Origin of the sequence: Microlunatus speluncae (assembly GCF_009299835.1) — a bacterium.
In the GTDB taxonomy this organism is placed as follows: Bacteria; Actinomycetota; Actinomycetes; order Propionibacteriales; family Propionibacteriaceae; genus Microlunatus; species Microlunatus speluncae.
The window spans coordinates 1-115,343 of sequence record NZ_VKCZ01000014.1 but is presented as its reverse complement, the minus strand read 5'-3'; the positions used below and the strand labels follow the sequence as shown (position 1 = coordinate 115,343).

Sequence of the window (115,343 nt, the reverse complement as noted above, 5' to 3'; positions counted from 1 at the left end):
AGGGGGCGACGGTGCGTTGGCGGACCGCCGGCCGGATGGCCATCGCCTGGCTGATCACGCTGCCGGCCGCCGCCCTGATCGGCGCGCTCTGCTGGTTCCTGGCCCACGCCATCGGCGGTGTGTTCGGGGTCGCGGTCGTGTTCGTGATCCTGGTCGTCGCCTCCACCCTGATGTATCTGCGCTCCCGCCGCCGCCCGGTCGATCATGAGAACGTCAACGACGTCTGGACCGATGTGCCGCCGAGCGACGAGGGCGAATCCGTACCGACGAAGTTGGCTGCCTGATGGACGTGCTCACCTCCGCCGCCCAGGCCCTGTGGCAGGTCGTCGTCGTCGGCCTGGTGCTCGGCGCGGGACTGCCCGCCCTGTTCGCCCTCGGGCTCCGGTTCCTGTACGCCCGCCCGGCCGGCGTCACCGTCGACCAGCCGACCCCGGCCGCCCGGGTCGCCGCGATCGCCTGCTTCGCGGTGGTCTCGGTGGCGACCCTGTTCGGCATCGTGGTGATCATCTTCGGCGAGAAGCTGTTCGGCTGACCGTGATCTTGGGCAGCGACGGGGTACGGATCGGGCACTGGACCGACCCGACCGCGCGGACCGGGTGCACGGTGTTGATCTTTCCCGAGGGCACCGTGGCCTCGGCCGAGGTCCGCGGCGGCGCCCCGGCCTCCCGGGAGCTGGACCTGCTCGCTCCGGAACGCACCGTGGCCCGGATCGACGCCGCGGTGCTCACCGGCGGCTCCGCCTTCGGATTGGCCAGTGCCGACGGGGTGATGCGCTTCTGTGCCGAGCAGGGGCTCGGGGTGCCCACCCCGGCCGGCGCGGTGCCGATCGTGCCCACCCTCGCGCTCTACGACCTGATGGTCGGCGACCCTAGCGTCCGGCCGGGCGCCGCGGAGGGCTACCGGGCCGCGGCGACCGCCGCCGCTGACGGACCGACCCACGGGCTGATCGGGGCCGGGACGGGCGCGACGGTCGGCAAGATCACGGGTACGGCCGAGCCGGGCGGCCTGCGATCGGCCACCCTGACCGACGGCGACCTGGTGGTCACCGCGGTCTGCGCGGTGAACGCCTTCGGCTCCATCGACACCGACGGATCGGTGCTGGCCGCCACCCTGGATCGGGCCGGCGCCGCGATCCGCGCCGCGGCGAGCTTCCTCGAGCAGCAGAACACCACGATCGGCGTGGTGATCACCAACGCCCGGCTGGACAAGGTCGGCTGCCTGCTGACGGCCCAGGGCGCCCACGACGGCCTGGCCAGGGCGATCGCCCCGCCGCACACGTCCGGCGACGGCGACGCCTTCATCGCCGCCGCCACCGGCGAGGTCGACGTCCCCGTCGACCTGGTCCGCCTGCTCGCCACCGCCGCCGTGGAACAGGCCATCCGCCACCCCTGAATCCCCCACTTGTCAGAACTGAGTTGTGCCATAGGGCAACACAGTTCTGACAAGTCGGCGTTGTGGTGTGGACAACTTGCGCAGCCGGCTGCCGATCCGACCGTCCAACGTCGCGGTCACGTCATCCGGACCTCACGCCAGCTTGACGTACTGACAGGTGCCACCGACCCGCGCCTGCTCAGGAGTCAACGTGCCCGATCACCACTCCGCCCCCATCCCCCGCTCCTTCCCGTCCGTGCGGCCGCTGAGCCGTCGCGGACTGCTCGGCCTCGGCGGTGCCACCGCCGTCGCCGCCAGCACCCTCGGCTGGACCAGCACCGCCGCGGCCCGGCCGCTACCCCGCGATCCGTTCACCCTCGGCGTCGCCTCCGGCGAACCGACCGCCGACGGGGTCGTCCTGTGGACCCGGCTGGCGATCGAGCCGACCGCACCGGACGGCCGGGGCGGCCTGTCGTCGCGCCCGATCGAGGTCGGCTGGGAGATCGCCCGCGACCCGTCCTTCACCAAGATCGAACAGCGCGGCCGGGCCTTCGCCCGAGCCGCCCAGGCGCACAGCGTGCACGTCGAGCTCCGCGGGCTCGAGCCGAGCCGCGAATACTGGTATCGCTTCCGCGCCGAGCGCTACGTGAGCATGACCGGCCGCACGAAGACCGCGCCGCATCCCCGGCAACAGAACCGGGAGATGAGCTTCGCCTTCGTCTCCTGCCAGAACCTGCCGGCCGGTTTCTTCAACCCGTACGAGCATCTGGCGGCCGAGCAGCTCGACCTGGTCGCGCACCTCGGCGACTACATCTACGAGGGAGCCGGCCCCTCGGAACTGCCCGGCCGGTCGCACCTGCCGGCGGCGGAGATCTTCAGCCTGGCCGACTACCGGGTCCGGCATGCCCAGTACAAGACCGACCCGCTGCTGCAGGCCGCCCACGCCAGCGCGCCCTGGGTCGCGGTCCCCGATGATCATGAAGTCGAGAACAACTACGCCGACGCGATCAGCCAGCTCGACACCGAACCGGATCAGGATCCGGCGATCTTCCTGGCCCGGCGGGCCGCGGCCTACCAGGCGTACTGGGAGCATCTGCCGTTCCGCCGCAGCTCAGCGCCGAGCGGCCCGGACATGCAGCTCTACCGGCGGTTGCCGTACGGCACCTTGATCGACTTCAACCTGATCGACACCCGGCAGTACCGGGCCGATCAGGTCGAGCCCTGCCCGGGCGACTGCGACGCCCGCTGGGATCCCGACCGCACCATCCTCGGTGATCAACAGGAGGCCTGGCTGGTCAACGGGCTGTCCCGGACGCCGGCGACCTGGAAGATCATCGGCAACCAGTCGGTCACCTTCGACGCCGACGGCACCGCGGGTGACGGCGAGTCGTACGCGACGGACAACTGGATGGGCTACGCCGGCGCTCGGCAACGCTTCTACGACAAGGTCGCCGAGCGCGACGTGAAGAACCTGGTGGTGATCACCGGCGATGCCCATCGCAGCGCGGCGGCCGACCTGAAGCTCGACTTCAAGGACGAGCGCTCGGCGACGGTCGGCACCGAGTTCCTCGGCACGTCCATCACCTCCGGCGGCAACGGCACCGACCTCGACAATCGGGCCAGGATCTGGATGGCCGAGAACCCGCACATCAAGTTCGGCAACGTGCAGCGCGGCTACCAGCGGGTCCGGGTCAGCCGGGAGCAGCTGACGGTCGACTACCGCGTCGTCCCCCAGGTGACCACCCTGGGCGCCCCGATTTCGACCCGGGCCAGCATCACCGTCGAGGCCGGCCACCCCGGCATCGTGGACATCGATTCCCCCACTCAGAAGTCCCAGTTGCTGAGGCAGAAGGGGTGACCGGCGGGGTCGAACAGGACCCGGAAGACGGTCGGCTGGGGTTGGTGATTCGCGAGTCGGGCGCCGGCCAGGACGGCGGCGGTCATGGCGCCGTCCAGGTCGGGGGTGCTCAGGTCGACGTGGCACTGCTGCGGCGTCTCCGGATCCGGCCAGGTCGGCGCACGATAGGCCGGGTCGCGCTGGAAGCCCAGGGTGAACGCGCCGACCCGCAGATGGGTCGAGACGTGGTCGGCGTACACGATCTCACCGCCCGTCAGCCGCTGATAGAACCGGGCCAGCCCATCCGGATCAGGGCAGTCCAAGGTGACACCCCATAACCCCGCCACCGCCATCACGGCCCCCTTCACCGACTTGTCAGAACTGAGTTGCCCTATAGCACAACACAGTTCTGACAAGTCGGCTTCAGTTGAGCTGTTTGGTGGCCAGCAGCAGGCGGGCGAGGCCGGAGCGGGTGGCGGCGACCGCGACCCGGTCGCCGGACCGCAGCGGCGGGTTGGCCGGGGTCCAGGTCCAGTCCCCACCGACCGGCGCGTACGCCAGCACGATGCAGGCGCCGGGCTCGGTGAGGGTGCCGAGCCGCCGTCCGGGGGCGGCCGAGCCGGGCCGTACGGTCACCTCGGTGAACAGCAGCACCCGGCGGCCGACCGGGAAGATCACCTCGCTGCGCCGGCCCAGGGCGGCCGCGGCGAAGGCCGGACCGGCCAGCATCGACACGCTGCGGGTCGGTCGCAGCCCGAGCCGGCGCTCGATCCGGTCGGCCAGCTCGTGGTCGTACAGCCGGAGCACGACCCGGACGTCCTCGTTGGCCTCGCGCGCCACCAGACCGATCTCCAGGTTGGCGGCGTCGTCGTCGGTCAGCGCGAGCACCGCGTCGGCGCGGGAGATGCCGGCCGCCTGCTGGGCGGCGGAGTCGGTCGCCGGCGCGATGATCACCGGGATCTTGGCCTGCCGGGCCCAGAGCACGCCGGGCGTCCCGTCGGTGCGCTCGATCGCCACCACGGCGACGCCGCGGTCCCGCAGCCGGCTGGCGACCGAGGTGCCGATCCGGCCCAGTCCACAGACCACCACGTGATGCCGCGGCCGGCCGCGGACCCCGCCGGTGAGCACGGCCAGTCGCGAGCTGAGCAGGGCGTCGACGATCACCGCGGTGATGCCGGCGGACAGCACCAGCCCGAAGATCTGGATGATCACGGCGCCGAACCGGAAGCCCATGCTCAGGTCGTCGGCCTCGAGCCCGGTGTCGGTGGAGGCGGTCAGCGCCCGGTAGAGCGCGGTCACCCAGTCCGACCCGGCCAGCCGGAAATAGAGGGTGGACAGGACGATCAAGATCACCAGACCGAGCAGGACGATCCGGATCCGCCGATCGAAGACGTACGCCAGCGCCCCGACCATGCCGGAGCGATGGGCCTGCCGGTCCTCGCCGATCAGTTCGGTGCCGAGCACGATGTCCCCGGTGCCGGGCAGCACGGCGTCGATGCCGAACAGCGCCGTGTCGCCGAGCACTGCGAGCTCCGTACCGCCGACGTCGGTGCGCGGCCCGGCGACCACCCGCCGGCCGCCCACCTCGAAGGTCTGCACCGACGCGGAGGCGAGCGCGGCGGCGACGAAGGTCGGCGCGGCCAGCTCGGCCGACGACAGCACCACGTGCTCGCCGAACAGCGGCCCCAGCCGAGATCCGAGCTGCGGGTTGGTCAGCTCGATCACCAGCCGGACGGCCGGGTTGAGCTCCTCGATGGCCAGCGCGACCCGGATCGCGAACACGTCGTCGTCGCCGACCACGACCGCAGCCTTGGCCCGCAGGATCCCCGCCCGCCGCAGCTCGGCCGGCCGGACCTGCTGGCTCGCCATCACCTCCGCCCCGATCAGCTCGAGGTCGGCGACCACGCCCGGATCGGCGGCACCGTGGATGATCACGATCACCCGCTCGCCGGTCCGCTCCAACTCCTCGGCCAACCGGATCGTGGTGCTGCTGGAGCCGATGATCACCACGTGATCTTCGGCCGTCCCCGAGGCCTGCGTCGGATCGATCGAGTCAGCGGGGGTCGTCATGCTCGCCGAAGGTGGTCCGGCCGCGCAGCCGGTTGGCGAGCTCGTCGTCGATCCCGTCGGCGACGTCGGACATGATCCGCACCGCCTGCCGCAGATGAGAGGGGACGAAGGGCCGGGCCGGGATCGACATGCTGACGAAGACGCGATCCCGGATCAGCTGGAACTTCACCCAGCGGGCCTCGCTGTTGAGGTCGTTCAGCACCTCCGAGGCGCGGGACCGGCCGTCGACCTCGTGCACCACCGTGGAGAAGACGATGATCTCGCGGCCGTCGGCGGCGCTGCGCAGGAAGACCATCGTCGAGCCGACCCGGATCGCCACGTCACCCTCGGAGTCGCGGATCGGCGGATGCCCGAGCAGGTCGGTCAGCTCGGCGTCGATCAGCTCGTCCAGGTGCTCCTTGCTGCCGGGCAGCAGCGCGACCACGGACTCGGGCAGGTCGGCGGTGTCGGCGCCGGTCGGCCGCGGTTGCAGCACCTCGGCCAGCTGACTCGGCGCCAGGAAGACCGGATGCAGCACCCCGTAGACGTCTCGCAGCGCGCCGACCGCGAGCCGGCTGATGTCGTCCGACTCCTCCTGCGACCGGGTGGTCCAGAAGTTGCTCGACCCGTCCGGCTCGGCCGTCGGCGACTCCCAGCCCAGGTCCTCCATCAGCTTCAGCTGGTCGGCCGAGAGCTGGAACTTCTCCCCCAGGTTGGCGTTGCTGGCCGCCTCGGACCGGATCTGCCGCCGCTCCTCGGACTCGGCCGACGCGGAATTGAAGCTGACGAACGGCGCCGGCCCGCCGGAATCGGCCACCGTCCCGATGGTCAGATCACCGGACTCGTCGATCATCGAGACCACCTCGGCGAGCCGGTCGGTGAACTCGGCCCACGCCTGGGCCGTGCTTCGATCGATATCGAAGTCCTCGTAATCCGGCATTCACCCCACCTCCACACGCGAACCTATCCCAGCGGCTCCGTCGGTTCACGGCACGGGGCGGGGCGTCCCAGCATCGGGCCGGTGCCAGTGCTGGTCATCGGCCGGTCAGCGCGGTCACCACGCGGGAATTCGGTTGCCGTCCCATCCGCTGCCCCAGCCATCGGCTGACCTCGGCCAGCGCCGGCAGGTCGACCCCGGTCTCGATCCCCAGCCCCCGCAGCAGCCAGACCAGATCCTCGGTGGCCAGGTTGCCGGTCGCGGACTTCGCGAACGGGCAGCCGCCGAGCCCGCCGGCGGAGGCGTCGAACTCGGTGATCCCCTCGATCAGCCCGGCGATCACGTTGGCCAGCGCCTGCCCGTACGTGTCGTGGAAGTGCAGCGCGATCCGGTCCCGGGTCACCCCGGTCCGGTCCACCGCCGCCAGCAGCGCGCCGACCTGGCCGGCGGTGCCGACGCCGATCGTGTCGCCCAGGCTGAACCGCTGCACCCCCAGCCCGGCCAGCCGGCCGACCACCTCGGCGACCGCCGCCGGTGCCACCGCGCCTTGCCACGGGTCGCCGAAACACATCGAGACGTAGCCGCGGACTCCCAGCCCGGCGGCCAGCGCCCGGGCCACCACCGGCTCGGCCAGCCGGATCGCGCCGTCGAGGTCGGTGCCGAGGTTCTCCCGGGCGAACCGCTCGGTGGCGCTGACGAACACCGCGATCTCCCGCGCCCCGGCGGCCAGCGCGCGGTCCAGGCCGCGTTCGTTCGGCACCAGCACCGGATGCCGGGCCGCGGCCAGGTCGAGCCCGGCCAACACCTCGGCGGCGTCGGCCAGCTGCGGCACCCGGCTCGGCGCGACGAAGCTGGTCGCCTCGACCGTCTTCAGCCCGCAGTCGACCAGCCGCCGGACGAACTCGATCTTGGTCGCGGTGTCGACGATCGCCGCCTCGGCCTGCAGCCCGTCCCGCGGCCCGACCTCGTACACGCTGACCCGCTCCGGCAGCCCCGCCATCCGATACACCGCAGGAAACCCGTCCATTTCCGCGACCCTACCGCCGAGTTGTCAGAACTGAGTTGTGCCAGGGGGCTACTCAGTTCTGACAAGTCGGTGGGGGGTCAGCTGAGGAGGGCGGCGAGGGCCGCGATGACCGGGATCGAGCCGAGGGTGGAGAGGAAGATCGTGTCCCGGGCCAGGACGATGCCGCGGTCGAACCGGACGGCATGGGTGAACACGTTCTGCGCCGTCGGCAGGGCCGCGATCACGGTCACAGCCAGGACGCCGAGCGGATCCAGGCCGAGGACGAAGCGGGCCAGCAGGAACCCGATCAACGGCTGGACGATCAGCTTCAGGCCGACCAGGGTGCCGACCTGGACCGGCGGTTCACCCCGGCCCGGCAGTGGGCCGAGTCGCAGTGAGATGCCGTACGCCAGCAGCATGGCCGGCACCGCCATCCCGCCGACCAGATGCAGCGGGTCGTTGATCACCCGCGGCAGCTCGAAGCCGGTGATCGACAACAGCAGGCCGATCAGCGAGGCGATCATCAGCGGGTTGCGGAACGGCTGGCCGATCAGCCGGAGCAGCCGCCGACGCCGGGAGTGCCCGGGGTCCGGCGGCCGCGTGGTCAGGTCCATCACCGCGACGCCGATCGGTGCCAGCACGAGCAGCTGGACCATCAGCATCGGCGCGATCAGCGAGGCGTCGCCCAGCGCGTAGGCGGCGATCGGCAGCCCCAGGTTGCCGGCGTTGACGTAGACCGAGGAGAAGATCCCGATCATGGTCTCACTCGCCGTCCGGCGCCACACCACCCGGAGCAGCACCAACGCCAGCGCGGCGGTGATGATCACACAGCCGACCGACGCCAGCAGGTTGGCCGAGAACAGGGTGCCGACGTCGGTGCCGCCGAGCACCGTGATCATCAGCGCCGGGCTGGCGACGTAGAAGGCGATCCGGGACAGCAGCACCTGCCCGGACAGCTCGACGATCTTGAGGTGGGCCAGGCCGATGCCGACGGCGATGACCACGATGATCGTGACAAAGCCCTCGAGGACTCCCAGCACTTCTTCTCCTGACCCGGTGGGCTGTCGACTGCAACTGGCCGGGTCAAGTGTCCCTTACCGCACGACGTCGCTCGTCTTCGACTCCCGGAACAGGAGCCAGAAGCCGATCAGCACCACGGCGGCGATGGCGGCCGGGATCAGCCAGATCTGCAGCCAACTGTGCGACGCCTCGCCGGTCACGAAGGCATCCACGATCGGCCCGGAGATCAGCGAACCGATCAGCAGGCCGACGCCGTAGGTGGCCAGGGTGATCAGGCCCTGGGCGGAGGCGCGCAGGTTGGACCCGGCGAACTTGTCGGTGTAGACCTGACCGGCGACGAAGAAGAAGTCGTAGCAGACGCCGTGCAGCAGCAGCCCGATGATGATCATCCAGAACAGCGCGCCCTCGTCGCCGAAGCCGAAGAGCACGTAGCGCAGCGCCCAGGCGCCCATGCCGATCGCCAGCGTGATCTTGACCCCGAGCCGCTTCAGCAGGAACGGCATGATCAACAGGAAGGCGACCTCGCTCATCTGGCCGATCGTCTGCAGCCCGGCCGCGCCCTCGATCCCGATCTCGTTCAGATAGAGGTTGGTGAAGTTGTAGTAGAAGGCCAACGGGATGCAGATCGCGATCGAGGAGATGAAGAACACCAGGAAGGTCCGGTTCTTCAACAGGGCCAGGGCATCCAGGCCGAGGATGTCGCGCACGGTGCGGCGCTGACCCCGGCCCTCGGGCGGGGTGTCCGGCAGGGTGAAGCAGTAGACGCCGAGCACGACGCTGACGACGGCCGCCATCTTGAAGGTCCAGTCGAGCGTCTGGTTGCCCTCCCAGCCGAGCACGCCGATCAGCAGGCCGGCGATGATCCAGCCGAGCGTGCCGAACACCCGGACCGCGGGGAACTGGGTCTCCGGGCTCCGCATCTGCCGGAACGACACCGAGTTGGCCAGCGCCAGGGTCGGCATGAACAAGATCATGTAGATCAGGATGACGACGAAGAACGGCCCGAAGTCGGTGATCAACGAGGCGATGAAGAGCAGCACCCCGCCGAGGACGTGCAGCACGCCGAGGATCCGCTGCGCCGGGAAGAACTGGTCGGCGATCAGCCCGACGATGAACGGCGCGATCACCGCCCCCAACGACTGGGTCAGGAAGGCCAACGCGATCTCGCCGCCGGAGGCCCCCATCCGCTGGGTCAGGAACGTGCCCAACGTGACGAACCACGCACCCCAGACGAAGAACTCACCCAGCATCAACCCGGACAGCCGGACCCGGATCCCCATCGACAACCGGCCGGTCACCGTCCCGCCCGACTCGGCCGTGCCCTGCTCCACCCCGCCAGAATTCGACATGCCTCAGACCCCTTCCACCGCACCGTGTCGTTGAACCACAGGTGATCTTGTGACTTTTGGATCTCATCCTAAGGGTGCGGAACCCGGTTTCCCGCCGAGTTGTCAGAACCCAGTTGCGCTATAGGGCAACTGGGTTCTGACAACTCGGTTTGGAGGGAGCGCGGGAAGGCGCTACTTCTGCTGCAGGGCGTCCTGGAACTCCTGGCGCTGCTTGTCACCGGTCTCGCTGCGCCAGCGGTCGACCTGGGCATCCCAGTCCGAGGTCGACTTGCGGCCGACGACGATTTCCTTGATCAGATCGTTCATGGTCGTCGTGGCGGTCGCGCCGGAGGTGGCCGCGGCGTCGGAATACAGTCCGAGCACCGGGTTGGTGATTCCGCTGGGCAGGATCTCCTTCAGATACTCGTACTGCTGGCGGACGATCCCCTCGTTCTTCGGCGTGTACAGCACCGTGGCGCCCTGGCTGCCGACGTAGCCGATCCCCGGCACGACGTCGGTGTCGGTCGCGGGCAGCCGGACCGGATCGGAACCCTCGCGCTTGAAGTGCTTGCCTTCGATGCCGTACGCGAGCAAGAACTGCTCCTCGGTGCCGAACGGCGAGGCGAGGAAATCGCAGAACCGCAACAGCTCCTTGGTCCGCTCCTCGCTGCCCTTCTTGATCGACACGTAGGCGCCGTAGCCGGCGACGCCGAGGTGCTTGGCCGCCGGGCCGCCGCCGTCCCACTTCGGCAGGATGACCGCGCCGACGTTCCAGTCCGGATACTGCCGGACGAAGCCACCCCAGCCGGTGAAGGCCTGCAGGTAGATCGACGTCCGGCCGCTCTGCCACCAGGTGACGTTGCCCGAACCGACCGAGTTGGAGTCCGGATGCAGGTAGCTCTTCTTGTACATCTGAGCCACCTGATCGATCGCGGCCTTCATCACGTCGGTCTCGTAGGCGTGGGTGAGCTTGCCGCCGTCGTCCTGCCACTGGTTCGGGGCGCCCATCATCTCCAGCATCGCCGGCACCATCCAGCCGGCGGGGTCGGAGCCGATCGCGTACACCGAGTTGCGCGCGTCCGTGACCTGCTCGCACATGTCGAGGAAGTCCTGCCCGTCGCGCAGCTCCGGCGTCTCGGTGATGCCGGCCTTGGCGAACATGTCGCCGCGATAGGTCATGATCGTGCCGGCCGGCGGCCGCGGCTGCGCAATACCCCAGATCTTGCCGTTGACCTGACCGATCTTCCAGGTTTCGGTCGGGATCGCCGCCAGGCCTGGATATTCCTTGATCGCGTCACCGCTCAGGTACGGCGTGAGGTCCGTGAAGTACTTGTCCAGCACGCCGGGCAGCCCCGGCACGCCGACGATCTGGACCAGGTCGGGCACGTCGCCGCCGGCCAGGGTCACCTGGAGCTTCGCCTGGTAGTCGGCCGACAGCGTGCCGGTGACGTCGAAGGTGAAGCCGGAGGCCTCCTCGATCTTCTGCCACCAGACATTGCTGCTCTTCGGGGCGATGGTCGCGCCGGTCTGCAGCAGCGACGTGATCGGCCCGGACGCGCCCTGGACCGGGAACCCCTCGCGCTTCACCGGTTCGGCCGGATAGCTGAAGTAACCGGGCGGGACGCCGCCCGCCACCTCCGGCAGATCCGGCTTCACCACGAACGGAACCCTCGTCGGCAGCTCGCCGCTGCCGGCCTCGCGACTGGAGGGCTGCCCGGTCTGATCGGTGCAACCGGTCAGACCGGCCGCCACCGCCGCGGCAGTGAGCGACGTACCGAGAAGAAATCCGCGCCGATCCATTCCAGCTCCTTGTCGTCCTCTGTTGATCTTCGATTACTTCTGCTGCAGCGCGTCCTGGAACTCCTGGCGCTGTTGATCACCGGTCTCCTGGCGCCACCGGTCGACCTGGGCATCCCATTCCGACAACGGCTTGCGACCGATGATGATCTCCTTCTGCAGGTCGTTGACCGTCTTCAACGCCGACGCGCCGCTGGTCACCGCCGCCTCCGAGTAGAGGCCGAGCACCGGGTTGGTCACCCCCGTCGGCAGCACCTGCTTCAGGTAGTCGTACTGCTTCTGCACGATCGGCTTGTTGTTCGGCGTGTAGACCACCGCCGAACTCTGGGCACCGATGTAGGCCAGGCCGGGCGGAACGTCGGTCTGTGAGGCGGGCAGAGCCACCGGCTCGTTGCCGTCCCGTTCGAAGTGGGTGCCCTCGACGCCGAAGTTGACCAGGAACTGTTCCTCGGTGCCGAACGGCGACGCGATGAAGTCGCAGAACCGGAGCAGCTCCTTGATCCGTTCCTCGCTGCCCTTTTTGATCGCGATGTACGCGCCGTAGCCCGCGACGCTGAGGTGCTTGTCGGCCGAACCCCCGCCATCCCACTTGGGCAGCACCATCGCGTCCAGTTTCCAGTCCGGGCTCTGCTTGGCATAGCTGCCCCAGCCGGCGAACGACTGCAGGTAGATGGAGGTCCGGCCGCTCTGCCACCAGGTGTAGTTCTCCGCGCCGGCCGACGCCGAATCGGGATGCAGATACTGATTCTTGAACATCTGCGTCACCTGGTCGAGCGCGTCCTTCATCACCGGCAGCTCATAGACGTGGGTAAGCTTGCCGCCCTCGTCCTGCCACTGGTTCGGGGCGCCCATCATCTCCAGCATCGCCGGCATCATCCAGCCGGCCGGGTCGGCGCCCATCGCGAAGATCGAATTGTGCGCGTCGGTGACCTGCTTGCAGACGTCGAGGAAGTCCTGCCCGTCCCGCAGTTCCGGCGGCTCGGTGATGCCGAACTTGGCGAACAGATCACCGCGATAGCTGGCGATCGTGCCGGCCGGCGGCCGCGGCTGGGCGATGCCCCAGATCTTGCCGTTGACCTGGCCGATCTTCCAGGTCTCGGTCGGGATCGAGGCCAGCCCCGGGTACTCCTTGATCGCATCGCCGGCCAGATAGGGCGTGAGGTCGGCGAAGAACTTGTCCAGCACGCCGGGCAGGCCCGGAACGTTGACGATCTGGACCAGGTCGGGGACGTCGCCGCCGGCCAGGGTCACCTGGAGCTTCGGCTGATAGTCGGCCGACATCGCGCTGCTGATGTTGAAGCTGAAGCCCGACGCCTCCTCGAGCTGCTGCCACCACTTGTTGCTGCCCTTCGGGGTGACCGCGGCGTTGCCCTGCAGCAGCGCGGTGATCGGGCCCGACGCGCCCTGGTACGGGAAGCCGTCGCGTTTGACCGGTTTCGCCGGATAGGCGAAATACGCCGGCGGGACGCCACCGGCGACCTCGGGCAGATCCGGTTTCACCGAGGCGAACGGGACCCTGGTCGGAAGCTCGCCGCTGCCGGCCTCCTTGACGCTGGGCTGTCCGGCCTGGTCGGTGCACCCGGACAGTCCGACGGCCAGGGCCGCGGCGGTGAGCGATGTGCCGAAAAGGAATCCTCGTCGATTCATTTCAGCTCCTTTCTTGTTACACCGTCATCGAGCGCACGCTAATGCAACCGATTGCACCTAGCAAGAGGACGAAGCGGGTCATCTGTGAGGATAGGGGGCGGAGCGTAGATAAGACTAGACCCATTATCTAGTTAAGTGCGTCCAAATATTGTTACAGTGAAGCGACGAAGCGGTCCCATCACCGAGACGAAGCGGTCCCGTCGCCGAGCGGATCGACCGCCATCCGAGGACATCGATGCGCTCCCAGCCCCGTTGGTCCGACCTCAACCGCACCTTCCCGCTGCCGCTGACCGAGATCGCCGACGTGCCCGGCCCGGAGTCGTTCCGGCTGGTCGACCCGTCCGGCCCCGCGTTCATGATCAGTTGCCCGGACTCGTCGGCCGGGCGGGCCGCCGGCGTGCGGTTGGCCGATCGAATCGACCTCGCCGCCCGCACGGCCGGACTGGCCGGACTGGCCGTGGCTCCGGTCCCGTCCGGCTGGTCGGCCGTCCATGATCAACTGCCCGGCACCGCCCGGACGCCCCGTCCTGCCGCCGGCGCCGGGTCCCGCCGGGCCGGCTCGCCGCCGGTCCGGATCCTGATCGGCAACGTCGACACCAACGCCGAGCTCGCCGAGCTCTACCACGCCCTCTGCGTCCCGGTCGATCGCGTGTTTCCCGGGCCCGGTGGTGCCTATCTGCGGACGTTCACCGATCCCTGGGGTGACGGGATCGACGCCGTGATCATCGGGGTCAGTACGGACGCCGACCTGAGCCCGGCCGTCGAGGCGCTGGCCGGCGAGTTGATCATCGAGGACGGGCTGGTGGCCGTACCGCGTCAGCATCGGGTCACGATCGCCGCGGACTTTCGGCGGCGGCATCCGCAGCTCTCCCCCGATCCCGAGCCCGCGGCGTTCCGGGCCGCGGCCGTCCAGGCGTACCGGACCCGAGCCCATCGCGGCATGACGCCGTACCTGAATCACCTGGCGCTGATGTATCAGCTGACCGGCGATCCGGAGTTCACCCGGCGCTACCTGGAGATCTTCACCGATATGGTCGCCGAGACGTCGGCCTGGGAGCCGGACCAGTGGGGCCGGTGGGGCTTCGACGCCGACTTCGCCGCGGTTGGCATGATCGCCGGCTGGCAGGCGATCCGGGACTCGCCGACCTTCTGCGCCGAGGACCGGCGCAACATCGTCGCCCACCTGCTGGCCTACCTCGGCAACAGCGAGGAGCAGTGGGTGATGCACCGGGCGACGGCCAGTCACCCGGCCCGGCACAACCACTTCACCTTCGCCGCGCTCGGGCTGCTGTTCGGCGCGACCATGATCGCCAGGACGTACGATCCGGAGCGGGCCGAGCGCTGGCTGGCGATGGCCGACGAATGCTTCGCACCGCAGCTCACCGCGACCAAGCCGACCGAGGACTGCGACAGCTACGGCTGGCTGACCCTGGCCCACACCCTCCGGTACGCCCTCGTCCGGCCCTCGCCCGGCTATGTCGACGAGGGCTGGTGCGCCGCGACCCTGGCCCGCGGCATCACCGCGATGGACAACCTCGGGCACCAGGTGCCGCACGGCGACGCGTCCCGCTACGACGGCAACTACGCCGAGCTCGGCTACTGGGCGCCGGCCGCCTGGCTGCTGCAGGATTCGGCCGCCCAGTCGCTGGTGGCCCGCAAACTCGCGTCGATGCCGGAGTCGCCGGCGCTGGGGATCATGCCGATCGGGCACGACTACGGCGCCTCGGCCTGGGCCCGGGACGACTCCCTGTTCGAGCTCGAGCGGCTCGACGTCCAGCCGCTCGATGACGCCTTCGTCGCGAGCCTGAAACCCACGGCACCGGCCGACGGCTTCGACAAGCTGGCCTTGCGGGACGGGATCGACGAGGCCGACCGCTATCTGTTGATCGACGGCGTCGGGGTCGGCGGGCACGGTCACGTCGACGCCGGCGCGATCGTCCGGCTGACCTCGCGCGGCCGGATCTGGTTGGAGGACGCCGACTACGACAAGATCTCGGCCAACTTCCACAACACCGTGTTGATCTTCCGCGACGGCGAGACGTCGGCACGGCCACCGTACGCGAGCCTGCGCTGGCAGCACCAGGACGAGCACGCGTCGATCGCGGTGGTCTCGCTGCCAGGGCTGTCGGGTTGCGACTGGACCCGGGCGGTGATCTTGCTCCCCGGCCTCGGCTTTGTCGTGGCCGACACGATCACCGCTCTGCGGGCCGGCGAGATCGAGACGCACGGCCTGTGGCGCACCGTCGGGCGGACCGAGCAGTCCGATGATCATGGGCCGGCCGGTGATCACTGGACGATGATCATGGGCGAGGAGCGGCTGCGACTGATCACCGCGCCGCCCGCCGGCGGCTGGCGGGTCGAGCGGGCCGCGGAGCCGTACCGGCGGACCAACTGGCCCGATTACCCGTACGCCGAACCCGAGGTGACCGTGCTCCGCCAGGTCTCCTCCGGTGCCCTGGCCGCCGGCGAGTCCCGAACCGTGGTCCACCTGCTCGCCGACGGGCCCGGTGATGCCGAGATCACCCGCGACGGCGAGGTCGTCCGGCTGACCGTCGACGATCGCCAGCTGAGACTGGACCTGGCCGCCCTCACCTCCGCGGACGGCCCGAGGGTGATCACGAGTGATCAAGCGACGGCGAGTCGGACAAAGGGTGTTCGTTCCCTGAGCCTGTCGAAGCGTCGTCCTGAGCCTGTCGAAGGGGGCAGGCCCGATCACCCTGGCCCCCTTCGACAGGCTCAGGACGACGCTTCGACAAGCTCAGGGAACGAACACTCCAGCGTCCCTATCGGCTGGCAGTTCGATCATGACGGCACCACCGCCGGCCTGGTCACCGATCTGGCCGGCGACGGCTCGGACCGGCTCCTGCTGGGCGCCCCGGAGGGGGTCTCCTGCTACCAGGGTGATCGCCTCCGCTGGCGCTGCGTCACCGAAGCACCGGTGACGGCGATCGGCCGCGGCGGCGGGCCGGACGGGACCGGGATCATCGTCGGCCAGGCCGACGGCAGGCTGTCGGTGATCGACACCGACGGCAAGCCGCTGTGGCGGCAGACTTTCCCACCACACATGGGCCATCCGGCGACGGTCCGGGCCGCCTTCTCGGCCCGGCTGGACGCCGCCGGTCCACCGTCGGTGATCATCGCAACCGAGAGCTGTCACGTCGAGGCGTTCACCGCCGACGGGGACTTCCGCTGGCGCTACGAGGTGGTGCACGCGGCCTCGACGGCCGGTGCCGCCGACCTCGACGGCGACGGCCTGGACGAGGTGATCGCGGCCACCGAATACTGGACCTGGCACGCCGTCAAGGCCGACGGATCCGCACTGTTCAAGACCCGCGGTGTGGAGAGCTCGGGCGCTTCCGTCGTCGCCGCGGTCACCGACCCGGACGGCGCGGGCCGGCTCGCGGTCTTCGGCGGCTGGGACGGTCACCTGACCGCCTACCGGGCGGACGGAGCCCGAGCCTGGGACCGGTCCTTCGGCGACGTGATCACGTCCATGATCAACTCCGCGGATGATCTTGTCATCGGCACCCGGGCCGGCCAGCTCCTCGGCGTGGCAGCCGACGGCACGGTGCGCTGGCGACGTGACCTCGGCGCCGCGGTGATCACGCTGACCCGGGCCGGTGACCTGATCATCGTCGTCGCCGGCGAGGTGATCCACATGCTCGACCCCGACGGCACGCCGCGGCATACGTTCGGCTGGCCGGACCCGCCGGTCGAGGTCGCCGCCTGTCGCCTGGACGGCCGCACCGGGCTCTACCTCCGCGACACGGCCGGCCGGCACTCCTGGCTCTCGGTACCGGCACAGCACCGGGGCGCCGCGGCCTCTCGTACCTCTTGACGGTTCTCTCGATCGCTACGTAATCTGAGGGCAGAAAGATTTAATACGTATTAAGGACTCGGGATGCCGGCTCAACGACGACGTGCGACGCAGCGGGACATCGCCCGCCGTCTCGGGGTGTCCCAAGCGACGGTGTCGTTGGTCGTCAGCGGCGGCGCGGCCAGCGGGCTGGTCGCCGAGGAGACCCGCCGGCAGGTGCTGGAGGTCGCCGCCGAGCTCGGTTACGCGGTCAATGCGGTGGCCCGCAGCCTCAAGGGCGGCGCGAACCGGATGCTCGGCGTCTACACCTTCGAGCCGGTGTTTCCGGTCGACCAACGGGACTTCTACTTCCCGTTCCTGCTCGGCGTGGAGGAAGCGACCGCCGAGTACGGCTACGACCTGCTGCTCTTCACCTCGGCCACCTCGGGCGGCAATCGCCGGATCTATGCCGGTGGGGTCAACCGGCTCAAGGTGGCCGACGGTTGTGTCCTGCTCGGACGCCAACTGCACCAGGACGACCTGGCCGCGCTGCTCCGGGAGGACTTCCCGTTCGTCTTCATCGGACGGCGCGAGGTGCCCGGCGAGGAACTGTCCTACGTCGCGGCCGACTACGTCGGGGCGACCCGTGACGTCGTGCACGAACTGGCCCGCCTCGGGCACCGGCGACTGGCCTACCTGAAGGTGGCCCAGGACCAGGAATGGACCCGGGACCGCGAGGCAGGATTCCGCCGCGGTCTCGAGGAGACGGGCATCCCGGCGGACCAGGTCCTGGTCCATCCGCTGGACGAGCAGACCCTCGTCGACGAGTCGCTGATCGCGGCATGGCTGGCGGCCGGCATCACGGCCGTGCTGGTCGAGCCCAGCCAGGACGACAGTGCGATCTCCGCCGTGGACCGCGCCGCCGCTGCGGCCGGCGCGAGGATCCCGCAGGACCTGTCGGTCGTGCTGCTCGGCGATCCCCCGCTGATCAACGCCACCTCGCGGGAGTGGACCCGGTTCAGCATTCCGCGGGAGCAGATGGGCCGCGACGCCGTACGGCTGCTGCTCGAGCTCCTCGCCGACGAATCCGGTACGGCACGTCAACTGTTCCTGGCCTGTATCCCCGTCCCCGGGGACTCGGTGGCCACACCACCCCCGACCCGAGGAGCGCCACGATGACCGATCACGACCGGACCCCGACGCGATTCACCCGGCGGCAGACGATCCTGGCCGGGGCCGGCTCGGTCACCGCGGCGATCGTGGCCGGCTCCACCGGCCGGGCCGCCGCCGAGCCGCCCCACGGTGCAACCGACCCGACCGACGGGACCGCCGGTGAGCCGGGCCGCTTCGACCGGACAACCCTGTGGTCGCGCGGTGAGGAAGGGTGGGTCGACTTCCGCGTGCACGCCGTCGACGCGACGCCGGCCGGGACGATCCTGGCGTTCAGCGAGGCCCGATTCGGTACCAGCGCCGACGACGGACCCAAGGATCTCGTCCTCCGCCGCAGCGTCGACGGCGGCGCGACCTGGGGCCCGACGACCTACCTCGAGCGACACGACGGCGGCGGCTGGGCCAACCCCACGCCGGTGATCGATCGGCGCACCGGCCGGATCACGGTCTGGTACGCCTGGAACGACCGCGGCCGGACCTCGAAGGTGTTCCGGCGTACGTCCACCGACGACGGGGTCAGCTGGAGCGAGGCGGAGGAGCTGACGCACCTGTTCGCCGACAACCCGGTCGGCTGGACGTTCCATCTGCCCGGTCCGGGCCGCGGCATCCAGCTTGCGGACGGCCGGCTGCTGGTCGAGGTCTGGCATCGCCGCTCGATCGAGGTGCCCGCCGCCGAACGCGATTACACCGCGAGCGTCGTCGCCAGCGATGACGGCGGCCGGACCTGGTCCTGGGGCGGCATCGTGCCGGATCGCGCCGGCCTCGGCCTGAACGAGGCCCGGATCGCGGCGCTGGCCACCGGCGAGGTGATCCTGAACTCGCGGCTGGGCGGCGGCCCGAGCAACACCAGCCGGGCCGTCTCCCGGAGCAGCGACGGCGGCCGGACCTTCAGTGAGGTCGTGATCGAGACCAACATCGCGCCGCATGCCGGGATCACCTCCGGGTTCGCGGCCCGGGTCGATCGGACCGGCCTCGAGCGGGTCGTCTACACCAGCCCGGTCGCCGGCACCGAGCGGCGCACGATCTATGCCCGGATCAGCTACGACGGTGCCGAGTCCTGGTCCTGGGGCCGGGTGGTCGACGAGGCCCGGGCCGGCTACTCCGACATCGTCTGGCTCGACGACAGCACGCTGCTGCTGCTCTACAGCCGGCTCGGAGCGTCCGGCGCCGAGACGCTCGACGTGGTGGCGGCGTGGTTCGACCTCGGCTGGCTGACCGAGGGTCGTGATCAGGTCGGCCCCGGCCCGGTCGGCCTCCGCGGGCAGCACCAGGTCGAAGGACTGCGTTCGGAGTCCACGGTCCCCCGGGCGCCGATGATCATCGATCCGGCCGCCGCCGGCTCGGCCGTCGCCCACGTCCCGGCCGCGGTGCCGGGTGACACGCACCGGGTGACCGTCGTGCCGGCCGGCTCCGGCCGCCGGCGGCTGCGCTGCCGCTTCCGCGCGCCGGAGCCCTGCCTCGGCGCCGAGCTGACGATCAAGGTCGACGGGCGGCGCCGCGGCGGGCCGGTCGCCACCTCGACCGGCGACCCCTACCTGGAGGTCGACCTCGGAACGATCATGGTCCGGGCCGGCCGTCCGGTGCGGATCGAGTTCGTCGTGCGCGGGCCCGCCGCCGGCGGCGCCGCCTTCCAGGTCGACGCCGTCTCTCTGCTACCGCCCGGAACGTCCTGACTTCCACCTCGACCAAGATCATCACCATCGCCACGGAGGCACAGTGCAGAAGGTCATTCAGTACGAGCGCGGGCTGGAGAAGTTCCGGCCGCTGCGCACCATCGTCACCTACGACGACTTCGACCGCGGGTTCAACGGCTGGCTGGACCTGACCCCGAACTTCGTCAACGACGACTACCGGCACCACCCGTCCGAAGTGGACCTGGCGAGCTGGGCGCCGTCCATGATCAGCGCGGCGCCGATGCGGTTCGCCGCCACGCACGGGTCGATGGAGGGCACGTACTCGCTGAAGCTGAACACCAAACCGGTCGCCAACCGGTATGAGGAGAAGCCGGCCGACGGGAGCATGGGGGTGGCGCTGAAGCGGCTGTCGAACTTCGATCCGGACCTGCGCCACCTGCAGATCGAGGCGTGGTACGCCTACACCCCGCAGCAGGACCGGCTCGGGTTCGGCGAGGAGGACCTGCGGGCCTTCGGCTTCTACTTCGACGTCCAGGACGCCGAATACCGCTGGATGCCCGGGGTTCGCTACGTGAACTCGGTGAACGGTGAGCTGACCAAGAAGTGGCAGTACTGGAGGGTCGCCGACGGGGTGACCAAGAAGGACTGGTGCTATGGCCGGGAGGACGGCTGGCAGCGGCCCGGGGTGGACAACCTCTGGTACGGCCGCCGCTTCCCCGACGGCTCGGCCGATGCCTTCCAGTGGGTGCCCAGTGGTGATCAGGATCTGCTCTACAACGAGAGCCCGGACAAGATCAACTGGCTCTACTTCCGGCTGCTGATCGACTACCAGGCCCGCGAGTACGTCGAGCTGCAGAGCATGGACCGGACCTTCGACCTGCGCGGCCTGGCGCCGACGCTGGTCACGCCGTACAAGAGCATCACCAACCTGATCAATCCGATCTTCTTCGTCGAGACCGACACGAATCGCAGCGTGAACCTGTTCCTCGATTCCGTCGTCTACTCCACCGACTGACCCAGCCCGAAAGGCCCCGCCCCGTGCTCAACTTCGCGACCTCCGTCATCGAACGCCGGCTCAAGATCAGCACCGCTCACGCGACCCATCCGTACGAGGCCGGCTGGGCCGGTGAGGCCGTCTTCTTCGTCCAGCTCGAGGGTGATCATCCGGACCTGTCGGTGCAGGCCCAGATCTCCCCCGATGGCCTGCACTGGGTCGATCGCGGCGATCCCCGGGTGATCACCGCCGACCAGGTGATCACCGCCATCGAGCTGGCCAACTTCGGCGGCTGGCTCCGGCTGTCCTTCGCCGGCGCGACCCCGGAGCAGCCGGCGAAGGTGCTGGTGCACCTCGCCCTGAAGGGCTGAACCGCAGAACCACCGACCGCAGAACCGATTCGAAACCCAGACAACTCAGCGAGGAGTGAGGCCATGAGATCTCTTCGGCATGCCACGACCGCGGCGACCGTACTGCTGACCCTGGTCGTCGCCGTCGCCTGCGGCGGCGGCCCGGCAGGCGACGACGCGGGTGGCGGCGAGCTCGCCGTCGCCGGGCAGTTCCCGATCGAGTCGATCGATCCGAACGGGAAGCTGGCCATCGACGGCGGCACCCGGGTCGCGGCGGTCCAGCTGTACAGCCCGTTGCTGCAGACGACCGGCCCGGGCGAGTTCGAGGGCGTTGCCGCGAAGAGCTGGGACGCCAACGACACCGCCACGGAGCTCGCCTTCACCCTTAAGGAGGGGATCACGTTCTCCGACGGCTCCCCGATCACCGGGGCCGATGTTGCGGCGGCGTTCACCCGCACGGTGGAGTCGGACAGCCCGTTCTCGGCCAATTTCGTCGACGTCGATGTCGAGGCGACCGACACCACCGTGACGTTCACGCCGGCCGCCCCGGATCCGGCGCTGCCGGCCAAGCTGACCGGCCTGATGATCACTCCGGCCGGCGCCACCGCGGACAGTTACGAGGGCACGCCGGTCACCTCCGGCCCGTTCGCGGTCGAGTCCTTCACCCCCGGCGGCGATCTGATCATGGTCCCGAACGAGCACTACTGGGGAGACAAGCCGAAGGTCGACCGGCTGACGATCCGGTCGATCCCCGAGCTGGCCACCCGGGTCACCGCCCTGGGCACCGGCGAGCTCGACATCATCTGGGGCATCTCCGACGACGACGTGGAACAGCTCCGCAGCAACCCCGAGATCAAGATCGAATCCGCGGTCGGCTCGGCGGTGATCACGATGTGGATGAACGCCTCGACACCCGCCCTGAAGGATGCGGCGGTCCGACGAGCGCTGTGGCAGGCGGTCGACTTCGACACCTTGATCACGCAGCTCTATCCGGAGAGCGGCAAACCGGCGGACTCGGTCATCGCGCCGACGGTGTTCGGCTACGCACCCCAACAGCCGGTCGGCCACGACCCGGCGGCCGCGAAGCAGGCCCTGGTCGATGCCGGCTTCGACTTCGACCACACCACGCTGCGCTTCCACTTCTCCCAGGCCCAGTTCAAGCAGTGGGTGCAGTCCGTCGCCTCCGACCTGGCAGCGGTCGGCGTCAAGGTCGAGGTGTTGGAGAAGGAGCAGGCCGTCTACACCGAGGACCTGCTGGCCCTGCGCTGGGACCTCAACATCCAACAGGTCGGCACCCTCGGGTTGGACGCCTCCTACAACCTCGGCCGGCTCTACCCCTGTGCGGCGAAGCGGACCGGCTACTGCAATCCGGACCTGGACGCGCTGCTGAAGAAGGCCGGCAACTCCGTCGATCCCGCGGTACGGCAGCAGGCCTACGCCGACGCGACCGCGCTGATCTGGAACGAGGCCGTCGGCATGTACCCGATGTTCGTCGACAACGTCTTCGCCACCCGGACCGGGGTCGAGGGATTCCTGGCCGACGGCGAAGGGCTGCCGCGATTCGACACCGTCTCGGTCCCCGACTGATCGAGCCGACCCATCCCGCAGGATCCACCGAAGGAGCAGCGATGACCGACGACAACCTCAACCTCAACCGCCGCAGGATGATCGCCGCCGGGGCCGCCGGCCTCGGCCTCCTCGCCGCCAGCGCCACACAGGCGCACGCCGAGCCCACTCCGCCGGACACCAAGAACCCGGACGGGTCGCCCGCGCTCACCCCGCAGCAGTTCGGCGCGGTCGGCGACGGCGTCGCGGATGACACCGTGGCCATCCAGGCCGCGATCAACGCCGCCCGCAAGCAGCAGAACAAGATCGTCGTGCTGCCGCCCGGGCAATACAAGGTCACCTCGACGCTGGTCGTCGGTGATCACGAGTACGAGACACCGGGCGAGCACCTCAACCGGTTCGTGCTGCGCGGCTACGGCATGTTCGGCGAGGAACCGTCCAAGATCATCTTCCACCAGGACGGCGTCGGCATCCGGTGGGAGGCCTCGCTCGGCGGGATCCACGGCGTCGCGTTCGACGCGCCGGCCAAGACCGCCAACAACGTCGCGCTGCACGTCGCCCGGACGGCGAACACCGACGACACCGACGTGACCATCGTCGAGTGCTCGTTCCTGCGTTTCCAACGGGCGATCGAGAGCGTCGGCCGCGGCTTCCTCTTCACCAAGAACAAGGTCGCGGTCTGCACCACCGGCATCACGATCTCCTGGCCGACCGAGGGGGTCCAGGGCAGCGGCGTGCACCTGCTCCCGTACGGCCTGCGCAAGTGGTTGATCACCGACAACCACTTCCACTCCAACTTCGACGCGATCGTGTTCAACGGTGCGCCGGACGGCGACTTCCGCGGCGCGGTGATCAGCAACAACCTGCTCGACATCGGCCGTCGGCTGATCAAGGGCAGCCTGACCAACTCGACGATCAGCGGCAACGTGATCGAGAACGGCACCGGGAACGCGATCATCCAGATCGACTCCGGCGGCCACAACCTGACCATCAGCGGCAACGTGATCGGCGGGTTCGACACGACGCCCGGTGCCTGGGATCCGCCGCGTTACGCGATCCACTTCACCGCCGGAGCGGCGGCGAAGAACGTGACGATCACAGCCAACACCTTCAACTGGATCGACGGCTCCGCCCTCCGGTTCGATCAGCCCGTCGACAAGCTCAGCATCACGGCCAACTCGTTCGACCACTGGAATCTGAGCCGGTCCTCGAGCCACGCGGCCGTGCTGGTCAACGCCGATGCCACCCGGCTCGCCGTACTCGGCAATGTCATCTCGGCCAATCCGAACGCGGCCGGGGCGCCGATCCGGATCGCCGGCACGCTGAGCGACTCCAATGTCGTCGGCAATGTGTTCGAGCAGGACACGCTCCTCGCCGCCGGTGCCGTCGGTGCCGACTCCTTCGTCGAGTCCGAACCCGGCCGGTTCAGCAGGCTTCAGGTCGCCGCCGCCAAGGACGCCGCCGTCCGCGTCCTCAGCACCGCCACCGACGGCATCGCCACCGCCGACCGGTTCGGCGGCTATCTGGTGGAGAGCGACCTCGCGACCGGCTCGGGGCCCGGGGTGAAGGGCGGGATCGAGGTGGTCGCGGCGAACCAGTCGGGCTCGGCCGCCACCAACCTGCTCTGCTCGACGACCACGACCAACGAGGTGGTCTCGTTCCAGGCCAGCGTCGCCGGCCTGGTCCCACCGTCGGACAACTCCCGCGACCTCGGCAGCGCCGACGCCAACATCCGCACGGTGTTCGCCCACGCCGCCCGGCTGCACCCGTACCTGGTCGCGACCCTGCCGCCGGCCGCCGATGCCCCGGGCGCGCTGATCCAGGTGGCCGACGGCCACCGCGGCCAACCGTGCCTCGCCGTGTCGGACGGCTCCTCCTGGCGCCGGATCCCGCTCACCGACGCGATCCGCTGACCAAGGAGAGGACGCTCGAGTGTTCGTTCCCTCGGTGTTGGGGGCGGGTCCGCGGACGGGCGACAGTCGGGGAGAGTGTGTTCGTTCCCTGGGCTGTCGAAGCCCGGATCCACCGACGAAAACATCCACTCGAGGACTGGCAGGGCGCCGACATCGATTCCCTCTCGCGACGTCGTCGAGGGAGCCTGGTGCAGGTCGTGATCACCAAGGGGAACCTGCGGCCGGGTAGTCCTGGTGAGATCCTCCCCGATCAGCGCCGAACCTCCCTGAGGCCTCGATGATCTTGGGGCGCTGGGAAGAGACCCGCGGCCGAACCTGTCCACTCGACGGGTGCGGTCAGCTGAGCGACCCCAGGCTTGGGTGCGTTTCTCTACCTGTGGCGACATCCGCACCCCGCCCCGGCAACCTACCGCCATACCGGCGCCCGGCCGCGATCCCGGCGACCGCAGCGAACCCGCCCGCTCTTCGGTGCGTCTTTCGACCACAGGGTGCACGGAAGACACCACCAGGCTTGCCCTTCGACAGGCTCAGGGAACGAACCCCTCACGCCGACTGTGATCTGCCCCAGACCCACACCACCGCTGGACCGGGACGCAGTTGGCTAGTTCATGCCGAGGTAGTGCTCGGCGATTTCGTCGCTGGTGGTCAGCCAGACGTCGGGCTGGGCGGCCAGATAGGCCAACGCCTGGTCCAGGTACTTGGCGCGGAACGGCTGGCCGATCACGAAGGGATGGAGGGCGAGCGGCAGCACCCGGCCGCTGTCGGCGGAGTCGGCCCGGAGCTGTTCGTAGGCGTCGATGATCAGCTCGACGAACTCCGGCCCGGTGGTGCCGCGCGGGAAGACCTGGAGGTCGTTCAACTCGACCGAGTACGGGACGCTGATCAGGCCGGGAACGGTCAACGGATAGGGCTGATCATCGTTGGTCCAGTCGAGCACGTAGCTCAGTCCGAGCTCGGCCAGCAGCGCCGGGGTGTTGAAGGTCTCGGTCAGGCCGGGGCCCATCCAGCCGTGCGGGCGGCGACCGACCGCGGCCTCGATCGTGGTGACGATCTCGGTCAGCAACTCCCGCTCCTGATCCAGAGCGAGATCGCCGTGCAAGATCGAATTCGTCTTGCCGTGGGCGAGCCAGGCCCAGTCCCGGCTGCGACCGGCCTCAATGAGCTGCGGGTAGTGCGCGGCGACGTCGGAGTTGATCAAGGCACTGGCCCGGAACCCGTGCCGGTCCAGGCTCTCGATAGTGCGCCAGATCCCCACCCGGGCGCCGTAGTCGCGCCAGCCGTGATTGAGCGCGTCCGGCACCAGATGGGTGGTGGCCGGCACCAGGGTGGTGGAGGGCCGGTCGATCAGAAAGTGTTCGATGTTGAGCCCGACATACACCGCGACCTTCGCGCCGCCGGGCCACTGGATCGGCGGTCGTTCGGTGATCGGGCTGTAGTCGTACGGTTCGGCGGGAGTCGTCATGACCCCACGGTAAGATCTGACATTGATGTCAGGTTCAAGTCCTGGAGGTGACCGGATGCGGATCGGTGAACTGGCCCGGCGAACCGGCGTCAGCGAGCGATCACTGCGCTACTACGAGCAGCAGGGTCTGCTGATCTCCGACCGGACCCCGGGCGGCCACCGCGAGTTCGCCGAACGGGCCGTCGACCGGGTGATCAGGATCCAGGAGCTGTTCGCCGCCGGCCTGCACAGCAAGAAGATCGCCGAGCTGCTTCCCTGCATGCGCGACGCCGACGGCGGCCCCTCCGAGATCGCCACCCCGCAACTCGTGGACGATCTCACCGCCGAACGCGACCGGATCGATCGCCTGATCACCGACCTGACCAACTCGCGCGAAGTCCTCGACGACGTGATCAACACCGCCGCCATCCCGCCGAGCTGAGTTGTCAGAACTGAGTCGTGCTCCAGCACAACTCAGTTCTGACATGCCGGCGTGGGTCAACTGCAGCCACTGGTGGAGCCGCAACCCTCGCAGACGTAGCAGCTGCCGCTGGGGCGCATCTTGGTGCCGCAGCTGAAGCAGAGCGGCGCGTCGACGCTGGTGCCGGAGATCGACTCCATCAGCTCGGCGGTGGTGTGCACCGACGATTCGACCGGCTTGCCGGCCGGCTCGGGGTCGGACTCGGAACTCTTCAGCGACTCGGATTCGCTGACCTGGTCCGATTCCTCGGCCGGCCGGTAGGAGCCGGTCTCGACCTGGCGGGCCCGCTCCGCGGCGGTGTAGATGCCGAGCTCGGCGCGGCTCTCGAACGACAGATGATCAAGGGCGAGCCGGCGGAAGATGTAGTCCATGATCGACTGCGCCATCCGGATGTCCTGGTCATCGGTCAATCCGGCCGGCTCGAACTTCAGGTTGGTGAACTTCTGGATGAACGTCTCCAGCGGCACGCCGTACTGCAGGCCGATCGAGACCGCGATCGAGAAGGCGTCCATCACGCCGGCCAGGGTCGAGCCCTGCTTGCCCAGCTTGAGGAACACCTCGCCCAAGCCGTCGTCGGGATAGGAGCCCGACGTCATGTAGCCCTCGGCGCCGCCGACCGAGAACGACGTGGTCAGGCTCGGCCGGGTCTTCGGCAGCCGCTTGCGGATCGGCCGGTATTCGATCATTGCGGCTTCGGTCGGCCGATCCTTCTTCTTCGCCTTGCCGTCGCTCAGCGGCTGGCCGACCTTGCAGTTGTCCCGATAGACGGCGAGCGCCTTCAGGCCCAGCTTCCAGCCCTGCAGGTAGACGTCGGCGATCTCCTCCACCGTCGCCGTCTCGGGCAGGTTGACCGTCTTGGAGATCGCGCCGGACAGGAACGGCTGCGCCGCGGCCATCATCCGGACGTGCCCCATCGGCTTGATCGCCCGCTCACCCATCGCGGTGTCGAACACCTCGTAGTGCTCCGGCTTCAGGCCCGGCGCGTCGATCACGTGACCGTGCTCGGCGATGAACTCGACGATCGCCTCGGCGGTCTCCTCCGCGTAGCCCAGCCTGCGCAGCGCCCGCGGGATGGTCTGGTTGACGATCTGCAGCGACCCGCCGCCGACCAGCTTCTTGAACTTGACCAGCGAGAAGTCCGGCTCGATGCCGGTGGTGTCGCAGTCCATCATGAAACTGATCGTCCCGGTCGGAGCGAGCACGCTGGCCTGCGCGTTGCGGTAGCCGTGCTCCTCGCCCAGCTTGATCACCGCGTCCCAGGCCGCCGTCGCCCGCTGCTGCAGCGACGCGTCGAGCACGCCGACCGGCCGGAGCGCGTCGTTCGCGGCCTGGTGCTTTCGCATCACCCGCCGGTGCGCCGTGGCGTTCCGGGCGAACCCGGCGTATGGGCCGACCACGCCGGCCAACTCGGCCGACCGCCGGTACGACGCACCGGTCATCAGCGACGTGATCGCCGCCGCGAACGCCCGTCCACCGTCGGTGTCGTACCCGTGGCCGGTGGCCATCAACAGCGCACCCAGGTTGGCGTAACCGATGCCGAGCTGACGGAAGTCCCGGGTGATCTCACCAATCCTCTCGGTCGGGAAGTCGGCGAAGCAGATCGAGATGTCCATCGCGGTGATGATCAATTCCACCGCCCGCTCGAACCTCTCGCCGTCGAAGGCGCCGTCGTCGCCCAGGAACTTGAGCAGATTGAGACTGGCCAGATTGCAACTGCTGTTGTCGAGGCTCATGAATTCGGAGCAAGGGTTGGAAGCGTTGATCCGGCCCGACTCGGGGTTGGTGTGCCAGTCGTTGATCGTGTCGTCGTACTGCATCCCCGGGTCGGCACAGTCCCAGGCCGCCTTGGCGATCTTGTCGAACAGGCCGCGGGCGTCCACGGGCTGCACGACCCGGCCGTCGGTGCGGGCGCGAAGGCCGAACTCGGTGCCGTCCTCGACGGCGCGCATGAACTCGTCGGTGACCCGCACCGAGTTGTTGGCGTTCTGATATTGCACCGAGGTGATGTCGCGACCGCCGAGATCCATGTCGTAGCCGGCCTCGCGCAGCGCGCGGATCTTGTCCTCCTCGCGCGCCTTGGTCTCGACGAACTCCTCGATGTCGGGGTGATCGACATCGAGCACGACCATTTTGGCCGCCCGCCGGGTGGCGCCACCGGACTTGATCGTCCCGGCGCTGGCGTCGGCGCCGCGCATGAAGGAGACGGGGCCCGAAGCGGTGCCGCCGGAGCTGAGCAATTCGGTGCTGGACCGGATCCGGGACAGGTTGACCCCGGCGCCGGAACCGCCCTTGAAGATCAATCCCTCCTCGCGATACCAGTTCAAGATCGAATTCATCGAGTCGTCGACCGACAGGATGAAACACGCGCTCACCTGCTGCGGCGACGGCGTGCCGACGTTGAACCAGACTGGGGAGTTGAACGAAAAGTACTGGTGCAGCAACAGCCAGGTCAGCTCGTGCTCGAACGTCTCGGCGTCCGCCGGAGAGGCGAAGTAACCGTGTTGTTCACCGGCCCGCCGATAGCTGATCACGACCCGGTCGATCAGTTGCTTGAGGCTGCGCTCCCGGTTGTCGGCGCCGAGAGCGCCGCGGAAGTATTTGGTGGCCACGATCGTCGCGGCGTTGGCACTCCAGAACTCCGGGAACTCGGTCGCCAACTGCTCGAAGATCGTCTCGCCGGTCTTCCAGTTGGTCTGGACGATATCCCGGCTCTCCCAGCCGACCTCCGCGTACGGGTGCACGCCGGGTGTGGTGAACACCCGCTCGATCCGAAGCCCCTTCGGTGCCGGCCCGGCCCCGTTGGGAATCGATTGTGTGCGCTCCGTCATTCGTCCGTGTTCCTCTCGCCTCTTGCTGTGAACTGATCGTCCACCCCGGCACTGACAGTTACGTTTCCGTCCGGCCCGGAGTGAGCTTGTGCGGGGTGAAGTTGCTGACCTTGTTGTCGAACTGGTCCGGGATCAGCGGCTCGATGCCCAACGGTTCTGACTCGATCCGCAGCATCGCGATCTCGGACTCGAAGTCCTCCAGCGAGTGGTACTGCTTGTAGACGCTGGCGAAGCGCAGGTACGCGACCTGATCCAACTCCCGCAGCGGACCCAGGATCGCGACACCGACCTCGTCGGCCGGGATCTCGGACTGGCCGCAGGCGCGCAGCGTGTCCTCCACCACCTGGCCGAGCCGGGCCAGCTGGACCTCGTCCACCGGCCGGCCCTTGCAGGCCTTCCGGACTCCCGAGACGACCTTGTCCCGGTTGAACGGCTCGACGACGCCGCTCCGCTTGACGATGACAAGCTGCATCTGTTCGATCGTGGTGAAGCGGCGCGAGCAGGACGGGCATTGGCGGCGTCGCCGAATGCTGCAGCCGTCCTCCGCGGTGCGCGAGTCCAGAACCTTCGAGTCGGTGTGCCGGCAGTACGGGCAGTGCATCGTTTCCTCTCCCCGGGGCTTCCTCACCACAACCTGTGGGGCGAAACCCATCCCCTGACTACTATATGTAGACCCTAGGGCGCCCGCGAGCGGTGTGCAAGCCATTGCGGGGATGAAATCACACCCGGAGAATTCGGGCCGGAACCCGACTCAGAGCAGGTTGCGCGCCAGCACGTAGATCAGGGACAGCACGAGACCGACGATCAGCCACCGGGTCGGCGTCATCGTCCGGAGCACGGCCGCGATCCGGGCCGGCGGCCGGACCCGGGGGCCACCGAGCGCCTCGACGATCCAGAGCACGCCGAACCCGGTGAGCACGATCAGGCCGATGAACACCACCGGGTTGTATCCGAACGCGCCGGCGAGATCGCCGTGCAGCAGGGCGCTGCCCAGCCGGGTGCCACCACACAGCGGGCACTCCCACCCGGTGAGCAGCCGCAGCGGGCACGGTAGACCCTGCCCGCTCACCGCGTAGATCGCGCTCAGCGCGACTCCGCCACCGAAGAAGCCCGCCAGATACTTCAGGCCCGAGCCCGCCCGGAACGAGGTGACCAGGCCGGCGGTCGCGCCGGGAATCGCACCGGTACGCACAGCGCCGGTGGCACCGGGAGCCGGGGCGGAGTCGCCGCCCGCATCACCCCTTCGACCGACCATGCCGCCCATTCTGCACCGAGCGGGTGTCCCCGGTGACCCGGCACCGCACACCGGGGCCCGGCCCGACTGGCGGTCGCGGGGGTGCCGACCGGCCGGACGATGGCACTATGCTCCCCTCGCGGGGCCGCCGGAGCGGCGGCTCGTTCGATGCGGAGGTCACAGAGTGAGCCAACCCGACGATCCCGGCCAGCAGAGCGAGCGCGGAGTCCCCGGACCGAACCGCGATCCCGGGCCCCACCATCCGGTCACCCCGACCGACCCGGCACAGTCGCCCTGGTCTCGTCCCGATGCCGACGCGAGCCAGGCCCCGCACCAGCCATCGCCGGAGCAGCAGTGGCAGGCGCCCGGCCCGGATCGGCAGCCGCCACCCCAACAGCCGGCCCAGCCGTTTCAGCAGCCGGCCCAGTCGCATCAACAGCACCCGCAGCAGCAGCAGCCGGACCAGTCGTATCAACAGCACCCGCAGCAGCAGTACCAGCCGCCGCAGGGGCCTGGCCCGCAACCGGGTCAGCAGCACGCGCCGTACGGCGGAGCGCCCTATCCGCCCGCCCAGCAGCCGATGCCCGGGCCGCCGATGCCGTATCCGCCGGCCGCCGTGCCTCGCACCGATTACGCCTCCTGGGGCAAGCGGGTCGGCGCCAACCTGATCGACTTCATCCCGGCCTACATCGTGTCGATCGTCGCCATGATCTGGTACTTCGGGTTCATCGGCTCGATGATCACTGCCCTGCAGCGGGGCGAGGACAATTACGTGCCCGACCTGACGTCGATGTCGGTCTGGATGATCGTGCTCTGTGTGCTCTCGCTGCTGTCGCTCGGCTGGAACATCTACAACCGCTGGCTCACCGGCGGCCGGACCGGTCAGTCACTCGGCAAGCGGGTCACCAAGATCAAGTTGATCAGCGAACAGACCGGGCAGCCGATCGGCGCCGGCAACGCCTTCCTGCGCGACATCGTCCACTACCTCGACGGCATCGCCTATGTCGGCTATCTCTGGCCGCTGTGGGACGAGAAGCGGCAGACCTTCTCGGACAAGCTGATGCGGACGATCGTGATCGACCAGCCGGATCAGCGCACCGCGGTCTGAGTCGCCGGCTGATAGTCGTCCGCGGTCACCCGGGCGACGGTCGCCCCGATCACGGTCAGCGCCGCCGCGGCGATCACGAGCCCGATGACCATGATCACGGTGGTCCCGCGCCGGGTCAGCCGCCAGTCGAAATCGAGGTCGCGGATCGGCACCGTCGTGCTGATCCGGCAGGACCGGGCCACGGCCGGATCGAGCTGCCGGACCCGGGGACCGGCGACGCCGGCCCGCGGCTGAGCGCCGGGCAGAGCCTGCCGGGCCGAGCCGAGACTCCGCCGGCGAGAGCTCGGACGACGAGACCTTGCGCCGTGGGTATCGGCCCGTCGGGTCGGATCCGCGATCAGGGCTACTGTCGCCATCGTCTTCTCCTTCTCCCCAGATCGAACTGATGTTCGATAGAACGTGTGTTTGATAATGCCCACTCGCGCTGGCCGAAAGCAAGCACATTCGCACGCGTGTTCGGGTGTGTCTTTCCCGATGTTCAGAGTCAAACAGGCGGCACTGACATTCGATTCCCGAGCGGCCACCGGCGGTCACGACACGCCGGGTCGAACAGATGTTTGAATTTGTCTGCGGCCTTCTCTACTGTCAGGCACATGGCCAAGCGCGACGACAATCCATCGGAGAAGAAGCGTGACTCGACGTCGAGCCGCGCCCGGACCACTGCGGCCGAGGCACCGGCCGGCAACGCTCCGCGACGCCGGGGGCGGCCCCGGGACGCCGACGTCGCCGCCGAGTTGGGAGCCACCGTCAGTTCACTGCCGGACGGCCCGATCGACGCCGCCGGCCTGACGCCGCGGCAGCGCCGGGTGCTCGAGGTGATCAAGGAAACGGTCGAGGCCCGCGGCTACCCGCCGAGCATCCGCGAGATGGGCGATGCGGTCGGCCTGGCCAGCTCCTCCAGCGTCGCCCACCAGCTGAAGGTCCTTGAATCCAAGGGATTCCTGCGCCGAGACCCCAACCGGCCGCGTGCGCTGGAGGTCCTGATGCCCGGCGATCCGGCGGCGGCAGCGGTCGCCAAGTCGGTGGCCGCCGCGTCCCAGTCGGAGTTCGACGAGTCCGAGGTCGGCAACAGCTTCCCGGCGCCGGTGCACGTTCCGGTGCTCGGCCGGATCGCGGCCGGCGGTCCGATCCTGGCCGAGGAGCAGGTGGAGGACGTGTTCGCACTCCCCCGGCAGCTGGTCGGCGAAGGGGAGCTGTTCCTGCTCGAGGTCCGCGGCGATTCGATGGTCGACGCGGCGATCTGCGACGGCGACTGGGTCGCCGTGCGACGGGAACAGACCGCGGAGAACGGCGACATCGTCGCCGCCCTGCTGGACACCGAGGCCACGGTGAAGACCTTCAAGCGGACCGGCAACCAGGTCTGGCTGATGCCCCACAACCCGGCCTACGACCCGATCGACGGCAATCACGCCAAGATCCTCGGCAAGGTCGTTGCGGTGCTCCGCCGGGTCACCTGACCCTCAAGATCATTCCGGTGATCGACTGATCGTCGCCATGATGCCCCGGTCCGCGTGGGCCGGGGCATCACGGCGTTCAGGCCTGCTCGGCGCGTTCGACGAGGCGGCGCAGCGCCTGGACCGCGACCTCGCGATCGCGGGTCGGCCAGAAGGGCGGCAGCGAGGCCCGCAGATAGCTGCCGTACCGGGCGGTGGCGAGCCGGGGATCGAGGATCGCGACCAGACCGCGATCACTGAGCCGGCGGATCAACCGGCCGGTGCCCTGGGCGAGCAACAGCGCGGCATGAGTGGCGGCGACCGCCATGAAGCCGTTGCCGCCGGCCTCGGCCACGGACCGCTGCCGCGCCATCAACAACGGATCGTCCGGCCGCGGGAACGGGATCCGATCGATGATCACCTGGGTGCAGGTCGAGCCCGGGACGTCGACGCCCTGCCACAGCGACAGGGTGCCGAACAGGCTCACCTCCTCCTCCGCGACGAAGCGCCGCTTGAGCTCGGTGAGCTGAGCGTCGCCCTGGCACAGGATGGTCTGCTTCGGCAGCTGTTTGCGGACGTACGTCGCGGCCGCCTCCGCCGCGCGGCGGGAGGAGAACAGACCGAGGGTGCGCCCGCCGGCCGCCCAGACCAGCTCGGCGATCTCCTTCAGCGTCGCCTCGGACAGGCCGTCCCGGCCGGGCGGCGGCAGATCGGTGGCGATGTAGAGGATTCCCTGCCGCGGATAGTCGAACGGCGACCCGACGTCCAGCCCTCGCCACGGTTGCGGCCGGTTCGGGTCCGCCTTCTCGTCGTCGCCGTCGTCGTCAGTGTCATGATCGACTTCGACGATCGCGGACTCGTCCCGCTCATCCGGCCGCAACCCGACCGAGGCCGCGACCGCGTTGAAGTCGCCGCCGAGTTTCAGCGTCGCCGACGTCAGCACCACGGTCCGCGCACCGAAGATGCTGGCCCGCATCAGCCCGGACACCGTCAGCGGAGCGACGCAGGCCTCGCGGCCGGTGCGCTCCCGTTCGGTCACCCAGATCACGTCGTGTTGGCTCATCGCGGCCATCCGCTCGGCGATGTCGAAGATCTCCTTCACCACCGCCGCCGCCTGGCGCTGGTCCGGATCGGTCTTCTCACCGCCACTGGTCAGCTCGCTGACCGCCCGCCGGGCCGCCGTCCGGACGACCGCACAGGCCTGGCCGAAGGCCGAGTCCGGATCCTCGATCCGGTCCAGCGGCGACGCGTCCAGCGCGGCCCGGAGCGTGTCGGCCGACTCCAGCAGATCCAGTGCGACCTCGTCCTCGAGGTAGGAGGCGGCCCGCCGGCCGACCCGCTCGATCGCCTGCGGGCTGAGCTCGGAGGAGGCGGCCCCGGTCACCCGGGAGACCAGCTCGTGCGCCTCGTCGATGATCACCGCATCGTGCTCGGGCAGCGCCGTCTCGCCGTGCATCGCGTTGATGGCCAACAGCGCGTGATTGGTGACCACCAGATCCGCGGCCCGGGCGACGTCGCGGGAACGTTCGACGAAGCAGGCGTCACCGTACGGGCAGCGTTGCGGGCCCAGGCATTCCCGGACCGGGATCGACACCTGCTGCCAACCCCGTTCGGAATGACTCGGAGCCGAGTCCCGGTCGGCCAGGCCGGTCCGGCCGTCTTCCTCCTCGATCCACTCGCGGAGCCGCAGCACCTCCGCCCCCAGCGCGGAATCCGGCTCCCCCGCGCCGGCGCTCGGCAGCGTGGCGGCAAGATCATCGACGCCGAACAGGGCGGCCTGATCGTCGGCGCCACCACTGCGTGCCCGGTAGAGGCAGGCGTAGTTGGTCCGGCCCTTCAGCACCGCGTGCCGCGGCCGCTTCCCGGTGACCTTCTCCACCGCCGCCAACGCGGCCGGGATGTCGTTGTCGGCCAGCTGACTCTGCAAGGCGAGGGTGGCGGTGGCGACGACGATCCGGTCGGCCGAGCCCTCGGCCACCGCGACCAGAGCCGGGGCCAGATAGCCGAGCGACTTGCCGGTGCCGGTGCCGGCCTGGACCAGCAGGTGCCGACCCGAATCGATGGCCTGGGCGATCGCGTCGGCCATCTCGACCTGCCCCGGCCGCTCCTGACCGGCGATGCCGGAGACAGCGGCCTCGAGCGCCCGGCGATGACCCGGCGATTGCGGACCGGCCTCACTCAGCTTCGTCGTCGGTTCGGCCACCACCCGTCAACCTTAAGGGCCCGCGCCGACAACGACCGACAGCATCCGGCGCGATTCGACCATGATCATGAAATCACCGGCCGGGTCGGAACGACGGACGCGCGATCAGGACGCCGGAGCGACCTGGAAGGGTGCCAGCATCCCGGCCAGCTGCGCGTTCACCCGCGCGGTGATCAGGCTGCCCTCGGCGGTGTGCTCGCACTCGATCAGCTCGCCGGACTGATGGATCCGATTCACCAGATCGCCACGCTCGTACGGAATCAGGGCGGTGACCTCGATCTCCGGCCGCGGCAGCCCCGCCTCGATCCGGACCCGTAGCTCCTCGACGCCCAGGCCGGTCCGGGCCGAGACGACCTCCGCCTCCGGGAACTGACTGCGCAGCGTGACCAGCTGATCGGCGTCGGCGCGGTCGGCCTTGTTGATCACGATCAACTCCGCGACCTTGTCCGCCCCGATCTCACCGAGCACGGTGCGGACCGCCCTGATCTGGCCGACCGGATCCGGATCGGAGCCGTCGACGACATGCACCAGCAGATCCGCCTGCGCCGACTCCTCCAGGGTCGAGGCGAAGGCCTCCACCAGGTCGTGCGGCAGATGCCGGACGAACCCGACCGTGTCGGTCAGCGTGTAGACCCGGCCGTCGGCGGCCTCCGACCGGCGGGTGGTCGGGTCCAGGGTCGCGAACAACGCGTCCTCGACCAGGACTCCGGCACCGGTGAGCCGGTTCAGCAGGCTCGACTTGCCCGCGTTGGTGTAGCCGACGATCGCCACCGACGGCACCTCGTGCCGGCGCCGCTCGGCCCGCTTGGTCTCCCGGGTCGAATCCATCTCCCGGAGCGCGGCCCGCAGCTTGGCGATCCGGCTGTGGATCCGCCGCCGGTCGGTCTCCAGCTTCGTCTCACCGGGACCGCGACCACCGATGCCGGCGCCGCCGCTGGCTCGGCCGCCGGCCTGGCGGGACAGGTTGCCACCCCAACCACGGAGGCGTTGCTTCAGATACTGCAGCTGGGCCAGCTCGACCTGGGCCTTGCCCTCGGCGCTCTTGGCGTGCTGAGCGAAGATGTCCAGGATCAGCGCGGTCCGGTCGATCACCTTGACCTTGACCCGGTCCTCCAGGTTGCGCAGCTGGGCCGGCGCGAGCTCGCCGTCGCAGATCACCGTGTCGGCGCCGGTGGCCACCACCACCTGGCGCAGCTCGTCCACCTTGCCGCTGCCGATGTAGGTCGCCGGGTCGGGCCGCTGCCGGCGCTGGATCAGGCCCTCCAGGACCTCGGATCCGGCGGTCTCGGCGAGCAGCTTGAGCTCGCTGATCGAGTTCTCGGCGTCGACCTCGCTGCCGGTCGTCCAGACGCTGACCAGGACCACCCGCTCCAGCAGCAGTTGCCGGTATTCGACCTCGGTGATGTCGGTGAGTTCGGTGGACATCCCCGCGACCCGGCGCAGCGACAGCCGGTCCTCGAGATCCCACTGCTGCCCGTCGAATCCCCCGCCCTCGGGGTCGGGGTCACGGAGCGGCGACGCCGGTGTGATCGGGGGGTCGGTGGCGTCGACGAACTGGTCGTCGATCGGATCTTCTGCGGCAGATGTCATCGCCTCTAGAGTCTCACGCCGGACAAGCCCGGACCACTGATTTGAGTCCGGAGGTGATCGAACCCGGCGCACGGATGGCGATCACGGGGCTTGCCCAACGACCAAGCTCAGGGAACGGAACAGGCGGCGGAGTCAGGCCAGGTCTTCCGGCACCAACAGTTCGCCGTGGCCGACGATCTCGGCCGGGCCGGTCAGGTACGCCTCGTCCTCGGCCCCGGCTCCCCCGGTCAGCTCGACCTCGACGGTGCCGCCCAGGACGTCGATCCGGAAGGTGATCGGCCGGTCCCGCACCCCGAGCTGAGCGGCCGCGGCGGCGGCCGCGGCCACGGTTCCGGTCCCGCAGGACATGGTCTCGCCGACCCCGCGCTCGTACACCCGCATCTGCAGCCGACGGTCGCCGGTGAACCGGATGAACTCGCAGTTCACCCCTTCCGGGAACGCCTCGGCCGGGCTCCACTCGGGGGCCCGGGTGAGGTCGAGCGCCGCCGGGTCGTCGACGAACGCGACGGCGTGCGGATTGCCGACCACGACCTTGGTCGCCGGCACCGGCTCGGGCAGGCCGGTCGCGGTGACAGTGATCGGTTCCGCGGCGACCGCTACCCGGCCCACGGCGACGCGGACCCTGCGGTCGGGCAGCAGTTGCGCCTCGCGGAGCCCGGCCCGGGTGGCGATCGGGACGGTCGGCCCCGCCGCCAACCCGTTGTCGACCAGATAGCGGGCGAAGACCCGGACCCCGTTGCCGCACATCTCGGCGATCGAACCGTCGGCGTTGCGATAGTCCATGAACCACAGGTCGGGATCGCCGGCCCACTCCTCGACCCGGCCCGCCTTGACCGCGCGGAGCAGCCCGTCACCGCCGATCCCGGCCCGCCGGTCGCAGACGAACCGCACCTCGGCCGGAGTCGGATCGTGCAGGTCTTCCCGGTCGACGAGGATGACGAAATCGTTGCGGGTGCCGTGTCCCTTGGCGAACGACCAGTTGTGCACCGGATCAGTCTTCCACGGCGGTGACCGGGTGCCGCGCGGTGCTCAGGCCTCGACCGCCGCCACCGTCAGGGCGCGCGGCACCAGCTCCGCGGCGTCGTACGGCAGCCACCGGATCCGCGGATCGCGCCGGAACCAGCCGTCCTGCCGGCGGGCGAACCGGCGGGTGGCCGTGATGGTGTCCGTCATCGCCCGCTGTTCATCGATCTCGCCGTCCAGGTACGCCAGCACCTGCCGGTAGCCGAGCGCGCGGGAGGCGGTCACCCCGTCGCGCAGGCCCCGCCCGGCCAGCTGTCGTACCTCCTCGACGAAGCCCTGCCGCCACATCGCGTGCACCCGGTCGGCGATCCGCCGGTTCAGGGTCTCCCGGTCGACATCGAGCCCGATCAGCCGGACGTCCGGCAGCGCCGCCACGTGATCCGGAAGTGCTGCCTGATAGGGCTCTCCGGTCAGCGCGATCACCTCCAGTGCCCGTACCACCCGGCGGCCGTTGCGCGGTTCGATCAGCTCGGCGGCCGGCGGATCGATCTCGGCCAGCCGGCGGTGCAACGGCTCCGGCCCGTGCCGCTCCAGCTCCGCCTCCAGCTCGGCCCGAAGCTCCGGATCGGTGCCCGGGAACCGGAAGTCGTCGACGATGGCGCGGAGGTAGAGGGCCGAGCCGCCGACCACGATGGGCAGCACGGACCGGGCCCGGCAGTCGTCGATCACCGCCCGGGCCAGGCCCTGGAACTCGGCCACCGTCGCCGTCTTGTCGATGTCGTAGATGTCGACCAGATGATGCGGTACGACAGCGAGCTCGGCCGCCGTCGGTTTCGCCGTGCCGATGTCCATCCCGCGGTAGACCAGCATCGAGTCGCCGTTGACGATCTCCGCCGGCCGACCGGCCGCGGTCAGCCGCTCCGCCAGCGCCAACGCCAGCGCCGACTTGCCCGACGCGGTCGGCCCCACCAGCACGATCGTCACCGCAGCAGTGTGCCCGACGGAGCCCATCCGACGGGGAGCGGGCGGCCAACACCTGGCGGGCGACGCGCGTTCGACCGGGCGTTACGCGGAGGTACTGGCCAGCCCGGGCCGGAAGCGATAGAAAGGAGGCGTACCGCAGGTGCTGTGGGGCCGGGAAACCGGATGTGACCTGCCGTGCCGCCAAAGCGGCGGCCGGTACCGAAGCACGATTGGAGGACGGAGTATGGGTATCTTCGACAAGGCCAAGGACATGCTGGGTGACAACCAGGAGTCGGTCGACCAGGGCATTGACCAGGCGGCCGACTTTGTCGACGAGAAGACCGGCGGGCAGCACTCCGAACAGATCGATCAGGGTGCTGACTTCGCCAAGGAACAGGCCGGTAACTTCCTCGGTGGTGACAACAACCAGGACGAGCCGGAGCAGCCGGCCTGATCTTCCTCGCCAGCATTAGGCACAAGCACGACGAGGGGCCGTCCCTGGACGGCCCCTCGTTGCGTGTCCGGCGATGGTTCAGCCGGTGAGCGACTGGTCGGCGACGGTCCGGTCGGTCAGGCGCAGCCGCAGGTGGTCGGCCAGTCGGGCCCGCTCCTGGATCGATTCGATGGCGGCCAGGTCGGCCTTCTTCGCCCGCTGGACTCCGTCGTCGAGCTGTTGGTGCACCTGATTCAGCGCGATCCTGGTCGCTTCTGCGGCCTCCTGCCTGGCCCGCAACTGCAGCACGCACAGGACCCCGCAGACCACCGCCGCGATCACCAGCAGTACGGCCAGCACCGGTTGGCCGGCCAGGGCCGTCACCAGTGCGAGCACCGCAGCCGCTCCGGCGGCGATCCCGTAGCCGTAGAGCCGGCCCGGCGGGACGACTCCCGAGGCCTCCGCGTTGGCCAGCACCTGCTTGGCCCGACCGGCGTCGGGGCCGGCCGCGGTCACGTCGACCTGGCCGTAGTAGGTCCGCACCGAGAGCTCGGCCGGCGCGCGCGGCGGCGCCGCGGCCAGCGGATCGATCGCCGTCAGCAGCCCCGGCGCGAGCCAGCCGATCACCGTCCGGTGCTCGGGCGATCCGACCGGCAGCGTCCGGGCGTAGTGGGACAGCCGGTCGAGGGCGTCGACCGCCTCCTGTCCCTGATCCACCTCCGGGCGGGCCTGACCCGGATGCTCGATCTGCCACCGCAGCTCCCGGGACCGGGCCAGCAGGGCTCCCTCGGCTCCGTAACCGGCGCCGATCATGCTCGAGACCAGCTGCCGCAGCGGGGCCCGCGGGTCCGCGGCCTGCTGCTCCTCCGGCTGCTGCTGTCCCGACGACTGCTGCTTCGCCGTCCCGGCCGCCGGCGTGGCGGTCGGGGCCGGATCCGCGACCTGGGCCCGCAGCCAGGTCAACATCTGATCTTCGTTCGTCGTGTCGGCTGCCTTCGCGATCCAGTCCCGCCAGCCGGCGGGATCGGTGCCCTGCACCATCGGCCGGAACGCCGGCTCCAGCGAGGCGAGTGCCGGCCCATAGACCCCGGCGACGACCGCGTCCAGCAGCAGCACCTGATTGCCGGTGAGGGTCCGGTCGCTGATCAGCAGTTCCGGCAGCCGGTCGGCCACCAGCTCGCCCTTGCCGAGGGCGCCGACCGCGACGACGACGTACAGCTTCGCCTCGGGCCCGAGCGGCGCCGCGGTGCCGACGCCACCGGACCGGTCACCGGTGCCGCCGGCGACGATCTCGGTCACCGCGTTGGTGGCGTACGGCAGCCAGTAGTCGAGCCCGCGCGGATCGATCGGGCCGGCCGGCAGCCCCTGGGACAGCTGCTCGATCACCGCCATCACGTCCCGCCGGATCGCCGAGGTGTCGGGATAGCCGGCCAGTTGCTCCCGCACATCGCCCAGCTCCACATAGGCGTCGAACGCCTTGGAGAGAGCGGTCAATCGCGACTCCAGCGACCCCTGCAGCCGCGCCAACTGGCTTTGCATCCGGTTGGCGCGGCTGGAGGCCGCCGACGCCTGGTACGACAGCGACTCGACCTCCTCGCGGAGCAACCGGTCGCGGCCGTGTTCGCCGGCCCAGAACCAATCCCAATCGTCAGGCACGGCCGACATTCTTCCATCAGCCGGGCCCAGCGAGCGGGACGGTCGATCAGCCCTGCCCGGCGACCGGTGGTGCCGTCGGGTCGGTCCCGCCGCGCAGTTGCTCCCGCTGGACGTAGTCCTCGATCGACTCGACGTTGCTCCGGGAGCGGTTCACCACCGCCACCAGATCACCCATGGTCGCGACCTCCTCGACCTGTTCCTTCACGAACCACTGCATGAACTGGTCGGAGGCGAAGTCGTTCTCCTCCCGGGCGATCTTGGTCAGTTCGTTGATCTGGCCGGTGACCCGCTTCTCCTGCTCGAGGGCGAGCTCGGCCGGGGCCACGATGTCGGCGAAGTCGGTGATCGGCTGATCGACGGACGGGATTCGGACCGGTGCGCTCTGATCGATCAGATACTGCACCATCATCATCGCGTGGCCGCGCTCCTCCAGCGCCTGGGCGTAGAAGAACCGGGCCATCTGAGGCATCGTCAGGCCGTCGTAGTAGACGGCGCAGGCGATGTATTGCTGATGTGCGGAGAACTCATGCCCGATCTGGACGTTGAGTTGCTCCACGAAACGCTCTGCTGGCATCTGTATTGCTCCTGGTCATAGGTGATTCGCGGATGACCTTCAGGGGGATGGTCACCCGCGACCCCATCGTGACACGAGCGGCTGACTCCGACGGTGTGAACGCGGCCGATCGAGCGTCAGACCGCGCTCGGGGCGCCGACCGCGGGCATCCCGAGACCGACCACCGGGCGCTCCGGGGCGGTGTCCGGCCGACGGCTCGACCAGGCGTCGCCGCCGCGGGTGCGGCGGAGGTTCCCGATCCCGGCATCGGCGGTCAGATGGTGCGGCGCGGCGTAGGTGATCTCGGCGTCGGCCAGGTCGCCCGGGCGTGGCCGCAGCTCCGGGTCGTCCGGCACCGCGACGTGGACCAGCCGGTTGTCCCGCGCCCGCCCCGACATCCGGGCCGTCGCCGCGTCCTTACGGCCCTCGCCCTCGGCGAACATCACCTCGACGGTCCGGCCTACCTGCGCCTTGTTCTCCTGCCAGGCCACCGCCTCGACGACCTCGACCAGCCGCTCGTAGCGCTCCTGGACGACCGGCTTCGGCACCTGATCCGGCATCGTGGCGGCCGGCGTGCCCGGACGGATCGAGTACTGGAAGGTGTACGAGCCGGCGAACCGGGCCGCCTTCGCGACCTCGATGGTGTCGGCGAACTCGTCCTCGGTCTCGCCCGGGAAGCCGACGATGATGTCGGTGGTGATCGCCGCCTCCGGCAGGGCGCTGCGGACCTTGTCGATGATGCCGAGGAACTTCTCGCTCCGGTACGAACGGCGCATCCGGCGCAGCACCGAGTCCGACCCGGACTGCAGCGGCATGTGCAGCTGTGGCATCACGTTCGGCGTCTCGGCCATGGCCGCGATCACGTCGTCGGTGAAGTCCTTCGGGTGCGGCGAGGTGAACCGGACCCGCTCCAGGCCGTCGATCCCGCCGCAGGCGCGGAGCAGCTTGGCGAACGCGGCCCGGTCGCCGAACTCGACCCCGTAGGCGTTGACGTTCTGGCCGAGCAGCGTGATCTCCTGCACGCCCTCGGCCACCAGCGCCCGGATCTCGGCCAGGATGTCGCCCGGCCGGCGATCGGTCTCCTTACCGCGCAGCGCCGGGACGATGCAGAAGGTGCAGGTGTTGTTGCAGCCGACGCTGATCGACACCCAGGCCGCGTAGGCCGAGTCGCGCCGGGTCGGCAGGTTGGACGGGAAGGTCTCCAGCGCCTCCTTGATCTCGACCTGGGCCTCCTCCGCCACCCGCGCCCGCTCCAGCAGGGTCGGCAGCGAGCCGACGTTATGGGTGCCGAACACCACATCCACCCAGGGCGCCTTCTCGACGATGGTGTGCCGGTCCTTCTGGGCCAGGCAGCCGCCGACGGCGATCTGCATCCCCGGATGCGCCTTCTTGGTCGGCAGCAGGTGGCCGAGGCTGCCGTACAGCTTGTTGTCGGCGTTCTCCCGGACCGCGCAGGTGTTGAACACCACGACGTCGGCCTGACCATCCTCGTCCGCGCGCCGGTAGCCGGCGTCCTCGAGCAGGCCGGCCAGGCGCTCGGAATCGTGGACGTTCATCTGACACCCGTGGGTGCGGATCTGGTACGTGCGCGGAAGAACAGACGTCGACATGATGCGACCAGGGTAATGCCCCGGCCCGGCACCGGTGCCGAGGTGGCTTTCGACCTCGGGCCCCGGGTGGACTCCCGGCCGATAGAGTCTCCGCTCGTGACTCATCCCCCGCCACTCCAGCCCACCGGCGAGCAGTACGAGATCAGGTCCGGGGACCACCGCGCGGTGATCACCGAGGTCGGCGCGACGCTGCGGTCGTTCCGGGTGGGTGACCGGGACGTGGTCCGCGGATTCGGCGCCGACGAGGTGGTGCACGGCGGCCGCGGGCAGCAGTTGTTGCCCTGGCCGAACCGGATCCGCGACGGCCGGTACGTCTTCGAGGGCGGCGACCAGCAACTCGCGCTGACCGAGCCCGATCGGCACAACGCGATCCACGGCCTGGTCCGGCACGTGCCCTGGATTCTGGTCGAGCACGCCGAGGACCGGATCGAGCAGCGCGTCCGCGTCTTCCCGCAGCCGGGCTGGCCGGGCACGGTCGAGGCCACGCTGCGGCACAGTGTCTCCGCGGCCGGGCTGCTGGTCGAGGTGACGGTGACCAACGTCGGCTCTGCACCGGTGCCGTTCGGTTACGCCGCGCATCCGTACCTGACGGTCGGTGAACAGAGCGTCGACGAGGTCGCGCTCACCGTGCCCGCCGGCCGTTATCTCGAGGTGGACGACCGGCTGCTGCCGCTGCAGCTGCGGCCGGTGAACGGCACCACCTACGATCTCCGCGCCGGTGATCCGGTGGCCGAGGTCAATCTCGACACGGCGTTCACCGACCTGGCCGCGGACGACGGCCGCTGGGTCGTCCGGCTCGAGCTCGGCGACCGCTGGGCCGAGCTGTGGGCCGAGGCCAAGTTCGGCTGGCTGCAGGTCTACACCGGAGCCGACCGCCGCGACCAGTCGATCGCGGTCGAGCCGATGACCTGCGGACCGGACGCGTTCAACCCCGGGATCACCCACGACGACGTGATCGTCTTGCAACCTGGCGACTCCTTCGCCGGTCAGTGGGGCGTCCGTGGTGCATGATCGATCAGGCCGGCCGGACGTAACCGAATTTCAACACGAATTTCCCACCTCGCCCCGAGGCGGTCGCATAGGGTCGGCCCATGACCGAACCCGGTGATCCGGTCCCGGCTGCGCCGGGTACCAATGATGGTGTCGATCTGACGGACCCGACCGAGGGAGCCTCGGTCGCGCCGCAGTCGATCGGAGCACCACTGGTGGTGCTGGACCAGGTGAACAAGTTCTTCGGCCCGCTGCACGTGCTGCAAGACATCAATCTCACCGTCAACTCCGGCGAGGTCGTGGTCGTGATCGGGCCGTCCGGCTCGGGCAAGTCGACGCTCTGCCGAGCGATCAACCGACTGGAAACGATCAAGGACGGGGCGATCTCCATCGACGGCAAGCCCTTGCCGAGCGAGGGTCGTGATCTGGCGCGGCTGCGGGCCGACGTCGGGATGGTGTTCCAAGCGTTCAATCTCTTTGCGCACAAGACGATCCTGGAGAACGTCACCCTCGGTCCGATCAAGGTCCGGCGGATGCCGAAGGCGAAGGCCGTGGCTCGCGCGCAGGAGCTGCTCGACCGGGTCGGCGTCGGCAACCAGGCCGACAAATATCCGGCCCAACTCTCCGGTGGCCAGCAACAGCGGGTGGCGATCGCCAGGGCGCTGGCCATGGAGCCGAAGGTGATCTTGTTCGACGAGCCGACCTCGGCGCTCGATCCGGAGATGGTCAACGAGGTGCTCGAGGTGATGGTCGATCTGGCCCGGCAGGGCATGACCATGATCGTCGTCACGCACGAGATGGGCTTCGCCCGGAAGGCGGCGAACCGGGTGATCTTCATGGCCGACGGCACGATCGTCGAAGAGGCCGACCCGGAGACGTTCTTCACCTCACCGCAGAGCGATCGCGCCAAGGATTTCCTGGGCAAGATCCTGACTCACTGATCAACGCACACACAAATCAACATCGGCCCGTTCCGGCCGGTGAAGCTGGAGGGAAACGATGAAGATCAAGAAAGCCATTGTGGCGATCGTGGCCAGTCTCGGGATGGCCGCGGCCTTCGCCGGCTGTGTCAACGACACCACCGCCAATCCTGGCGGAGGCACCGATCCGAGCGCCGGTGGCGGCGGCAAGGTGACCATCGGGATCAAGTTCGACCAGCCGGGTCTCGGCCTGAAGGTCGGCGAGGACTACACCGGCTTCGACGTCGAGGTGGCGCGGTACGTGGCCAAGGAGCTCGGCTACACCGACATCGAGTTCAAGCAGTCGCCGAGCGCTCAGCGGGAGACCCTGCTGCAGAGCGGTCAGGTGGACATGATCTTCGCGACCTATTCGATCACCGATGACCGCAAGCAGAAGATCTCCTTCGCCGGGCCGTACTTCATCGCCGGTCAGGGCCTGCTGGTCCGCGCCGACAACACCGACATCACCGGCCCGGAGACGCTGAACGGCAAGAAGCTCTGCTCGGTCACCGGCTCGACCCCGGCCGAGAAGATCAAGAAGGACTACGCCCAGCAGGTCCAGCTGCAGGAGCTCGACACGTACTCCAAGTGCGTCGAGGCGCTGAACGCCGGTCAGGTCGACGCGGTCACGACCGATGACGTGATCCTCGCCGGCTTTGCCGCGCAGGAGCAGTACAAGGGCAAGCTGAAGACCGTGGGCAAGCCCTTCACCGAGGAGCGTTACGGCGTCGGCATCAAGAAGGGCAACGTCGAGCTCTGCACGAAGATCAACACCGCCGTGGAGAAGATGATCTCCGACGGCGCCTGGAAGAAGGCGCTGGCCGACACCGTCGGTGACGCGTTCACGCCGGACGAGACGAAGAACCCGCCGAAGCCGGACGCCTGTTCCTGATCTTCGGCCGATGGCCCGCCGGGTTCCGGCGGGCCATCGCCTTCGACAACCGCAACTCGCTCGCAACTGATCGGTGGTGATCCGTGGGTGACCTGATCGACCTGTTGGGCAAGTACGACGTCCTCGGTGCCTTCTTCATGACGATCAAGCTCACCCTGGGTGGCGCGGTCGGATCCTTGATCATCGGGACCGTGGTGGCGATCTGCCGGGTCTCCCCGGTGCCGGTCCTCCGGGCCATCGGCACCTCCTACGTGACGCTGATCCGCAACACTCCGCTCACCTTGATCGTGTTCTTCTGCCTGTTCGGGCTGGTGAACACGTTGCGGCTTCAGTTCGCCGACCCGAGCTCGCCCACCTCGTTGAACGACACCACCTTCCGGTTGGGCCTGCTGGCGCTGTCGGTCTATCACGCGTCGTTCGTGGCGGAGGCGTTGCGCAGCGGCATCAACACGGTGCCGCCGGGGCAGGCCGAGGCGGCCCGCTCGATCGGGCTCGGCTTCGTGCCGACCCTGACCTCGATCGTGCTGCCGCAGGCGTTCCGCGGAGCCGTCGCGCCCCTCGGCAACACCCTGATCGCGCTGACCAAGAACACCACTGTGGTGGCGACCATCGGCGTCGCCGAGTCCGCGTACGTGATGCGCGGGATGATCGAGTTCGACGGTTCCAAGCTCTTCCTGATCTTCTTCATCATGGCGGCCGGGTTCGTGATCTTGACCCTGCCGCTCGGCATCTTGTTCACCTGGATGTCCCGACGTCTGGCGGTGCAGCGATGAGCGGAGCTCCCACGGTCCTGTTCGACGTCCCCGGACCGAAGGCCCGGGTCCGGCACCGGATCATCGGCGCCGTCGCCCTGGTGCTGCTGGTGCTCGCCGTCGTCATGGTCGCCCTCGGCCTGGCGAACCCGGAGAACAACCAGTTCGCGCCGGAGAAGTGGAATCCCTTCCAGCTCCGCAGCACCTGGACCGCCTACATCCTGCCGGGGCTCCTGAACACGCTGCTGGCCGCGGTCACCGCCGTCGTGTTGTCGATCATCGCCGGGGTGCTGCTCGGTCTCGGCCGACTCGCCCCCAACCGCGTGGTGCGGTTCCTCTGTGGCGTGTTCGTGGAGTTCTTCCGGGCCGTGCCGGTGCTGATGATGATGCTGTTCAGCTTCTATCTCGGGCTGTACGTGTTTCAGTTCACCGGCCCCGGCGGGCTGTTCTTCGGCGTCGTCTCCGGTCTGTTCTTCTACAACGCCTCCGTGATCGCGGAGCTGGTCCGGTCCGGGGTCGGCTCACTCCCCCGCGGTCAGCGCGAGGCCGGGCTGGCGATCGGCATGACCGAGGGCCAGACGCTGTTCAGCATCCAACTGCCGCAGGCGATCACGGCCATGCTGCCGTCGATCGTCAGCCAGCTCGTGGTCATCCTCAAGGACACCGCGCTCGGCACCTGGATCACCTACACCGACCTGTTGCAGCAGGCCAGCAACCTGGGCTCGGCGTACGCCAACACGATCCCGTCGCTGATGGTGGTCGCGGTGATGTACATCGTGATCAACTACGCGCTGACCTGGGTCGCCCGCTGGCTCGAACGCCGGCTGAAGGCCTCGGGTCGTGGGCCGCGGCGCCGCCCGGAGGCGGGTGTGGCCGGACCGGCCGACCCGGCCCCGGCCGAGCCCGTCACCGCCGGTACGGCGGAGAAGTAGACGCCACTCTCGCCGACTTGTTCAGGTGGGCTCAGCGGGCGGTTTCGGTGGCGCGGGACTCGCGGACCACGGTGATCCGGATCTGGCCCGGGTAGCTCAGTTCTTCCTCGACCTGCTTGGCGATGTCGCGGGCGAGCACCTGGGCGGCGATGTCGTCGACCGTCTCGGGGGCGACCATGACCCGGACCTCTCGACCGGCCTGCATCGCGAACACCTTGTCCACGCCGTCGTGGGCGGCGGCGATCTGTTCCAGCCGCTCCAGTCGCTGCACGTAGGCCTCGACGCTCTCCCGCCGGGCGCCGGGCCGGCCGCCGCTGATCGCGTCGGCAGCCTGGGTCAGCACGGCCTCGACTGTGTGCGGCTCGACCTCGTTGTGATGCGCCTCGATGGCGTGCACGATGTCGGGATGTTCGCCGTACTTGCGGGCGAGCTCGGCGCCGACCAGGGCGTGTGATCCCTCGGCCTCGTGGGTCAGTGCCTTGCCGATGTCGTGCAGGAAGGCGGCCCGGCGGCAGGTCGCGATGTCGAGCCGGAGCTCCGCGGCCATCAGGCCGGCGACGTGGGCGCTTTCGATCAGGTGCTTGAGTACGTTCTGCCCGTACGACGTCCGGAACTTGAGGGTGCCGAGGATCGGCACCAGGGCCGGATGCAGATCGGAGATGCCGACCTCCGCCAACGCGTCCTCGGCGGCGCGCAGGCACTGCTCATTGATCTTGGCCTTGCTCCGTTCGTGGACCTCTTCGATCCGGGCCGGGTGGATCCGGCCGTCGGCGACGAGGTCGGTCAGGGTGAGCCGGGCCATCTCCCGCCGGACCGGGTCGAAGCAGGACAGCAGCACCGACTCCGGGGTGTCGTCGATCATCACGTTGACCCCGGTGACCTGTTCGAAGGTGCGGATGTTGCGCCCTTCGCGGCCGATGATCCGGCCCTTCATCTCGTCGCCGGGCAGATGGATCGCGGTCACCACCGATTCCGACGTCTGCTCCGAGGCGACCCGCTGGATCGCTCCGACGATGATGTTCTGGGCTCGAGCTTCGGCCTCGCGCGCCGCCTCCCGCTCGATCTCCCGGGTGACGATCACGGACTGGCGCTTCGCCTCGGCCTCGACCGTGGCGACCAGCTCAGCCTTGGCCTCCTCCGCGCTGAGACCGGCGATGCGTTCCAGGGCGGCGGTCTGCTCGGCGCCCGCCTCGGTCAGCCGGCGCTGCTCGGCCTTCAGTTCGGTCCGCAACTGATCAAGCTGATGCGACCGCTCGTCGGTCTGCCGGGCTTCGGCATCGAGCCGCTCCTCCCGGTCGCCGAGTCGCTGTTCGCGCCGCTCGAGCTCGAGCCGCTGGTCCTTCAGCTCGGCCCGTCGGGCCCGAAGATCATCTTCGACTCCGGCACGTTGGGTCTTGGCCAGCTCGAGCAGGTCGTCGGCCTTGGCCCGGACCTGGTCGCGATAGGACCGGGCGTCCTCGCGCACCTGCTCCGCCCAGGACTCGGCTCGGGCCGATGCGGCCTGAGCCGCCTCGTTGGCCGCGGCCTGAGCCGCCTCGTTCGCCGCGACGAGGGAGGCCTCGTTCGCGGCCGACCGGGCGGTGCGGTCGGCCTCGGCGGCGCGGGCACCGGAGCGTCGCAGCACGATCGCGGCGACGATCACAGCCGCGATGAGGATCACCAGTCCGGCGAGTACCAGGAACTCGAAGGCCCCCATGTCGCACTCCCCTCTCCACGCTGACGCGTGGGCTCGGCGAGGGATGCTGCGAATCCGGCCGGATCAAGGGCAGGCTGCCGCGAGCTGCGGTTATGCCACGGGAAAGACCCTCAATCAGACCTCGCTCCAGGAGCGACCTTGAAACGTCATTTCATCATTCACCGTGCGCTCGCCGGCGCGTGGTGTTTCATTCATATCGATCAAGCGTGCAGTTCAACCCTCCCTGGCAGCGTAGGTCTGCTCCCGATGGGGGTCAAGCGTGGTCGGGACGCGCGTCGGCCCGTCGCCGGGGGTCGCGATCACAGCCCCGATCGGCCTCATTGAATCGTGCCTGGTCGGGTCCGGATCGGGATCCGGATCAGTCGGACAGCACCTCGCCCAGCACTTGGGAGGTCACGTGGGACGGGAAGCCGCGCCGCGCCAGGGCACCGGCGAGTCGCCGATACCGGACCTGCGGCTCGAGCCTGGACATCGACCTGACCTTCTTCTCGGCCAGGGCCCGGGCCGCGTTGAGCTCGTCCTCGTCGTCGACCCCGGCCAGGGCGTCGTCGATGTCGTCCCGGTCGACGCCCTTGGTGATCAACTCCCGCTTGATCGCCGAACGGGACAGCTGACGCCGGCTCTGCCGGGATTCGACCCAGTCCTGGGCGAAGCTCCGGTCGTCGACGAGGCCGACCTCCTCCATCCGGTCGAGGACGGCGTCGGCCGCTTCGACCGGGACGTCGCGGTCGGCCAGCGCCTTCGCCAGCTCCTGCCTGGTCCGGGCCTGGCCGGTGAGCTTGCGCAGCACGATCGTCCGCGCCAGCCCCTCGGGATCCGCTTCCGGTCCGTCGTGCCGGTCGTCCGGTTCATCGGTCCGGCGGCGCCGGCCCGATCGGCCCTTCGCTGAGCGGCCCGAGCCGGTCCGCGGTCGGCCCGGCGCCGCCTGGTCCGAGGGTTCGGCCGGGACTCCGGCTTGCCCTTCGACAGGCTCAGGGAGCGAACGGGGCGGCTGTTCCACGGTCGCAGGGAACGGACTGGTTTGCCCTTCGACAGGCTCAGGGGACGAGACTGCCTGCCCGTCGCCGGACTCAGGGGACAAGACTGCCTGCCCTTCGCCGGACTCAGGGGACGAGACTGCCTGCCCGTCGCCGGACTCAGGGGGTGATGGTGCCAGCTCCGGGACGGTCCGAGAGCGCTGGTCGGCGCCACCCTCGGACCCGTCCGGATCCAGCCCACGAGACTCCAGCCACTCCCTGGCCTGTTGGACCGGGTTGTCGGCGGGAGTCAACTCAGAACTCCACCTCGCCGGTCACCGGGTCAACGCCGGCCGGCACGTCGGTCGCCGGTTCGTCGACCTGGGCGCCGATTCCGAGCTTCTCCTTGATCTTCTTCTCCAGCTCGTTGGCCAGGTCGGGATTGCTGCGCAGGTAGCCGCGGGCGTTTTCCCGGCCCTGCCCCAGCTGGTCGGCCTCGTAGGTGAACCAGGCACCGGCCTTCCGGATCAGCCCGGCCTCGACACCGAGGTCGATCAGGCCGCCCTCGCGGCTGATCCCCTGCCCGTACAGGATGTCGAACTCGGCCTGCTTGAACGGCGGCGCGACCTTGTTCTTCACGACCTTGACCCGGGTCCGGTTGCCGACCATCTCCTGGCCGTCCTTCAGGGTCTCGATCCGGCGGACGTCGAGCCGGACGGAGGCGTAGAACTTCAGCGCCTTACCGCCGGTCGTCGTCTCCGGCGAACCGAACATGACGCCGATCTTCTCGCGCAGCTGGTTGACGAAGATCGCGGTGGTGCCGGCTCCGCTGAGCGCGCCGGTCATCTTCCGCAGCGCCTGGCTCATCAGCCGAGCCTGCAGGCCGACGTGGCTGTCGCCCATCTCGCCCTCGATCTCGGCCCGGGGCGTCAGCGCCGCCACCGAGTCGATCACGATCAGGTCGAGCGCGCCGGACCGGACCAGCATGTCGGCGATCTCCAGCGCCTGCTCGCCGTTGTCCGGCTGGCTGACCAGCAACGCGTCGGTGTCGACGCCGAGCTTCGACGCGTAGTCCGGGTCGAGCGCGTGCTCGGCGTCGATGAAGGCGCAGATGCCGCCGGCCGCCTGAGCGCTGGCGATGGCGTGCAGCGTGAGCGTCGTCTTACCGCTGGACTCCGGACCGTAGATCTCGACGATCCGGCCGCGCGGCAGCCCGCCGATGCCGAGGGCGACGTCGAGGGAGATCGAGCCGGTCGGGATGATCTCGATCGGGGCCCGCACCTCGTCGCCGAGGCGCATCACGGTGCCCTTGCCGTGCTGTCGCTCGATCTGGGAGAGAGCAGCCTCGAGGGCCTTCTCCCGGTCCTTGCTGGCCGGACCCGAGATGTCCCGGTTCTTGGTGGCTGGTGGCATGGTGATCTCTCCTTCGAACCCGCTGGATTCCCTCGAACCCCGGGCCACTTTCCGCTGTCGTTGGTGGTCTTCGTGTCCGGACTCTAAACAGAACCGCTGACAGTGGTTCAGCGTTTCGCAAACCTGTGGACGGGGCGAAAAACTTGTGCCCCTCGGTGGATAACTTAGGCGAACACACGTTCGAACGGCCACTCGACACGCCGTCCTCGGCCAGAGGTCGGATTCCTTCAAGCCACCACGCGCCGGGACCGCCAGGCTGAGGGCATGACGACAGCATCCACGTTCTCGATCGCGGCCGGTACGGTCGCCGAATCCCTGCGCGCCATCGACCGACTGGACCCGGCCGCCCCGACCCCGTGTCAGGACTGGGACGCCGCCGCGCTGATCAACCACTTCACCGGAACCGCCGGTGCCCTCGGCCGGATCGGCTGGGGTCACCCGCTCGATCCCGACCACCCCTGGGGTCAGGGTGATCACGCCGCGGCCGGGGACTGGAGCGGCCGGCTGGCCGAGGCGGTCGACGGGCTGGGCACGGCCTGGTCCCGGCCCGACGCCTGGCACGGCAGCGTCAGCTTCGGCGGCAGCGAGATGACGGCCGAGGCGGTGGGCCAGATGGCGTTCGCCGAGGCGTTGTTGCACGGCTGGGACCTGACCCGGACCGCCGGGCAGCCGCTGACCGTCCCGGACGAGATCGGGGCCGAACTGCTCCGGCTCGTCGCTGTGACCGCCGAACTCGGCCGGACGATGGGCGCGTACGGCCCGGAGGTGCCGGTGGCCGGCGATCGCCCGACGTTCGACCGCGCCCTCGGCCTGGCCGGCCGGGATCCGGACTGGGCCGGCTGACCCGCCACCGGCCCGAGATCCGCGCTGAGATTCCTCCGCTGACACCGACGATTCCGGTCCCGATCGGACGGTCTGGACGGGCATGAGCCAGAATCCCGAACCCAGCTCCGCCCGTTCGCGTCCCGCCTCGCTTCGGTGGAGCACCGCCCAGACCTGGGCGGCGATCGGCGCGGAGCGCGCCGCGCTCGCTGCCGACCTGACCGGACTCGCCGCGGCGCAGTGGCGGCAACCGACGCTCTGCGATCGCTGGTCCGTCGAGGAGGTCGTAGCCCACCTCACGGCCGGGGCCAGCACCACCGGGCCGGCCTGGATCCGCAGCGTGATCGCGGCCCGGTTCGACTTCGCCCGGCACAACGACGCCCGGCTGGCCGAGCAGCTCGGCGACACTCCGGCCGAAACCCTGCGCCGGTTCCGGGCGGCGGCCGGGTCTCGGCGCGCTCCGTTCGGCACGCCGGCCCTGGGCTGGCTCGGCGAGACCGTCATCCATGCCCACGACATCCGCCGGCCGCTCGGTATCGACAGCCCGACACCGGTGTCCGCCCTCACCGAGCTGGCCCGGTTCCTGGCCCGGACCGACTTCACCGTCGCCAGCCGGACGACCGCCAAGGGGCTTCGACTGACGGCGACCGACGGACCGTTCGACACCGGCACCGGGCCACGGGTCGGCGGGACCACGCTAGCCCTGACGATGGTGCTGGCGGGCCGGGTCGCCTTCGCCGACGAGCTGGCCGGGCCCGGGCTGGACACGCTGCGGGCCCAGTGCCTCGCGGCGACGTAATTGGCGCGCGTCCCGGGCCGGGCTGACCTATCGTGATCAAGCCTGCCTTTCGTGATCAAGGAAGGCTGTCGATCGGAAGGAGCCGCCAGCGATGACACAGCATCGCGCCACCTGTTGAGAGGGGACGGCGCCCAAGCCGGTGAGACGAGATGACACCTACCGGTGGCCATCGGCACGAGCTGATGGACAGTGGTCAGGACAAACCCAGCAAACCTGACAGAGGTTCGGATCCGCACGCCGTGCGGTGAAGCAGGAACCGGAAGTAATCGCCCAACCATCGGGCGGTGAATCGAGTCACTCTCTCCTCAAGCCCGGTGCCCCGCCAGGGGAAGAACACACGGAACCCTCCGCCTTCGCAGTCGTATTTCTTCGACCGCGGAGAGCAGGAATGTCGCGCAGTAGCGAAAACCAGTCCTTCACGTGCGTGCACTGCGGTGATCACGTGACCCCACTCTCGAACGGGAGCTATCGCAACCACTGCCCGGGCTGTCTGTGGTCCCGGCATGTCGACGCCGAGACGCCCGGTGATCGGGCCGCCACCTGTGGCGGTCCGATGGCACCGCTGCACCTCGTCCAGCCACGGAGCAAGGGGATCGCGCTCCGGCACCGCTGCCTCTGGTGCGGCGCCGGATCCACCAACCGGGTGGCGTCGGACGATCCGAGACAGCCTGATTCGATCACGGCGATCGCCGAGCTCCAGGCCCGAGGTCGGATGATGATCACCTGAGCCAGGTCGCATGCCCTACCGTCTCCGGGGTGATCATCTATCTCATCGTCGGCCTGCCCGGAGCCGGGAAGACCACGCGAGCCAAGGAGTTGGAGGTCAGCGAGTCCGCACTCCGGCTGACCCCCGACGAGTGGCAGCAGGCGATCTTCCACGGCGACGATCCGGGGCGTTGGCGTTCGCAGGAGCGCGTCGACCATCGGTTGCAGATCGAGGGAAAACTGCTGGAGGCCGGGCTGCGCGCGGCGCGGTTGGGCATCACGGTGATCTTCGATTTCGGCTTCTGGAGCAAGGACGAGCGCTCGGCGCTGCGCTGGATCGCGGGCGCCCTCGGCCACCGCGCGCAGGTCGTCTATCTGCCGATCGACTACGAAGAACAGCGCCGGCGTATCAGCCATCGCTACGAGACCCTGCCGGGCCAGTTCAAGATGACCGACATCGAGCTTGAGGGCTGGCACCTGCGGTTCGAAGCGCCGGATCAGGAGGAGCTGCAGGGAGACGTCATTCCCGATGCCCCGCCGGGCCATGCGACGTGGGCGCATTGGGCGTCCGACCGCTGGCCGTCGCTGCCCGCCTGGCGTTGATGATCGAATTTCCACCGGCCGGCGAAGGTCACCCGGGGCGCGATGATCAGAACTTCGTGGCGTAGTAGCGCTGATCGGCGGTGATCATCCAGAACATCGCGGCGCCGTCGGCCTCGGCCCGGCGATCGGTGTCGGCCGGGTACGGCTGCTCGTCGCGCCGCTGGTCCAGGCCGATCAGGGCGAACGGCAGTAGCGCCTCCGCCTTCTTGATCGTGATCGAGTCGGTCGGTTTGACGGTGATCCGGACCTCGCCGCACTGGTGCCCCGCCTCCGGCAGGCTTCCCGGCCGGTAGTCGGGGCGGCTCTGGAACTTCGTCCAGTACTCCTGATCGATGTGGGCCAGCGTGCGCCAGGTTGCCGTACAGCCCAGCTCGTCCAACCGACGGCTGAGTGTCTGCAGGGCCTCGCTCACGTCGTCGAGCTCGGCCGCCGGCACCAGCAGGGATCGGAGCACGGAGCACTCGTGGGCGTACTTGTCCTTGATCTTCCAGTTGTTCTGACCGGTGTGACAGCCGTCGTACCGGGCCTGAGCGATCGGCTCCCGATCGCCCTGCACCTCGGCCAGGGCCCGATCGATCGCGCTCCAGGACCGCGCCCGCTCCTCCACCGCCTTCGCCCCGTCGGGCTCGAACGGCTCCGGGCCGCAGCCGGCGACCAGCAGCGCGACGGCGATGACGGCGATCCCGAACCGAGTTCCACGCAGGGTCATCCGGTCAGTATCGCGGACTGCCGGTTCGTCACCGCGGATCCGCCGACTGGTGCACGCCGGGCCGGTAGCCGGCCCGGATCGTCTCGACCGTCGACCGCGGGGTCAGCACCCGGACCGGTCCGGTGAACGCCTCCCGCCGTTCGGTGTAGCCGGCCGGCGTCCAGCGGTGCAGCCTCCCGTGCTGCCACAGCCAGCACTCGTCCTGCCAACGGACGAACACCCCGTCGGGCAGTCGGGCGAGCTCGGCCGCGAACGTGCTCCGGGTGCCGTCGTGGAGCAGCCGCTGCGGATGCAGGATCCGGTCGAGCCCGTCGGCCGACGGCGCGGCCGGGAGTTCGTGCGCCGCCGTCCAGGCCGTACGGAAGCGCTGATAGTCCGCGTGCCGGCACTCGGCGCACGGCCGATGCCCGGCGGCCAGCGCGACCGCCTCGTCGAGGAAGAACAGCTCGGTGTAGCGACGTGGCCGCAGGATCGGCCGCCGCCGGCCACGGAACTCCAGCACACAAACGATCCAGCGGCGGACCTGGTGCCGCCGGACCAGGGTCAGCTCGTCGTCGTGCAGCACGCCTCGATTGCCGTACAGGATGCCGCGGTGCTCGGTCGCGAACAGCTCACCGGTGGGATCCACCCGGTTGCGCAACGGCCGCGGCAGCCGGTCCGGCCCGCTCTCTGCGGTCATCCACCCAGTCCAGCACGGCCGGCCACGTCGGGCTGGCGGGTTCGCGCCATCGCGGTCGCCGATCGCGCGACGGTCAGCGCTCCCGGGCCGGCAGCTCGAGGTCGGCCCAGACCGCGCGCCAGATCAGCTTCGCCCGTTCGCCGTCGTCGAGGGCCTGTTGGACGGTGCGGCCGTCGAGCACGGCCAGGCTGTGCTCGGCCGCCCAGACGCGGGCATAACCCTCGCCGAGGTGGCGGTTCAGCCGGGCCCAGAGTTCGGTCTCTTTCATCCCGGGCGACCCTACCCGCCGCCGCTGACGATCTTGCAGTCGATCGAGTAGTAGCGCTCCCGGTCGTCGCTGTGGCTGAAGATCATTCCCGCGGCCTCCATCACCCGGCACGAGGCGGGGTTGTCCAGGTTCGCGCTGCCGTCGACCCGCTGCGCGCCGGACCGGCGGGCGAGCTCGAGCACCGCGAGCAGCGCCTCGGTCGCGTAGCCGTGGCCGCGGGCGTCCGGGACCAGGCCGTAGCCGACCGTCGTGGCGCCCTGGTCGTCGAGGGGGTGGTTGAATCCGACCCCGCCGATCGGCACGCCGGTGTCGCGGAGCCGCAGTTCGTACGCGCCGAAGGGCTGTGGGTCGCCGGCGGCCCGGCAGTGCTGGACGAAATCGACCGCGGCCTCGACATCGGCGGGGCTCGGATAGCCGGAGCCGTCCGGAGCGGCTGCGATGATCGCCAAGGCTTCGTCCTCGGTGAGCGGATGCAGGATGAGCCGTTCGGTCAGCAGATCTGCCACGCCATCAGCCTAGGCCCGCGCGTCCCGGCGCCAGGCATGCGGCGACACACCATGATCACGACGGAACACCCGGCTGAAGTAGCCGGGATCGGTGAAGCCGGCCCGACCGGCGATCGCGGCCACCGGCAGGGTGGTCTCGGCCAGCAGTCGGCGGGCCTCGATCATCCGGCGCTCGGTGATCCACTGCTGCACGGTGCGGCCGGACTTGCGCCGGACCACGGTGGTCAGGTGGGCCGGCGTCACCGCCACGGCGGCGGCGACGTCGCGGAGCGAGATCGGCTCGCCGAAGCGGGTCTCGATCAGGTCGAAGACGTCGGCCAGCAACGGCTCGTCCCGGAGCCGGAGCCCGCCCGGGATGTCGGCCGCGAGCCGCCGCACCTCGACCAGCAGCAGGGTCAGCCGGGCCAGCGCCGCCTCGGCGAAGCCATCCCGCCGCTCCCGGAGCTCACGCTCCAACTCCCGGAAGTGGCCGACCAGCCGCTCCCGTTCGGGTTCGGGCACCGGGATCCGCTGGATGCCGCCGCCGGGGCGGACGAACGGCGCCAGCAACGGATGATCACGCCAGGCCCGCAGCGCGTCGGGATCGATCGCGTCCGGCGGGAAGAACGCGGTCCAGGTCTCGACCGGGCCGGGGCCGGCCGTCGCCCGGTCGATGTCGATCACCTCGGTCGGCGCGACCAGGAACAGGTCGCCGGGCCGCAGTCGCCAGTCCCGGGTGTTGAGCCGGACGGTGCCCGTACCGGCGACCACGAAGCCGAGCACCAGGAAGTCGTGCGCATGCGGCACGGCCTGCGCCGGCACCGCCGAGTGGTCCTGCCGGAACACCATCACCGGCGGCACGCCGGGGATCCGGCGGTAGCCGAACACCGGGGCACCAGCGATCCGCCGTCCGGTGTCGTGGGATGCGAAAGATCGTCCGGAACTGTCCGGAGATGGTCCATGGTCTCCCGGTCCGGCACCGGGAAGGCTGTCAGCAACCATCCGAAGATCATCCCATGGAGGGACCAGAACGATGCCGGAACAGGTGCACGAACACCGCCACTTCATCCCCGCGATGGGACAGCAGCGGCTGACCGGGCTGTACGACCTCTTCGGCCGCCTGGCCGGCGTGTCGGCCATGCACCGCTACCTCGTCGACCGGGCCGGGATCCCGGCCGACGCCGACGTGCTGGAGATCGGCTGCGGCACCGGCAACCTCGCCCTGCTGGTCAAGCGCCGGCAGTCCGCGGCGACCGTCGTCGGGCTCGATCCGGACCACCTGGCGCTGACCAACGCCCGCCGGAAGTCGGAGCGTCACCGCCTGGACGTGCGATTCGATCATGGTTACGCCGACGAACTGCCCTACCCCGACCGGAGCCAGGACCGGGTGCTGTCGTCGCTGATGTTCCATCACCTGGAGGAGGACGGGAAGGCCCGCGCGTTGAGCGAGGCGCTGCGGGTGCTGCGGCCCGGCGGCGAGCTACACCTGCTGGACTTCACCGGCGGCAGCGGCAGCCGGAGCCGGCGGCTGCCCGAGCGGATCCGGGACAACGCCGACGACCGGATCCCGGAGCGGCTGCGCGCCGCCGGCTTCGTCGACGTGACCCGCACCGGAACCGTCTCGGCCCGCTGGCGGCTCGGCAGCTGCACCACCTTCAGCGGCCGCCGGCCGGCGTGAGCGCTTCATCCGAACCGGTGACGTGATCATGATCGCCGGACCGATCCGGCGGGCACGCTGGGATCATGAACGACGACACGGTGATCATGGTCCGCGAGCTGCGCCGCAGCTATCGCGGCGGCGGCGCCGCCTTCGAGGCGGTCGGCGGCATCGACCTGGAGGTCCGGCGCGGTGAGCTGTACGCCCTGCTGGGCACCAACGGCGCCGGCAAGACCTCCGCGCTGGAGGTGATCGAAGGCCTGGCCCCGGCGACCGGCGGCACGGTCCGGGTGCTCGGGCTCGACCCGTACACCGAGGCGCCGCGGTTACGGCCGCGCCTGGGCATCATGTTGCAGGAGGCGGGATTCTCCGACGACCTGACCGTCGAGGAGACGGCCCGGATGTGGGCCGGCACGCTGACCACGCCCCGACCGGTCGCCGAGGTGCTGGCCGAAGTCGATCTTCAGGATCGCCGCCCGGTGCGGGTCGGATCCCTCTCCGGCGGGGAACGCCGGCGACTCGATCTGGCGCTGGCGCTGCTGGGCGGGCCGGAGGTGCTGTTTCTGGACGAGCCGACGACCGGGCTGGATCCGGAGAGCCGGCACGCGGCCTGGCGGCTGATCCGGCGGCTGCTCGATGCGGGCACGACGATCATGCTCACCACCCACTATCTGGAGGAGGCGGAGCGGCTCGCCGACCGGATCGCGATCATGCAGGGCGGCCGGATCGCCACCGCCGGCACGCTGGCCGAGATCGTCGCGGATCAGCCGGCCCGGATCGAGTTCGATCGGCCGGCGGGCGACCTGCCCCGGCTGCCCGGGGTGAGTCTGAGCGACTCCGGTGCCCGGGTCCTGATCGAGACCGGCCGGTTGCAGGTCACGTTGACCGCATTGCTGCACTGGGCCGGTGACCGGGAGCTGACCGGGCTGTCGGCCCAGTCCGCCTCGCTGGAGCAGACCTTCCTCGCCGTCGCGGGCGGCGGCGCCGGGCGCGCGGCCGCTCCCGTACCAACTGCCGGACGGTCGACGGCCGAGCCGCGGCGGGTCGACACCCAGGAGGTGTCCCGATGAGTCTCGCTCTTGATCTTCGCCGGGTCCGGTCGCTGGCCGGGGCCGAGTCGCGGCTGCTGGTCCGCAACCGGACCGCCCTGGTCAATGTGATCCTGCTGCCGCTGGGCATGGTGGCCCTGTTCGCCACCATCGGCGGTGGCGACGCGCTCGGCGTGACTGTGCTGACCATGATCGCCTGTGCCGGGCTGACCTTCGTCGTCTACTACACCTTGATCACCAGTCTGGTGGCGCGCCGGCAGGATCTGGTGCTGAAACGACTGAAGAGCGGCGAGTCGCCGACCTGGGTGATCATGACCGGGATGGCAGTGCCGCTGCTGATCGTGCTGCTGGCTCAGCTGGTGCTCGGGATCGCCGCGGCGGCCGCGATCGGTGACCTGTCGACCATGATCAATCCGGTGCTGCTGCCGATCGCGCTGATCCTCGGCACGGCGACCTGGACCCTGCTGGCGATCGCCTCGACGAGCTTCACCCGGACCGTCGAGGCGGCCCAGATCACCACCCTCCCGATGATCTTCGTGCCCCTCTTCCTCTCCGGGATCAGCATCCCGTTGCAGTTCCTGCCCGAGCTGCTGCAACAGATCGCCCAGTTCCTGCCGCTGTCGCCGGTGGTCGAGCTGTTCCGGCTCGGCCTGACCGGTGCCGGTGCGGACGGAGCCCGGTTGAGCCTGCCGGAGACGTTCCAGGCGGCGATCCGCCCGGTGCTGATCATGCTGGGCTGGATCGTGGTCGGCGCCGTCTGGGCCCGGCGCTCGTTCCACTGGGATCCGCGTCGGTGACCGGCCCGGCCGACGGCGGATGAAAGGCTGTTCCGGTGAGGTTGACCATCAGACCGTGGCGGGCGCGCTCCCAGGCGGAGCGGGTCGAGGCGTACACGATCTGGTCGCTCTATCCGATGTCGGCCATGCCGCCACTCGTCTACGTCCTGCAACTCCTGGCCGGCCGACCCGAGGGCTGGCTGCCCTGGCTGATCCTGCTGCCGTTCGTCGGGCACACGGCACTGTGCGTGGCCATGTTGTACCGGGTGTTGTCCGGGCGCCCGGTCGACCGGCGTCTCGCGGTCGTCCAGGTCGCGGTGGCGATCCCGCTGCTGCTCGCCCTGGGCGCGACCCGGGGGCCGGTGACCGACGGCTTCCTCTCCGCCCCGACGCTGGCCCAGGCCCTGGTGGTCACCGGCACGGCGGTCAGCTGGGCCCCGGCGCTCGGCATCCGGGCCCTGGTCGTGGTCGGCCTGGTCGACACCGTGGTGCTGATGCTGCTGCAGGTGCACCTCGGTGTCGGGCTGGCCCTGGCTCTCGGGCTCCCGCTCGGGTTCTGGTGCCTGGTCTGGATCTCGGTGTACGGGACGTCGTCCTGGGTGCTGCGGGTGGTCCGCGAGCTGGATCAGGCCCGCGGGACCGCGGCCCGGCTCGCCGTCGCCGAGGAGCGACTGCGGTTCTCCCGGGACCTGCACGACGTGTTCGGCCGGGTGCTGGCCACGGTGGCCGTGAAGAGCGAACTCGCAGCGGAGCTGGCCACCCGGCGGCCGGCCGACGCCGCGGCGGCCATGTTCGAGGTGCGCCAGCTGGCCCAGGACTCGCTGACCGAGGTGCGGGCCGTGGCCGCCGGCTATCGGCAGGCCGATCTCGGCAACGAGCTCCGGGGTGCGCGGGCGCTGCTCGACTCGGCCGGGATCACCTGCTCCGTGCTCGGCGAGGACCTGACTCTGTCGGAGTCGGTCCGGACCGCGTTCGGCTGGGCGGTCCGGGAGGCGGTGACCAACGTGATCCGTCACTCGGCCGCGACCGAGTGCACCATCTCGGTCTCCCGGGCCGCCGCCTGGTCGCGCCTGGAAGTGATCAACAACGGAGTCACCGCCGAGCCCTCCGGCGAAGGCTCCGGCCTGGCCGGACTGGCCGAGCGGCTGGTCCCGCTCGGTGGCCGGCTGGAGGCACGCCGGGCCAACGACACCTTCACCCTGCTGGTGACCCTGCCGAACGAGGACGGATCATGATCACCGTACTGCTGGCCGACGACGAGAACCTGATCCGCGACGCCGTCGCGGCGCTGCTCGGTCTGACCGAGGATCTCGAGGTGATCGCCCAGGCCGCGTCCGGCCCCGAGGCCCTGGCCGCCGCCGCGAAACACCGTCCCGACGTCGCCGTGCTGGATCTGCAGATGCCCGGCCTGGACGGGATCGAGACCGCCCGCCGGCTGGCCACCGAGCAGCCCGGCTGCGGCATCGTGATCGTCACCAGCCACGGCCGGCCCGGCTATCTCAAGTCCGCCCTGAGCGCCGGGGTGCGCGGCTTCGTACCGAAGACGACGTCGGCCAAGACCCTGGCCGAGGTGATCCGGACCGTCGCCGCCGGCGGCCGCTACGTCGACTCCGATCTGGCCGCCGACGCCATCGCGGCCGGTGAGTCGCCGCTGTCCGCGCGTGAGGCCGACGTATTGGAGTTGGCGGCCGAGGGCGCCGAGGTCGAGGAGATCGCCGAGCGGACCCACCTGTCGGTCGGCACCGTCCGCAACTATCTGTCCTCGGCCACCTCCAAGATCGGTGCCGCCAACCGCCACGACGCGATCGCCGTCGCCCGCCGCCACGGCTGGATCTAGTGCCGCGTGCCCGGATCCGCGGCGTCGCGATTCCTGTTCGGGCTGGGCGGCCAGGGTGTTCGTTCCCCGAGCCTGCCGGCTTGTTCGTTCCCTGAGCCTGTCGAAGGGCAAGCCGGGCTGTGTCCCCTCCGGTTTCGGCCTGACGGCCGGAAGGACGCGCCAAAGGACGGGCGGGTCATGGCGGTCCGTGGATTGGCGGCCGGGTCAGGAGTGCGGAAGTCGCCACAGGTAGAGAAATAGTCCAGTCAGGGCCGAGTCGGCGGGTCGTTTGTCACCACAGGTAGAGAAACGCTCCAGTCAGGGCCGTGTCGGCGGGTCGTTTGTCGCCACAGGTGGAGAAATGTCCGGTCCGGGGTGGCCTGCGACCTTGAGGTCGGCACGGTGTGCGCTGGTCGGTTGGCGGGACCAGCGACTGTGAGGTTTCCCGGCTCGATCGGCACTGAACGGCCGGGAAACGTCACAGTCGATGATCCCGGGGGCAGCGCAACCGAGACCCGGCCGGGATTCCCAGGCGACGCCATGACCCGCCCGTCCTTGGCGCGTCTTTCGGCCGTCGGCCGAAGCCGGAGGGGACCGCCTGGCTTGCCCTTCGACAGGCTCAGGGAACGAACAAGGCGGCAGGCTCAGCGAACGGGATCGTCGACGTACGGGGAGGTGCCGCCGCGGGCGATGAAGCGGTCGATCTCGGTTCGGAGCACGCGCAACGGGACGGAGCCCAGCGACAGCACCTGATCATGGAAATGGCGCAGGTCGAAGGCCGTGCCGAGCTCCTTCTCGGCCCGGGCACGCAGCTCCAGGATCTCCAGCTCACCGAGATAGTAGGCGCAAGCCTGGCCGGGCCAGGCGATGTAGCGGTCCACCTCGGTCACGACCTCGTGCTCACCGATCGCCGTGTTGTCGCGGAGGAAGGCCTGGGCCCGCTCGCGGCTCCAGCCCAGGGCGTGCAGGCCCGGATCGATCACCAGCCGGACCGCGCGCCACATCTGGTAGCAGAGCATGCCCATCAGCTCGTACGGGGTCTCGTAGGTCCCCATCTCGACGCCGAGCCGCTCGGTGTAGAGCGCCCAGCCCTCGCCGTAGGCCGAGATGTACGTCGAGCGTCGGAACTCCGGATGCTGCGTCTGCTCCAGCGCCAGCGGGATCTGGAACGCATGGCCGGGCGCCGCCTCGTGCAGGGTCAGCGCCGGCAGCGAGAAGAGCGGCCGGTCCTGCAGTCCGTACGTGTTGAGGAAGTAGGTGTCGACGCTGCCCCGGCCGAAGGTGTAGAACGGCGCCAGGTCGGGCGACACCTCGACGATGCCGAACCGCTGCCGCGGCACCCGGCCGAAGTAGCGGTGCACCACCGCGTCGAACTTCTTCGCCTGCCAGGTCGCCTCGAGCATCAGGGCCCGCGGCGTGTCGACGTAGAACTGCGGATCGGTCCGCATGAAGGCCAGCAGGGCGTCCACATCGCCGTCGAACCCGGTCTCCTCGGCGATGGCCCGCATCTCGGTCCGCAGCAGGTCGACCTCGCGCAGGCCGATCGCGTGGATCTCCTCCGGGGTCAGCTCCAAGGTGGTGAACTCGCGCAGCTGGGCGAGATAGAAGTCGCGGCCGGCGAGGTCGACCGCGGCGATGGCCTCCGGCAGGTTGGGCAGGTATTCCTCGGTGAGAAACGCCAGCAGGGTACGGAAAGCGGGCTGCACCTGATCACGGACGACGATGACGGCCTCGTCGCGCAAGGCCGTCGCCTCGGGACCGGCCGGCAGCCCATCCAGGGCCTGCACGAACGACAGCGCGGCCGGGTCGCTCGCATCGGCGACGGTGCGCGCGGTGGCCTCGCGGCCGATCATCGTGATCTTCGGCGGACCGAAGCCGCGGCGCAGGCCGGCCCGCATGTTCTCCAGCTGCTGGGCGAGATGATCACTGATGTGCCGCAGCTGGCTCAGCCAGCGCCGACCATGATCGAGATCGGTGATCGGCCGCCGGCCGCGTTCGATCAGGGTGTTCCAGAAGGAGGTGTCGGCGTTGGCCGGAGCCTCGAAGGTGCGGAACCGCTGCTGGTCGATCAGGGTCCGCAATTGATCACGGTAGACCTCGCGGTTGGTCCGCTCCGGCTCCGACAACGCGTCCGGATCGATCGCCTCGACCTCGGCCAGCGTCGCCTGCCAGCGCTCCAGCCGGCGCTGCTGCGCCGCCGGCCCGATGTCGGGCAGGGACGGATCCGGCACCGTCGACCGCCAGGACTGGCCGCCGAGCTCGACCGTGCGCCACTCCCATTCCTCGGTGTAGATCCGCCGCAGCTCGGCGTCGGCCGGTCCGGTGTCAGCTGGGCTGTCGGTCATCACTGCCTTCCCTCGTCCGTCGTTCCCGCTCCCATTCGGCCGGGATGGTCGGCACCGCCGCGAGCAGGGTGCGGGTGTAATCGTGCCGCGGCTCCGCGAAGATCTGGTCCCGCTCCCCTTCCTCGACGATCTTGCCGTCCTGCATCACGCAGACCCGCTGCGCGACCTGCCGGACCACGGCGAGATCGTGGGAGATGAACAGATAACTGAAGCCGAAGTCGTCCTGCAGATCGGACAGCAGCCGCAACACCTGTGCCTGCACCGAGACGTCGAGCGCGGACACCGGCTCGTCGCAGATGATCATCTTCGGGTTGCAGGCGATCGCCCGGGCGATCCCGATCCGCTGCGCCTGGCCGCCGGAGAACTGCGCCGGGTAGCGCCGGGAGTGATCGGGATCGAGGCCGACCCGTTCCATCAGTTCCTTCACCCGGGTGACGGATCCGGCCAGCGTCGAAATGCCCTGATAGCGCAACGGGGCCGACACCAACTCCTCGACGTTCTGCCGCGGATTGAGGCTGGAGTACGGATCCTGGAAGACGAACTGCACGCTGCGCCGAAACTCGCGCAGCGCCGGACCGGTCGCGGTGGTGACGTCCAGGTCTCCCAGCCGGACCCGCCCGGCAGTCACATCGACCAGCCGGCCGACCATCCGCGCCGTGGTCGACTTGCCGGAGCCGGACTCCCCCACCAGGCCGACCGTCTCGGCCTCCCGGACCGTCAGCGTGACGTCGTCGACCGCCCGGAAGTTGCGCCGGCTGGTCAGCACCCGGCCGCGCTGTGACACCCGGAAGTCCTTGATCAGGTTCTCGGCGGCCAAGATCACTGGCCGGACCGTCGGCTCGGTCATCGAGACTCACCCGCCTCGTCGAGGTCGTGCAGGCGCGGCGTGGCGTCGATCAGCATCCGGGTGTAGTCGGCCTGCGGATCGGAGAACAGCTCGCGAGTCGTGCGCAGCTCTTGCTCGACCCCGTGCCGGAGCACCAGCACCCGGTCGGTGACCCGGCTGACCACGGCCAGGTCGTGGGTGATGAACAGCAGGCTGGTCCCGGTGGTCGCCCGGACCTCCTTGATCAACTCCAGCACCTGGGACTGCACGGTCACGTCCAGCGCCGTCGTCGGCTCGTCGGCGATCAGCAGCTCGGGCTCGCAGACCAGCGCCATCGCGATCATGATCCGCTGCCGCATTCCGCCGGAGAACTGGTGCGGATAGTGGTGATAGGTCCGCGCCGGGTCGCGCAGGTGGACCTGTTCCATGGCGGCGATCGCGGCCTGCTTGGCCGCCTGGGCCGAGCCGCCGCGGTGCGCCCGGTAGGCCTCCGCGACCTGATCACCGACCGTGTAGTACGGGTTCAGCGACGACAGCGGATCCTGGAAGATCATCGCGACCCGGTCGCCCCGGATCCGGCGCATGGCCCGGTCGCCCCGGCCGACCAGCTCCACCCCGTCGCCGTGGCCCGAACCGAACAGCTTGATCGATCCGGTGACTTGGGCGTTCGGCGGCAGCAGTCCCATGATCGCCAGCGAGGTCATCGACTTGCCCGAGCCGGACTCGCCGACCAGGCCGAGCGCCTCGCCCGGCGCGACCGCGAAGGTCAGCCCCTCGACGACCGTGGCGATCCCGCCGTCGGCGGTCGGGAACCGGACGGTCAGGTCGGTCACCTCGATCAGGTTTCGCTGCTGCTCGGGATTGATCATCATCGCGACCTCACCCGGATCCGCGGATCGAGCACCGAATAGAGCAGATCGACGACGATGTTGGCGGTGATCACGAAGAACGCCGCGACCAGGGTGAAGCCCATGATCACCGGCTGGTCGTTGGTGCTGATCGCGTCCCGGGCCATCTTGCCGATGCCGTTCAATCCGAACACGGACTCGGTGATCAGGGCCCCTCCCAACAGGGTCGCGACGTCCATCCCGAAGATCGTGATGATCGGCGTCAGCGACGGCCGCAGCACGTGCTTGCCGACCACCTGGACCGGCGGCAGACCCTTGGCCCGCGCGGTCCGGACGTAGTTCTCGCTCAGCGTGTCCAGCACGTTGGTCCGGGTCAGCCGGGTGTACATCGCGGCGTACATCAGGGCCAGCACGATCCACGGCATGATGAAGCTGTCCCACCACAGCGCCGGGTCCTCGACGAACCGGACCGTGGTCGGGAACGGCAGCAGCCCGAGTTGGACCACCAGCACGAACTGCAGCACCAGGGCAACGAAATAGTTGGGCAACGCGATGCCGGCCAGCGCCACCGTGTTGAACGAACGGTCGACCCAACTGCCGGCCCGCAACGCGCTGAGCACGCCGGACAGCAGCCCCCAGATCAGCCAGATGATCGCGGCGCCGACCGCCAGGGTGATCGTCACCTCGATCCGGTCGCCGATCATGGTGCCGACGTTCTGCCCGGACTGGAAGCTGTGCCCGAGGCACGGCGCCGCGCACTGCACCGCGGCGGCACCCTCGCCGTAGCTGCGGCCGACGAACAGCCCGGCCAGGAAGGTCCCGAACTGGATCAGGAACGGCTGATCGACGCCCAACTGCTCGCGAATGGTCGCGATCCGTTCCGGACTGCAGGTCTGGCCGCAGATCAGCACCGCCGGGTCGGGCGAGAGCACGAAGAAGATCGCGTACGTGAACAGGCAGACCCCGAACAGGGTCAGCAGGGCGAAGCCGATCCGGCGCACCAGATAACCGATCATGGCGGCTACACCCCCTCCCGCCGGGCGAAGATCCGTTGTACGTGATCACCGACGACCATGCAGGAGAGCACGGTGCAGGTCAGGAACAGGCCCGGGATGGCGAAGAACATCGGGTTGGTCTGATACCACTGGACGGCGGCGGAGATCATCTGGCCCCAGGACGGATCCGGCGGCCGGACGCCGACGCCGAGGAAGCTCAGCCCGGCTTCGGTGGCGATGAACTGCGGCAACATCAGCGTGGCGATCACGATGATCGTTCCGGACAGGTTCGGGATCACCTCGGCGAAGATGATCCGGGCCCGACCGGCCCCGGAGGCCACTGCCGCCTCGACGAACTCGCGCTGACGTACCGACATCGCCTGGGACCGGACCACCCGGCCCAGCTGCGGCCAGCCGAACAGGCTGAGCACGATGATCAACATCAGCATCCGGTTGGCCTCCGGCACCGCCGACAGGATCGCGATCATAAAGATCAGCGACGGGAAGGCCATCAGGAAGTCCATCACCCGGCCGATCACCTGGTCGACCAGGCCGCCGAAGTAGCCGGCCAGGGTGCCGAGCAGCACCCCGATCGCCGTCGTCACGATCGTCGCCAGCACCGCGATGCTGAGCGAGAACCGTGCCCCGTAAGCGATCCGGGCGAACAGGTCCCGGCCGTTCAGCGGTTCGACGCCGAACCAGTGCTCAGGGCCGATCCCGCCCAGCGGGCCGATCGGCAGGCCGCCCAGGTTCGGATCGATCGCGGTCTCGTCGAACCGGTACGGGTCCTGACCCGAGATCGCCGTCAGCAGCGGGGCGAAGATCGCCATCAGCACCAGCAAGGTCAGGAAGACCAGGCTGATCACCGTCGCCGGCCGGCTGAGCAGTAGTCGGGGCAGCCGGCGGCGCCGAGGGATTCCGTTCCCTGAGCCTGTCGAAGGGTTGTCCTTCGACAGGCTCAGGACGCCGGGAGCGCTCACTGTCGTCAGGAACCGGGGTTCTTCAGTCCGAGCGAGGTCAGATCCACGTAGCCGGTCATCCCGGCGTGGGCGAAGGCGCCGCCGACGTTCGGCCCGATCAGCTGCAGCGGGGTGTCGCGGACCAGCGGCACCACCGGGGCCAGCTCCATGATCTCCTTGTTCAGCTGAGCCACCGAGGCGTTCTGCTCGTCGATGTTGCTCATCTTGGCGATCTCTTCGAACCGCGCGTTGATCTTGGGATCGTTGAGCTGGCTGTTGTTGTTGTTGCCGGTCGGGTAGAGCCGCTTGCCGTCGAACAGCGGTGACAGCAGGGTCTCGCCGGTCTGCCCGCCGCCGCACCAGCCGGTGATCCCGATCTCGTGCTGCTTCGCGGTGGTCTGGATGACCTCGTAGTAGGTGGAGGCGTCGATCACGTTCAGCTTCGCCTCGATCCCGATCTTGGCCAGCGATGCCTGGATCGCCTCCGACTGCGCCTGCCACTTCGGCAGCCCGCGGACGTCCATGGTCACCTTGAAGCCGTCCGCGTGACCGGCCTCGGCCATCAGCTGCTTCGCCTTCTCCACATCACCCTTGTGGTCCGGCGTCGGGAACAGGTCGAACTCCTCCCGGCCGGGCACGGTGGGCAGCAGCATGTCGGTCGCGACCTGGGTCACCTGCGGTCCGCCGGTCACGGTGATCACGCTCTGCTTGTCGATCACGTAGTTGATCGCCTGCCGCACCTTGAGATCGTCGATCGGCTTCTTGGCCATGTTGAGGAACAGATAGAACGTGCAGCTCGGATGATCACGAACCGTGCGCGCCTTCAGCTCCGGCGTCTGGATCTTGGCCAGCGTGGACGGCTGGATCGAGTAGACGCCGACCGCGTTGGCGTCGTCGCCCTGCGCCGCGACCATCCGGTCGTCGACCGTGCTGGCGTCGATGCCGAACAGGAACTCGTACGAATCGGGCAGGGCGGGCCGCACCTCATCGGTGGCCGGGTCCCACTTGTCGTTCCTGATCAAGGTCAGCTGCTCGCCGCGGTCGTAGCTCTCCAGCTTGTACGGCCCCGACGCGATCGGCTTGTCGTCGATCTGCCGGACGTTGGCCACCTTGCCCGCCGGGAAGGGCGTGAACGGCGGCGACATCGCGACCACCGGGAAGTAGGCCACCGGCCGGTTCAGGTGGAAGGTGAGCGTCTTGTCGTCGACCACCTCGATCGAGTCCAGACCCTTGGGATCCTTGTAGATCCCCTTGTAGTCCGAGGCTCCCTCGAGATACTGCACGTGGAAGTCGGAGCCGATCCGCAGCGCCGGGTCCATCGAGCGCTCCAGCCCGTACTTGAAGTCGGCCGCGGTGATCGGCGTGCCGTCCTCGAAGAAGATGTTGTCCTTCAGCGTGTAGGTCCACTCGGTCGCGTCGGCGTTGGGCCGGCCGGTGTCGGTGGCCAGGTCGGGAACGATCTTGGTCCCGCCCTCACCCGGCTCGTTGGCCGGGGTGACCAGCGTGCGGTAGATCAACCGATAGAAGTTGTTCACGCCGCCGTCGTTGCCCATGCTCGGGTCGAGGTGGGAGAACTCCGGCTGGCCGAGCACCCGGATGGTGCCGCCGCGCTTTCCCTCGCCGGTGACGAACGCGTAGCCGTCCTTGTCCAATTGCACGCCGGCGTTGTCGGTGCCGGGCTGCTGGGCGTTGCGCCCGCCGGAGCAACCGGCGAAGAGCAACGTCGCCGCAGCCAGCACTGCGACGACGCGGGGGGTGAAGCGCATCTCTCGTCCTCCTGGGGTGCCGGGGGTTCCGGGGTAGCTTAAGCGGTTCAATCCGCCGCGTCATCGAGTTACCCGCGATTGAAACTCAGTGTCCGTTTCCCACCACCAGGATCTGTGTAAACTCATGTGTAAGGAGGCACACATGGCTACGAACCTCGCGATCGATCCGGAGTTGCTGGACCGGGCCTTCGAAGTCAGCGGAGAACGGACCAAGAAGGCCGCGGTCACCCTGGCGCTTCAGGAATTCATCGCGCGTCGAGAGCAGCGGCGACTGATCGGCGCCTTCGGCACGCTGGACTGGGATCCGACCTACGACTACAAAGAGGAACGCTCCCGGACGTGACCGTCCTCGTCGACACGAGCGTCTGGTCACTGGCTCTGCGTCGCGATGCCCCGGCCCAGGTCGCCGAGGTGGAGGCGCTCCGCAGCCTGCTCGCCGGATCGGACCTCGTCCTGACGACCGGCATCATCGTGCAGGAACTGCTCCAAGGCATCCTGCCGGGCAAGACCCGTGCCACCATCGTCGAGCGGTTCGCGGGCCTTTCCCTGATCCAGCCCGAGCTGGCGGATCACATCGCCGCGGCCGAGCTCCGCAACACCTGTCGCCACGCCGGTGTGCAACTGGGCACCGTCGACGCGTTGATCGCCCAACTCGCCATTCGGCAAGAAACGAGCCTGCTCACGGCGGACCAGGATTTCGCCCACGCGGCACGACATATCCCGTTGCGCCTCTGGCGACCCTGAGGAGCATCCCGGTCCGGCGGGCCGATGGCCAGGCGACGGACCGGCACTGTCAGTGAGGTGTCAGTCGGCAGCGGCAGGCTGCGGGCACCAACAACGTCCCCCGGAGGTGCCGCACGTGTTGACCCGACGAGCCTTGGCCCGGCTCACTGTGACCGGCCTGGCCGCCGGGCTGGCGTCCGGTTGCGCCCTGCTGCCCCCGGCCTTGCGGCAGAGCCCCGCAGCGTCGGCGCCGGCCGACCCGTTCGGTGACTTCGTCCTGACCAGCTACCTCGGTGACCTGTTCCACTATGAGATCCGCGGCTTCGGTGACGGGGCCGCGCTGCACCTGGACGTGACCGGCGGGACGGCGGGAATGATCCGGGCCGCGACGCTTGACCGGCTGCGCACGCTGCTCGAGTCGGTCGAGTTCCGCGAGGATCTCACCCGGGAGCTGGACCGGACCGAGTCCCAGGTCTGCCAGCAGTTGGGAGAGGTCGGCCGCCGGACGACCTTTCGGATGGGCCGGCTGACCGGAGTCTTCCCGTGCATCATCTCCGACCGCCCCGCCCTGGAAGAGTTGGAGAGCCTGCTCGAGGAGATCCGGTTCCGGCGCTTTGCCGGTCCGCTGCCGAACGGGCAACCCGACCTGCCGCGGATCGTCGTCGAGCAGCTGTCTCAGGGGAGACCCTGGGGCAAGCGGTACGAACTCCGGCCGGACGGGACCCTCGTCGTCCAGGACGGTGACCAGGAACCGGAGGAAGAACCGCTCCAGACGGACAAGCTGGACGTGGTCCGGCTGCTGCTGCGGACCGACCTGCGCCCGCCGACGCCCGGGTCACCGGCCTCGTCCGGACTCCGGATCCAGATCGGCGAGCAGGAGCCGGTCCAGGTCCCCCAGGGGGCCCTCTATGCGGGCAAGGACGGCATGGAGTATCAACTGATCGGCGAGATGATCACCTCGCCGTTCTAGTCCGCGCGGGTTCAGCGGGCTCGAGGCTGTCAGTGGCCGGGTGCAGGATGGTTCCGTGGCTTCCCGGCGCGTAGATCCGCTGGCCGCGTTCGCTCCGGCGACCGCGGCCTGGTTCCGCGACGTCTTCGCCGAGCCGACGGCGGCGCAGGCGGGAGCCTGGTCGGCGATCTCGTCCGGGGAAAACGCGTTGGTGATCGCGCCGACCGGGTCGGGCAAGACGCTGGCCGCGTTCCTGTGGGCGCTGGACGGCCTGATCCGGGAGCCCGAGCCGCCAGCCAAGGAACGCTGCCGGGTGTTGTACGTATCACCGCTGAAGGCGCTGGCCGTCGACGTCGAACGCAACCTGCGGGCACCGCTGGCCGGGATCGGCCGGGCCGCGGGCCGGCTGGGCGAGCCGATGCCGGGGGTGACGGTCGGCATCCGGTCCGGCGACACCAGCGCCGCGGACCGGCGGAAGCTGGCCACCCGCCCGCCGGACATCATGATCACCACGCCCGAATCGCTGTTCCTGATGTTGACCTCCGCCGCCCGGGACACGCTGGCCTCGGTGCGTACGGTGATCATCGACGAGGTGCACTCGCTGGCCGGGACCAAACGCGGCGCCCACCTGGCGGTGTCGTTGGAGCGGCTGCAGGAACTGATCAGTTCGCCCCCCGAGCCCACCCCATCCACGTCCCCTGAGCCCACCCCATCCACGTCCCCCGAGCCCACCCCATCCACGTCCCCTGAGCCCACCCCATCCACGTCCCCTGAGCCCACCCCATCCACGTCCCCTGAGCCCACCCCACCGACGTCCCCTGAGCCTGTCGAAGGGCAAGCCCGACCGGCAGCCCGGCTGCAGCGGATCGGGCTGTCCGCGACGGTTCGCCCACCGGAGCGGGTCGCCCGCTATCTCGGCGGCACCGACCCGGTGACGATCGTCGCTCCCCCGGCGCAGAAGTCGTGGCAGCTCGAGCTCGTGGTCCCGATCGAGGACATGAGCGACCTCCAGGCGGCCGCCGCGCCGCGCCAGCCGGACCCGGTCGAGGACCTGGAGCCGGAGGAGAACCGCCGACCGCCCTCGATCTGGCCGCATGTGGAGAGCAAGATCCTCGACCTGATCGGCCGGCACCGCACCACGCTGGTCTTCGCCAACTCCCGCCGGCTGGCCGAACGACTGACCGCCCATCTCAACGAGCTGCACGCCGAGCGGCTCGGCGAGGCCGCCGAGCCCCACGAACCTCCGGCCGAGATCATGGCCCAGTCCGGCTCCTCCGCGGGCCGGGACGGGTCGGCCGCGCCGATCGTCGCCCGGGCCCACCATGGTTCGGTCAGCAAGGAGCAGCGAGCCCAGATCGAGGACGACCTCAAGTCGGGCCGGCTGCCCTGTGTGGTCGCCACCTCCTCGCTCGAGCTGGGCATCGACATGGGCACCGTCGACCTGGTGGTCCAGGTCGAGTCGCCGCCGTCGGTGGCCAGCGGGCTGCAGCGGGTCGGCCGGGCCGGGCACCAGGTCGGCGCGGTGTCGCGCGGGGTGTTCTTCCCCAACCACCGGGGCGACCTGATCGAGTCGACGGTGGTGGTGGAACGGATGCGGGCCGGCGCGATCGAGGCCGTCGCCGAGCTGCGCAATCCGCTGGACGTGCTGGCCCAGCAGATCGTGGCGATCGCCGCCGGTGGCGACGTTGCGGCCGACGACGTCTACCAACTGATGCGGCGGGCGGCCAACTTCGCCGACCTGCCGCGGAGCGCGTTCGACGCCGTCCTCGACATGCTCAGCGGGCGCTATCCGTCGGAGGATTTCGCCGAGCTGCGGCCGCGGCTGGTCTGGCAGCGGGACACGGGACAGCTCAGCGCCCGGCCCGGCGCCCAACGGCTGGCCGTCACGTCCGGCGGCACCATCCCGGACCGCGGCCTGTTCGGTGTCTTCCTGGCCGGCGAATCGTCGACGCCGGGGCGCCGCGTCGGTGAGCTCGACGAAGAGATGGTGTACGAGACCCGGGTGGGTGACGTGTTCACCCTCGGCACCACCAGCTGGCGGGTGGAACAGATCACCCACGACCAGGTGCTGGTCACCCCCGCTCCCGGCCAGCCGGGGCGGCTGCCGTTCTGGAAGGGCGACGCGCCGGCCCGGCCGGCCGAGCTCGGGGTCGCATTCGGCGGCTTCGTCCGCGAGCTGGCCGGCCTCGACCCCGAGCAGGCGACCGGCCGGCTGCAGGGCGCCGGGCTGGACGACTATGCGGCCCGCAACCTGATCGGCTATCTCGGCGAGCAGCAGCAGGCGACCGGGGCGTTGCCGACCGACCGGACCGTGATCTTCGAGCGGTTCCGGGACGAGCTCGGCGACTGGCGGGTCTGCCTGCATTCCCCGCTGGGGCTGGGCGTGCACACGCCGTGGGCGTTGGCGATCGAGCACGCCGCCCGGGAGCGGTACGGCACCGAGGTGCAAGCCACGGCCACCAACGACGGGATCATCCTGCGGATCCCGGACACCGAATCCGACCCGCCCGGGCCGGAGTTGATCATCATCGATCCCGAGGCGTTGGAGCAGATCGTCACCGACGAGGTCGGCGGCTCAGCCCTGTTCGCCTCGCGGTTCCGCGAGTGCGCGGCGCGGGCGCTGCTGCTCCCCCGGCGCGATCCGCGGGCCCGGTCACCGCTGTGGCAGCAGCGGATGCGATCGGCCCAGTTGCTCGGCGTGGCAGCGAAGTATCCGGATTTCCCGATCGTGCTGGAGACGATGCGGGAGTGCCTGACCGACGTGTTCGAGCTGCCGGAGTTGATCAAGGTGCAGCAGTCGATCGCGGGCCGCGAGTTGCGGGTGGTCGAGGTGGAGACGAGCGAGCCGTCGCCGTTCGCCCGGTCGCTGCTGTTCGGCTATGTCGGCGCCTTCGTCTACGAGGGTGACGTGCCGCTGGCCGAGAAGAAGGCCGCCGCGTTGTCCTTGGACGCGACCCTGCTGGCCGAGTTGCTCGGCAAGGACGGGCTGAAGCAGCTGCTCGATCCGGGAGTGATCGCCGCCTGTGAGGCCGACCTTCAGGCGCTGAGCGAGGAGCGGCAGGCCGGCACCGTCGAGCAGGTGTACGACCTGATCCGCACGGCCGGCCCGTACCGGTTGGACGAGCTGGCGCTGCGCACCCGGCCCGATCCCGAACGTCCCGAGTTCGATCATGAGAGCGCGGTCAAGGAGTTGATCACCGCGCGGCGGCTGGTCGAGGTGCGGATCGCCGGCACCGACCAGGTCGCGGTGGTCGAGGATGTGCCCCGGCTGCGGGACGGGCTGGGAATCCCGGTCCCGCCGGGAGTCGCCGCCTCGTTCACCGAGCCGGTGCCGCGGCCGATCGACGACCTGGTGCTGCGCTGGGCCCGGCAACACGGCCCGTTCGTCGCCGAGACCATCGCCGACCGGTACGGGCTCGAGCTCGGCACCGTCGAGGACGCCTGCCGCCGATTGATCGACGACGGCTCGGTGGTGGCCGGACAGTTCATCCAGCTGGAGGAGGACCGGTCGCAGCTGCGGCAGTACTGCCACCACCGGGTGCTGGCGTTGATCAAGCGGCGCACCCTGGCCCTGCTGCGCCGCGAGGTCGAGCCGGTCGAGCAGGGCGCCTACGCCCGTTTCTTGATCGACTGGCACGGAGTCGGCACGCCGGCCCGCGGCAGCGACGCCGTGCTCACCGCGCTGGAGTCCCTGGCCGGCTACCCGGTGCCGGCGAGCGCGGTCGAATCGATCATCCTGCCGGCCCGGGTGGCCGACTATCAGCCGTCCCAGCTCGATCAGTTGATCACCGCCGGCGAGGTCAGCTGGGTCGGCGACGGCCAGCTCGGCGACTCGGACGGTTGGGTCCGGTTCCTGCTGCCGGGGATGGAGCCGCCGCCGGCCAAGCAGCAGCCCGAGGACCACCGGGCGGTCGCGTTGCTCTCCACGTTCCAGCCCGGTGGCGCGTCCTTCCTGACCGAGCTGACCCGGCGACTCGGTGACGACGACGAGGCGTCCGGCTATGAAAGCGCCCTGTGGGAGCTGATCTGGTCCGGCCTGATCACCGGGGACACGTTCGCGCCGGTCCGGGCCCGGGTCACCGGCGGGGCACACCGGAGCCGGCCGGCGCCGCGGAGCCGGACCCATCGGGGTCAGTTGCGAGCCCAACTCCGGGCCCGGGTGGTGGCCCGGATCAACGCCTCACCCACCACCGCCGGCCGCTGGTCGCTGATCGAGCGAGGCGAGTCCGCGGCCGCGGACCAGGCGCCGGATCCGGGTCGGACCCGCGGCGCGTCGGCCAGGTTCACCGACCAGGTGTTCGGCTGGCTGGACCGCTACGGCGTGGTGACCCGCGGTTCGGTCACCGCCGAGGGCACCGAGGGTGGCTTCGGCGCCGCCTATCGCGCCCTGGCCACGCTGGAGGAATCGGGTCAGTGCCGGCGCGGCTACTTCATCGAGGGGTTGGGGGCGGCCCAGTTCGCCCTGCCCGGCGCGGTGGACCGGTTGCGCGCGGCGTCGGCCGAACCGACCGAGCCGGCGGCGCTGGTGCTGTCGGCGTGCGACCCGGCGAATCCGTACGGCGCGGCCCTCGGCTGGCCGGAGCGGGCCGGTCACCGGCCGGGTCGCAAGGCCGGTGCCCTGGTGGTGCTGGTCGGCGGACAGTTGATCTTCTACGTCGAACGCGGCGGCCGGACGCTGCTCAGCTTCGTCGATCGACCGGAGGTGCTGGCCCCCGCGGCGCGGGCATTGGCCGCGGCGGTGCGGCACGGTCAGCTCGGCAAGCTCACCGTACAACGAGCCGATGGTGATCATGTTTTCGGATCCGAACCGGTCCGGAAAGCGCTTCAGGACGCGGGATTCGTGATGACGCCCCAGGGGTTGAGGATCCGCCCGGCCGCCGGCTCTGCTTCTTGATCATGGAAACCGGATCCTCCGGCACGCTCGAATAACGATCTTGACTCGGGGAGTTGAACCATCACCGGTTGGCGCGTGCGGTGGACAGTTGCCGCCGGAGGGAGTAGAGATAGAAGACTGGTCGATCCGGCGGGCGACTGCGCCCCGTGGGGAAGCGAGCGTGATAGATGAGATCGCAAACGAAGCGGTTACTGGCCGTGATCGCCGGATGCCTGGTGTTGGTGCTCGGCCTCGCCGGTTGTCTGCGGGATCCGAATGCGAGCAGCCGAGACGGCGGCGGTGGCGGCGAAGCGGTGGCCTCCGGTGGGTCCGCCGACGGTGACAAGCAGGTTGAGATCTTCGGTTCGTTCAGCGGCGCCGAGCAGGAGGGCCTGCAGAAGGAGTTGCAGGCGTTCGAGCAGCGCACCGGGATTGCCGTGTCGTACACCGGCTCCTCCGACTTCGCGACGATCATCAAGACCAGGGTGCAGGGCGGGGACATGCCCGACATCGCGCTCTTCCCGCAGCCGGGCGGTCTGTTGGAGATGGCGGCGCTGAAGCAGGTCGCTCCGATCGACACGTTCCTCGACTACGACGCGATCGACCGCACCCTGGTCCCCGGCTTCCTCGAGTCGTCCCGGCTCAACGGACGGGTGTACGGGGCGCCGGTGCGGATGGCCGTGAAGAGCGTGGTGTGGATGCCGAAGTCCTACGAGGAGGCCGGCTACCCGACCGATGTCGACTCGATCCAGCAACTGGAGCAGGTCGGCGACAAGATCCGCGACTCCGGCATCGCGCCGTGGTGCATCGGCTTCAACGCCGATCAGTCCACCGGCTGGGTCGGCACCGACTGGATCGAGGAATACATGCTCCGGATGTGGGGTCCGGATGTGTACGACGACTGGACAAGCCATCGGATCCCGTTCAACGACGAGCGGGTGCAGCAGGCCTTCGACGCCTTCGGCAAGATCATCAAGACCGAGGGCAACGTGTTCGGCGGGGCCGACGGCGTGATCAACACCCCGTTCGGCGACGCGATGAATCCGGCGTTCCAGACGCCGCCGAAGTGCATGCTGCACCGCCAGGCCAACTTCGCCTACTCCTTCTATCCCAAGGAGGTGCAGGCCGACCTGGACAACAAGGTCGACGTGATGAAGTTCCCCCGCTATGACGGCGAATACTCCGGCAGCCCTGTGCTCGGCGGCGGCGACCTGGCCGGGCTCTTCAACGGCAACGACCCGGATGCGATCGAGTTGATGAAGTTCCTCACCTCCGACCAGTTCGGGCAGCAGTGGGCGGCCGACGGTGGTTACCTGTCGCCGCACAAGACCTTCGACCAGAGCAAGTATCCGGACGAAACCACCCGCAAGATCGCCAAGATGGCCGCCGACGCCGACGTCTTCCGCTTCGACGGGTCGGACCTGATGCCCAAGGCGGTCGGCTCCGGCACCTTCTGGACCGGCATGGTCGACTGGGTCCGCGGCACCAAGTCCACCAAAGAGGTCACTGATCAGATCGAGGCATCGTGGCCGAAGTGACCGCGGACGCGGCGCAGCAGGAGCGCTCGGCCGCGGGGCCTGACAGTCCGCCGGGAAACGGACTGCGCCGGCTCCCGGGGGTGGTGCGGCTGATCATCGCGGTGATCGCGATCTGGGTCCTGATCGCCGGCATCGGCACCCTGTTCCAGGCGTTCGCTTACTACCCGCAGTACTTCCCCAAGCTGTTGCAGGGCCTGCTGGCCGTTGTCCTCGGGGTCGGCGGCGCCGCCGCGGTCTTCTACTTCATCAACATGTTCGTCGAAGCCCTGCCGGACCGGGCTTCCGGCAAGATCCTGCCCTACGCCTTCCTGCTGCCGGGCGTCGGTCTGATCGGCCTGATGCTGCTTTATCCGACGGTGCAGACGATCAACTACAGCTTCGCCAACTCCGACAGCACCGCCTACATCGGCCTCGGCAACTACGCCACGATCCTCGCCAATCCGGAGTTCTGGTCGGCGATGATCAACAACCTGCTCTGGCTGTTGATCGTCCCGGCGGCGGTGGTGTTCTTCGGCACCATCGTCGCGGTGCTCGCCGACCGGCTGCCGACCGGCGCGGAGAACATCACCAAGAGCCTGGTCTTCCTGCCGATGGCGATCTCCTTCGTCGGCGCGGCCACGATCTGGGGCGCCATGTATGCGTACCAGCCGGCCGGCCAGCCGCAGACCGGCCTGCTCAACGCGCTGGTCACCGGCACGGGCGGCGACCCGGTGTCCTGGCTCAGCCAGAACCAGCTCCGGCTGAACAGTCTGCTGCTGATGGTCATCCTGATCTGGCTGCAGGTCGGCTTCGGCATGGTGTTGCTGTCGTCGGCGATCAAGGGCGTGCCGGAAGACACCCTCGAGGCCGGCCGGATCGACGGCGCGAACGAGTTCCAGATCTTCATGCAGATCGTCATTCCGCAGATCCGCGGCACCATGGTGACCGTCTTCGTCACGCTGGTGATCTTGGTCCTCAAGGTGTTCGACATCGTGTACGTGATGACCAACGGCCAGTTCAACACCGACGTGATCGCCAACCTGTTCTTCCGGGAGATCTTCGCCAACTCCCAGTCCGGGGTCGCCTCGGCCATCGTGGTCGTGCTGCTGATCGCGGTCACGCCGGTGTTGATCTACCAGGTCCGGTCGTTCCGCAAAGAGGAGGCCATGCGATGAGTGACGGCCCAACTATCAAGCCGCGCAACATCCCGGCCTGGATCATCATGATCGGCCTGGTCATCCTCTGGTCGATCCCGACCCTCGGCTTGTTGATCACGTCCTTCCGCCCGGTCGACGATCAGGTGTCGACCGGCTGGTGGACCGCCCTGTTCAACCCGTTCGGCAGTGGCTGGACGATCGACAACTACCGCAACGTGCTCACCGGCGCGAACACCGACATGGCCGGCTCGTTCCTGAACAGCCTGGTGGTGGCGATCCCGGGGACGATCATCCCGATCATGTTCGCGGCGTTCGCGGCCTACGCGTTCACCTTCATGAAGTTCTGGGGCCGGGACGTGCTGTTCGTGATCATCGTCGCCGTGATGGTGGTGCCGATCCAGGTCGCCTTCGTGCCGATGCTCGACCTGCTCGGGCCGAACAACCTGAACATCAACGGCCAATATCTCGCGGTCTGGATCCTGCACACCGGCTTCGGCATGCCGCTGGCGATCTACACGCTGCGCAACTACATGTCGACGCTGCCGGGGACGGTGATCGAGTCGGCCAAGATCGACGGCGCGACCCATTTCCAGACCTTCTGGCGACTGATCGTGCCGATGTCCGTGCCGGCGATCGCCGCGTTCGGCATCCTGCAGTTCATCTGGGTCTGGAACGACCTGCTGATCGCCCTGCTCTTCCTCGGCTCGGGCGAGAGCGCGACCGTGATCGTCACCCTGCAGGCCCTCCTCGGCGCCCAGGGTCAGGGCTTCGAACTGCTCCCGGCCGCGGCCTTCGTCTCCATGGCCGTCCCGATGCTGGTCTTCTTCTCCCTGCAGCGCTTCTTCGTCCGCGGCCTCACCGCCGGCGCCGTCAAGGGCTGACCGGCGCAGCCGCCCTGCCGTCTGCAGCCGCGCCATGGCCTCTGCTGGGCCCCGACGCGGCAGCGGCCCCGGTCAGGCTCGGTCGATCACGTCCCGCAGCTTCGCGGCGAAGGCCACGGGGTCGTTGCCCGGCGCCCACTCGTTGGCCGCGAAGCCGCCATGGTCGCCGGGAAAGATCATCGGCTCGACGCCCAGTCCGGCGGCGAGCGCCCGGCCGCCCCGACACGCCATTCCCGCGCCGCTGGCCGCGCCGATCGCCGCGACGAGGCGCACGGGGCCTGCCTTGATCGACGGGAAGTCCGGCCGGAACGGCGGCATCGCGAGGTTCCCGCTGAGCAGGAGGTCGTCGCGGGACCCGTCGTCCTCGGTCGGCAGGCCGAACTGAGCCGGATCCGGCGCCGGAGCGGAGAGAAGGTCCGTCATCAGCCCGTCGTGCATCACCATCCGCAGGAACTTGGCCATGGCCGGCCCGTAACCGTCCCGCCGGTAGGTCTCCACGATGTCCGCGCCGACCCGCTGGGCAGCATCGGCGTCCTCCACCAGGGCGATCAGGGGTGGCTCGTGCGAGACGAAGGTTCGGACGTCCTCGGGGTGGGCAACGATCCAGTGCAGCCCGCACATTCCTCCACCGCTGGAGCCGAAGGCATCGACCGGTCCGAGTCCCGCGGCGACGACGACCCGGTGGTAGTCCTCGGCGTGGGTCTCGACGGTCAGTTCGGCGGCCGGGTCCCGGGTGCTCCGCTCCATGCCACGCGGGTCGTAGGTGATCACGATGCGATCGTCGAACTGATCGACCAGTTGGTCGAAGCCGGAAGCGCCCATCGGCGAGCCGAAGATGAACAGCGGCCGGTGCTCGCCCGGCGTCGACGGTTCGCGGACGTCGAAGGTGAGTACGGCATCGGGCGCGTCGACGGTACGAGTGGACTTGGTGGTCATGTCCGAGTAGACCCGCGCGAGGTCAGAAACTCATCGCAGCGACGGCATCCAGTTGCTGCCCACCGCGGCCCTCGTCTCGATGGCCGACCCGATGCAGGTCTTCTTCCCTGCAGCGCCTCTTCGTCCGTGGCTTCACCGCAAGGCGCCGTCAAGGGCTGACCCCTGAGCCTGCCGAAGCCCCGTCCTGGCCCGTCCCAGGGCGCAAGCCAGGAGGCGCCCCTTTTGCTCGTTCCCTGAGCCTGTCGAAGGGGCAAGCCACGGGGTGCCCCTCGCGGGGATAACCGCCTACCGGCCGGAAGGACGCACCGAGTACGGCTGGGCTGGGCGGCGGACTAACGCCCGGCCGCGGGTTCGGCGCGGATTTCGATGCGTTCGTCGGCGGTCACTTCGGCTCAGTTCCCGGAGCCGGGCACGGACCGGCACGATCACCCGACTCCGCGCCCGTTACTCGTGCTTCGCGACCGTTGTAGGTGGGGCGAAGCCGCACAAGAGGGCGCGAAGCCGGAGGTTGGGACCAGGTGAGTCCGGATCAGACGCCGGCGCGGACCGAGTGGACTGGTTGGCCACCCCTAGGCAGAAACCAGCGGCCAAGCAGTCCACTCGGAGGCGGTGAGGTCGGTGGCCGCGCTCGACGCTCTTCCGGGCCAGCCCCTTCGCCGACACCGATGGGAGCGCCGCCTCAACGAACCCGGCGGCACGACCTCGGGCCAACACGACCCTTGGCCCGGGCGAGACCGGCACCCGGCGAACAACACCAAGTGCCCTGCGCCCGAAGTTCGGTGCATAAGTCAGTGGGATGAAGTGGTGAGCTGCAAGGCCGACGATGGAGTGCTACCGGGTCGTACCGCGACGGAGGAGAACGCGGCAGATCGCCACTTCAGCGCGCTGAATTATGTAGCGAACTTCGGGCGCAGGGCACTAGCCATCGCTACCACCCGCCCGCCCCTTGGTGTGTCTTTCCGTTCAACAGGCCGTACCGGCTGCCGGGCATGAGTCCGGCCGCCCAGCCCAGCCCATCCGCTCTTGGTGCGTCCTTTCCGGCCGGTGGGCCCTGTTCCGGGAAGGCACCACCTGGCTTGCCCCCTTCGACAGGCTCAGGGAACGAACAGGCGGGGCGCCACCTGGCTTGCCCCCTTCGACAGGCTCAGGACGGCGCTTCGACAGGCTCAGGGAACGAGGAATTTCACGACGCGACCGATCCAAGATCATCGGTGATGAATCAGCCGCAGGAAGTCGACGGCGAACTGCGTCGAGATGCCGAACGCCCGGCCGTAGCCGGGCGTTCGTGACGGAGTGAAGGGGTCAGGCAGCGGCGACGCGGGCGACGGGGCGGATGGTGGGGACCTTGGCCAGCAGTTCCTGGCGGGCCATCTTCTCGCTGACCGTGCTCAGCACAACCGAGAGTGGGAGCTCGAGGGCGCCGCAGATCGAGGCGAGCAATTCGCTGGAAGCTTCCTTCTGGCCGCGTTCCACTTCGGACAGGTAACCGAGGCTGACCCGGGCGCTCTTCGACACCTCACGCAGCGTCTTGCCCTGGGTGACTCGCTCCTCGCGCAAGGACTCGCCGATCAGCTCGCGCATCAGCACTGGTCTCAACGAATCCTCCGGTCGCATACCGAAACTCTACCTACCTCGTCCGACAACTCACGCACACCACACCCCAACACACCGCAGGGTGCCCGCATTCCGAGAAGAGACAGCCGAACTCCGCTCCCGGCCCGCGACTCAGATCCGGCCGCGAGGATCCATCCAACGGCGCGCCCTGTTCGGCTGCGGCTCCGGTCTCGATCTCAGCCGAGGTGGTCGAGCAGGAGGGACAGGGCTTGGTCGACGGTCTGTCGCCGGATCTGCGCCCGGTCGCCGGCCAGGCTGAGCCGGCGCACCTCGACCCGTTCCTCGCCCCGGGCCAGACCGACGAACACGGTGCCGGCCGGATGGCCCTCCTGTTGATCCGGTCCGGCGACTCCGGTGGTGGAGAGGCCCCAGGTCGCTTGGCATCGGCTCGCCGCTCCCACGGCCAGTTCGCCGGCGGTCGATTCGGCGACGGCACCGTCGCGGTCGAGCGTCTCCAGGGCCACGCCGGCCAACTCGGCCTTCAGCTCGGTCGCGTAGACGATCAACCCGCCCCGGTAGGCCGCCGAGGCGCCGGGCACGTCGGTGAGCCGAGCCCCGACCGACCCACCGGTCAGCGACTCGGCGGTGGCCAGGGTCTGGCCTAGCTCGGTCAGCCGGGCGATCGCCCGAGTGGCCGGGTCGGTCACGCCGGGGACCTTCCGGCCGCGCGGACGCGGCGGGCCTCCAGCACGTAGTCGACGCCGGTGATCACGGTCAGGATCAGGGCCGCACCCATCACGGTCCAGGAGATCGGCAGCGCCCAGCCGGGCAGCGGCAGCAGCGCGATGATCAAGGCGGCGGACTGCACCACAGTCTTGATCTTGCCGCCGCGACCGGCCGCCATCACCCCGTACCGCAGCATCACGAACCGCATGATCGTGATCCCCCACTCGCGGACCAAGATCACGATGGTGACCCACCACCACAGCTCGCCGATGATCGACAGGCCGATGAACGCCATCCCGGTCAGCGCCTTGTCGGCGATCGGATCGGCCAGCTTGCCGAAGCTGGTGATCAGGTTGTATTTCCGGGCCAGATGACCGTCGATCGAGTCGGTGCCGATCGCAGCGGCGAAGACGAGGGTGGTGACGATCCGCCAGACGACGTCATCCGGGTGGGCCAGCAGCATCCAGGCGAAGATCGGGACCAGGATGATCCGCAGCACCGTGAGGGCGTTCGGCAGGTTCCACGGCGACACGGTCGTCGCCGCAGGCTCGGCCGGATGATCAGCCGTCACGCCGGCCCTCGTCACCGCGACGACCGGGGCCGTCGACTTCGGCGATCAGGTCGACGCCGTCGGTGCCGACCACGGTCGCCGCGACGATGTCGCCCGGCTTCGGATCGGACAGTCCCAGCACCGCGGTCGAGCCGTCCACCTCGGGGCCCTGGTGCTCGGCCCGGCCGATCACCTCGCCGTCCTCGAGCTCCTCGATCAGCACCCGGACCGGCTCGCCGATCCGCTCCTCCGCCCGCTCGGCCACCAGTTCGTCGGCCAGGTCGGTCAGGTGGTTGCGTCGGGCGTCGATCTCGTCCTCGCTGACCTTGCCGTCGTAACCGGCTGCCTCGGTCCCGTCCTCGTCGGAGTAGCCGAACACACCGATCGCGTCCAGCCGGGCGGCGATCAGGAAGTCGGACAGGATCTGGACGTCCTCCTCGGTCTCGCCGGGGAAGCCGCAGATCACGTTGCTCCGGATCCCGGCCCGCGGAGCCAGCTTGCGGATCGACGCGATCAGGTCCAGGAAGGTCTCGGCCTGACCGAACCGGCGCATCCGTCGCAGCACCGGGCCGGAGGCGTGCTGGAAGGACAGGTCGAAGTACGGCACCACGCCCGGGGTCGTCGCCATCGTCTCGACCAGGGTCGGCCGGGTCTCGGCCGGCTGCAGGTAGGAGACCCGGACCCAGTCCAGGCCGTCGATCGCGGCGAGGTCGCCGAGCAGCCGCTCCAGCAGCCGGATGTCGCCCAGATCCTTGCCGTAGGAGGAGGAGTTCTCGCTGACCAGGAACGCCTCGCGGACCCCGTTCTCGGCCAGCCACTCGGCCTCCGCGACGATCTCGGCCGGCGTCCGGGACACGTACGCGCCGCGGAAGGACGGGATGGCGCAGAAGGTGCAGCGGCGGTCACAGCCGGACGCCAGCTTCAGCGGCGCCGACGGCGCGCCGTCCAGCCGGCGCCGGACCACCCGCGGACCACTGGCCGGGGCCAGGCCGGTCGGCAGGTCGGGCGCGGCATGGCCCGGAATCGCGGCGACCCCGGCGGCGGCCTGACGGTCGACCGGCGAGATCGGCAGCAGGGTCCGCCGGTCCCGCGGCACGTGCGAGGTGTGCTTGTCGCCGTTCAGGATCGACTGCAGCCGTTCGGCCACCGAGGCGTAGTCGTCGAAGCCGAGCACCGCGTCGGCCTCCGGCAGCGATTCGGCCAGCTCGGACCCGTACCGCTCGGCCATGCAGCCGACCGCGACCACGGCCTGCGCCTTGCCGTCGGTCTTCAGGTCGGCGGCGGCGAGCAGGGTGTCGACCGAATCCTTCTTGGCGGCCTCGATGAAGCCGCAGGTGTTCACCATCACCGCGTCGGCGTCCTCGGGGTCGTCGACGAGGCGGAAGCCACCGCCCTCGAGGCGGGCCGCGAGTTCGGAGGAGTCGACCTCGTTCCGGGCGCAGCCGAGGGTGATCAGGTGGACCGAGGTGAGTGTGTCGGGGCGGGTCTCAGCAGTCATGACCGGACCAGTATGACAGCGCTGGACGAGCCTTCCGGAATCGGCGACCCACGGCCGGGGTCGGGCCATTGACAGAGCCGCGCCGGCCAATTTTGCTTGCGTCCATCACCGGTCCGGTCGCCACCTCCTGAGTCGGCCGGGACCGAGACTTCAAAGGGGAACCGTGTCATGAAACGTCGATTCATCGTCGCCGCGGCCGCCACCGCGGCCCTGCTGACCTCCACCTTCGTCGTGTCCGCCCAGGCCCAGCCGAACCCGCAACCCGGCAACGAGCCGAACCTGAGCACCGCCATCGCCACCGCCGCGGACGAGTTGCCCACGCCGTTCGAGAAATCCGACGGCGCCGCCTGGACGACCCACCCGCAATCACTCCGGTACTACCGCTCGCTGGCCGCGGCGAGCGACCGGGTCGCGGTGCAGAACATCGGCAAGACGATCGAGGGCCGGCCGGTCCAGTTGGTCGCTGTCGGCGCGCCGGCGCCGAAGTCGGTCAAGGAGGCGGCGGCCGGGTCGGTCGCGATGTTCGTCTGCTCGGTCCACGGCGACGAGCCGTCCGGCCGCGAGGCCTGCCTGCAGCTGGACCGGGATCTGGCCCTGAGCACCGATGCGAACGTGATCCGTTTCCTCGAACAGACCACGGTGCTGTTCGTCAACGCCAACCCCGACGGCTGGGTCGCCGACACCCGCGGCAACGCCGACGGCACCGACGTCAACCGGGACTACCTGGCCGGGGCGACGCCCGAGGGTCAGGCCGTCCTGAAGGCGATCCGGGACTGGAAGCCCGACACCCTCAACGATCTGCACGAGTACGGTCCGCGGGAGCACTACGACACCGACCTGCTGCACCTGTGGCCGCGCAACCGCAACGTCGATCCCGGCACGTACGCCCTGGCCAAGCAGATGAGCAACGACTACGCCTCCGCCCAGGTCACCTCGCTCGGTTACACCTCGGGCGTCTACGGCCAGTTGATCAAGGACGGCGAACCGTACCTGCAGGTCGCCGGCGACGGCCAGGGCCGGATCCTGCGCAACTACGCCGGCCTGGTCAACGTGGTCGGCATGCTCAGCGAGACGGCGAACGCGCCGCTGAACGACGAGGAAGAGGCCGACGACGCGCTGCTCAACCGGCGCCGGGTGACGGTCAACTACAACAGCGCGATCGGCAGCATCCAGATGGTGCAGGAGAACCGCGAGCAACTGATCGAGGAGACCGCGGCCGCCGCCGCACGCCAGACGAAGGCCGGCGCCGAGCAGTCCGGGGTGATCTACTTCGGTGGCCAGGACGACATGATTCCGACGGCGGCCAATCAGGTCGAGGCGCACCCGATGTGCGGCTATCGCCTGACCGCCGCCCAGTTCTCGGAACTGAAGTCCACCCTCGGCCTGCACGGGATCACCACGACGGCCATCGACGGCGGCAGGCTGGTGTCGCTCGGTCAGCCGACCCGGGGACTGATCCCGCTGCTGCTCGACGCCCGGTCCGAATACCGACTCACCGAAGCGGAGCCGGTCGAGACCTGCTGAGCGCGGTTGTCGCGATTTCTCTTCGTGCGCGAGGAAACCGGCGTCTGCTACGTGGCAGTCGCCGGCGCGAAGAGAGATCGCGACACGGCGCCCCTTCTGCCCACTGAAATAGCGGCGTGGCGGGCTCGCCAGCACCCGGCCCGGCGGTGAAGGATGGGCGAGCATGACCCCCCTGGTGAGTGTGCTTGTTCCGGTCGCCAAGCCGGCCGACCTGGTCGGACTCTTCGGCTCCTGCGACCGGCAGTCGCTGCGGCAGGACGAGTTCGAAATCGTCGTTGCGGTTCCGGACCGGCCCGGCGAGCCCTGGGAGTCGCTGCATGCCCAGTCCCGGCGCCGCCCCAACGTGCGGGTCGTCGCCGTCGCTCCGGATTCCGGGGACCAGGGCGAGCGCGCGCTCCGGACCGCGGCCATCGGGGCGGCGAAGGCCGAGCGCGTGCTCACCGTACGGCCCGAGGACCGGTTGCTGCCGCAATCGTTGGAACGGCTGGTCGCCCTCGACGCCGATCTGGTCGTCGCCCGTTCGGTCGGCCTTGCCGGCGCCCATACCGATCCGATCCTGTTCGGCCGGGCGGCCGACCCCGACGACCTGCGGGCCGCCGCGGTCCGCGAACCGGCGGTGCTGATCCGGCGCCGGTTGCTGGCCGACGCGCCGGATTCCAGGGCCCAACTGCTCGCCGGCGACCCCGAGATCGCCATCCTGATCGGCTATCCGGGCCTGGACCTCCGGGGTCGCGGCGGCTGGCAACCGGAGCCGATCGACGGGCTGCCGGAGGGGTCGACCGGCGTCGCGGACCGGTTGCGCGAGCTCGAGCGGCCCCGCGGCCCGGTGACGCTGACCTGGGATCCGCCGACGACGCACTGGGCCGACGGCCGGTTGCTGCTCGAGTGCACCGGCCGGGTCGCCGGGCTGGCCGAGACCGAGCCGGCGCCGGTCGGCGTACTCCGGGTCCGCGAGCCCGTGCACGGAGTCGAGCTGGTCCTGCCGACCGAAACCCAGTGGCTCAGCGCCGGCGACCCCGGCAGCACCCGTGAGGTACGGATCCGGGCCGAGCTCGACCCGCGGTCCGACCGGGACGGCCGGCCGATCGAGACGGCGATCCATCAGCTGTACGGCGACCTGGTCGGCGACGGGCTGCACGCGCAGGCACCGCTGCGTGGCGCCGGGCCGAGCGGCGCGATCATCGAGGGCCGGCCGGTCGGCGTGGTGACCATCGGCGATCGGCTGCATCTCGATGTCGGTTGCCGCCGGCAGAGCCTGGTGCAGCAGGCCGACGCCGGGGACGCGATCATCACCGATTCGGCCCGGGGCACCCTGCTGCGGCTCGAACTCCCCCGGATCGCCGCCGAGCCCGGCGCCGACCTCGCCGGCGAGATCGGCCTGGGCGGGTTGCGGCTGCCCGCCCGGATCGTCGAGCAGGACGGCGTGGCCCGACTCGTGGCCTACGTCTCCGGCCTCAGCGGCCAGGTCGGCCTGTCCACCAAGTTCGGCGCCGCGAACACGCCGTTGTCGCTGGTGCTGGACATCTCGCCGCTCGGTCGGATCCAGGTCCGACCGAAGCCGGCGCCCGTACCGAAGCCACCGACGCCCGCTCCGAAGGCCGCGGCCCCGAAGCCCGCCGCCCCGAGTTCACCCGCCCCAAGAGCCTCGAAACCGACACCGGCCGGCAAGGCGACCAACGGACGGCAGATCACGGCGCGGTCGGTCTATCGCCGGATGCGGCGACTGCTCAAGCGTTGACGAAGTCCGCGCCGAGCCGGGACGCCGCGACCCGCTGCAGATTCGCCTGAATCTCGGCCGGCGTCTCGGCCGAACGAGCCGCCTCGATCAGTTCCGACTCCAGCAGCCGGGCCGCCGGGAACACGCTGGACCGGTCCAGGATCGCCGCCGGCACGGGCTGCGGGTCGGAGCGCCGGAACTCGGCCAGGATCTCGTCGTAATGATCGGTCAGGGTCGTGTCGGCCGGATCCAGGCCGAGGACGAGCAGCAGCCCGGTCGGCTGGGTGTCGACGCCGACGACGGTCAGCTCCGGCCGATACTTGGCCAGCACCTCGATGATCCAGAACACATCCCCGGTCCAGGCGTCGGTGTGCCGGACCCGGGCCGCCTCGTCGACGGTCCGCGGGTACATGTCATCGAGAATGATCATGCCGTGCGCACTGGAGTGCCGCTCGGTGTTGATGTAGTCGCGCAGCGCGAACTCGAACAGGTGCAGCCCGTCGATGAACGCGAGCTCGTACGGCTGCCCCTTGGTGACCTGCATCGGGTCCGGCCGGTTGAAGTATTCGTCGCTGGTCGTCCGCAGCACGGCCACGTCGTTGTCCAGCGGCGTGGTGATCGCGAACGCCGGGTCGACGCCCACCGCCCGGCAGCCGGCCAGCCGCAGGCTCTTCCCGCTGGCGACGCCGATCTCGAGGTAGGCGCCCGGGCGGTGCCGGCGATGGACCTCGGTGAGGAAGTCGATGTAGTACATCGCCGCAGCGTACTGATCCTGGTCCCGGCCCGCACGGAAACGCGCGGGCCGGCGGCGAGCTGTACCTAGCCGGAGCGGAGATTCTCCATCACGGCCTCGAGGTCGTCGGGCCTGACCAGCACCTCGCGGGGCTTGGAGCCCTCGGAGGGGCCGACCACGCCGCGGGTCTCCAGGATGTCCATCAGCCGGCCGGCCTTGGCGAAACCGACCCGCAGCTTGCGCTGCAGCATCGAGGTCGAGCCGAGTTGCAGGTTGACCACCAGCTCGACCGCCTGCAGCACCAGCTCAAGATCATCACCGATGTCCTCGGCGACCTTGTTGGCACTCTCCGGCTTCTCGGTCACGTCCTCGCGGTAGACCGGCTTCAGCTGCTCGGTGACGTGTTCCACGACCGAACGCACCTCGGACTCGGTCACCCAGGCGCCCTGGATCCGGATCGCCTTGCTCGAGCCCATCGGCAGGAACAGCGCGTCGCCCTGGCCGACCAGCTTCTCCGCGCCGGGCTGATCCATGATCACCCGCGAATCGGTCATCGACGAGGTCGCGAGCGCCAGCCGGCTCGGCACGTTGGCCTTGATCAAACCGGTGACGACGTCGGTGCTCGGTCGCTGCGTGGCCAGCACCAGGTGGATCCCGGCGGCCCGGGCGAGCTGGGTGATCCGGACGATCGAGTCCTCGACGTCGCGCGGCGCGACCATCATCAGGTCGGCCAGCTCGTCCACGATCACCAGCAGGTACGGATACGCGGCCAGGACCCGCTCCGACCCCTCCGGCGGCGTCACCGTCCCGGCTCGTACCGCCTTGTTGAAGTCGTCCACGTGCCGGAAGCCGAACGCCGCCAGGTCGTCGTAGCGCAGGTCCATCTCGCGGACCACCCACTGCAGCGCCTCGGCCGCCTTCTTGGCGTTGGTGATGATCGGCGTGACCAGGTGCGGGATGCCCTCGTACGCGGTCAGTTCGACCCGCTTCGGGTCGACCAACATCATCCGCACCTCGTCCGGCGTGGCCCGCATCATGATCGAGGTGATGATCGAGTTGATGAAGCTCGACTTGCCCGAGCCGGTCGCGCCGGCCACCAGCAGGTGCGGCATCTTGGCCAGGTTGGCGGTGACGAAGCCGCCCTCGACATCCTTGCCCAGGGCGACCGTCATCGGATGTTGATCATTGCGCGCGCGGTTGGACCGCAGCACGTCGCCGAGGGAGACGACTTCCTTGTCGGTGTTGGGGATCTCGATGCCGATCGCCGATTTGCCCGGGATCGGTGACAGGATCCGGACCTCGTTGCTGGCCACGGCGTAGGAGATGTTCTTGGACAGCGCGGTGACCTTCTCCACCTTCACCGCCGGGCCGAGCTCGACCTCGTAGCGGGTGACGGTCGGGCCGCGGGTGTAGCCGGTCACCTTGGCGTCGATCTCGAACTGTTGCAGCACCCCGGTCAGCCGGTGCACGACCGCGTCGGAGGCGTCGGTGCGCGCCTTGTGCACGCTCCCCTGCTTCAGCGCCTCCGAGTCCGGCAGCAGGTATTGCACGTCGCCGGACAGCTGCAGCTGTTCCATCCGCTGCGGGATCGGCGTGTGCTGCGGCGGCTCGAGGTCGGAGTCCTCGCCGTGCACGGTGACCCCGGGCGGCAGTCCGGCGGTCACCGTCTTGCGGCCGTCGACGGCGCCGTCCGGGGCGTTGTCGACGATGACCGTCGGCTCCGCCGCGTCGTCGAAGTCCGGCGCTTCGTCGTCCTCCCGGCCGGTGGTGAGCTCGCCCGCGGGCTCGGGCTCGGCCTCGATCGTCAGCACCTGCTCGTACGCCTCGTCGCCGCCGTAACCCTTGCCGCGCTCGTCCGCGTCCTCGGAATGATCACGCTGCATGAACTCACGCAGCGCGCGGATCCGGTCCGGGATCTGGTGCAGCGGGATCCCGATCACGACGACCAGGCCGAACAGCAGCAACAAGATCAGCAGCGGCACCGCGACGTACACCGTCAACAGGTCGGCCAGCAGGGTCGAGGAGATGTAGCCGAGCACACCGCCGGCCTCGCGCAACAGTTCCGGATGGTCGGTCCGGGGCAGGCCGCGGGCGATGTTGATCAAGCCGAGCAGGCCGAGCGTGATCGACGACCAGCCGATCATCTGGCGGCCGGCCGGGCCGTTGCGATCGGGCCGGCGCAGCGTCCGCCAGGCCATCAGGCCGAACAGGATCGGGGCGGCATAGGCCAGGGTGCCGATCACGCTGGTCACGCCGACCTTGATCATCGGTCCGACCGGCGCGGGCAGGCCCCACCAGAATTCGGCGGCGAGGATGACCGCGACCCCGATCAGGAACAGGCCGACACCGTCGCGGCGCAGCCCCGGGTCGAGTTCCTTGGCTTCATGGCCGAGCCGGCGGATGCCGTTGCCGAGGGCGCCGGCGATCCCCATCCAGGCGGCGGCGAGCCCGCTGCCGATCAGCTGAGGCAGCGACCGCCGTTGCGGCTTCCGGGACGAGGCACGACCGGCCCGCGACCGGTTGCTCGTCCGGCCGGGCACGTTCTTCAATCTCGTCGACTGTTTCTTGCTTCCGCTCGACCGCGAGTTCGAACCGGAGCGGGAACCGCCTGAGGTTCGAGACCGCGACGGGGAAGACGCGCGGGTCGCCATAGTCGCTGAGCCTACGCGATCGGACCCTTTCCAGCGCCCGGTACACGCCGCCCCGGCCCGGCCGGCTCCGCGGGCGCGGCCGGTGTCGGCGATCGGGGTTACGCTGCGAAATCATGACCTGGTACGTGCCCCGGGCGGTGGCCCCGGATCTCGCCGACCGGCTGGTCTGCACCTGGACGGCCGAGATCGAGGGCACCCACCGCCTCGTCCCGGACGGCTGCGTCGACCTGATGTGGCTGGACCGGGTCGGGATCATCCTGTGCGGGCCCGACACCGGATCCTGGACCTTCACCCTGCCGCCGGGCACCCGGTCGGTCGGCATCCGGTTCCGGCCCGGGCTGGTCGCCGACCTGTTCCGCACCTCGCTGGCCGAGCTCCGCAACCGGCGGGTCGGCCTGGCCGAGCTGACCGGAGACCGGCCGGCCCGGACGGCGACCGCGCGATTGGAGGATGCCGACGGCCCGCGGGCGAAGGTCGCCGTGCTCGAGTCCGTGGCGCGGGACCTGCGCCGGCGCATCGACACCGAGGACCCGTGGGCCGGCGTCGTCGGCGGTGCCCTGGCCCAGCACAGCTGGCGGATCAGCGAGCTCGCCGCCGAGACCGCGATGACCGAGCGGCAGTTGGAGCGACGGAGCCACCGCTACTTCGGCTACGGCCCCTCGACCCTGCGCTCCATCCTCCGGTTGCAGCGCTTCATGGGGCTGGCCCGCCGCCGGCCGTACGCGCAACTGGCCGAGCTGGCCGCCGAAGCCGGCTACGCCGATCAGGCCCACCTGTCCCGCGACTGCCGCACCATCGCCGGCCAGACGCCGACCGCACTGCTCGCCGGCCAGGCCCCCGACTGGCACGGCGGCCTCCCCCTCTTCCTCGGCACCCCGCGCGACCCGAGCGCCCCGGTGGTCCGCCGGCGCACCACCGTTCCCTGACCTGTCTGTCCGTCAGCGCAGCGAAGGCGGGAGCTTCAAGATCTCGGCCTCCACTTCCCGCACCGCTACGGCGGCCTGGCCGAAGGCCTGATGAACGGCCTCCGTTCTGGATTGGAGGTCCCCGATCACGGACCAGGCTCGAAATCGACCGAGAGTCATCAGCTCGGACTCAACCGAAGTCACGACCGCGAGGGTCTTGACACAGAGCCCATGGCCCGCCTTCACGACGTCGACCGTTGCCCCGGCCCACACGCACAGTTTGCGGTAGGCGGTCACGAACTGCGTCGGATCAAGCTGAAGGTTCCGGGCGACGCCCACGGACGTCGTCGGATGGGTCTCGAAGATCTGGAGCCGGCCGCGGGTCGTGGCGGCAGCCTGTTCGGCACGCTCCCGCAGATCGGGGAAGCTTGCGTCGAGACGCTGCAACTCGGTCCGCAGATCCGCCGCCCGCTTCGCGTGTTTCTCCGCCATCTCGCCATTCCGATCTTCTCGGCCCGCAATCCGTGGATCTGGACATTCGACCAGAGGCCTTCCTGGACCGCCAGCGCCGATCACCCTTCCTGAAACGCTGCCGACACGGCCCGGACTGAGCGTTTCTCTACCTGTGGCGACAAACGACCCGCCGACCCGGCCCTGACTGGACTATTTCTCTACCTGTGGCGACTTCCGCACCCTGACCCGAAACCGGAGGGAGCCTTCTGGCCCGCCGTTCGACAGGCTCCGCAGGAACGGACGCGTCAGCGGCGGAAGTGGTCCCAGCCGGCGGACTCCTCCCAGGGTTCGCCGTCGACCAGGACCTCCGGGTCGCCGGCGCGGACGGTGCCGATCACCAGCCAGCCCTCGGGGACGGCGCCGGTGTCGGGGAAGGTCGCGGCGAGGGCGTGGTCCTCGCCGCCGGTCAGGACCAGCCGAAGCGGGTCGGTGCCGGTGGCGGCGGCGACGGCCTGCAGCGGTTCGGCGATCTCGAAGGCGCCGGTGTCGACGTCGATGATGACGCCGGAGGCCCGGGCGATGTGGCCCAGGTCGGCGAGCAGACCGTCGGAGACGTCGATCATCGCCGTGGCGCCGGACTCGGCGGCGTCCGCGCCCGCACCGTACGGGACGGCCGGCACCCGCTGCGCCTCGACCACCGCGCGCGGCGATCGGAAGCCGCGTCCCAGCACGACCAGCCCGGCGGCGGCCCAGCCGAGCCGGCCGCAGACCGCGACCACTTCGCCCGGCACTGCGCCGTCACGCCGGACCGGGTCGCGGCCGTCGGTCACGCCGAGGGCGGTCACCGAGACGGTGACGTCGCGGGATCCGGTGACGTCACCGCCGACCAGGTGCACGCCGGCGGCGGCGCACTCCTCGCGCAGTCCGGCGGCGAACTCGCGGACCCAGGACACCGGCGTGTCCGCCGGCGCCGAGAACGCGACCGTGACCGCCCGCGCCCGGCCGCCCATCGCCTCGATGTCGGCGACGTTGACGGCGATCGCCTTCCGGCCGACGTCGGAGCCGGACGACCAGGACGGCCGGAAGTGGATGTTCTCGACCAGGATGTCGGTGGAGACGATCACCGGCGGTTCCAATTGCAGGGCCGCGGCGTCGTCGCCGGGGCCGACCTCGACCTCCGGGGCGTCCCGCACCCCCTCGGTGATCAGGTCGATCAGTCCGAACTCGCCCAGCTCGGCGATCGTCACTTCACCCATCGGATTCCTTCCACCCTGTCCGGCCACAGCCTCAGCACCATCCGGTCATCCCCCGGCCGCCATCGGCCCGGCCCCACCGGTGTCAGCGCACATCCTTCCCTCCGGAGCGGAAAGGATGTCAGCGACCCCGGTCGGTTGTCCGGCCGGCGAGACGATTGGCGACCCGGAGCGCGGCGAGGACCACGCCGGAGACGGCGGCGGTGACGAACAGGATGGCCGCATCCGGCACGGCCAGGGCGAGTTGGCCGCGGCTGAACACCCGGCCCATCGTCAGGTTCAGCAGCGCCGGCGCGGCCGCGATGATCACGGCCGGCCCGAGCGGCCACAACGATCCCAGCACCAGCCGAACCCATGATCGACGACGGCCGCAGCCGCGGATCTCGATGATCACCGCCCGGGTCCGCCAGCCCGCCAGCAGCACCGTGATCAAGCCGAGTGGGTACGCGATCAGCCGGGTGTCGCGCGGACCGGCGGGCCGCGCCCCGGTCAGCAGGTCGGCCAGTCCGGCCGTGATCGCGCCGGTGTCGACCTCCATCGAGTTTCCGTTGTAGAGCAGGACAAATCCGTAGCCGCTGTCCGGCAGCAACTCCTGCACGGCCGAGAAGCTGGACAGGATGCCGGTGTTCCAGTCGCCGCGGGCCGTGCGCGGGAGTGATCAACTGCCAACCCTCGGCGTACCCGTTCGGCGAAGCCGGGGTGTGCAATTCGGTCAGCGCCGCCCGGCTGAGCAGCGGCGCGCCGTCGCCGAGGTTGAACCGGAGCCAGCGGGCCAGGTCGTCGGCGGTCGAGACCACGCCGCTGGAGCCGGCCAGCAGTCCGTCGCCGCCGAGGAGGCCGGTCTGCTCGGGCCGCGCCACCGGTTCGCCGTAGATCATCAGATGCCCGGAGGTCAGCCCGGGCACGGGGGTCGCGCTGGTCGTCGCGGTGCTCGTCCCCGTCAGGCCGAGCGGGCCGATCACCTGCTCGGTCAGATAGCGGTCGTACGGAAGGCCGGTGATCACCTCGATCAGCCGGGCCAGCACCTGGTAGTTCAGGTCGGTGTAGTGGAACTGCGTACCGGGTGGGTCCACCTGCTCGGCGCCGTGCAGCAGCCGGACCCGTTCCGCCGGGTCTCGCGGCTGATCGCGGAGCAGCCCCGGATAGCCGGAGTCGGCCAGCCCGCTGCGCTGCTGCAGCAGGTCCCGAATCCGGATCGGCTCGGCCCGACCCGCCAACCCGAAGTCGGGCAGATAGCGCCGGACCGGTGCGCCGAGGTCGAGCCGGCCGGCGGCCGCCAGCCGGTGCACGGCGACGGCGGTGAAGGACTTGCTGAGCGAGGCGATCCGGAACGGGGTCCGGCCGGTGACCGGGGCGCCGGCGCCGTCCCGGCCGTAGCCGGCGACGTGCACCACCTCGTCCCGGCGCACGACCGCGACGGCCAGCCCGGGCAGTCGGGTCGCTTCCCGGGCCCGACTCAGGAAGGCGTCGATCGTGGCCGGATCAACAGTGCTCGGCGGCTCCGCCGTGGCCCGGGGCAGCGGACCGCAGACCATGATCAGCACCAGGGCGAGCAGCGCGCCGAGTCCGGTGCCGACCACGATGCGACAGCGTCGTTTCACGGTCGGCGACGATACTCCCGGCCGCCGGCCATTCCGCCGTGCCCACCGGCGACATGTCGGTCGCGTGCCGGCGACCGACGCGGTAGCGTGGCGGCAACCGGCAGTGCCACTTCCCCAGGTCGAGGCCGGTCCGGTGCAGCAGTGACGAAGGAGACCGACACGATGGTGGTACAGGCGTACATCTTGGTGCAGACCAACGTCGGCAAGGCAGCCGAAGTCGCCGCCAAGATCGGGGCGATCCAGGGAGTCACCTTGGCCGAGGACGTGACCGGGCCCTACGACGTGATCGTCCGGGCCGAGGCGGCCAACGTCGACGAGCTGGGCCAACTGGTGGTCGCCAAGGTGCAGACCGTCGAGGGCATCACCCGTACCGTCACCTGCCCGGTGGTGCACATCTGAACCGGACGTCCCGCCGCGGGCTGCTGCCGGCGGTCTTGATCTTGCTCACCACCGGCTGCTCGGGCCCCGTCGCGTTGGACGAGCCGGCTCCCGCCGGCGACGCCGTCCCGGCCTGTGACCAGGTGATGGCGGCCCTGCCCGATCAGGTGCTGGGGCAGGCTCGCCGCGACGTCGAACCCGGCCGGTACGGGGCCGCGTGGGGATCGCCGACGATCACGCTCCGCTGCGGCGTCCCGCGCCCGGCGGCGATGGTCCCGGGCGTGAGTTGCTTCACCGCCAACGGGGTCGACTGGTTTCCCGAGGACGCCGACGGCGGCGCGATCTTCACCGCCATCGGCCGGGCCGCGATGATCGAGGTCCGGGTGCCGGAGCGCTACCAGCCGCCCGGTGACGCGCTGCTCGACCTCGCCCCGGTGATCACCACCCACGACCCCGACCGCGGCGGCTGCTGATCACCGACTTGTCAGCAGGGATCAGTGGGTGAAGGGGCGGTCGCGGGGGACGTCGGGGTTGAGTTCCACGCCGAAGCCGGGAGTCTCCGGCACCCGGAGCCGACCGTTGACCGGGACCGGCTCACCGAGCAGCAGCGGGGTGAACATCGGCACCACCTCTTCCGCCGTCTCGTGCATCATCAGGAACTCGGCGAACGGACTGTTGGTCCGGGTGATCACGAAGTGGTACGAATACACCGACGACCCGTGCGGCACCACCATCGTGCCGTGGGCATCGGCCAGGGCCGAGATCTTGATCAACTCCGTGATTCCGCCACACCAGTTGACGTCCGGCTGAATGATGTCGACCCCGGTTTCGAGCAACTGCCGGAAGCCCCACCGGGTCGCCTCGTGCTCGCCGGTGGTGATCAACATCCCCGGCGGCGCCTGCCGCTTGAGCTGCGCGTAACCCCAGTAGTCGTCGGGGATCAGCGCCTCCTCGATCCATTTCAGCCCGTGCTCGGCGGCGGCGTGGGTGAGCCGGGTCGCGTACTCGACGTCGAGGGACATCCAGCAGTCCCACATCAGCCAGAAGTCGTCGCCGACCCGGGACCGCATGTCCGCCAGTGCCGCCAGGTTCTTCACGAACCCTTCCTGGCCCTCGGCCGGCCCGTGGTGCAACGGCATCTTGCCGCCGATGAAGCCGAGCTCCTTGGCGATGTCCGGCCGGGCGCCGGTGGCGTAGAACTGCAACTCGTCCCGGACCGGTCCGCCGATCAGGGCGTAGACCGGCTCGCCGCGGAGCCGGCCGAGCAGGTCGTACAGAGCAAGATCAACACCGGAGATCACGTTCAGCACCACGCCGCGGCGACCGTAGAAGATCGTCGAGCGATACAGCTGGTCCCAGATCCGCTCCAGGTCGGTCACCGGCCGACCCTCGAGGAAGCGGGCCAGGTGCCGCTCCACGATCCAGGCCCCGATCTCGCCGCCGGTGGTGACCGCGAACCCGACGGTGCCGTCGCTCGCCTCGATCTCGACCACCAGGGTGCCGAGCACGTTGAGCCCGAACGACTGCCGCGACTCCCGGTATTCCGGATAGACCGCCATCGGGGTGGCGATGTGATCATCGATCCAGTGATAGCCGGTCTGGTCGTGATAGTCGGCACCCTTGCCCCGCACGGTCGTCGCCCGCACCTCGCGGATGGTCGGCTGCGTCATCGCTGTCCCTCCACATGATCTTGGTCGCCCATCCGGACCAGCACCTTGCCGGGGATGTCGGCGTGGCCGGCCAGTTCGGCGAAGGCGGCGGCGCCGTCGGCCAGCGGGACCACCCGGGTGATCAACTCGGCCGCCTCAGGCGGCGCCTGCCCGATCCAGGCCGCGGCCGCGGTGAAGTCCTCCGCCGTGTAGGTGAAGCTGCCGACCAGGGTCCGCTCCCCCGTGCTCACCGCGTACGCGTCCAGTGCCAGCTTCGGCGCGCCCATGCCGACCAGGCAGACCGTGCCGCCGAGCCGCGTCGACTCCAGGCCGAGCCGGACGGTCGCCTCGATCCCGACCGCGTCGATCGCGACGTCGGCCGACCCCTCCAGCGCCACGGCCACCGCGGCCGGGTCGGCGGTCGCAGCATCCAGCACCGTCGCGCCGAGCCGCTCGACCAACTCCCGGCGGGAGGCAGCCAACTCGGTCACCACGATCCGCCCGACGCCGGCCCGGCGCAGTGCCAGGACGACCGACTGACCGATCGGCCCGCCGCCGACGACCAGCACCCGGTCGCCGGCGGTGACCCCGGCCCGGCCGACCGCATGGACGGCGACGGCCAGCGGCTCCACCAGCGCCCCGAACTCGATCGGCATCGGATCCGGCAGCGCGACCACGTTGCGCGCCGGTACGCAGAGCAGCTGAGCGAACCCGGCGACGATCTCCCGTGCGACACCGATCACCTGCTTGCCCGGCGCCAACTGCTCCCGGCCGGCGAAGTCCGCGAGCTCCGACTCGGGCACCACCACCGGGTTGAAGGTCGCCGGCTGGCCGACCCGAACCCCGTCGACGCCGGCGCCGACCGCATCGACGATCGCGACGCTCTCGTGCCCCATCACCTGGCCCGGATGCCGCCGGCCGTTCTCGCCGGTGTAGCCGTGGAGGTCGGAGCCGCAGATCCCGGTCGCCACGATCCGTAGCCGGACCTCACCGGGCCCGGGGTCCGGGTCGGGCAACTCGACCACCTCGAGCCGCCCGATCTCCGCCAATTGCAGTGCTTTCATCGTTGCTCCTTCCGTCGCGGGGCCTTCATCCTCGCCTCTCCCGTCGCTGGTCCGTCACGCTGCTTCGCTGTGCTGGTTGGATTCTCGACGCTCGGCGATCGTCCGTACGCCCGCGGAAACCAGATGGCTACAGGCGATCAGCACCGCACCGAAGGCTGCGATCACGGCCAGCGTGACCGATCCGCCGGCCGCACCCCAGGCCCCGTCCGCCCAGTTCTTCACGATCGGCGCCAGGAAACCGCCCAGGCTGCCGACCGAGTTGATCAAGGCGATCCCGGACGCCGCCGCGGCCCCGACCAGGAACGAGGTCGGCAGCGTCCAGAACACCGGCTGGACGGCGATGAACCCGGCGGCGCCGACGGCCAGGGCGAGCAGCACCAACACCGGCTGGTCCAAGATCACCGAGAGCAGGATGCCGATGGCGGCGAGCGCGAGCGCGACGGCGGCGATCGTGCGGCGGCGCCCGGTCCGGTCGGCCAGCCGGGTGGCGATCAGGACACCGACGATCGCCAGCGTCCAGACGCCTCCGGTGATCAGTCCGACCACGAACCCGACCTCTTGGCCGACCACGCCGGCGACCTGGGTGGGCAGATAGAACGTGACGCCGTAGACCGCCATCTGGATCGTCAGATAGATGACGCTGAAGTAGAGCACGGCCGGGTTCGCCAAGGCCCGGAGCGCGCCCCGCGGCGAATGCTCCTCCTTCGACCCGTCCTCGGATTCCATCGCCGCCAACAGGGTCGTCCGCTCGGCCTCGGTCAGCCAGCGGGCATCCCGCGGGCCGTTCGGCAGATAGCTGATCACGATCAGACCGACGATGATCGTCAGCACCCCGGTGATCAGAAACATCAACTGCCAGCCGTGCAGGCCGCCGAGGCCGTCAAGATCAAGAAGCAGCCCGGACAGCGGGCCGCCGAAGATGAACGCCAGCGGCGCGCCGAAGTAGAACAGTCCGTTGACCCGGGCCCGATGCTCGACCGGGATCCAGTGGGTCAGGTAATAGATCACGCCCGGAAAGAACCCGGCCTCGGCGATGCCGAGCAGCACCCGCAGCGCGTAGAACGACGGCTCGTTCGTCGCGAACATCATCAACGCCGACACGATGCCCCAGGTGATCATGATCCGGGCCAGCCAGGCCTTGGCCCCGACCCGGCGCATCAAAAGGTTGCTCGGCACCTCCAGCACGGCGTAGCCGAGGAAGAAGATGCCGGCGCCGAGGGCGTACGCGGCGTTGGAGAGGCCCGTGTCGGCCTGGAACTCGGCCTTGGCGAAGCCGAGGTTGGACCGGTCCAGGAAGGCCAGGATGTACATCAACAGCAGGATCGGGATCAGCCGCACCGTCACCTTGCGGATGACGGGCGCGAGCGCCGTCGTCGCCGTCGTGGTCATAGGAATCTCCGTCGATCACCGGGGTCGTTCACGGATGTGAATCGAGGTTCATCGTTGTGAAGCCGCCAGATGATGGCACGGCCGGCCGCGACGCGCAACGCCGCGGTCAGGGAGAGAGCGCGCCGGTCAGGCCGAGCTCTCGGCGGATCGCCTGCGCGGCGTCGCGCAGCGGCGGATACAACCCGTGCGGCCAGGAATCGTCGGTGCGGGCGGTGGGCATCGTAATGCTCATCGCCGCGGCGATGCCGGTCTCCCGCTCCGTCGTCAGCGGCACGGCGATGCAACGGCACCCGGCGACGAACTCCTCGTCATCGGTGGCGAAGCCCAGCTCGCGGGCCCGGCTGACGGCCCGCAGGATGTCGTCGACGTCGGTCAGCGTCCGCGGCGTCAGCTGCGGCAGCACCACCGCGCCGAGCCGGGCCCGGGCCTCGGCCTCGTCCAGCACGCTGAGCAGCGCCTTGCCGATGCCGGTCGCGTGGGCATGCAGCCGCATCCCGACCGACGAGGCCATCCGCATCGGATTCGGCGACAGGCTGATCCCGATGTAGACGTTCTCCACGCCGTCCAGCCGGGCCAGCTGTACGGTCTCGCCGGTGGCGGCGACCAGACCGTCCAAGTAGGGCTGCGCCTTCTCCAGCAACAGCCGGTGCCCGTCGTAGCGCTGCCCGATCTGCCAGGCCCGCAGCCCGAGCCGATATCGCCGCGGCTCGGCCGACAGCACGAACCAGCCGGCATCGACCAGCGTGCTCAACAGCCCGTGGGCGCTCGACCGCGGCAACCCGAGCGCAGTGGCGATCTCGGCGAAGCTGGCCGACCCCTGCGTCGCGACGAAGTCGATCGCCGCCAGCGCCCGATCGGCCGACTTGACCGGCCCCCGACCCTGCCCCACCCTGCGGCCTCCCGACCGTCGGTCAGCGCCGCCGGAGTGGCCGGTCGGTCATCAGCGGAGGCCGAGCGGGCGCTCGAGGCCGAGCCGGATCAGCCGGTCCACCAGCTCCGGATAGCTGACCCCGCTGGCGGCCCACATCCGCGGAAACATCGAGTGCTCGGTGAAGCCCGGCATGGTGTTGATCTCGTTCACCACGACCTTGCCCTCGGCGGTCAGGAACACGTCGACCCGGGCCAGCCCCTCGCAGCCGATCGCCTCGAAGGTCTCGATCGCCAACCGCTGGATCTCCGCGGCGACGGCCGGCTCGATGTCGGCCGGCACGTCCAGGTCGACCTGCTCCTCGGGCAGATACTTCGCCTCGAAGTCGTAGAAGCCGGACGCGGTGTGCATCCGGATCTCGGAGACCTTGCTCGCGTGCGGCCGGCCGCCGTCGATGTCGGCCAGCACGCCGCACTCCAGCTCCCGCGCGTCGACGAAGGCCTGCTCGATGATGATCTTGGGATCGAACCGGCGGGCCTCCTCGATGGCGGCGGTCAGCTGGCTCTTCTCGTCCACCTTGCTGATGCCGAGGCTGGAGCCGCCCCGGGCCGGCTTCACGTACAGCGGGTAGCTCAGCGCGGCTACGGCGTCCAGAGCCGCGATCGGGTCGGACTGCCACTGCTGCGGGGTGATCACGACGTACGGCCCGACCGGCACGGCCGACCCCGCCAGCACCAGCTTCATGTAGTGCTTGTCCATCCCGACGGCGCTGGCCAGCACGCCCGCGCCCACGTACCGGGTGTTCATCATCTCGAACAGACCCTGGATCGTGCCGTCCTCGCCGAACGGGCCGTGCAGCAGGGAGAAGGCCACGTCGACGGGGCCGACCTTGGCCAGCGCACTGCGATCGCGGACCGCCAGCTCGCTGCCGGCCGCGCCGCGGACCAGGACCGCGTCCTCGGCCGTCTCGGTCAGTTCGGGCAGGCGATGATCACTGACCTGGAGCGCCGCCACGGCCTCGGGCTGCATCACCAGCCAGCGGCCCGATTTGGTGATGCCGACCCCGATCACGTCGTACGCATCCCGGTCGATCGCGCCGAGCACGCCGGCCGCGGTCAGGCAGGAGACGTTGTGCTCACTGCTGACGCCACCGAAGACGACCGCGACCCGTGGACGGGTCAGGACATCACTCATCAGGTACTCCCTCGCTGTAGAACCCTGCCGACCCTACCCAAGTACCCCGGAACCGGGTCCACCCAGCGCCCGGACCCCCGGCGTGTCCCGGTCACGGGCACCGGAAGACTGTCGGTATGACCGATTCCTCCGCCGCGCGCTGGCGCCCCGAAACCGTCGCCGTCGCCGCCGGCCGCCCCGCCCGGGTGCCGGACGCGCCGTTGAATCAGCCGCTGGTCCCGGCCGCGACCTACGTCGGCGCACCGGCTACCGACCCGACCGCGATCGGGTACGGACGCTACGGCAATCCGGGCTGGCAGGCGCTGGAGCAGGCGATCGGCGACCTGGAGGGCGGCCGTTGCCTGACCTACGGCTCCGGAATGGCCGCCGGCTCGGCGATCCTCGATCTGTTCGGCCCGGGCACGGTGGTGCTCCGGCCGGCGCACTGCTATCTCGGCGTCGCCGCCGCGATGGCGCAGCGGGTCGAGCGGCACGGCTGGACCGTCCGGGAGGCCGATCCGGCCGACGCCGAGGCGTTCCTGGCCGCGGCCCGCGGGGCGGACCTGATCTGGTTGGAGTCGCCGACCAACCCGATGATCGAGGTCGCCGACCTGGCCGCGATCGCCGCGGCCCGCGAACCGGGCAGCACCCTGGTGGTCGACAACACCTTCGCCACGCCGCTGCTGCAGCGGCCGCTCGAGCTCGGCGCCGACCTGGTGCTGCATTCGGCGACCAAGATCATTTCCGGGCACTCCGACGCGCTGCTCGGCGCGGTCGTGGCGGCCAACAGCGATGATCATGATCACTACGGCCGGCTGGAGGCCGGCCGCCGGCTGGGCGGCGCGATCCCCGGCTCGCTGGAGACCTATCTGGTGCTCCGGGGGCTGCGGACGCTGCCGGTCCGGCTGGCCGCGGCGCAGGCCTCGGCGATGATCTTGGCCGGACGACTTCATGATCATCCGGCGGTGCTCCGGGTCCGCTACCCCGGCCTGGCCGACGACCCGGGGCACGCGCGGGCCACGGCCGGAATGGCCGGATTCGGCACTCTGCTGTCGATTGAGCTGGCCGACGCGGCGACCGCCGACCGGTTCATCGACGCGCTCGGTCTGTGGGTGTTCGCGACCAGCCTCGGCGGGGTCGAGTCGATGCTCGAGCGCCGCCGCCGCTGGCCCGGCGAGCTGCCGACCGTACCGCCGGGATTGATCAGGATGTCCGTCGGCGTGGAGCACGTCGAGGATCTCTGGGCCGACCTCGATCAGGCTCTGGCCGCTCTGGATTGACCCGTCAGGAGGCGCGGTCCGGCGCCGAGGCGGCGCGCGAGGTCATCGTCCGGATCAGCCGCCGATGGATCCGCTCGGCCTCGTGCCAGGCGACCTCGCGGAAGACCGCCAGCGCCGACCTCAGCGACGCCAGCACCGCTTCCGGCTCGTCCCACTCCTCCTGCAGGTCGGCCAGCGCGACCCAGGAATGGCCGGCGGCGTGGTGGAAGCCGGTCCGGTGGAAGAGCTCGATGGCGTGCCGGTAGCTCTCGGCCGACGTCTTCGGGTCCCCGGCCATCCGGCAGGCCAGCCCGAGGCTGTCCCAGGCGTCGGCCTCGGCCGGATCGCCGGCCGCCGCGAAGAGGGTGATCGCCTCGCGACAGAGCTCGACGGCGTCACTCCCGTTGCCCCGCTTGGCTTCGTAGTAGCCGATCAGGTTCAGCGTCTTGGCGATGGCCGGTCCGTGCCCCCAGCGGCGGCACCAGTGGAGCGACTCGCGGAGCAGGTCGATCGCGAGCTTCGGCTCGTCGTGCTGCTCGTGCAGGAACGCCATCGCCCGGAGCACCTCGGCCTGGTGCCGCGCGCTGTCCAGCTCCTGGGCCAGCCGCAGCGCCACCGCCGCCTGCTCCAGCCCGACCTTCGGCCGGCCCAGGTGCGAGTAGGACGTGATCAAGAAACGGCGCGCCTCGGCTTCGGCTTCGGCATCGCCGAGCCGTTGCGCGCACTCCGCCGCGGCCGTCTCGAACGGGAGATCGGGCAGCGGCGGCCGGATCGTCGCGAGGTAGGCGCGCAGGGACCAGACCAGACACCAGACGTGCCGGTCGGCCCCTCGTTCCACCCCCATTCGATCACCGACCGCAGGACACCGAACTCGCTCTTGGCCCAGGGCATCAGGGCCGTGTGCGACGCCGGCTCCGGCGTCACGCCGGGGGCCGGGCTCGGCAGCGTGATCGGCGTCCGCGGCGGGTCGTACGCCAGCGCCAAGGCGTGAGCGGTCAACAGGTAATGATCAAGGACGCGGCGCCGGGCCCGCTCGACCTCTTCGGCACCGTCGACCGTACGGGCCAGCTCGACCGCGTAGTGCCGGAGCAGGTCGTGCAACAGATAGCGATCCGGCAGGTGTTCGGTGAGCAGGTTCGCCGTGGTCAGCCGATCCAGCAGCCGCAGCGCCTCGCCCGGTTCGACGGCGGCCAGGCTCGCCGCGGCGGCCGCACTGAGATCGGGGCCGGGATGCACGCCGAGCAACCGGAACAGCCGGGCCGCGGCCGGATCGACCGTCGAATAGGACCAGGAGAACACCTGGCGCAGACTCGCGCCGGAATCGCCGAGCTCGAGGGCGTCCAGGCCGCGGCGCGGATCGAAGATCGACCGGACGGCCTCGGCCAGCGATAACCGCGGCCGGCTGGCCACCTGGGCCGCGACCAGCGCCAGGGCCAGCGGCAGCCGGCCACAGGATTCGATGATCTTGGACGCGCTGCCGCGGTCGACCGCGATCCGCTCCGCCCCGATCCGGCCGGTCAGCAGCTGCTCGCTGGCCTCGGCGTCCAACAGGTCGAGGGTGATCGAATCCGCGCCTTCGATGGCGATCAGCCCGGCCAGCTGGTCGCGGCTGGTGATCACCACCCGGCAACTCGAGCCGGGCGGCAGCAGCGGCCGGACTTGGTCGGTGTTGCGCGCGTTGTCCAGGACGACCAGCAGCCGCCGGTCGGCGGTGAGCGTCCGGAACAGGGCCAGTTGATCATCCGTGTCGCGCGGCAGCGCTTGATCATCGATGCCCATGCCGATCAAGAACGTCCGGACCACCTCGCCGACCGTCCGGATCCGCCCGGAGGCGTCGAAGCCGAGCAGGTTGACGTACAGCTGGCCGTCCGGAAACCGGTCGGCGACGCTGTGCGCCCAGGACAGTGCCAGCGTCGTCTTCCCGATCCCGGCCTGGCCGGTGATCACGGTGATCATCGGGCCGGTCTCGGCGTCCGCCTGGGAGAGCTGCGCCAACTCGTCCGCACGCCCGGCCAGCCGGCCGATCGGCGGCGGCAGCTGGCGCGGCACCGCGACCGGCGACCGGCCGGTGAGCCCGTCCGGCAGCTCGCTGATCACGTCCTGATCACCGTCGAGGATCCGCTGATGCAGCTGCTGCACCGACGGCGAGGGCTGGATGCCCAGCTCCTCGTCGAGGTGCCGAAACAGCTCGCGGTAACGCTGCAACGCCGCCGACTGCCGGCCGGCTCGGACCAGCGCCACCATCGACAGTTCCCAGAACCGTTCCCGGAACGGGTAGCGGGCGATCAGCCGCTCGGTCTCCCGGCTCACCTCCTCCTGCCGCTCCAGAGCCAGGTCCGCGGTCAGCGCCCATTCGGTGGCGTCGAGCCGCGCGTCGTCCAGGCCGCGCGCGTACTCCTGCACGACGGCGATGTCGATCCCGCCCATCGCCTCACCGCGCCACAACCCCAGGGCGGCCCGCAGGCTCCGCGCGGCCCGATCATGATCACCTCGGGCCAGCGCCTCCCGCCCGGTCTCGACCAGTTGCTCGAACCGGTGCAGGTCCAGGTCGTCCGAGCCGAGCTCCAGCCGGTAGCCGTCGCCCTGCCGGTGCAGCCGAGCGGTGCCGTGACCGAGCGACTTCCGCAGCCGGTAGACACAGGTGTGCAGGGAGACCAGCCCCGCCTCCGGGTCGCGGTCCGGCCAGAGCTGATCGGTCAACAGGTCCTGGGAAGCGGTCAGTTCCGGCACGGACAGCAACACGGCCAACAGCGCACTCTGCTTGCCGACAACGGCATCGAGCCGCTGACCGTCCCGCCAGAGCTCGATCTCGCCGAGGACTCGGATCTCCACAGTTCCTTGCTTCTGCCGCCGGACACAAACCTTGCGACCGCATCATCCCAGAAGGCCGGATCGCCTGGGGGTCAGTAGCGCTCCGGCTTGGCCGACCGGGACATCAGGGCCACGATCATCTCCTTGGCGGTGATCGTGCCGGCGATCACCGCTGCGACCTGATCGACGATCGGCATCTCCACACCGTGCCGGCGGGCCAGATCCTGAATCGACGAGCAGGACTTGACACCCTCGGCGACCTGGCGGGTCTCGCCGGTGATCTCGGCGACGGTCCGACCCCAGCCGAGCTCCTCGCCGAAGGTCCGGTTGCGCGACAGCGGCGACGAGCAGGTGGCGACAAGATCACCGAGGCCGGCCAGCCCGGAGAAGGTGTACGGGTCGGCGCCGAGGGCGTGGCCGAGCCGGGCTGTCTCGGCCAGGCCGCGAGTGATCACCGACGCGGTCGCGTTGGCGCCGAAGCCGAGCCCGGCCGCCATCCCGACGGCCAGGGCGATCACGTTCTTGGTCGCTCCGGCCAGCTCGCAGCCGATCACGTCGTTGTTCGTGTACGCCCGGAACCGGCTGGTGTGGCAGAGCTGCTGCAGCCGCACCGCAAGATCCTGGGAGGCGCTGGCGACGACGCTGGCCGACGGTTGCCGCTCGGCGATCTCCCGGGCCAGGTTCGGTCCGGTGACGACCCCGATCCGCTCCTCGGGGATCCCGGCCACCTCGGTGATCACCTGACTCATCCGGTAGCCGGTGCCGAGCTCGATCCCCTTGGCCAGACTGATCACCGTAGCGTCGGCCGGGATCCGCCACTGCGCCATCGTCGCCCGCAACGACTGCGCCGGCACCGCGAGCACCACGTACTCGGCGCCCGCCATCGCCCGGTCCGGATCATGATCGGCCCGCAGGGTCTCCGGCAGATCGATGGTCGGGAAGTAGTCCGGGTTGCACTGCTGGGTGTTGATCTTGTCGGCCAGCTCGGGCCGACGCGCCCACAGCGTGACCTGTTGACCGGCGTCGCACAGCACCAGGGAGAAGGCGGTCCCCCAGGACCCGGCACCCATCACGGTGACCCGGGTGGATTCGGTGCTCATCGTTCCCCATCCGTCCGCGGCGCCGGCTGTTCCCGCAGCACCTCGACCAGGTCGGTGATCGCGGTCATGATCCGATCGGTGGCCTGCCGCAGTAGCTCCGCGGAGGCCGGCTGATCGCGAAGATCATGCCGTTCCTGGAGATCGGTGAGGGGCACCGGATCGCCGGCGATCAGCCGCAGGGTCTTGCGAGGCAGGAATCGCGGCGGGTGGATCCGCTTGCCGTACATGATCTCCTGGGCGCCCCACTGGCCGATCGGGATCACCGGACAGCCCGTGGCCAGAGCGACCCGGGCGGCTCCGGTCTTGCCGGCCATCGGCCAGAGGTCGGGATCCACAGTGATCGTTCCTTCCGGGTAGATGATCACGGCCCGGCCGGATCGTACCGCGTCGATCGCCTGGTCCAGAGCCATCCCGGCCTGGCCGGTGCCCCGCCGGACCGGGATCTGTCCGCAGCGGGTGATCAGCCGGCCGAACACCGGCACCCGGAACAGCGACTCCTTGGCCAGGAACCGGGGCCACCGGCCGGCATAGGCGACGAACTGACCCAGGGCCAGCGGATCGACATTGGAGATGTGATTGGCGACGATCACCAGCCCGCCCCGGGCCGGCATCTTGTCCTCGTCCCGCCAGTCGCGCTTGGTCAGCCGGCCCAGCACCGCGTTCAGCAGCCAGACGGTACGACGCAGTGTCGGCTCGCCCGGCTCGGCGACCCGGGCCACCACATCGGGCAGTCGTCGGGAGGTCTCCACCAGGATCACCTTAGTGTCGGAGGATTCCGGACTCCGGCTCCTCGACGCCGGGTCGGCGGACCGGTTTGGTGTGGCAGTGGCACCATGGCTGCCATGGAGCGATCACCCCGGCTGATCCACCCCGCCGATCAGGCCGACCGGCAGCCGCCGGAACTCGGTGCCGTCGTGGCGATCAAGCCGTTGGGACAGGCCAAGACCCGGCTGGCGACCGTGCCCGGTCCGCTGCGCCGCGAGTTGGTGCTGGCGATGTTGCTGGACACGGTCCGGGTGCTGTCCGGCGTCGCCCGGACCGTCATCGTGACCGCGGAGCCGGGCTTGGGACGTCGATTCGATGATCACGGGCTGACCGTCCAGATCGTCCAGGAGACCGAGCCGACCGGCCTGAACCAGGCGTTGCGAGCCGGGGCGGAAGCGCTGCAGCAGCAGGGAATCCGGCGGGTGCTGGCCTGCGTCGCCGATCTTCCGGCGCTGCGGGCGGAGACGCTCCGGGGCGTGATCGCCGCGGCCGGTCCGCACCCGCGCAGCTTCCTGGCCGACGCCGACGGGGTCGGCACCACGATGCTGATCGCCGACGGTGTCGCCCTGGATCCCCGCTTCGGGCCCGGATCGGCGGCGGCCCACCGGGACAGCGGCGCGGTTCCCTTGCTGGACGACGCCATCGGTCGATCGGTGCCGGATGCCCGGCGCGATGTGGACACCGAGGATGATCTTGCCGAGATCGGCCGGTACGACCTCGGCCCCGAGACCCGGGCCGTGCTCAACGGCTGGACCCGGACCGCCTGACCGGCGGACGCCGGACCCTGCCCGACGGGCCGCAATCCTTTGTGGACATGAAAAATCCGGGCCGACCTGGGTCGACCCGGATTCTCGGGACTGCGTCGCGGTGACTCAGCGCTTGGCGGTGCGCTTCGCCGGAGCCTTCTTCGCCGCGGTCTTCTTGGCCGGAGCCTTCTTCGCCACGACCTTCTTGGCCGGAGCCGCCTTCTTGGCCGGAGCCTTCGCCACGACCTTCTTCGCCGGAGCCGCCTTCTTGGCCACGGTGGCGGTCGCGGTGGTCTTGGCAGCAGCCTTCTTGGCGGACGTCTTCGGCACCTTCTTCGCGCCGGAAACGAAGGCCTTCAGGTCCGAGCCGGCCCGGAAACGCGGGACAGCCGTGGCCTTGGCCCGCTTGCGCTCGCCGGTCCGGGGATTGCGCACCATGCGGGCCGACCGGTGGACCTTCTCGAAGACACCGAACCCGGTGATCGAGACCTTCTCGCCACCCGCCGTCTGGTAGGTGATGGTCTGCACCACCGCGTTCAGCGCCCTGGCTGCCTCGGCCTTGTTGCCCTCATAGTGAGTCGACAACGCCTCAATCAACTCAGCCTTGTTCACAGCTTCCCTTCTTACGAACAGTTTCCAAGCCTTGTTGGAGGCCCATGGCAGCCGTACCGTACGTCTGCAGGAACAACGCTAGGGAAATCGGCGCGCCCTGACAAATACCAACGGCCCAGAAATCGCCGTGTCGCAAGAGAAACTGGCCGATTCGGGCCGGTTTCCGAACATTGATCAGCCGGCTGCGTCGACCTTCGCCGGCAGTGTGGCCGGCTTGTAGGAAGCCCGGCCGAGCTCGAAGCCGTCGATCAGTTCCTCATGACGCAAGGTGAGACCGATGTCGTCGAGGCCTTCCAGCAGGCGCCAGCGAGTGTAGTCGTCGATCTCGAAATGCGCCTCGAAGCCGTCCGCGGTGATCTTGCGCTCGGCCAGGTCGACCGTCAGCGGCCGGCTCGGGTTGGCCTCGACGAACTCCCACAGCTCCTCGATGATCTTCTGGTCGACGACCGCGATCAGCAGCCCGGCCTTGCCCGAGTTGCCGCGGAAGATGTCGCCGAACCGCGAGCCGATCACCACCTTGAAGCCGTAGTTCTGCAGGGCCCAGACGGCGTGCTCGCGAGACGATCCGGTGCCGAAGTCCGGCCCCGGGATCAAGATCGTCGCGCCGGCATACTCGGGCCGGTTGAGGACGAACTCGGGATCGGCCCGCCAGGCCGCGAACAGCCCGTCCTCGAAGCCGGTCTTGGTCACCCGCTTCAGATACACCGCCGGGATGATCTGGTCGGTGTCGACGTTGCTCCGCCGCAGCGGTAGCGCGGTCCCGGTGTGGCTGCTGAACTTCTCCATCGTTACGTGCTTCCTTTGCGAGATCAGGCCGAGACAGCCGTGGGCAGATCGGCCGGTGCGGCCAGGGTTCCGGTGACGGCCGTCGCGGCGGCGACCGGCGGCGAGACCAGATGGGTCCGCCCGCCCTTGCCCTGCCGGCCTTCGAAGTTGCGGTTCGACGTCGAGGCCGACCGCTCCCCCGGCGCGAGTTGATCGGGGTTCATTCCCAAGCACATCGAGCATCCGGCGGCACGCCATTCGGCGCCGGCCTCCTTGAAGACGAGGTCCAGCCCTTCGGTTTCGGCCTGCAGCCGGACCCGGGCGGACCCGGGGACGACCAGCATCCGTACCCCGTCGGCGACCTGACGACCCTTGATCACGGTCGCGGCGGCGCGCAGGTCCTCGATCCGGCCGTTGGTGCAGGAGCCGAGGAAGACGGTGTCGACCTTGATCTCCCGCATCGGCGTACCGGCCCGGAGATCCATGTATTCCAGGGCCTTCGTCGCCGCGATCCGGTCGTCCGCGTCCGGGAAGACCTCGGGATCCGGCACGTCCGCCGACAGCGGCACGCCCTGTCCGGGATTGGTGCCCCAGGTGACGAACGGCGTGAGCTGGGTCGCGTCAAGATCGACTTCGGCGTCGAAGGTGGCGTCCGCGTCGGTCCGCAAGGTCTTCCAGTATTCGACCGCCGCGTCCCAGTCGGCTCCGGTCGGCGCATGGGGCCGGTCCTGGACGTAATCGAAGGTGGTCTGGTCGGGCGCGACCAGACCGGCCTTGGCGCCCCACTCGATGCTCATGTTGCAGATCGTCATCCGGCCCTCCATCGACATCGTCTCGATGGTGGAGCCGCGGTATTCGACGATGTAGCCCTGGCCGCCGCCGGTGCCGACCTTGGCGATCAACGCCAGCACGACGTCCTTGGCCACCACGCCGGTCGGCAGCTCGCCGTTGATGTTGACCGCCATCGTCTTCGGCTTGGCCTGCGGCAGGGTCTGGGTGGCGAGCACGTGCTCGACCTCGGAAGTGCCGATGCCGAAGGCGATCGCGCCGAACGCGCCATGGGTCGAGGTGTGCGAGTCGCCGCAGACGACGGTCATCCCCGGCTGGGTCAGGCCGAGCTGCGGACCGATGATGTGCACCACGCCCTGATCAAGATCACCGAGGCTGTGCAACCGGATCCCGAAGTCGACCGCGTTCTTCCGCAGGGTGTCGACCTGGGTCCGCGACACAGGGTCGGCGATCGGCTGATCGATGTTCAGCGTCGGGGTGTTGTGATCTTCGGTGGCCAGGGTGAGATCGGGTCGACGCACCGGCCGGCCGGCCTGACGCAGTCCGTCGAAAGCCTGCGGGCTCGTCACCTCGTGGACCAGGTGGAGATCGATGTAGAGCAGATCCGGTTCCCCGGCCTTGGATCGGACGACATGGTCGTCCCAGATCTTCTCGCTCAACGTCTTGCCCATTGATGGTCACTTCCTCTGAAATGAAAAATTTGTTTCGGCCGCGTCCACTTGGACAACGAATCCGAGGCTCTGTGTCCCGTATCTCGTACTAGTACGGCGCCGGAGCCACGTATTGTCGACTTGCATTCCAGCATCCGAGACGGCAGTATCAGGACATGGACAACTCTAGCGGTGTCGGGGTGCTTGACAAAGCCGCGCTGGTGCTGGGGGCCTTGGAGACCGGTCCGACGACGTTGGCCGGTCTCGTCGCTGCCACCGGGCTGGCCCGGCCGACGGCCCATCGACTCGCAGTCGCCTTGGAACATCATCGACTGGTCAGCCGAGATCTGCAAGGGCGCTTCATCCTCGGTCCACGGTTGGCCGAGCTGGCGTCCGCGGCCGGCGAGGATCGGCTGCTGGCCACGGCCGGCCCGGTGCTGGCCCGGCTGCGCGACATCACCGGCGAATCGGCCCAGATGTTCCGCCGGCAAGGCGATTACCGGGTCTGTGTGGCGACGGCGGAGCGGACCTCCGGGTTACGCGACACGGTTCCGGTCGGCACCCAGCTGACGATGAGCGCGGGCTCGGCCGCCCAGGTGTTGCTCGCCTGGGAGGAGCCGGACCGGATGCAGCGCGGCCTGCGCGGGTCCCGTTACTCGGCGGTCGCCCTGGCCGCCGTCCGGCGCCGCGGCTGGGCCCAGTCGGTCGGCGAGCGCGAGCCCGGCGTGGCCTCGGTGTCCGCCCCGGTCCGCTCCCCCTCCGGCAAGGTGATCGCCGCGGTCAGCGTCTCCGGCCCGATCGAGCGCCTGTCCCGCCAGCCCGGCCGCCTCCACGCCCCGGCCGTGATCGCCGCCGCCGAACGCCTCAGCGAAGTCCTCCGCCGCACCGGCGACTAACCCCCTCCACCCCCTTCCGCCGACTTGTCAGAACTGAGTTGTGTCATGACACAACTCAGTTCTGACAAGTCGGCGGGGAGGCTGTGGACAAGTGGTCTAGTGGGGTTGGGTGATCATGGCGGTGATCGTCACTAGCGTGGTCGGTCATGACCGGATTCCTGTTCTGCTGTGCCGCGGACAATGATCTCTACCGTTCCTTCGTGGATGATCATCGCCCGATCCGCTACGACGATCCGGCGGAGGCGATCGCGGCGGCCGAGGCCGGGACCGCCGTGCTGGTGCTGGCCGACAACGACCCGGACCGGCGGACGCCGTTCCCGCCGGAGTTGATCACCGCCGCGACCGCCAAGGGGCTGTCGGTGCTGATCGAGTTCCCCGAGGCCCTGCCCGGCCTGGACGCCGAACCGGTCACCGCGGTCCTGGAACGGGTGGTCGTGGCCGATCCGCGGCTCGGGCCGGAGCTCGGCCTGCTCGCCGCCCACGCCTGCCGCTATCTCCCGACCCGTCAGCCGGGCACCCTGCTCTGGCTGGCTCACGTGGCCGGCTTCGACACCGCCGTCTTCGGACTGCCGGAGTCGGCCCAGTCGCTGCTCTACCGGTTGCCCGACTCGTCGATCCTGGTCGCCACCAGCCAGCTGAGTCGCTTCGCCCGCGCCCGGTTCGAGCCGCACCGGGGTTGGATCGCCTTGTGGCAAGGGATCCTGAAGATCCTGCAGCCCGGGGCGGCCGAGGTCACGCTGACCGGCACGGCCGAGGTGACGACCCGGTACGACCTCGACGAGCCGCTGCCGCCGGATGCCGGTGCCGCCGCCGTGAGCGCGTACCAGCGGTGGTTGCGCCGGTCCCGGATGCTGCTCACCCAAGATCAGGAACACGCGGTACGCGAGCTGATGATCACCGGCGAGGCGGCCGGCATCGACCGGCTGCCGGCCGGCGACGGCGACGGCAGCTGGGGCGTGACCGAGGGCTACGAGTCCAGCATCCAGGCCGACGGCCGGCAACGGGTCCGGATGGCGCTGCGGGCCGACTGCGTGGCCGAGACCGCGATGGCCTTCGCCCTCGATGCCGGCGATGAGCCCGATGCGGGCCATCAGCTCGCCCGCAACCTGATCGACTACCTGCGCGGCCCATCCGGGCTGTGTGGCGGCGACCGGGCCGATCCTGATCATCCGGCGTACGGCCTGATCGGCTGGGGCACCGGTACCGCGCCGTGGGAGATCGCCAACTACGGCGACGACAACGCCCGGGTGATCTTGGCCTGGCTGCTCACCGGCTCGGCCCTCGGCACCAAGGACTGGGACGAGCAACTGCTCACCGCGATCACGGCGAACTTCCGCACCTCCGGGCGGACCGGCTTCCGCGGCGACCGGGTCGATATGCCGCAACTGACCGAGAACGGCTGGCGGCACTACTTCGACGGCTCGGTGATCAATCTCAGCTCACATTTCGAGGGCTACCTCTGGGCCTGCTACCAGTGGGCCTACCAGGCGACCGGCTACCGGCCGTTCCTGGAGCGGACCCGGGCGGGCTTGATCACCATGATGGAGGCGTTCCCCGGGGGTTGGCGCCGCAACGACGTGACCGAGCTGGCCCGGATCCTGCTGCCGTTGGCCTGGCAGCTGCGGATCGACCCGACCGATCAGGTCCGCGGCTGGCTGACCGCCGTCGTCGAGGCACTGCTCAGCCAGCAGGATCGCAGCGGTGGGATCCCGGAGATCGAGGCCGGCGGGATCCACCTGTTCAAGGTCGCCGAGACCAACGAGGAGTACGGGACGACGGAAGAGCCGATCATCTTCGCCACCGGCGACCCGGCCTCCGATCAGCTGTATTCGACCGGCTTCGCGCTGCTCGGCCTGCACGAGGCCGCCGCGGTGCTCGATGATCATCGACTGCGCGCGGGCGCCGACCGGCTGGCCGACTATCTGGTCCGGATCCAGATCCGGAGCGAACGGCCCGAGCTGGACGGCGGCTGGTTCCGCTCCTTCGACTTCGACCGCTGGGCCTACTGGGGCAGCTCCGGCGACGCCGGCTGGGGCGCCTGGTGCCTCGAACTCGGCTGGGCCCCCGCCTGGTGCGCCACCGCCCTGTCCCTCCGCGACCGCAACACCACCCTCTGGGACGAACTGATCAAGGTCCGCCCCGACCCCACCGTCGCCGACTCCGTGATCGCCACCCTGATCCCCGACGCCTGATGGCAGCTCTGGATGCTCAGCGGGTGTTGTCTCCGCGAGCCTGGATCCACCGATGGGCGCCGCAACCGGGCCGGTGAGCTGAGCCCAGGATTGTTCGTTCCCTGAGCCTGTCGAAGGGCCGACCAGACCGCGCCTTCTCCCGCAGTTTCGGCCTGACAGCAGAAAAGGCGCACCAAGGGCGGGCAGGTTGCGGTCGGTCCACAACGCGCCCGGGCGCCGGTTCCGGCGATGGTCGGTGCCGCTGGCTGTCATGCCCGACCCGGCGCACACCTCGCCGAGGCGTCGAGGAATTATGTTGATCATCGATAGTGACGTTTCCCACTTGGAAACCGACCCAAAGTCAAGCGGTCTAAGCAACTTTGGTCAGGAATTTGTTCAGGGCCTGTGCTGGGGTCTTGAGGTCGAGGGTGGGTCGGGGTCGAGCGTTC

101 protein-coding genes (1 of these 101 running past the window's edge) are annotated in these 115,343 nt (G+C 69.7%); 45 read left to right on the top strand and 56 right to left on the bottom strand.

Annotated features, from left to right (window positions below):
- From FNH24_RS17370 to FNH24_RS17360, 4 genes are all read left to right on the top strand, one after another.
- Positions 1-284, top strand: partial view of an inorganic phosphate transporter gene (locus FNH24_RS17370; RefSeq protein ID WP_152363482.1) — the end only. Its footprint begins 919 nt before the window's first position; only the last 284 of its 1,203 coding nucleotides appear in the window; the start codon falls outside the window, past its left edge; the stop codon is at positions 282-284.
- A complete protein-coding gene (locus tag FNH24_RS31990) occupies positions 284-532 on the top strand; it encodes a hypothetical protein (RefSeq protein ID WP_217428286.1) in 249 nt (82 codons plus the stop codon). The genes FNH24_RS17370 and FNH24_RS31990 overlap by 1 nt, the downstream gene beginning before the upstream one ends.
- Positions 533-534: 2 nt before the next feature.
- Positions 535-1,392 (top strand): P1 family peptidase, encoded by an 858-nt coding sequence (locus FNH24_RS17365; RefSeq protein WP_217428285.1) that lies wholly within the window; start codon positions 535-537, stop codon positions 1,390-1,392.
- A 190-nt stretch (positions 1,393-1,582) separates the two neighbouring features.
- Positions 1,583-3,229 (top strand): alkaline phosphatase D family protein, encoded by a 1,647-nt coding sequence (locus tag FNH24_RS17360; protein WP_246186947.1) that lies wholly within the window; start codon positions 1,583-1,585, stop codon positions 3,227-3,229.
- On the opposite strand, the gene FNH24_RS17355 is transcribed toward FNH24_RS17360, so the two are convergent.
- The 8 genes from FNH24_RS17355 to FNH24_RS17320 all read right to left on the bottom strand — a co-directional run bounded on the left by FNH24_RS17355 (position 3,196) and on the right by FNH24_RS17320 (position 12,992).
- Complete coding sequence (locus tag FNH24_RS17355; protein WP_152363480.1) at positions 3,196-3,561, bottom strand: VOC family protein; 366 nt, start codon at positions 3,559-3,561, stop codon at positions 3,196-3,198. The two genes, FNH24_RS17360 and FNH24_RS17355, sit on opposite strands and share 34 nt — an antisense overlap.
- 70 nt (positions 3,562-3,631) lie before the next feature.
- Positions 3,632-5,278 carry an NAD-binding protein gene (locus FNH24_RS17350; RefSeq protein ID WP_152363479.1) on the bottom strand — a complete coding sequence of 549 codons (1,647 nt, stop codon included), beginning with the start codon at positions 5,276-5,278 and terminating at the stop codon, positions 3,632-3,634.
- The gene (locus FNH24_RS17345) at positions 5,262-6,197 is read right to left on the bottom strand and encodes a T3SS (YopN, CesT) and YbjN peptide-binding chaperone 1 (RefSeq protein ID WP_152363478.1); all 936 of its coding nucleotides are present in this window, start codon (positions 6,195-6,197) and stop codon (positions 5,262-5,264) included. Before FNH24_RS17345 ends, FNH24_RS17350 begins: the two co-directional genes overlap by 17 nt.
- Before the next feature lie 94 nt (positions 6,198-6,291).
- Positions 6,292-7,221 carry a hydroxymethylglutaryl-CoA lyase gene (locus tag FNH24_RS17340; protein WP_152363477.1) on the bottom strand — a complete coding sequence of 310 codons (930 nt, stop codon included), beginning with the start codon at positions 7,219-7,221 and terminating at the stop codon, positions 6,292-6,294.
- A 77-nt stretch (positions 7,222-7,298) separates the two neighbouring features.
- The gene (locus FNH24_RS17335; RefSeq protein ID WP_152363476.1) at positions 7,299-8,240 is read right to left on the bottom strand and encodes an AEC family transporter; all 942 of its coding nucleotides are present in this window, start codon (positions 8,238-8,240) and stop codon (positions 7,299-7,301) included.
- Between the two features lie 54 nt (positions 8,241-8,294).
- The gene (locus FNH24_RS17330; protein WP_217428284.1) at positions 8,295-9,569 is read right to left on the bottom strand and encodes a nucleoside permease; all 1,275 of its coding nucleotides are present in this window, start codon (positions 9,567-9,569) and stop codon (positions 8,295-8,297) included.
- Between the two features lie 171 nt (positions 9,570-9,740).
- Entirely contained in the window at positions 9,741-11,348 is a 1,608-nt protein-coding gene (locus tag FNH24_RS17325) for an extracellular solute-binding protein (protein ID WP_152363475.1), read from the bottom strand.
- Positions 11,349-11,381: 33 nt separating this feature from the next.
- The gene (locus tag FNH24_RS17320; protein WP_152363474.1) at positions 11,382-12,992 is read right to left on the bottom strand and encodes an extracellular solute-binding protein; all 1,611 of its coding nucleotides are present in this window, start codon (positions 12,990-12,992) and stop codon (positions 11,382-11,384) included.
- Positions 12,993-13,227: 235 nt separating this feature from the next.
- On the opposite strand from FNH24_RS17320, the gene FNH24_RS17315 reads away from it, so the two are divergent.
- The 7 genes from FNH24_RS17315 (at position 13,228) to FNH24_RS17285 (ending at position 24,415) form a co-directional block, all read left to right on the top strand.
- Positions 13,228-16,830 (top strand): PQQ-binding-like beta-propeller repeat protein, encoded by a 3,603-nt coding sequence (locus tag FNH24_RS17315; protein WP_152363473.1) that lies wholly within the window; start codon positions 13,228-13,230, stop codon positions 16,828-16,830.
- A 63-nt stretch (positions 16,831-16,893) separates the two neighbouring features.
- Entirely contained in the window at positions 16,894-17,967 is a 1,074-nt protein-coding gene (locus FNH24_RS17310; protein WP_152363472.1) for a LacI family DNA-binding transcriptional regulator, read from the top strand.
- Positions 17,964-19,631 carry a sialidase family protein gene (locus tag FNH24_RS17305; protein ID WP_152363471.1) on the top strand — a complete coding sequence of 556 codons (1,668 nt, stop codon included), beginning with the start codon at positions 17,964-17,966 and terminating at the stop codon, positions 19,629-19,631. Before FNH24_RS17310 ends, FNH24_RS17305 begins: the two co-directional genes overlap by 4 nt.
- Positions 19,632-19,674: 43 nt before the next feature.
- Positions 19,675-20,607, top strand: coding sequence for a DUF6772 family protein (locus FNH24_RS17300; protein WP_152363470.1), 933 nt, complete (start codon positions 19,675-19,677; stop codon positions 20,605-20,607).
- A 23-nt stretch (positions 20,608-20,630) separates the two neighbouring features.
- Positions 20,631-20,957, top strand: a complete 327-nt coding sequence (locus FNH24_RS17295) for a DUF6385 domain-containing protein (RefSeq protein WP_152363469.1) — start codon at positions 20,631-20,633, stop codon at positions 20,955-20,957.
- Positions 20,958-21,020: 63 nt separating this feature from the next.
- Positions 21,021-22,523 (top strand): ABC transporter substrate-binding protein, encoded by a 1,503-nt coding sequence (locus FNH24_RS17290; protein WP_152363468.1) that lies wholly within the window; start codon positions 21,021-21,023, stop codon positions 22,521-22,523.
- Positions 22,524-22,564: 41 nt separating this feature from the next.
- Entirely contained in the window at positions 22,565-24,415 is a 1,851-nt protein-coding gene (locus FNH24_RS17285) for a right-handed parallel beta-helix repeat-containing protein (RefSeq protein WP_152363467.1), read from the top strand.
- 601 nt (positions 24,416-25,016) lie between these two features.
- On the opposite strand, the gene FNH24_RS17280 is transcribed toward FNH24_RS17285, so the two are convergent.
- Positions 25,017-25,877, bottom strand: coding sequence for a polysaccharide deacetylase family protein (locus FNH24_RS17280; RefSeq protein ID WP_152363466.1), 861 nt, complete (start codon positions 25,875-25,877; stop codon positions 25,017-25,019).
- 55 nt (positions 25,878-25,932) lie between these two features.
- Between FNH24_RS17280 and FNH24_RS17275 the strand changes: the two genes are divergently transcribed.
- The gene (locus FNH24_RS17275; RefSeq protein ID WP_152363465.1) at positions 25,933-26,298 is read left to right on the top strand and encodes a MerR family transcriptional regulator; all 366 of its coding nucleotides are present in this window, start codon (positions 25,933-25,935) and stop codon (positions 26,296-26,298) included.
- A 56-nt stretch (positions 26,299-26,354) separates the two neighbouring features.
- Here the strand turns inward: FNH24_RS17275 and FNH24_RS17270 are convergent, their stop codons facing one another.
- The 3 genes from FNH24_RS17270 to FNH24_RS17260 all read right to left on the bottom strand — a co-directional run bounded on the left by FNH24_RS17270 (position 26,355) and on the right by FNH24_RS17260 (position 30,420).
- Positions 26,355-29,165: a vitamin B12-dependent ribonucleotide reductase gene (locus FNH24_RS17270; RefSeq protein ID WP_152363464.1), complete on the bottom strand. Its 2,811-nt coding sequence runs from the start codon at positions 29,163-29,165 to the stop codon at positions 26,355-26,357.
- Positions 29,166-29,223: 58 nt separating this feature from the next.
- Positions 29,224-29,766: a transcriptional regulator NrdR gene (nrdR, locus tag FNH24_RS17265; RefSeq protein ID WP_152363463.1), complete on the bottom strand. Its 543-nt coding sequence runs from the start codon at positions 29,764-29,766 to the stop codon at positions 29,224-29,226.
- Positions 29,767-29,916: 150 nt separating this feature from the next.
- The gene (locus FNH24_RS17260; protein ID WP_152363462.1) at positions 29,917-30,420 is read right to left on the bottom strand and encodes a DUF2752 domain-containing protein; all 504 of its coding nucleotides are present in this window, start codon (positions 30,418-30,420) and stop codon (positions 29,917-29,919) included.
- A 163-nt stretch (positions 30,421-30,583) separates the two neighbouring features.
- Here FNH24_RS17260 and FNH24_RS17255 point away from each other — a divergent pair, with 163 nt between their 5' ends.
- Positions 30,584-31,507 carry an RDD family protein gene (locus tag FNH24_RS17255; protein ID WP_161606171.1) on the top strand — a complete coding sequence of 308 codons (924 nt, stop codon included), beginning with the start codon at positions 30,584-30,586 and terminating at the stop codon, positions 31,505-31,507.
- Here the strand turns inward: FNH24_RS17255 and FNH24_RS17250 are convergent.
- Entirely contained in the window at positions 31,489-31,863 is a 375-nt protein-coding gene (locus FNH24_RS17250; protein ID WP_152363460.1) for a hypothetical protein, read from the bottom strand. The genes FNH24_RS17255 and FNH24_RS17250 overlap by 19 nt on opposite strands.
- A gap of 237 nt (positions 31,864-32,100) precedes the next feature.
- Between FNH24_RS17250 and lexA the strand changes: the two genes are divergently transcribed.
- The gene (lexA, locus tag FNH24_RS17245; RefSeq protein ID WP_152363459.1) at positions 32,101-32,964 is read left to right on the top strand and encodes a transcriptional repressor LexA; all 864 of its coding nucleotides are present in this window, start codon (positions 32,101-32,103) and stop codon (positions 32,962-32,964) included.
- Positions 32,965-33,040: 76 nt separating this feature from the next.
- Here the strand turns inward: lexA and FNH24_RS17240 are convergent, their stop codons facing one another.
- The 4 genes from FNH24_RS17240 to miaA all read right to left on the bottom strand — a co-directional run bounded on the left by FNH24_RS17240 (position 33,041) and on the right by miaA (position 38,680).
- Positions 33,041-35,143 carry an ATP-dependent DNA helicase gene (locus FNH24_RS17240; protein ID WP_425486900.1) on the bottom strand — a complete coding sequence of 701 codons (2,103 nt, stop codon included), beginning with the start codon at positions 35,141-35,143 and terminating at the stop codon, positions 33,041-33,043.
- 105 nt (positions 35,144-35,248) lie between these two features.
- Positions 35,249-36,733: a GTPase HflX gene (gene hflX, locus FNH24_RS17235; RefSeq protein WP_152363458.1), complete on the bottom strand. Its 1,485-nt coding sequence runs from the start codon at positions 36,731-36,733 to the stop codon at positions 35,249-35,251.
- Positions 36,734-36,865: 132 nt separating this feature from the next.
- The gene (dapF, locus tag FNH24_RS17230) at positions 36,866-37,720 is read right to left on the bottom strand and encodes a diaminopimelate epimerase (RefSeq protein ID WP_152363457.1); all 855 of its coding nucleotides are present in this window, start codon (positions 37,718-37,720) and stop codon (positions 36,866-36,868) included.
- A 42-nt stretch (positions 37,721-37,762) separates the two neighbouring features.
- On the bottom strand, positions 37,763-38,680 hold the full coding sequence (gene miaA, locus FNH24_RS17225; RefSeq protein ID WP_343031827.1) for a tRNA (adenosine(37)-N6)-dimethylallyltransferase MiaA: 918 nt from the start codon (positions 38,678-38,680) through the stop codon (positions 37,763-37,765).
- A gap of 223 nt (positions 38,681-38,903) precedes the next feature.
- On the opposite strand from miaA, the gene FNH24_RS17220 reads away from it, so the two are divergent.
- Complete coding sequence (locus FNH24_RS17220; protein WP_152363455.1) at positions 38,904-39,113, top strand: antitoxin; 210 nt, start codon at positions 38,904-38,906, stop codon at positions 39,111-39,113.
- Positions 39,114-39,191: 78 nt separating this feature from the next.
- Here FNH24_RS17220 and FNH24_RS17215 read toward each other — a convergent pair whose 3' ends face one another.
- From FNH24_RS17215 to miaB, 3 genes are all read right to left on the bottom strand, one after another.
- Positions 39,192-40,748: a hypothetical protein gene (locus FNH24_RS17215; protein ID WP_152363454.1), complete on the bottom strand. Its 1,557-nt coding sequence runs from the start codon at positions 40,746-40,748 to the stop codon at positions 39,192-39,194.
- A gap of 46 nt (positions 40,749-40,794) precedes the next feature.
- Entirely contained in the window at positions 40,795-41,322 is a 528-nt protein-coding gene (locus tag FNH24_RS17210) for a ferritin (protein WP_152363453.1), read from the bottom strand.
- A 116-nt stretch (positions 41,323-41,438) separates the two neighbouring features.
- The gene (gene miaB, locus FNH24_RS17205) at positions 41,439-42,911 is read right to left on the bottom strand and encodes a tRNA (N6-isopentenyl adenosine(37)-C2)-methylthiotransferase MiaB (RefSeq protein ID WP_152363452.1); all 1,473 of its coding nucleotides are present in this window, start codon (positions 42,909-42,911) and stop codon (positions 41,439-41,441) included.
- A gap of 96 nt (positions 42,912-43,007) precedes the next feature.
- Here miaB and FNH24_RS17200 point away from each other — a divergent pair, with 96 nt between their 5' ends.
- The 5 genes from FNH24_RS17200 to FNH24_RS17180 all read left to right on the top strand — a co-directional run bounded on the left by FNH24_RS17200 (position 43,008) and on the right by FNH24_RS17180 (position 47,436).
- Positions 43,008-43,922, top strand: coding sequence for an aldose 1-epimerase family protein (locus tag FNH24_RS17200; protein WP_246186946.1), 915 nt, complete (start codon positions 43,008-43,010; stop codon positions 43,920-43,922).
- A gap of 80 nt (positions 43,923-44,002) precedes the next feature.
- Complete coding sequence (locus tag FNH24_RS17195; RefSeq protein WP_152363450.1) at positions 44,003-44,842, top strand: amino acid ABC transporter ATP-binding protein; 840 nt, start codon at positions 44,003-44,005, stop codon at positions 44,840-44,842.
- A gap of 58 nt (positions 44,843-44,900) precedes the next feature.
- A complete protein-coding gene (locus FNH24_RS17190) occupies positions 44,901-45,752 on the top strand; it encodes a glutamate ABC transporter substrate-binding protein (protein ID WP_152363449.1) in 852 nt (283 codons plus the stop codon).
- 83 nt (positions 45,753-45,835) lie between these two features.
- The gene (locus tag FNH24_RS17185) at positions 45,836-46,525 is read left to right on the top strand and encodes an amino acid ABC transporter permease (RefSeq protein ID WP_217428283.1); all 690 of its coding nucleotides are present in this window, start codon (positions 45,836-45,838) and stop codon (positions 46,523-46,525) included.
- Positions 46,522-47,436, top strand: coding sequence for an amino acid ABC transporter permease (locus tag FNH24_RS17180; protein ID WP_152363448.1), 915 nt, complete (start codon positions 46,522-46,524; stop codon positions 47,434-47,436). The genes FNH24_RS17185 and FNH24_RS17180 overlap by 4 nt, the downstream gene beginning before the upstream one ends.
- A 31-nt stretch (positions 47,437-47,467) precedes the next feature.
- Here FNH24_RS17180 and rny read toward each other — a convergent pair whose 3' ends face one another.
- The 3 genes from rny to recA form a co-directional block, all read right to left on the bottom strand.
- The gene (rny, locus tag FNH24_RS17175) at positions 47,468-49,132 is read right to left on the bottom strand and encodes a ribonuclease Y (RefSeq protein WP_152363447.1); all 1,665 of its coding nucleotides are present in this window, start codon (positions 49,130-49,132) and stop codon (positions 47,468-47,470) included.
- Between the two features lie 358 nt (positions 49,133-49,490).
- A complete protein-coding gene (locus FNH24_RS17170; protein ID WP_161606170.1) occupies positions 49,491-50,132 on the bottom strand; it encodes a regulatory protein RecX in 642 nt (213 codons plus the stop codon).
- A 271-nt stretch (positions 50,133-50,403) separates the two neighbouring features.
- Positions 50,404-51,501, bottom strand: a complete 1,098-nt coding sequence (gene recA / locus FNH24_RS17165; RefSeq protein ID WP_152363445.1) for a recombinase RecA — start codon at positions 51,499-51,501, stop codon at positions 50,404-50,406.
- Positions 51,502-51,765: 264 nt separating this feature from the next.
- On the opposite strand from recA, the gene FNH24_RS17160 reads away from it, so the two are divergent.
- The 4 genes from FNH24_RS17160 (at position 51,766) to FNH24_RS17145 (ending at position 54,430) form a co-directional block, all read left to right on the top strand.
- Positions 51,766-52,344, top strand: a complete 579-nt coding sequence (locus FNH24_RS17160; protein ID WP_152363444.1) for a TIGR03086 family metal-binding protein — start codon at positions 51,766-51,768, stop codon at positions 52,342-52,344.
- Between the two features lie 82 nt (positions 52,345-52,426).
- Positions 52,427-53,122 (top strand): maleylpyruvate isomerase family mycothiol-dependent enzyme, encoded by a 696-nt coding sequence (locus FNH24_RS17155; RefSeq protein ID WP_152363443.1) that lies wholly within the window; start codon positions 52,427-52,429, stop codon positions 53,120-53,122.
- Between the two features lie 388 nt (positions 53,123-53,510).
- Positions 53,511-53,849 (top strand): RNHCP domain-containing protein, encoded by a 339-nt coding sequence (locus FNH24_RS17150; protein ID WP_152363442.1) that lies wholly within the window; start codon positions 53,511-53,513, stop codon positions 53,847-53,849.
- A gap of 29 nt (positions 53,850-53,878) precedes the next feature.
- Positions 53,879-54,430, top strand: a complete 552-nt coding sequence (locus FNH24_RS17145) for a P-loop nucleotide/nucleoside kinase family protein (protein ID WP_152363441.1) — start codon at positions 53,879-53,881, stop codon at positions 54,428-54,430.
- A gap of 46 nt (positions 54,431-54,476) precedes the next feature.
- On the opposite strand, the gene FNH24_RS17140 is transcribed toward FNH24_RS17145, so the two are convergent.
- From FNH24_RS17140 to FNH24_RS17120, 5 genes are all read right to left on the bottom strand, one after another.
- On the bottom strand, positions 54,477-55,139 hold the full coding sequence (locus FNH24_RS17140) for a hypothetical protein (RefSeq protein WP_152363440.1): 663 nt from the start codon (positions 55,137-55,139) through the stop codon (positions 54,477-54,479).
- A 28-nt stretch (positions 55,140-55,167) separates the two neighbouring features.
- The gene (locus tag FNH24_RS17135) at positions 55,168-55,818 is read right to left on the bottom strand and encodes a hypothetical protein (protein WP_152363439.1); all 651 of its coding nucleotides are present in this window, start codon (positions 55,816-55,818) and stop codon (positions 55,168-55,170) included.
- 73 nt (positions 55,819-55,891) lie between these two features.
- Positions 55,892-56,086 carry a DUF3046 domain-containing protein gene (locus tag FNH24_RS17130; RefSeq protein WP_152363438.1) on the bottom strand — a complete coding sequence of 65 codons (195 nt, stop codon included), beginning with the start codon at positions 56,084-56,086 and terminating at the stop codon, positions 55,892-55,894.
- 11 nt (positions 56,087-56,097) lie between these two features.
- Positions 56,098-56,592: a GNAT family N-acetyltransferase gene (locus FNH24_RS17125; RefSeq protein ID WP_152363437.1), complete on the bottom strand. Its 495-nt coding sequence runs from the start codon at positions 56,590-56,592 to the stop codon at positions 56,098-56,100.
- A gap of 9 nt (positions 56,593-56,601) precedes the next feature.
- Complete coding sequence (locus tag FNH24_RS17120) at positions 56,602-57,459, bottom strand: AraC family transcriptional regulator (RefSeq protein WP_217428281.1); 858 nt, start codon at positions 57,457-57,459, stop codon at positions 56,602-56,604.
- Between the two features lie 145 nt (positions 57,460-57,604).
- Here FNH24_RS17120 and FNH24_RS17115 point away from each other — a divergent pair, with 145 nt between their 5' ends.
- The 5 genes from FNH24_RS17115 (at position 57,605) to FNH24_RS17095 (ending at position 61,890) form a co-directional block, all read left to right on the top strand.
- Positions 57,605-58,249, top strand: coding sequence for a class I SAM-dependent methyltransferase (locus tag FNH24_RS17115; RefSeq protein WP_152363435.1), 645 nt, complete (start codon positions 57,605-57,607; stop codon positions 58,247-58,249).
- A 65-nt stretch (positions 58,250-58,314) separates the two neighbouring features.
- Positions 58,315-59,298 carry an ABC transporter ATP-binding protein gene (locus FNH24_RS17110; protein ID WP_152363434.1) on the top strand — a complete coding sequence of 328 codons (984 nt, stop codon included), beginning with the start codon at positions 58,315-58,317 and terminating at the stop codon, positions 59,296-59,298.
- Complete coding sequence (locus FNH24_RS17105; RefSeq protein WP_152363433.1) at positions 59,295-60,074, top strand: ABC transporter permease; 780 nt, start codon at positions 59,295-59,297, stop codon at positions 60,072-60,074. The genes FNH24_RS17110 and FNH24_RS17105 overlap by 4 nt, the downstream gene beginning before the upstream one ends.
- A gap of 35 nt (positions 60,075-60,109) precedes the next feature.
- A complete protein-coding gene (locus FNH24_RS17100) occupies positions 60,110-61,288 on the top strand; it encodes a sensor histidine kinase (protein WP_152363432.1) in 1,179 nt (392 codons plus the stop codon).
- Positions 61,285-61,890, top strand: a complete 606-nt coding sequence (locus FNH24_RS17095; RefSeq protein ID WP_152363431.1) for a response regulator transcription factor — start codon at positions 61,285-61,287, stop codon at positions 61,888-61,890. The genes FNH24_RS17100 and FNH24_RS17095 overlap by 4 nt, the downstream gene beginning before the upstream one ends.
- A gap of 623 nt (positions 61,891-62,513) precedes the next feature.
- Here FNH24_RS17095 and FNH24_RS17090 read toward each other — a convergent pair.
- From FNH24_RS17090 to FNH24_RS17065, 6 genes are read right to left on the bottom strand one after another with little or no spacing between them, the layout of a single operon-like run.
- Positions 62,514-64,214, bottom strand: a complete 1,701-nt coding sequence (locus tag FNH24_RS17090) for a DUF885 domain-containing protein (protein WP_152363430.1) — start codon at positions 64,212-64,214, stop codon at positions 62,514-62,516.
- Complete coding sequence (locus tag FNH24_RS17085; RefSeq protein WP_152363429.1) at positions 64,195-65,061, bottom strand: ATP-binding cassette domain-containing protein; 867 nt, start codon at positions 65,059-65,061, stop codon at positions 64,195-64,197. The genes FNH24_RS17090 and FNH24_RS17085 overlap by 20 nt, the downstream gene beginning before the upstream one ends.
- A complete protein-coding gene (locus FNH24_RS17080; RefSeq protein ID WP_152363428.1) occupies positions 65,058-65,912 on the bottom strand; it encodes an ABC transporter ATP-binding protein in 855 nt (284 codons plus the stop codon). The genes FNH24_RS17085 and FNH24_RS17080 overlap by 4 nt, the downstream gene beginning before the upstream one ends.
- Positions 65,909-66,904 carry an ABC transporter permease gene (locus FNH24_RS17075; protein WP_152363427.1) on the bottom strand — a complete coding sequence of 332 codons (996 nt, stop codon included), beginning with the start codon at positions 66,902-66,904 and terminating at the stop codon, positions 65,909-65,911. Before FNH24_RS17075 ends, FNH24_RS17080 begins: the two co-directional genes overlap by 4 nt.
- Positions 66,905-66,909: 5 nt before the next feature.
- Positions 66,910-67,863: an ABC transporter permease gene (locus FNH24_RS17070; protein WP_246186945.1), complete on the bottom strand. Its 954-nt coding sequence runs from the start codon at positions 67,861-67,863 to the stop codon at positions 66,910-66,912.
- Positions 67,864-67,868: 5 nt separating this feature from the next.
- Complete coding sequence (locus FNH24_RS17065) at positions 67,869-69,608, bottom strand: ABC transporter substrate-binding protein (RefSeq protein ID WP_152363426.1); 1,740 nt, start codon at positions 69,606-69,608, stop codon at positions 67,869-67,871.
- A gap of 142 nt (positions 69,609-69,750) precedes the next feature.
- Here FNH24_RS17065 and FNH24_RS17060 point away from each other — a divergent pair, with 142 nt between their 5' ends.
- From FNH24_RS17060 to FNH24_RS17025, 7 genes are all read left to right on the top strand, one after another.
- Complete coding sequence (locus FNH24_RS17060) at positions 69,751-69,951, top strand: type II toxin-antitoxin system VapB family antitoxin (RefSeq protein ID WP_152363425.1); 201 nt, start codon at positions 69,751-69,753, stop codon at positions 69,949-69,951.
- Positions 69,948-70,352, top strand: a complete 405-nt coding sequence (vapC, locus tag FNH24_RS17055) for a type II toxin-antitoxin system VapC family toxin (RefSeq protein WP_152363424.1) — start codon at positions 69,948-69,950, stop codon at positions 70,350-70,352. The genes FNH24_RS17060 and vapC overlap by 4 nt, the downstream gene beginning before the upstream one ends.
- Positions 70,353-70,467: 115 nt before the next feature.
- Positions 70,468-71,301, top strand: coding sequence for a hypothetical protein (locus tag FNH24_RS17050; protein WP_152363423.1), 834 nt, complete (start codon positions 70,468-70,470; stop codon positions 71,299-71,301).
- A gap of 55 nt (positions 71,302-71,356) precedes the next feature.
- Positions 71,357-76,174 (top strand): Lhr family helicase, encoded by a 4,818-nt coding sequence (locus FNH24_RS17040; protein WP_246186944.1) that lies wholly within the window; start codon positions 71,357-71,359, stop codon positions 76,172-76,174.
- 167 nt (positions 76,175-76,341) lie between these two features.
- On the top strand, positions 76,342-77,691 hold the full coding sequence (locus FNH24_RS17035) for an ABC transporter substrate-binding protein (RefSeq protein WP_152363422.1): 1,350 nt from the start codon (positions 76,342-76,344) through the stop codon (positions 77,689-77,691).
- Positions 77,688-78,845, top strand: coding sequence for a carbohydrate ABC transporter permease (locus FNH24_RS17030; protein ID WP_152363421.1), 1,158 nt, complete (start codon positions 77,688-77,690; stop codon positions 78,843-78,845). Before FNH24_RS17035 ends, FNH24_RS17030 begins: the two co-directional genes overlap by 4 nt.
- On the top strand, positions 78,842-79,708 hold the full coding sequence (locus FNH24_RS17025) for a carbohydrate ABC transporter permease (protein WP_152363420.1): 867 nt from the start codon (positions 78,842-78,844) through the stop codon (positions 79,706-79,708). The genes FNH24_RS17030 and FNH24_RS17025 overlap by 4 nt, the downstream gene beginning before the upstream one ends.
- Positions 79,709-79,780: 72 nt before the next feature.
- On the opposite strand, the gene FNH24_RS17020 is transcribed toward FNH24_RS17025, so the two are convergent.
- The 5 genes from FNH24_RS17020 to rimO form a co-directional block, all read right to left on the bottom strand.
- Positions 79,781-80,644 (bottom strand): alpha/beta fold hydrolase, encoded by an 864-nt coding sequence (locus FNH24_RS17020; RefSeq protein WP_152363419.1) that lies wholly within the window; start codon positions 80,642-80,644, stop codon positions 79,781-79,783.
- A gap of 1,302 nt (positions 80,645-81,946) precedes the next feature.
- The gene (locus tag FNH24_RS17015; RefSeq protein ID WP_152363418.1) at positions 81,947-82,258 is read right to left on the bottom strand and encodes a helix-turn-helix domain-containing protein; all 312 of its coding nucleotides are present in this window, start codon (positions 82,256-82,258) and stop codon (positions 81,947-81,949) included.
- Positions 82,259-82,434: 176 nt separating this feature from the next.
- Positions 82,435-82,905, bottom strand: coding sequence for a CinA family protein (locus FNH24_RS17010; RefSeq protein WP_152363417.1), 471 nt, complete (start codon positions 82,903-82,905; stop codon positions 82,435-82,437).
- Entirely contained in the window at positions 82,902-83,495 is a 594-nt protein-coding gene (gene pgsA, locus FNH24_RS17005) for a CDP-diacylglycerol--glycerol-3-phosphate 3-phosphatidyltransferase (protein WP_152363416.1), read from the bottom strand. Before pgsA ends, FNH24_RS17010 begins: the two co-directional genes overlap by 4 nt.
- Positions 83,485-84,972, bottom strand: coding sequence for a 30S ribosomal protein S12 methylthiotransferase RimO (gene rimO, locus FNH24_RS17000; protein ID WP_152363415.1), 1,488 nt, complete (start codon positions 84,970-84,972; stop codon positions 83,485-83,487). The genes pgsA and rimO overlap by 11 nt, the downstream gene beginning before the upstream one ends.
- A gap of 168 nt (positions 84,973-85,140) precedes the next feature.
- Between rimO and FNH24_RS16995 the strand changes: the two genes are divergently transcribed.
- Together FNH24_RS16995 and FNH24_RS16990 are read left to right on the top strand one after the other, a co-directional pair.
- Entirely contained in the window at positions 85,141-86,496 is a 1,356-nt protein-coding gene (locus FNH24_RS16995; protein ID WP_152363414.1) for a M14 family zinc carboxypeptidase, read from the top strand.
- Between the two features lie 163 nt (positions 86,497-86,659).
- Positions 86,660-88,234: a hypothetical protein gene (locus tag FNH24_RS16990; RefSeq protein ID WP_152363413.1), complete on the top strand. Its 1,575-nt coding sequence runs from the start codon at positions 86,660-86,662 to the stop codon at positions 88,232-88,234.
- Here the strand turns inward: FNH24_RS16990 and FNH24_RS16985 are convergent.
- On the bottom strand, positions 88,224-88,967 hold the full coding sequence (locus FNH24_RS16985) for a class I SAM-dependent methyltransferase (RefSeq protein ID WP_152363412.1): 744 nt from the start codon (positions 88,965-88,967) through the stop codon (positions 88,224-88,226). The two genes, FNH24_RS16990 and FNH24_RS16985, sit on opposite strands and share 11 nt — an antisense overlap.
- Positions 88,968-89,032: 65 nt before the next feature.
- Positions 89,033-91,597, bottom strand: a complete 2,565-nt coding sequence (locus tag FNH24_RS16980) for an FtsK/SpoIIIE family DNA translocase (protein ID WP_152363411.1) — start codon at positions 91,595-91,597, stop codon at positions 89,033-89,035.
- Positions 91,598-91,710: 113 nt separating this feature from the next.
- On the opposite strand from FNH24_RS16980, the gene FNH24_RS16975 reads away from it, so the two are divergent.
- Positions 91,711-92,523 (top strand): helix-turn-helix domain-containing protein, encoded by an 813-nt coding sequence (locus tag FNH24_RS16975; protein WP_152363410.1) that lies wholly within the window; start codon positions 91,711-91,713, stop codon positions 92,521-92,523.
- 12 nt (positions 92,524-92,535) lie between these two features.
- On the opposite strand, the gene FNH24_RS16970 is transcribed toward FNH24_RS16975, so the two are convergent.
- The 3 genes from FNH24_RS16970 to FNH24_RS16960 form a co-directional block, all read right to left on the bottom strand.
- Positions 92,536-92,994, bottom strand: a complete 459-nt coding sequence (locus FNH24_RS16970) for a hypothetical protein (protein ID WP_152363409.1) — start codon at positions 92,992-92,994, stop codon at positions 92,536-92,538.
- A gap of 266 nt (positions 92,995-93,260) precedes the next feature.
- Positions 93,261-94,211, bottom strand: a complete 951-nt coding sequence (locus FNH24_RS16965) for a thiamine-phosphate kinase (protein WP_152363408.1) — start codon at positions 94,209-94,211, stop codon at positions 93,261-93,263.
- Complete coding sequence (locus tag FNH24_RS16960; protein WP_152363407.1) at positions 94,199-95,809, bottom strand: serine hydrolase domain-containing protein; 1,611 nt, start codon at positions 95,807-95,809, stop codon at positions 94,199-94,201. The genes FNH24_RS16965 and FNH24_RS16960 overlap by 13 nt, the downstream gene beginning before the upstream one ends.
- A 162-nt stretch (positions 95,810-95,971) precedes the next feature.
- Between FNH24_RS16960 and FNH24_RS16955 the strand changes: the two genes are divergently transcribed.
- Entirely contained in the window at positions 95,972-96,208 is a 237-nt protein-coding gene (locus FNH24_RS16955; RefSeq protein ID WP_152363406.1) for an Lrp/AsnC family transcriptional regulator, read from the top strand.
- A 35-nt stretch (positions 96,209-96,243) separates the two neighbouring features.
- Positions 96,244-96,660, top strand: a complete 417-nt coding sequence (locus FNH24_RS16950; RefSeq protein WP_246186943.1) for a DUF3515 domain-containing protein — start codon at positions 96,244-96,246, stop codon at positions 96,658-96,660.
- A gap of 21 nt (positions 96,661-96,681) precedes the next feature.
- On the opposite strand, the gene rhmD is transcribed toward FNH24_RS16950, so the two are convergent.
- The 5 genes from rhmD to FNH24_RS16925 all read right to left on the bottom strand — a co-directional run bounded on the left by rhmD (position 96,682) and on the right by FNH24_RS16925 (position 102,351).
- On the bottom strand, positions 96,682-97,857 hold the full coding sequence (gene rhmD, locus FNH24_RS16945; protein WP_152363404.1) for an L-rhamnonate dehydratase: 1,176 nt from the start codon (positions 97,855-97,857) through the stop codon (positions 96,682-96,684).
- Positions 97,854-98,900 carry a zinc-dependent alcohol dehydrogenase gene (locus tag FNH24_RS16940; RefSeq protein ID WP_152363403.1) on the bottom strand — a complete coding sequence of 349 codons (1,047 nt, stop codon included), beginning with the start codon at positions 98,898-98,900 and terminating at the stop codon, positions 97,854-97,856. Before FNH24_RS16940 ends, rhmD begins: the two co-directional genes overlap by 4 nt.
- A gap of 54 nt (positions 98,901-98,954) precedes the next feature.
- Positions 98,955-100,289 carry an MFS transporter gene (locus FNH24_RS16935; protein WP_152363402.1) on the bottom strand — a complete coding sequence of 445 codons (1,335 nt, stop codon included), beginning with the start codon at positions 100,287-100,289 and terminating at the stop codon, positions 98,955-98,957.
- 106 nt (positions 100,290-100,395) lie between these two features.
- On the bottom strand, positions 100,396-101,178 hold the full coding sequence (locus tag FNH24_RS16930) for an IclR family transcriptional regulator (RefSeq protein WP_152363401.1): 783 nt from the start codon (positions 101,176-101,178) through the stop codon (positions 100,396-100,398).
- Between the two features lie 51 nt (positions 101,179-101,229).
- Positions 101,230-102,351: a D-alanine--D-alanine ligase family protein gene (locus FNH24_RS16925; protein ID WP_152363400.1), complete on the bottom strand. Its 1,122-nt coding sequence runs from the start codon at positions 102,349-102,351 to the stop codon at positions 101,230-101,232.
- Positions 102,352-102,467: 116 nt separating this feature from the next.
- Between FNH24_RS16925 and FNH24_RS16920 the strand changes: the two genes are divergently transcribed.
- Positions 102,468-103,610 carry a trans-sulfuration enzyme family protein gene (locus FNH24_RS16920; RefSeq protein ID WP_152363399.1) on the top strand — a complete coding sequence of 381 codons (1,143 nt, stop codon included), beginning with the start codon at positions 102,468-102,470 and terminating at the stop codon, positions 103,608-103,610.
- Between the two features lie 4 nt (positions 103,611-103,614).
- On the opposite strand, the gene FNH24_RS16915 is transcribed toward FNH24_RS16920, so the two are convergent.
- From FNH24_RS16915 to FNH24_RS16900, 4 genes are all read right to left on the bottom strand, one after another.
- Entirely contained in the window at positions 103,615-104,262 is a 648-nt protein-coding gene (locus tag FNH24_RS16915; RefSeq protein WP_152363398.1) for a tetratricopeptide repeat protein, read from the bottom strand.
- Positions 104,259-106,421 (bottom strand): AfsR/SARP family transcriptional regulator, encoded by a 2,163-nt coding sequence (locus FNH24_RS16910; RefSeq protein ID WP_152363397.1) that lies wholly within the window; start codon positions 106,419-106,421, stop codon positions 104,259-104,261. The genes FNH24_RS16915 and FNH24_RS16910 overlap by 4 nt, the downstream gene beginning before the upstream one ends.
- A 71-nt stretch (positions 106,422-106,492) precedes the next feature.
- The gene (locus FNH24_RS16905; RefSeq protein ID WP_152363396.1) at positions 106,493-107,500 is read right to left on the bottom strand and encodes an NAD(P)H-dependent glycerol-3-phosphate dehydrogenase; all 1,008 of its coding nucleotides are present in this window, start codon (positions 107,498-107,500) and stop codon (positions 106,493-106,495) included.
- A complete protein-coding gene (locus tag FNH24_RS16900) occupies positions 107,497-108,249 on the bottom strand; it encodes a lysophospholipid acyltransferase family protein (protein ID WP_152363395.1) in 753 nt (250 codons plus the stop codon). The genes FNH24_RS16905 and FNH24_RS16900 overlap by 4 nt, the downstream gene beginning before the upstream one ends.
- Before the next feature lie 93 nt (positions 108,250-108,342).
- Here FNH24_RS16900 and cofC point away from each other — a divergent pair, with 93 nt between their 5' ends.
- Positions 108,343-109,032 (top strand): 2-phospho-L-lactate guanylyltransferase, encoded by a 690-nt coding sequence (gene cofC / locus FNH24_RS16895; protein WP_161606169.1) that lies wholly within the window; start codon positions 108,343-108,345, stop codon positions 109,030-109,032.
- A 105-nt stretch (positions 109,033-109,137) separates the two neighbouring features.
- On the opposite strand, the gene FNH24_RS16890 is transcribed toward cofC, so the two are convergent.
- The 3 genes from FNH24_RS16890 to leuC form a co-directional block, all read right to left on the bottom strand.
- Complete coding sequence (locus tag FNH24_RS16890; RefSeq protein WP_152363393.1) at positions 109,138-109,623, bottom strand: HU family DNA-binding protein; 486 nt, start codon at positions 109,621-109,623, stop codon at positions 109,138-109,140.
- A gap of 174 nt (positions 109,624-109,797) precedes the next feature.
- Positions 109,798-110,409, bottom strand: a complete 612-nt coding sequence (gene leuD / locus FNH24_RS16885; protein WP_152363392.1) for a 3-isopropylmalate dehydratase small subunit — start codon at positions 110,407-110,409, stop codon at positions 109,798-109,800.
- Positions 110,410-110,432: 23 nt separating this feature from the next.
- A complete protein-coding gene (gene leuC, locus FNH24_RS16880) occupies positions 110,433-111,848 on the bottom strand; it encodes a 3-isopropylmalate dehydratase large subunit (protein WP_152363391.1) in 1,416 nt (471 codons plus the stop codon).
- A gap of 155 nt (positions 111,849-112,003) precedes the next feature.
- Here leuC and FNH24_RS16875 point away from each other — a divergent pair, with 155 nt between their 5' ends.
- Together FNH24_RS16875 and FNH24_RS16870 are read left to right on the top strand one after the other, a co-directional pair.
- The gene (locus FNH24_RS16875) at positions 112,004-112,723 is read left to right on the top strand and encodes an IclR family transcriptional regulator (RefSeq protein ID WP_152363390.1); all 720 of its coding nucleotides are present in this window, start codon (positions 112,004-112,006) and stop codon (positions 112,721-112,723) included.
- Positions 112,724-112,869: 146 nt separating this feature from the next.
- Positions 112,870-114,915 carry a hypothetical protein gene (locus FNH24_RS16870; protein WP_152363389.1) on the top strand — a complete coding sequence of 682 codons (2,046 nt, stop codon included), beginning with the start codon at positions 112,870-112,872 and terminating at the stop codon, positions 114,913-114,915.
- Positions 114,916-115,343 lie beyond the last annotated feature (428 nt).

Coding starts and splice junctions, on each gene's coding strand:
- FNH24_RS31990 (WP_217428286.1), top strand. CDS start 284: ATGGACGTGCTCACCTCCGCCGCCCAGGCCCTGTGGCAGGTCGTCGTC.
- FNH24_RS17355 (WP_152363480.1), bottom strand. CDS start 3,561: ATGGCGGTGGCGGGGTTATGGGGTGTCACCTTGGACTGCCCTGATCCG.
- FNH24_RS17350 (WP_152363479.1), bottom strand. CDS start 5,278: ATGACGACCCCCGCTGACTCGATCGATCCGACGCAGGCCTCGGGGACG.
- FNH24_RS17345 (WP_152363478.1), bottom strand. CDS start 6,197: ATGCCGGATTACGAGGACTTCGATATCGATCGAAGCACGGCCCAGGCG.
- FNH24_RS17340 (WP_152363477.1), bottom strand. CDS start 7,221: ATGGACGGGTTTCCTGCGGTGTATCGGATGGCGGGGCTGCCGGAGCGG.
- FNH24_RS17330 (WP_217428284.1), bottom strand. CDS start 9,569: ATGTCGAATTCTGGCGGGGTGGAGCAGGGCACGGCCGAGTCGGGCGGG.
- FNH24_RS17325 (WP_152363475.1), bottom strand. CDS start 11,348: ATGGATCGGCGCGGATTTCTTCTCGGTACGTCGCTCACTGCCGCGGCG.
- FNH24_RS17320 (WP_152363474.1), bottom strand. CDS start 12,992: ATGAATCGACGAGGATTCCTTTTCGGCACATCGCTCACCGCCGCGGCC.
- FNH24_RS17315 (WP_152363473.1), top strand. CDS start 13,228: ATGCGCTCCCAGCCCCGTTGGTCCGACCTCAACCGCACCTTCCCGCTG.
- FNH24_RS17310 (WP_152363472.1), top strand. CDS start 16,894: ATGCCGGCTCAACGACGACGTGCGACGCAGCGGGACATCGCCCGCCGT.
- FNH24_RS17305 (WP_152363471.1), top strand. CDS start 17,964: ATGACCGATCACGACCGGACCCCGACGCGATTCACCCGGCGGCAGACG.
- FNH24_RS17290 (WP_152363468.1), top strand. CDS start 21,021: ATGAGATCTCTTCGGCATGCCACGACCGCGGCGACCGTACTGCTGACC.
- FNH24_RS17285 (WP_152363467.1), top strand. CDS start 22,565: ATGACCGACGACAACCTCAACCTCAACCGCCGCAGGATGATCGCCGCC.
- FNH24_RS17280 (WP_152363466.1), bottom strand. CDS start 25,877: ATGACGACTCCCGCCGAACCGTACGACTACAGCCCGATCACCGAACGA.
- FNH24_RS17275 (WP_152363465.1), top strand. CDS start 25,933: ATGCGGATCGGTGAACTGGCCCGGCGAACCGGCGTCAGCGAGCGATCA.
- FNH24_RS17270 (WP_152363464.1), bottom strand. CDS start 29,165: ATGACGGAGCGCACACAATCGATTCCCAACGGGGCCGGGCCGGCACCG.
- nrdR (WP_152363463.1), bottom strand. CDS start 29,766: ATGCACTGCCCGTACTGCCGGCACACCGACTCGAAGGTTCTGGACTCG.
- FNH24_RS17260 (WP_152363462.1), bottom strand. CDS start 30,420: ATGGTCGGTCGAAGGGGTGATGCGGGCGGCGACTCCGCCCCGGCTCCC.
- FNH24_RS17250 (WP_152363460.1), bottom strand. CDS start 31,863: ATGGCGACAGTAGCCCTGATCGCGGATCCGACCCGACGGGCCGATACC.
- lexA (WP_152363459.1), top strand. CDS start 32,101: ATGGCCAAGCGCGACGACAATCCATCGGAGAAGAAGCGTGACTCGACG.
- hflX (WP_152363458.1), bottom strand. CDS start 36,733: ATGACATCTGCCGCAGAAGATCCGATCGACGACCAGTTCGTCGACGCC.
- FNH24_RS17220 (WP_152363455.1), top strand. CDS start 38,904: ATGGGTATCTTCGACAAGGCCAAGGACATGCTGGGTGACAACCAGGAG.
- FNH24_RS17210 (WP_152363453.1), bottom strand. CDS start 41,322: ATGCCAGCAGAGCGTTTCGTGGAGCAACTCAACGTCCAGATCGGGCAT.
- miaB (WP_152363452.1), bottom strand. CDS start 42,911: ATGTCGACGTCTGTTCTTCCGCGCACGTACCAGATCCGCACCCACGGG.
- FNH24_RS17195 (WP_152363450.1), top strand. CDS start 44,003: ATGACCGAACCCGGTGATCCGGTCCCGGCTGCGCCGGGTACCAATGAT.
- FNH24_RS17190 (WP_152363449.1), top strand. CDS start 44,901: ATGAAGATCAAGAAAGCCATTGTGGCGATCGTGGCCAGTCTCGGGATG.
- FNH24_RS17180 (WP_152363448.1), top strand. CDS start 46,522: ATGAGCGGAGCTCCCACGGTCCTGTTCGACGTCCCCGGACCGAAGGCC.
- rny (WP_152363447.1), bottom strand. CDS start 49,132: ATGGGGGCCTTCGAGTTCCTGGTACTCGCCGGACTGGTGATCCTCATC.
- recA (WP_152363445.1), bottom strand. CDS start 51,501: ATGCCACCAGCCACCAAGAACCGGGACATCTCGGGTCCGGCCAGCAAG.
- FNH24_RS17160 (WP_152363444.1), top strand. CDS start 51,766: ATGACGACAGCATCCACGTTCTCGATCGCGGCCGGTACGGTCGCCGAA.
- FNH24_RS17155 (WP_152363443.1), top strand. CDS start 52,427: ATGAGCCAGAATCCCGAACCCAGCTCCGCCCGTTCGCGTCCCGCCTCG.
- FNH24_RS17150 (WP_152363442.1), top strand. CDS start 53,511: ATGTCGCGCAGTAGCGAAAACCAGTCCTTCACGTGCGTGCACTGCGGT.
- FNH24_RS17140 (WP_152363440.1), bottom strand. CDS start 55,139: ATGACCCTGCGTGGAACTCGGTTCGGGATCGCCGTCATCGCCGTCGCG.
- FNH24_RS17135 (WP_152363439.1), bottom strand. CDS start 55,818: ATGACCGCAGAGAGCGGGCCGGACCGGCTGCCGCGGCCGTTGCGCAAC.
- FNH24_RS17130 (WP_152363438.1), bottom strand. CDS start 56,086: ATGAAAGAGACCGAACTCTGGGCCCGGCTGAACCGCCACCTCGGCGAG.
- FNH24_RS17115 (WP_152363435.1), top strand. CDS start 57,605: ATGCCGGAACAGGTGCACGAACACCGCCACTTCATCCCCGCGATGGGA.
- FNH24_RS17110 (WP_152363434.1), top strand. CDS start 58,315: ATGAACGACGACACGGTGATCATGGTCCGCGAGCTGCGCCGCAGCTAT.
- FNH24_RS17105 (WP_152363433.1), top strand. CDS start 59,295: ATGAGTCTCGCTCTTGATCTTCGCCGGGTCCGGTCGCTGGCCGGGGCC.
- FNH24_RS17095 (WP_152363431.1), top strand. CDS start 61,285: ATGATCACCGTACTGCTGGCCGACGACGAGAACCTGATCCGCGACGCC.
- FNH24_RS17090 (WP_152363430.1), bottom strand. CDS start 64,214: ATGACCGACAGCCCAGCTGACACCGGACCGGCCGACGCCGAGCTGCGG.
- FNH24_RS17085 (WP_152363429.1), bottom strand. CDS start 65,061: ATGACCGAGCCGACGGTCCGGCCAGTGATCTTGGCCGCCGAGAACCTG.
- FNH24_RS17080 (WP_152363428.1), bottom strand. CDS start 65,912: ATGATGATCAATCCCGAGCAGCAGCGAAACCTGATCGAGGTGACCGAC.
- FNH24_RS17075 (WP_152363427.1), bottom strand. CDS start 66,904: ATGATCGGTTATCTGGTGCGCCGGATCGGCTTCGCCCTGCTGACCCTG.
- FNH24_RS17065 (WP_152363426.1), bottom strand. CDS start 69,608: ATGCGCTTCACCCCCCGCGTCGTCGCAGTGCTGGCTGCGGCGACGTTG.
- FNH24_RS17060 (WP_152363425.1), top strand. CDS start 69,751: ATGGCTACGAACCTCGCGATCGATCCGGAGTTGCTGGACCGGGCCTTC.
- FNH24_RS17035 (WP_152363422.1), top strand. CDS start 76,342: ATGAGATCGCAAACGAAGCGGTTACTGGCCGTGATCGCCGGATGCCTG.
- FNH24_RS17025 (WP_152363420.1), top strand. CDS start 78,842: ATGAGTGACGGCCCAACTATCAAGCCGCGCAACATCCCGGCCTGGATC.
- FNH24_RS17020 (WP_152363419.1), bottom strand. CDS start 80,644: ATGACCACCAAGTCCACTCGTACCGTCGACGCGCCCGATGCCGTACTC.
- FNH24_RS17015 (WP_152363418.1), bottom strand. CDS start 82,258: ATGCGACCGGAGGATTCGTTGAGACCAGTGCTGATGCGCGAGCTGATC.
- rimO (WP_152363415.1), bottom strand. CDS start 84,972: ATGACTGCTGAGACCCGCCCCGACACACTCACCTCGGTCCACCTGATC.
- FNH24_RS16995 (WP_152363414.1), top strand. CDS start 85,141: ATGAAACGTCGATTCATCGTCGCCGCGGCCGCCACCGCGGCCCTGCTG.
- FNH24_RS16990 (WP_152363413.1), top strand. CDS start 86,660: ATGACCCCCCTGGTGAGTGTGCTTGTTCCGGTCGCCAAGCCGGCCGAC.
- FNH24_RS16985 (WP_152363412.1), bottom strand. CDS start 88,967: ATGTACTACATCGACTTCCTCACCGAGGTCCATCGCCGGCACCGCCCG.
- FNH24_RS16980 (WP_152363411.1), bottom strand. CDS start 91,597: ATGGCGACCCGCGCGTCTTCCCCGTCGCGGTCTCGAACCTCAGGCGGT.
- FNH24_RS16975 (WP_152363410.1), top strand. CDS start 91,711: ATGACCTGGTACGTGCCCCGGGCGGTGGCCCCGGATCTCGCCGACCGG.
- FNH24_RS16970 (WP_152363409.1), bottom strand. CDS start 92,994: ATGGCGGAGAAACACGCGAAGCGGGCGGCGGATCTGCGGACCGAGTTG.
- FNH24_RS16965 (WP_152363408.1), bottom strand. CDS start 94,211: ATGGGTGAAGTGACGATCGCCGAGCTGGGCGAGTTCGGACTGATCGAC.
- FNH24_RS16955 (WP_152363406.1), top strand. CDS start 95,972: ATGGTGGTACAGGCGTACATCTTGGTGCAGACCAACGTCGGCAAGGCA.
- rhmD (WP_152363404.1), bottom strand. CDS start 97,857: ATGACGCAGCCGACCATCCGCGAGGTGCGGGCGACGACCGTGCGGGGC.
- FNH24_RS16940 (WP_152363403.1), bottom strand. CDS start 98,900: ATGAAAGCACTGCAATTGGCGGAGATCGGGCGGCTCGAGGTGGTCGAG.
- FNH24_RS16935 (WP_152363402.1), bottom strand. CDS start 100,289: ATGACCACGACGGCGACGACGGCGCTCGCGCCCGTCATCCGCAAGGTG.
- FNH24_RS16925 (WP_152363400.1), bottom strand. CDS start 102,351: ATGAGTGATGTCCTGACCCGTCCACGGGTCGCGGTCGTCTTCGGTGGC.
- FNH24_RS16920 (WP_152363399.1), top strand. CDS start 102,468: ATGACCGATTCCTCCGCCGCGCGCTGGCGCCCCGAAACCGTCGCCGTC.
- FNH24_RS16905 (WP_152363396.1), bottom strand. CDS start 107,500: ATGAGCACCGAATCCACCCGGGTCACCGTGATGGGTGCCGGGTCCTGG.
- cofC (WP_161606169.1), top strand. CDS start 108,343: ATGGAGCGATCACCCCGGCTGATCCACCCCGCCGATCAGGCCGACCGG.
- leuD (WP_152363392.1), bottom strand. CDS start 110,409: ATGGAGAAGTTCAGCAGCCACACCGGGACCGCGCTACCGCTGCGGCGG.
- leuC (WP_152363391.1), bottom strand. CDS start 111,848: ATGGGCAAGACGTTGAGCGAGAAGATCTGGGACGACCATGTCGTCCGA.
- FNH24_RS16875 (WP_152363390.1), top strand. CDS start 112,004: ATGGACAACTCTAGCGGTGTCGGGGTGCTTGACAAAGCCGCGCTGGTG.
- FNH24_RS16870 (WP_152363389.1), top strand. CDS start 112,870: ATGACCGGATTCCTGTTCTGCTGTGCCGCGGACAATGATCTCTACCGT.